The following is a 114,570-nucleotide window of genomic DNA, read 5'->3' as shown; positions in this document are numbered from 1 at the left end:
AGTCGCGCAACGACGCGGCAATTCAGCAGAAGCTCAACGCCATCGCCGACGGCCTCGCCGACCTCATGCAGCACACCGCGAAAGAGGACCCCGAATCCCACGACCTGGAGGACTGCCGCAAGCAGCTGCGCCGGGCCGTGGGCCTGGAAGACGACGAGAGCACCTGAGGAGGACCCGTGCCGGTCCGCCGAATCGATGCCGTTCGGCCGCCGCGAGGCCCGGACGGTCGGCTCAAGAGCGTGCTCGACGTCGCGTGAAGCACCGCCGTTCCAGGCGCCCGCCGCGGCGGGCGCCCCTTCCCGTCACTTGCGCTCGACGGCGCGCAGCAGCTGGGCTTTGTTTATCTTCGAGCGGCCCTTGACGTTCTTGCGGCGCGCCTCCTCGCACAACTGCTCCTTCGTGCGGCCTTTCGGCCCCGAATGCGAGCGCTGGCCGCCGCGCTTGGACGAGGACAAGTCCTCGATCGAGGTGCAGCTCGCGGTGGACGGTCGGCTCCGCACCGGCGCAGACTGCGAGCGCCGACCCGGCCTGCGCCCTCTACGTGCAGACCGGGTCGGCGCTCCGTCCCCCCGATGCGACGGCGAGACCGCCGCCGTGACTATGTGCCTGCGGCTGAGCCGCTGCGGAGGATCAGGACTGCGCCTGCTTCTTGACCTCCTTGGCCAGACGGGCCTTGTTCATGTCGGAGGCGCCGCTCATGTTCATGTTGCGGGCCTGCATCTCCAGCTCCTTGCGGCTCGCCTGGCCGGGCTGGTCTCCCAGGTGCGCGGCGCGGGCGGCGGCGAACGCCTCGCCCAACTCCATGCGGCGCATGTCGTCGAGGCCGGTCTTCATGCCCGGCAGGACGGTCGACTCCTCCTCCTGGACGTGGTGCGTCACGGCGTCGACGAGTTCCTGGAGGACCGCGTCGAACTCTGGCGACTGCGCGTCGGCCGCGTTCAGGCGCACGAGGATCTCCTCTGCCTGCTCGTGCTCCTCCTGGGAGTGCGCGACCTCGTCGGTCTCGCCCGCCTCGGACTTGGCGACCGGATACACCTCGGCCTCTTCGGCACGGCTGTGCGCGGTCAGCAGCGCCGAGAGCACCGGCGTGAGCAGCGGCCGGTTCTCCGGATACGCCTTGAGCTCCTCGAACAGCCGCTCCACCTCGCGGTGGTCGGCCATGATCAGGTCCACAACATCGCCGCTCATGTTCTCGTCCTCTCCCCCGGCGTCGATCGACCTCCTGGGTACCCCTGCCCGGGGCCCTCATGCATCAGAGCGCGCAGCAGGCGCCGCAGCGCGGCCAGGAGCGCGCCTTGCAGCTCGGCCCCTTCCGCACCGTCGGGCCGCGCGACCAGGCGTTCCAGGGCCTCGACGTCGGGGGGTTCGGGCTCGGGCGGCGCAACGCCGGAGAGGACGGCGTCGAGCCGCCCTCCCAGGAGGTCCGCGGCGCGGTCGAGTGCTTCCGCGTAGCGGTCGCGGAAGGCGGGACCCAGTGAGCGCGGGCGCGGGCGGTCGTCGGGGCCGAGCAGCCCGGAAATGGCACTGGTCGCGTCGATCGCGTTCCGCAGCATGGCGAAAGCAGCGTCAAGCCGGTCGACTTGCGCACGGTGTCGCCGGTGGCCCGAGCGCGGGTTCAACCGGAGGCTGTCGCGGGCCCGGCGGACCGCCGTCAGGGCACGGCCCGGCCGCTCCCCGAGCCCGTCCAGGTCCTGCGGGTCCTCGCCGTCGCGGAGGCGGGCGGCCATGCCGCGCAGGGCACCGGTGGCCGCCTCGCCATCGCGGCGCAGGTCCGATCCGGCCCCGCGCAGTCGCATGGGCGGCATCACGAGGACGTTCACGGCCAGGCCGACCAGCGCCCCGAGTCCGGTCTCCAGCAGCCGGTCGAGGATGAACGCGCCGCCGACCGCATCCAGCGCCACCATGATGAGCGCGGTGAACGGCACGTAGAGGCCCTGGTCGTCCAGGCGCGGCCACTGAGACGCCAGGACCGCGGTGACCACCGCGGCGCCGAGGGCGAGCGCCTTCCCCGGCAGGGCGGTCGCGGCGGCGGCGATGCCCACGCCGAGCAGGACGGCGGCGACCTGTCGGAGGGCGGTGAGCAGCGACCAGTGGACCGTGGGCCGGACCATGACGAGCGCGACCCACGCCGCGAGGTAGGGCTGCCCGATGCCGAAGGCGGTCGCGGCGACCAGCCACGCCGCGACGGCCGCGAGCGCGGCCTTGCACGCCTGGGCGGCGGTCTCGCGCGAGCGGCTCCCCTGCGTCCGCAGGCCGTGGAGGAATCGGCGGGCGCCGTCGACGTCGGCGGCCGCCTCGTGTCGGACCTGACCGGACCCCATGTCGCCCCGGGTCAGCCGGGCGGTGCGTACGGGTGCGCCTTGAGCAGGCGGGCGGTGTGGACGGCGTTGGCCGCGAGCGTCCGGTTGGTCCCCGCGACCGCCTCAGGGACGGCGTCGAGGTCGCGGTAGTCCTTGGGGCGCATGGCCTCGGCGTTCCAGTAGGTGCACCCCTGGGCGGGGACGGTGAAGCCGATGTCGTTGAGCGCCTGGAAGCAGTCGGCGACGATCTTGTGCGCGCCGTCCTCGTTGCCGACCACCGCGACGGACGCGACCTTCCCGTACATCGCGGGGCGGCCGTCGGCGTCGGTCTCGGACAGTTCGGCGTCGAGCCGCTCCAGAACCCGCTGAGCGATGCTGGAGGGGTGGCCGAGCCAGGTCGGGGTCGACAGGAGCAGTATGTCGGCGGCGGCCACGCGGTCGAGGATCTCGGGCCACTGGTCGCCTCCGCCCATGTCGCGCTGCACGCCCGGTCACACGTCGTAGTCGGCGACGCGGACCTGCCCGCCCGGCGCGCCGTGTGCATTGAGTTCGCCGAGGACCTGCTCGGCGATGAGTTCGCTGCTGGAAGGCACCGGGGACGGTTTGAGCGTGCACGTCAATGCCAGCGCGGTCAGTTCGTCGTCCATACCGGCCGTCTACCCGCCGGAGACGGTTCTACTCGGACAGCATGATCTGCGCGGCGCTCTCCTTGAGCGCGGCCTCGGCCCACCGCATCTGGCGGACGGTCCCGGGTCGGCAGGACTTGAGCAGCGAGGCGAGGCTGTGCTCGCCGCGGTGCAGTTCGCGCAGGCCGGTCTCCAAGTGGGTCATGGCCGTTCCTGGAGGCGCTCGTCGGCGAGCGCGGACGCGCCGCCCTTCTGGCGCCTCGGTTCCCCGTCCTAATCGAGGATCTGGAGCGGCGGATCGCCGACGTTTACGCGGACGCCCGCGGCGTGCTCAAGAGCGCCCTGTCCGACGCGCGGGAACTCGCAGCCATCTCCGCAAGCGACGAACGCTACCAAGTAGAGCGAGCCGGCCCGCCGACTGGTCATGCGAAGGGGGTCGCGACTGGTCCGAGGGTGGCCTCGTCGATCGTGTTCGCAGTCTGGGGCAGGAGCTGCTTCCCGGTCGGGGAGGCACTGGGGCGCTTCCACGCGGCGCTCGCGCACAGGCGCAGGTCCAGAAACACCATCTCGATGAGCGCGGTGGTCTTGAGGGGGCGCCAGTTGCGCGCTTCCAGTCCCGCCGCGCGGCACCGGTGGTGCAGGCGCCGGTCCAGGTCGGTCGTGCTCCAGGGCCTGCCGGTCGCGTCGGTGAAGATGAGCTGGCCCGGGTTGCTCCAGACCAGACCTGCGGCCTGGGCCGCGGCCTCCTGCTCGCGGCGGTGCCGGTCCAGGGCCGCCGCGGTGCGCGGCCCGATGGGGTGGCGCTCGCGTCGAAGGCACTGTCCAGGAGACGGTGGATGTCGCCGAAGTCGAGGATGAGGGCGTTGAGGTCTATAACCTGGTCGACGACACCCACGCCCGACAGTGAAGGCCCCGGCCGGGCCGTAACGCATCCCCGTTCACTGGCTTATGAGCGCGCGGCCCGCGCGGGCGCCTCTTCGCATCGATTCCCTCCACTGGCCACTGCGCCCACCGCTAACCGCACCCCATCGTCATGGAAATGCCCAGATCCGGGCAGCAGGGCAGCCGGACGGAACGGTCGGGCGCCGAGCGGTGTCCCATCGGGAGGTGCCAGCGTTTGGTGGTGGGGGTCAGTCCCGGATACCGGTCCAGAGCCGTTTGATCCGCCCCGAGGAGCTCAGTGCCGAAACGAAGGCGAGCATGTAGGCGAGTGCGAACACGCCGCTCGCGACGAGGCCCCCGTACCCGTCGCGCATCGCCGGCCAGCTGCTGGGTCCGGTCAAGTCGAGCCGCACGAGGTTCACGACGAGATCGAAGACGACACAGATCAGCGTCCAGCCTCCGGCCACGGTCGCGACCACGGTGTAGGGAAACGCCAGCAGGAACGGCTTCCGGAGGTCGTCGGTCCGGTAGGAGGCGATCAGGCCGATGAGGATCAGGGCGATGTGCGCCGTGGCGATCCAGTCGAGTTTCAGGTTCGCGGTGACCGTATCGGCCCGGAACAGGACGAAGGGATGAAGGTCGAGAGTTGCCAGGAGCGTGTCGCGGCGGTCGGCGTCGAGGAGCGCGGCCGCGTAGCTGCCGCCGACGGAACTGACCGCCACGAATCCGACCTGAAGGGCCACGCCCAGGCTACTTGAGACGGCCGCCACGGCGACCCGCGCCAAGGGCACGGTCATCGCCTGTGCCGCAGTCCGGATGAGGAATCCGTGGGCGGCCTTGGCGCTCTTGGCGATTCGGAGCCCGTTGGTGTACCAGGATTCGAGCGCGAACAGGGTGGCGAAGACGACCAGGAACGCCAGCGGGACACCGGCGCCGGCGAGGGCGTACAGGAGCGCGTTGACGAAATCGGGAATCAGCGGTGCTGGGGTTGTGGCGGAGTCGGGCATGGGGGTCCGTCCGGCGGAGGCACAGGCGCAAGCCGCGCCCACACCTCCATTATGGGCTCTGATGCCCGTCAACATGGGCCTCGCCCGCCCTCGCACTTCCCCGACCCCCGCCCGTGCGCGGTCGGGGAGCGGCCTCCTCGACGGTCGCCTGCCGGTGCGCACGGGGCGGCACGGGTTGCGCGGCAAAGGATTGAGACGGTTGCGGCATGGAGTTGTGGGACGCGGAGATGAGCCGTTTCGAGGAGCCTCTCGAGGACGTGTCGGCTCGGGACCGCTTCCGCATCGCCGTCGACGTCCTCAGCTGGGCCATGGCCACGACCGAGCGCCCCATCGAAGACCCGGTCTTCGCCGCCTACGTCGACCGCACGCTCGCGACCCTGCGGGCCGCGCTCCAGCAGGGCCGCACCCTCGCCGAAGCCACTCCGGACGTCCTCTCCGAGCTGACCGTGCAACTCAATCGGGCCGAGGCACCTGGCACCATGGGTATCGTCCTCGCCCTGGGCCTGTGCTTCGACGAACTCGACACGGTCCTCACCCCCAGCCGGTGCCTCGAAGTCCTCGGCCTGTGCTACGAGTTCGAACTCGTGCGCATCTGCCCTGACCCGATCGTCACCCGCGCCATCGAAGAGCAGAGCCCCCGCATGCGGAAGATCCTCGACTACCAGCAGGCACTCCTGATCGGCTACACCGGCGAGGTCTAAACGGCACCAAGAACGACAAGAGCGTCGGTATCGTCGTGGCGGCTACACCAATGAGCCAGGGGTGTCGGAGACCCTATTGAGAACGCTTGGCCCTCAGGTGGCTGCTCAAAACCAATCGACGTTGGTCACTACCGGGGCCACCAAGCCAAAACTGGTCGAGTACAACCCGTTCGACCGCGAACACCAACCCCCGTGGCCGGAATGACGACCAACACGACGGTCCCGCTCACCCCGGACCACGAGTGGTAACGACGCGTCCTCGTCCTCGGGATCCTCGTGGAGCGCCTGCCACCTCTGTCACACCCACGCAGGGGCACGATCGAGCAGCTCGACGGCATCGATGCGCCTCCTATCGGAGGCGCACCAGCATCTTGCCGGTATTCTCGCCGCGGAGCATGCCGAGGAATGCAGTCACGGTGTTCTCGAAACCGTGCACGATCGTCTCCTCGCTGACGATCTCCCCGTGCTGAATCAGGGGCACGAGCTGCGATTCCATCTCTTCGCGGGCGTCCAGGTGGTGTCGCACCATGAACCCTTGGAGACGGAGGCTCTTGCCCATTACCTCGTCGATGTTCCGCACCTGGCCCGGTTGGCCATTGTAGCCGGAGATCCCTCCACACCAGGCGATGCGGCCGAACTCGCGCAGGTTCGCGATCGCGCCTTCGAGGTGGTCGCCGCCGACGTTGTCCAGGTAGACGTCGATACCCTCGGGTGCGGCCTTCGCAAGCTGGTCACCGACCGGGCCATCGTGATAGTCGAAGGCGTCGTCGAAGCCGAGGTCGTCGACGAGGTGGCGAACCTTCGCGGGCGAACCGGCGCTGCCGATGACGCGCCCGGCACCGAGCAGCCGCGCGATCTGGCCGGCTGCGGTGCCGACGCCGCCTGCAGCCGCCGAGATGTACACGGTCTCACCGGGGCGCAGGTTCGCGATCCGGGTGAGGCCGACGTACGCGGTCAGTCCGGTGCCGTCGCCGAGGAGGGCGAGGTGCGCGCTGAGCGGCACGCCCTCGTGTTGGCACACCGGCTGGACGTCCTCGGGGCGGACCAGCGCGTGGGTGCGCCAAGCGTTGCGGTGCTTGACGATGTCGCCGACCGCCAGCCGGTCGTTGGCGGAAGCGACCACGCGGCCGAGCGATCGACCTTCCAAGGGCGTGTGCAGGTTCCAGCCCTCGTCCATGAGTTGGCGCATGTACGGGTCGACGGACAGGTACAGGTTCTCGACCAGGGCGGCGCCCGGTTCGAGCTCGGGCAACGGCGCATCGGCGAAGGCGAAGTCGTCGGCCGAGGGGAAGCCCTCGGGCCGATTGACGAGGTGGAGGTACGTCATGCGATCGGTCATGACCCATTCCTACCTGCGTTTCGAGCAGGTATCGAGCGGTCAGCGTGGATGGAACCGCCGTTTCCATGAACGGCGTTCATGGAAAGGGTGCCGGCGTCCCGCGGTTGCCGCGATGGCGCGAGTGGGGCTAGGTTCACTCAGTGAGCGACCTTTCCCCCAACGAACTGCGCGTGCTGGTCGCCGTGGCCCGGGAGCAGAGTTTCACCCGTGCGGGGGCGAGCCTGGGCATGACCCAGTCAGCCGTTTCACATGCGGTGCGAAGCAGCGAGCGGAAACTCGGGGCCGTGCTGTTCGAACGCGGACGGCAAGGCGCCCGCGTCACCGAGGCAGGAATACGAGCAAGCAGGCAGGCCCGGCACATACTCCGCCTCCTCGACTCGATGGGGGCCGAGACCCGTGGCGCCACCGAGCGGACCGTCACCGGGACTGTCAGGATCGCCGCGTTCCGCTCCGCGGCGGCCGGGTTGCTGCCTGAGGTCCTCGACCGGCTCACCGCCCGGCATCCCGGGCTCCATCCGCAGGTGAACATCGTCCGCGACGTCGGTCGCGGCAGCGCCGGCGAGGTACTCGACGCCAACGCGGACCTGGGGATCACGACCGTCCCGCCGACCTCGACTGTTCCGAACGGCCTGATCTTCAACCGGCTCTACGAGGAGCGGTACCTGCTCGCCGCACCCGCCGGAGCGGTCGACCCGCGTCGGCTGCCACTGCTCGACTGGTCCGAGAACTGCTCGAGTTACACCCGCCAGTGGTGGACAGAGCAAGACTGGCTTCCCGAGCGCCGCATCATGGTCGAGGACGACAGCGTCGTCCTGTCCATGGTGGCGGCGGGTATCGGCATGGCCGTGATGCCGCACCTGGCGCTCGCCACGCCGCCAGAAGGCGTGAGCGTCACCGATCTGGGTTCGACCGCACCGACCCGGCACCTGGGCTACGTCACCACCCCCGCTCTCGCCCAGACACTGCCTGTCCAAGCCCTCATCCGCGAGCTCCGCGCCGCCCACGCACGCTGACCCGGCCGAGAGGACGCACCGGGCGGCCGTTCGCGCACCAGGCGTTGCGGACCCACAAGTGCCGGGCCGGAGCACTGTCGAGATGATCAGCGCCAGCCAAGGGGACGATTCCAACACTTTCCAATCGAGGCTGTGCACAGGCGGACAAGGCGGGTTCGCTTGCAGGATCGGGCTTGTGTTCGCCCGATGCCTCGCCCGCACCCGCGGCTCGGCCGCGCGTGCGAAGCCGACACCGAAAGGCGCACCCATGCCAACCCCACAAGGACCTCGAGGACGACTCATCCGCCGCATGTTCACCGCGGCCGCCGCAGCGACACTCCTCCTGGTCGCCGCGCTCAGCCAACAGGCCGCCGCCGCCCCCATCGGATCTCCCGTACAGTCCCAGATCGATGCCGCCCTGGCCGCCTCCCCCGGCGGGACGCAGATCAACGAGAACCAGATCTCCTGGGAGGACGGCGCGGTCATCTTGACCATCCCGCTCCCCGGCGAGCGGTACGCGCTCGGGCCCGGCGAGGAAGTGGGGGCATCAGGCACCCATGACTGCGACTACACCTTCACCTGCCTGTACGAGCATGAGCAGTTCGAGGGCCGGCGCCTCGACTTCTCAAAGTGTGGGGTCATCTACGACCTGGGCAACTGGAACTTCAACGACATGGCGTCCTCGTACCACAACAACCAGTCCGGCGGCGCGCGCACGACCGTCTACAACTGGGAGGGCAGCTGGGTGCGAATCTGGATCACCAGCGCTGCACCCACATGGAGCTCCAACGTGGGCGAAGACAAGAACGACATCGCCGACGGCATCAAACCCTGCTGAAACAGACTCGACTCGCGCCCCTGAACAACATTGTCCAGGGGCGCGCCGTACTTTGCGGCGCCTACGAGCGCCCTCAGTCCCCGACGCTGCCGTCGATCATCTCGCGCAGGATGTCCGCGTGGCCCGCGTGCCGGGCGGTCTCCAGGATCACGTGCAGGTACACCCACCGCAACGTCAGCCCCCGCGGTGCGTAGTCGAGGCTGTGCTGGGCGGCGATCTCGCGGGAGCGGTCGCACTCCGCCTGGTAGGCGCCGATGACGTCGTCAAGCGTCTCGTTGGGCTCCAGCCGCAGGTCGGCCTCCGGGTCTGCGTCGGTCCACGGCGGCGTGGGCAGCTCCGCGGCGGGGATCTGCCCGATCTGCTCAGCGAACCCGCCCAGTTCCACCCACCGCAGGTGTTTGATCAGTCCGCCGAGATTGGTGCCGGTCGGCACCGGGCTGCGCCGGGCGTCCTCCTCCGACACCCCGCGGGCCTTGCGCACGACGGCGTCGCGCAGATAATCCAAGAACGTCTCGAACTGCTCGCGCTCGCTGGCGGCGACCACACTGCCGAGGATCTCACCGGGTCGAGTCATCGCCCGAACGTAGCACGCGGGCCGACCCTCGCACCGGGGCTATTTGGGCTCTTCACAGTCACAGTTGAGGGCCGACGCTCTGGAGGTCTCGTGGAACACCGCCAACGACGCAGCCCTGGCCGAGGGACCGGCTCACGCAAGCGGCGACGCCCGCCGAGCGGGAAGCCGTCGCGAAGGAGCTCGGGCTGACCCATGAGGACTGGCGGCGTCTGGTCACCGCCGACCACCTCGTCCTCGACACCCTCCCCGATCCGCAAGCACCAGGCGACCTGGCGGGTCGGTAACTGCGGCTCCGGCTTGCCTCGCCCCGCAATCGCTCGGTACCGGCCTCACCCTGGGAGGGCGAGGCCGGTACTCCTGCGGCCGCTCGCCTACTTCCGCACCACGAAGGTCGTCACGCTCTCGGGCGGGAGCGACGCGGTGAAGCCGTTGCCCCGGCCCGGGACGGCAGGTTGCTCCTCGATGGAGCGCGTCGCGTCGGTGAGCCACCGCCGCGCGCTGCGGACCGCGCAGCCCTTCACCGCGAACGACTGTTCCACCGCCGCGGTCGTCGTGTTCACGGCGATGACGACGAGGCCGCCGTCGTCGTCGGCGTACGCAGAGGTGAGGACCCCGGCCTGCGGCTCCTTCTGGGCTTCGACGCGGTGGTGACCGGGTCGCACGAACTTCGAGAAGTGCGCGAGCATGCAGCCCCGCTTGCTGATCGTGCCGTCTTCGAGGAGCGGCCCGTAGAAGCGGCGGATGTACCACCAGACGTACGCCTGGAACTCGGCGTCGACCATCGCGTGGTGCACGTGCTCGGCGACCTTGAGAGCCTCGGGCCAGAGGTTCGCCGAGCTGGAGCTGTTGGGGTGGTAGACCTCGGTCATCCACAGTTCCTTGTCCGCGCCGTTGTCCTCGAAGAGCGGGTAGGGGAAGTCGGCGACGGCGGTGCCGTAGAGGTGCGCGCCGAGGATGTCGAGGTTCGCGAGCGCCTCGGGGTCTTCGAGGATCGGGTCCGAGACGCGCTTGACGTACTGGAAGGACTCCGGTGCGATGATGCGGCAGTCGATCCGCCCGGCGAACTCGCGGAGGAAGCGGTTCATCTCCTCGGTGGTCCACCAGGTCCACTCGTGCGCGTAGTCCGGCTCGTTCTGAACGGAGATGCCGTACAGCTCGACGCCGTTGTCGCGCATGTGGTGCACGAAGGCGTTCAGGTAGTCGGCGTACGCGCCGTAGGCGTCGTGGCGCAGGCGGCGGGCCTCCCCTGGCGGGGTGTAGGCCGCGGCCATGAGGTAGTCGAGGTCCGGTCCCCCCTCGCCGGTCGTGACGACCTGCACCGGCCACTGGCCGGGCGTCATCTGGGCCTGGATCGACTTCCAGACCCAGGTGCCCTCATCGGTGCGGGGGAACAGCACTCCTTCGGCGACCAGGGCTCCTGCGACGTGGATGTCGACATGCACGTCTCCTGCGGGTGCCGAGTACCTGAACGCGAGGTTCTTGGTACCCGCCGATCCGATGACGACGTTCTCGAACTGGACGCTCGCGTCGGTAGCGCCGTCGAACCGCACATACCCTTCGCCTTGGTAGCCGGGGGTGTCGGTCGCCGTGTGCGCGTTGACGAGCGTGGCGTTCTCGGCCTCGTACTGGCTGCCGTGGGGCACCTCGTCGCGCACGAACGTCTCGGCGAGGTCGTCCGGCGGGTTCCACGGCGAGGCGAAGACGAGTGCTCCCTTGGCGGCGGCGGCCTGGGCGGTGGCGAGGTCGGCGGACCAGTCGGCGGTGTCCTCGGGCACGGGGATGCGCAGGATCGTGAAGCCGAGGTCGTCGGCGCCGTTGTCGAAGACGGTGTCGCATTGGGACGGCGTCAGTTCGCCGATCCAGCCCGCGTGCGTCATGCCGCCGAACCCGCGGATGAGCTGTCGGTGGCGTTTGGGCTCGACGAGGACCGATCGCGGCTGGGAGGCCGGGCCCGCTTGGGCGGGTACTCCGGCCAGCCCGAGCGTCAGCGGCACAGCCGCGGCGCCGCTCGCCAAGAGGGCTCGCCGGTTGATGGGGGATTCGGATGGCGACTTTGCCATGGGATTCTCGCTTTCGGTAGGGGTCCCTGCGCGGAGGTCGCGGACAGGGTCAGTCGGGAACCGTGAACCGGGCCCGGGAGTCGTCGAATACGGGGCGGGCCATGAGGGCGAACAGGCCGACGAAGGCCCATAGCAGGAGCAGGAAAAGGACCTCCGAAGCGGCCACGACGACGAAGGCCGCGACGACGGTCAGCGCGACCACCCCCAAGGTGAAGGACCACCGCGGGAGCAGCCCGGCGAGCGCGATGCGGGCGGCGTCGCGGGTGCGGAACCGGAATCCGGCCGTGAGGACGACCATGTGGCCGCTCCAGGCGACCAGGAGTCCGGCGAGCATCAGCGTGGCCGGTCGCATCGCCGCTCCGCCGTCGACCGCGTCGAGGTGGACGAGGTTGAAGGTGAGCAGCGGCAGCAGCGCCAGGACGAACAGCGGCAGATTCGAGGGGTCGCGGTCGAGCAGAAGGATCGCGACGACGGTGGGACTCGCCGCGAGCAAGAGCTGCGCTTCGAGCACGAGCATCCGGTAGACGAGGGCGGCGCCGCGCGCAAGGGGGCCGCGGCCGATCTCGTCTGCGGAAACCCCGTGGTCCGGACCGTGACGAACGCTCATGGTCATGCTCCTTCAGCTCGGGACGATGAGCCGGCAGCGCGAACGCGACCGGTCCACCGCGTCCGACTCACTCCGATTCGCTTCGCGCGCGTTCAAGCGCCGTGTTGATCGTCTCGAGCAGCTGGCTCGATCCGAGTCCTTCGACTTCGGTCACGTACGCGTCCCAGTCGTCCTCGATGGACCGCTGGCCCGTGATGAAACCTGCGGTCGCGGCTTGGACGGCATCGGTGAGCTGGGTCTGGAGCAGCGAGGTCTGCTCAAGTTCGATCTCGTCCAGCAGGGGCGCGGGCGCGGTCGGGATCTGCTCCTTGCCGTCGAGCTGCCGCTGGGTCCAGTCGGCGATCTCGTCGGTCATCATCGAGAAGACCAGGTCCTTCGAGGAGCCGTTCGCGAGGCAGAAGACCCCGTTGCTGTAGCCGTAGTCGGCGTTCAGGAGCTTCGGTGCGCCCACGTTGATCGAGCTCCACGCGATGTCCTCGTCGAGCACGCGGGTGCCGTCGGCGTCGCGGGTGAAGGTCTCGCCTTCGACGCCCCACTGGGCGAACTCCATGCCCTCGTCGGAGTAGTAGAGCCAGTCGACGAACTGGAGGAGCGCCTTGAAGTAAGGCTGTTCGGCCGCCTTGCTGCTGATGAGCAGGCCGGAGGTGAAGCGTCCGCTCGGGAGTTTCGAACCGGCGGGTCCGCCGGGGATCGAGATCAACCTGATGGGGACCTCGCCCGCGCCGGCGTCGGCGAACTTGGTCCGGTACTCCGCGAGCGCCTGGGTGTTCCCCGAGATCGTCGCCGAGCGGCCCGAGATGAACTTCTGGATGGCCTGGTCGTCGCTCTGCGTGACCTCGGGGTCGAGCAGCCCGGCGGCCACGAGCCCGGCGGCGTAGGTGACGACTTCCTTGTACTCCTCGGTGGCACCGGTGAACACGTACTCGCCGGCGTCCTCGTCGTAGAAGGTGTTGGCGTAGCCCCATCCGGCGATCGTGTCGTAGTTCGTGGCCATCACGCTCAGGAGCGAGCCGAGGGTGATCGAGTCGGTCCAGCGGTCGGACATCGCGTAGTCGATCTCGGGGTTCGCGTCCTTCACCTTCTGGAGCTGCTCCTGGAACTCCTCCCAGGTGGCGGGGTCTTCGGTGACGCCGGCCCGCTCCCAGAGGTCCTCGCGGATCACGACCGAGTACTGCACGTCGGGCGCTTCCCGGACGCCGGGGAGGTGGTAGATCCGGCCGTCGGCCTGGCGCTTGTTCTGGAGGTCGGCTTCGAGCCCCCAGTCGGCGATCTTCTGCTGGAAGTTCGGCATGTAGTGGAAGTAGTTCGAGACCGGCAGGATCGCTCCGCCGGAGATGAACTGCGTTTCGGTGCCTCCGTAGGTGACCGAGATGATGTCGGTCGCCTCGCCGCTGCCGATGAGGAGGGATTTCTTCTGGTCGAAGTCGGCCATCGGGATGTCGGTGCGCGAGAAGGTGACGTTGTGGTCCTCGTCGAGCCGGTGGAACACCGACCAGTCGTCCTGAACGGGGTAGTTCGTGTGATCGCGGTACATCAGCGAGAAGGTCACCGGCTCGGTCGCCTTGAAGGTGGTGCCGACGCCGAAGTCGTCCATGGCGCCGACGGAGTGGGCGTCGTCGATGGTGACGTCGCCGGCCGTGTCGTCGCTCGGGCCGTCGGAGCAGCCGGAGAGGGCGACATCGCACGCGGCGATGCCGGCGAGTGCGCCGAGGGCTCTGCGGGTGATGGGCATTGCTTGTCTCCTGTTCGGGAACGTCGTTGTTCGACGAGGATGGGAAATGAGAGGTGCGGGCGTTCAGCCCTTGACCGACCCGAGCATGACGCCCGAGACGAAGTAGCGCTGGATGAACGGGTAGAGGCAGATGATCGGCAGGACGGTGAGGAGCATCGTCACCGCCTGGATGTTGGAGGCGACCTGCGCGGCCTCGCCGCCGTCGGTGAGCTCGGGCGTCCCGGTCGCCGCGGCGATGAGGTTGCGCAGGTACACGGTCACTGGGAACAGCGACTTGTCGTCCATGAACAGGAACGCGCTGAACCACGAGTTCCAGAGCCCGACCGCGTAGAACAGCGTCATGGTGGCGAGCACTGCTTTGGAAAGCGGCAGGACGACGCGGAAGAAGACGCCGTAGGTCGTCAACCCGTCGATCGCCGCCGCCTCTTCGAGCTCGGTCGGGAAGTTCTCGAAGAACGACTTCATCACCAGCAGGTTGAAGACGCTCAACGCGCCGGGCACGACGATTGCCAGGATGCTGTTGCGCCACCCGAGGTAGGAGGCGATGAGGATGTAGTTGGGGATGAGGCCGCCGCCGAAGAACATCGTGAACACGGCGATGCCGACGAAGAACGTGCGGCCCTTCAGGTGCGGTTTGCTCAGCGCGTAGGCGTAGGTCGTGGTGATCGCCATGGCGATGACGGTGCCCACGGCGGTGTACAGGAAGGTGTTCGCGTAGTTGGTCCAGAACATCTCGTCGGCGAAGACGACCTGGAAGGTCGCGAAGTTGAACCCGCGCGGGATGAGGTTCACCTCGCCTGCTGCGATGTACCCCTCTGAGGAGAACGCCTTCGCGACGAGGTTCACGAACGGGTACAGCGTCACAGCGCACACCAGGAGCAGCGCGACCACGTTGACGATCCGAAAGACGCGGTAGCCGAGCGACTCGCGGATGACGCCGGTCTCGCGGCGGACATGGGCGAGGTCTCGCTTCGGGGACAGATTGTCGGTCACCATAGCGAGGTTCCAACCATTCGACGGGACAAGGTGTTCGCGGACAGCACGAGCACGAGGCCGATGACGGCCTCGAAGAGCCCGATCGCCGTGCCGTAGGAGAACTGGGCGGACTGGATGCCGACGCGGTAGAGGTACGTCGCGATGACGTCGCCCGTCGAGTAGATGAGCGGGTTCTGCAGCAGCAGCACCTTCTCGAAGCCCACGGCCATGAACGAGCCGATGTTCAGGATCAGGAGCACCATCATCATCGGGCGGATGCCGGGCAGCGTGATGTGCCAGGTCTGCTTCCAGCGGCTGGCGCCGTCGACGCGCGCCGCCTCGTAGAGCTGGTCGTCGATCGTGGTGAGCGCGGCTAGGTAGAGGATGGTCCCCCACCCGACGGTCTGCCAGACCTCCGAGGACACGTAGATCGCGCGGAACCACTCGGGGCGCTGCATGAACGGCACCGGGTCGGCGCCGAATACCCCGGCGATCTGGTTGACCGTGCCGTTGAGCGCGGTCAGTTGCAGTACGAGACCGGCGACGATCACGATCGACATGAAGTGCGGCAGGTACGAGATGGTCTGCACGATCCGCTTGAAGCGGCGCGAGCGCAGCTCGTTGAGCATGAGCGCCAAGATGATCGGGAGCGGGAAGGTGACCAGGAGCGTGAGGGCGCCGAGGATCACCGTGTTCCAGAAGACGTTCCAGAACTGCTGGTTCGTGATGAACGCTTCGAAGTAGTAGAAGCCCACCCATTCGTCGCCGAAGATCGACCCGCCGGGGCGGAACCGCCTGAACGCGATGATGTTCCCGAGCATCGGAATGTACTTGAACACCAGCAGGAACACGAGCGGCACGATCAGGAACGTGTACAGCCGCCAGTCGCGGGCGATCGCACGGCGCCACGACAAGGTCGCGCGATGCACCGGTCGCTGCCCCAGGGGGCGCTGGCGCACGCGTGCGGCCGCGCGCGTCCGAGTGTCGTCTTCTGGGGGGAACTGTGTGTCGGTTGGTTGCGTCATTGAGAACTCCACACCGTTGTGGTCATTTGCCCCCGCCCCGTTACGGGGCGAGGACGGTGGCGTCGCCCTGCGCGCGCAGGCTGAGCTCGGCGGCCTTGAGCGCGTGTTCCTGGGTCATCGCGGTCTCGGTGCGGTCGATGCAGTCGCGGATGAGCTGCCCGAAGTAGGGGAACCCGGTCATGCCGTTGGCATTGAACCGGTACTGGCCCTCCTGGTTCACCAAGAAGACCTGGCCGCCGCCGTTGTCGGTGCCGATGTCGGTGTACTTGCGCAGCTCGATGTACCCGTCGGTGCCCAGCAGGAGGGTGCGCCCGTCGCCGAAGACGCCGAGGCCGTCGGGGGTGAACCAGTCGACGCGCACGTACCCGGTCGCGCCGTTGTCGAGCACCACATGGGCGTCGCCGAAGTCCTGGAGGCCGGGCGTCTCCGGGTGGGTGTAGTTCGCCACGGTCGCCGTCGACACGCGCCCGTCGGCCGCGCCGGTGTAGTAGAGCATCTGCTCGAAGTTGTGGCTGCCGATGTCGCAGAGGATGCCGCCGTACTGCGCGGGGTCGTAGAACCAGTCCGGCCGCCCGCCGCCGATGCGGTGCGGGCCGAAGCACACGACCTGCACGACCCGGCCGATCGCTCCGCGCTCGATGAGCTGCCCGGCGAGGATCGCGGCCTCGTTGTGGATGCGCTCGCCGTAGTAGACCGCGTACTTGCGGCCGGTGCGCGCGGTCGCCTCGCGGACGGCCTTGAGCTGCTCCAACGTGGTCATCGGCGCCTTGTCGGCGAACGCGTCCTTGCCGGCCTCGATGGCGCGCAGGCCGATCGGGGCCCGCTCGGAGGGGATCGCCGCCGTCGCGACGAGGCGCACGTCGGGGTCGTCGAGCACCTCCTGCTCTGACGACGCGACACGCGCGGTCGGGTAGCGCTCCGCGAACGCGGCGGCCTTCTCCGGGTCGCTGTCGTAGACCATCGTCACGGTCGCGCCCGCGCCGATGAGGCCCTCGGTCATGCCGAAGATGTGGCCGTGGTCGAGGCCGACGGCCGCGAACGCGAACTCGCCGGGCCCGACGACGGGCTGCGGGAGGGGGTCGAAGGTGTACGGGTGGGTCATTGGAACTGCTCCTTAATCGTTGACGTCGTAGGTGCGCAGGCGGCCGCACATGCCGAAGGCACGTTCGCCTTCGGAGGGGATCGCCTGGTGGACTTGGGCTTCGCCGAGGTGGGCGAGGTCGCCTCGGGCGACAGCCCTGGTCAAGGCCAGTGATCGCTCGGCCTGCGCGAGCGGTTTTTCACGCACGAGCGGTCCCCAGTACTCGGCGCGGGCGAGGACGAGCGCGCCGGCCGCGGCGTGGAAGTCCTCAAGCGGTCCTGGGTCGCCTTCGATGACCGCGTCGCGCAGCGCCTCGAATCCGGTCACTGCGAGATCCCGGCGCCTCGCTACGCGCGCACTTCGGTTGTACGAGTCGCCGATCGAGGCCGCTTCGTCGTAGGCGGCGGGATCGGCGAGGGTCTCGGAGGGGAACGTCATGACCGCGTCGCCGGCCTCGGGCAGGCCGGCATTGCTCATCAGCACGACGACTTTGAGACCACCGCGGTTCACGGCGCGGTGGATCGTGCCGGGCGTGAACCACACGACCGATCCCGCACGGAGTTCGGTCTCGTGGAAGCCCGCGCTGTCGATCGCCTGGAGCGCTCCTCGGCCCTCGACGACGATGTACGCCTCCGTCGAGACCAGGTGCATGTGGGGGCTGCCGCCGCACACGCCGTCAGGCGCCGCGTCCTCGTACACGTCCAAGTGCGACAGCGACGTCCCGCCGGGGAAGGTGAAGGTCATGACGCCGCCTCGGCGAGCGAGCGCTGCTTCTCGTGGTAGCGCGGGGCGCGCTCCACGAGCCGGCCGGACCGGTAGTAGGGGTCGTCGGCCTGGAGCGGCAGGGCCACGAACGCCCGCTCGATGCCCGCCTTGTAGATCGCGGTGACGACCTCGATCGCCGCCCGGCCGTCCCGCCCGTCCGCGATCGGCCTGCGCCCCTCGCGGATCGCGGCAAGGAGGTCGCCGATCTGGCCCGCGTGCCCGGTGTGGCGCAGCGGCTCGCGGCCCGCGGCCACCGCCTCGATCGCCGCGACCAGCTCGGGATCGCCGCCCCGGTCGGGGAAGCCGACCGCGTTGGTCCGCTCCGCGATCACCTTCCACGGCTGGGACACCCGGGCCTTCTCGCCCTGCACGACGATCTCCTGCTCCTCGCCGTGGTGCACGACCGAGCTCGTCAGCTGCGCGAGCCCCTGCTCGAACCGGAGCACCGCCACCGAGAGGTCCTCGACCTCGCTGTTGCCGTGCTGCGCGTTCGCGAGCATCGCGGTGATCTCGGTGGGGCGTCCCAGCATCCACAGCAGCAGGTCGATGTGGTGGATGGCGTGGTTGAGCGTGCAGCCGCCGCCCTCCTTCTCCCACGTGCCGCGCCACCACAGGTCGTAGTACGGCAGGCCGCGCCACCAGGCCGAGTCCACCCGCACGTGCGAGACGGAGCCGAGGAGCCCCGAGTCGAGGACGTCCTTGAGTGTGGCGAGGTCGTCGCGGAAGCGGTTCTGCGCCACCACCGAGAGCAGCTTCCCCGAGCGCTCCTGCGCGGCGAGCATCGCGTCGCACTCCTCAAGCGACGGCGCCATCGGCTTCTCCACCAGGACGTTCACGCCCGCGTCGAGCGCGGCCACTGTCAGCGCCGCGTGCGTGGACGGCGGCGTCGCGATGCTCACGAGGTCGAGGCGCGCCTCGGCGATCATCTCCAGCGGGTCGTCGTACCCCGTCGCGTCCGCCAGGCCGAACTCCGCGGCCTTCTCGGCCGCCTTGCCCGGCACCGCGTCGGCGAGCGCGACGATCGCGCACTCCTCCGGGAATTCGCGGTACCCGCCGACGTGCGCCCCCGCGATCCCGCCGGTGCCGATGATTCCAACCCTGAGCATGCTTCCCCACGACTTTCTACTACGTATTACTAGAACGTAGTAGGTAGTATGAGCACACGACACTCGCCAGGTCAAGATCTTCGAGCGGGCTTCTCACGATGGAGGATGCAAGGTATGGGGAAACGACCGACCAGCCACGACGTCGCACGGCTCGCGGGGGTCTCGCAGTCAACCGTCTCACTGGTGTTCACCGGGCGCAGCGGCATCTCGGCCGCGACCCGGGAGCGGGTCCTCCAGGCCGCCGCCGAGATCAACTACCGCCCCAACCTCGCCGCCCGCTCGATGCGCACGCGCCGGACGGGCCGGTTGGCGGTCGTCATCCCCCTCGCCGGGTTGAATTTCGTGCCCATCCTCGAAGGAGCGTTCACCACCGCCCGCGAAGCCGGTTATGCGGTCGAGGTCTTCAGCCTCCCGCAGGAGAACGAGAAGCATGCGCATGAGATCAACGCGCTCCTCGATTCGGACGAGTACGAGGGCGTGCTCTCCTTCTCCTCGGCACCGGTGCCACGGGATTCGGCCGACGGATCGGCCACCCCGTTTCTCGCGCTCTCCGAGTTCGACGCGGAGATGCACGCGACGGGCGCGTTCAGCGACGCGCAGCCGGTGGTGGAGATGATGGAACACCTCGTCGAGCTCGGGCACCGGCGGTTCCTGCACATCGCGGGCCCGTCCGACTACCCCTCAGCCGTCGCGCGCCGCGACGCCTACCTCGCGACCGTCGACCGGCTGGGGCTGGAGTCCCTCGGCGTGGTGGGCGGCCTGTGGAGCGGCATTACCGCCAAAGAGTGCGTGCTCGCGCTGCCAGACGGTGCTCCCCCGCTGGCGATCATCGCCGCGAACGACGTCATTGCGGCGGGCGCGGTGCGCGGATCAGTCCAGCGCGGATGGTCGGTTCCCGGAGACGTGAGCGTGACAGGCTGGGACGATGCCGTTCTGAGCGCTCACTTCATTCCCTCCCTCACGACCGTGTTCCAGGACCGTCACCGACTCGGCGCCTACTCGATGCGCCGACTCGTCGCCGCCGTGCGAGGCGAAGAGGCGCCCGAGCGCGAGACCAACTTGCAGCAAGTCATATGGCGCGAATCGGTCGCCCCGCCCTTGGTGCGCTGAGTCGCCTCCTCGGTCTGTCCCGAGGTGGTGGGTCGCCGCGCGGGATCATGCATCGAAGCTCTTGGGCTCGATGCGGCGTTATTGGCCGGGCGTTCGGGCCTGTTCTGGTGTGGAGTTGTGTGTGGTGATGGCGCGGAGGATGAGGGTGCGCCAGCGGTGTCTGGCCTCGGGGGTCTGGTCGGCGGGGAGGGCCGAGAACATGAGATAGAAGTCGGCGACGGTGATGTCGGGTTCGAGGTCGCCGTCGGCTTTGGCGGTCTCGATGAGCGCGGCGAGGGCGGTGCCGGCGCGGTCCTCGGCCTCGGGGTCGTGGCGGTCGGCGCCGAGCGCGGCGGCGGCGGCTTTCGCGGCCTGGTTGTTGACCGTGGCGTCGAGGGCGCGGTCGAGGAACGCGGTGATCTCCTCGACCGCGCGTGCGCCCTCCTCGACCCGGGCGCACGCGGCCTCGGCGTCGGCGGCGATCTGGGCGACGTACTCGACGAGGATCCCGGCGACCAGTTCGGCCTTGCCCGGGAAGTGGCGGTACAGCGTGCCGACGGCGACGTTCGCGGCCGCGGCGATCTCGTCCATGCCGACGTCGGGCCCGTGGAGGGCGATCTGCTCGCGCGCGGCGGCGAGGATCCTCTTGCGGTTGCGGACCGCGTCGGCCCGGTTGGAGGGAGTATGAGCCATGGCATACCTGCGTTCGGCGATTCGACTTGCAGAAAAGTGAACGCCGGTTCATTATAAATGAGAACCGTCGTTCATCTTACGTGAGGATAGCATCATGAACACCAAGACCGCCCTGGTCACCGGGGCCTCCTCAGGCATCGGCGAGGCCACAGCCCTGAAACTCGCTGAGCTGGGATACACCGTCTACGGGGCCGCCCGCCGCACCGACCGCCTCCAGGATCTCGCCGACCGCGGCGTGCGCCCCCTCGCCATGGACGTCACCGACGACGCGTCCCTCCAAGCGGGCGTCAAGCCCCTGGTCGAGGAGACCGGACGGATCGACGTCCTGGTCAACAATGCCGGGTACGGCTCCTACGGCGCAATCGAGGACGTGCCCGAAGAGGAGGCCCGCCGCCAGTTCGACGTCAACGTCTTCGGGGCCATGCGCCTGGCCCAACTCGCCCTGCCGCACATGCGATCTCAGCGCAGCGGCACGATCGTGAACATCACCTCCATGGGCGGGAAGATCCACACCCCGCTCGGCGGCTGGTACCACGGCACCAAGTTCGCGCTCGAAGCCCTCAGCGACTGCCTGCGCCTGGAGGTGCGGCCCTTCGGCATCGACGTCGTCGTCATCGAACCGGGCGGCATCAAGACCGAATGGGGCGCCATCGCCGCCGGCCGGCTCCGCCAGACCTCCGGCACCGGCCCCTACGCCGCCCAGGCCGCCGCCGTGGCCGACTCGCTCTCCTCAGAGGCCAACGCCCGCCGCAACTCGCCGCCGAGCATCATCGCCGACGCCATCGCCAAAGCCGTCACCGCCCGCAAACCCAAGACCCGCTACGCCACCGGCTTCGGCGCCAAACCCCTCATCGCCGTCCGCAAGATCCTCACCGACCGCGCCTTCGACGCCCTCATCAAACGCGCCACCGGCATCCACAACTAACCACCAACCAGGCTCAAAAGGAGTGCGCCAGCGAAGCCCTGCTTGATGCTTCTTGTTGCAACACAATGAGTCACGAACAGCAAGGCTTCGCTTGTCTAGTCCCTCTGAACCCGGCGCGGAAGCGGAACCCGGGGCGCTACGGGTCTTCCGGGCCGCCTTCTACCGGTGCCTGAGCGCGCTCGGACGCGCTGTTCGAGCTGGCCGACGCTGTGCTGCGCTGCTCTGGGCCGGTGGTCTCGCTGCCAGGCCCGTCGCTGTCCGAGGTGTTCGCTCGCGGGCACGACGCGCTCTACGACGCTCTGGCCGCGGGCTGGATCGACACCGACCGCATCCGTGCGCCCGGACGCGAACTGCTCCCCTTGGCGCTTGTACTGCCAGGTCACCGGTCACGGCCGCGGCCAGGACCAGATGGCGCCCGGGTGGGCCCACTCCTTCGCCGCCGCCCTCGAACCCGGCGCGTCCTCGTGGACCCAGATCCTGGATGCGACCCGGATCGGCCAGGACCGGCCAGGACCGGCCAGGACCGGCCAGGACCGGCCAGGATCGGCCAGGATCGGCCAGGATGACGATCCTGCTGAGACCACGACGGCCCAACTGCGCGCCATGGTCGAGCGCCTGATCACGGCCGGGCAGCACCCGCCCGGCGACACCCCGGTCGCGGTCATGACCGACTCGAACCACGACCTGCCGCGCTCACCAGCTCGCGTCGGTGGGCGTCAGCTCGATCCGGCCGGGGTTGCGCCGCTGGGATGCGCCCTCCCGTCGGCTGGCCCCGACTATCTGGCGCGAGCGAGCGTGCACCAGGACGGCGCGGTCACCCTCACTGCAGCACTAGGCGGTCACCGAATACCTTCCGATTCCGTCACCCTCCCCGACGGCACGTTCGGGTCGTGGCGCTTCGAAACGCTGATTGCGGACCTGCTCGGTCTGCTTCAAGCAGTCGGCACTCGGACCGGATCGCTTGAGCACGAGGTCCGGGCGGGACAGGCGAGGTTGGTCCCGGTCGGGACCAGGTGACGACTCGCGCCGGATCGGTTCGGGCATGCGCAGTCGTCACCGGACCGGTCACCAAGGTCGCACCGATCGGCATACTCGTCTGCATCGAAGACCGCCCCCCGACGGCCTCCAGGGTCTGGTTCCGGACATCGCCTGCGACGTCGTACGGCGACGTATCGTCCTAGAGCTCCAGCCCACATGGCCGCAATAACCCAGCTCCTGTACGCCCGGGCTCGAGGGATCTGGCGCGGGCACCATCCTCCCCAGCACGTTCGCAGCGGAGTTCCGGATCTGCAGGTCTCGGCGAACCAGGACATGGTGCGCAGTTACAAGGCAAGAACATCAGGTAATCGACTACTGCACACCAGCAGACGTGGGAGGCCGATTACCAGCCCCTGAACAGCAAGTTTGGGCAGCCGATTACCGACTGCCCAAACTTGAATCATATTCATATATCTAACTACGTTGTCGGGCCGACAGGACTTGAACCTGCGACCCCTTGACCCCCAGCCCATTCGAACGCTTGTACCAGCAGCAATACGTCGAACGATCGTCCAACCCGGCACCGCCTGAACAGGCAGTATGTCAACCAGTCCCGGCGTGTTCATGGTCAGAATCATGGTCATTGGATCCATTATGGATTCATTGACCATGACCGCGGAGCGGCTGTGATGCTGCGTACCTTGGGTTGAGCCGACGCCGTCGAGACACCTCAATTCCGCGACGTTGTCTCCTACCCGCCGCACTGGCGCGTCGCAGCTGGTCCGCGGGCAGGCATCTCGTCGCAAAGAAGCCGAGGCGAAAACAGCCTCCATCTAGCAGTCCTAGCCAGCCTCGAGATCAAGGCAGTGGACAAGAACGCCAGTGCCGGATCGATCCGCATGGTGACGGAATGCCCTGCCCCAAGAGCCGGAGCCAGTGCCCGCGAACGCACTTGATTCGCCACTCAAGAGTCCTCTGGTTACCATCCGGTAACTCGCCGTGCACCATCTCGTTACCCGCAGGAGCGGGAGTCTGCTGGATGCACGCTTCTGACAGATCCCGGCAAATCTACATGCGCTGCATGCGTTCTTCGATGTCATGGTCAGTAAGGAACTCCGTCCGCACTTCGAGTTGGTGTGCCCCGTCCGATGGCAACCGCGCTCGAGAACCTCGGCGACGGCACCGGCGAAGACGATGATGTTCAGGGAAGGGCCCTGTCCCGAAAGGACCGAGGGCGAAGTCCATCGCTCGATCGTCTGGTGTGCACGGCCGACGCGTGACACGAGGGACGGCGGGGTTGCCCTGCCAGTCCTCGTGTCCTGGATCCTGGTCGGACCTGGTTCCGGCGCGCCTAGACTAGGCTCAGCGTTGACGGGCCTGGTCCATGCGGCGCACGACCGCTTCCATACGGCGGCGGAGTTGCCGGACTGCCAGCGCGAGTGTGGGCGTCGACGTGGCAACGAGCGGGATGCCGGCGCCGGGCCCGGCGGTTCTCGCAGTTTCAATGGCCGCCGCGGCAAGGAGAACCGTCAGCGGCGTCCATGTGCGCCAGTCCGAGCGCAGCGCCCAGCACAGGAGCTTGACGAGGTGCGCGAGCGCTTGTGCTCCTCTGATCTTGGCGGCGGCGATCACCAGGCCGGCGGAGTAGCGCACGTTCCCGGGGTCGGTGAACTGGTCGGCTTGCCATTCGGCAGCGCGTTCGCGGCCGGCAATGACGATGGCCAGCGCGGCGATCTGGTGTGCTGCGGTCCGTCGCAGGAAGGCGGGGTCCGTCCAGTTGGCGAGGATCTTGTCGAGGTCGATCTCGTCGTCCGGGCTTCGGTACAGGTACCACACGATGTCACCGCGAAAGCCAAATCGGTCGCCGATCTTGGTGGGCGTGACGTAGAAGGAGATTGCAAAGTGCCTGTCAGGATCGAAATGCTGGCGTTTAAGGAGCCGGCGTCCGTCAAGGTCGCGCCAGATGATCACGATCCTCCAGAGGAAGATCCCTGGGAGCGCGGCAGCTTCGATCGTCATCGCGGCTGCCACGAGGTCGAACTCGGGGAGCACTACGCCTCCATGCGGGGACGGAGGGCAAATCGAGCCGTTTGCCGATGCGCCTTCGCCGCCTTGGCTTCGGCATACGCCAGTCGGCCAGTGCCGGTCACCGTGTATGTGCGTCGGGCGGGGCGGTCATCAGGTTTCGGGTGCTCCCAGGTGCCGGCGACCCATCCAGCGGTCTCGAGGCGTTCAAGAATCGGGTAGACGGTGCCGGGGCCGAGTCCTGTGATCTCGCAGAGGCGGTATCCCCATGGAGGGTCGCCGGGGTCGGCGTCGAGAAGCGCGTCGAGAACGAGGCGGGTGGTAGTGGTCAGTCGGATGCGGCTGGGTGCCACTGGCGCGGGCTCCTTACGGTCTGGGCGCGAAGGGCCTGAACGACCCCTATATCGAGAACGATATTGTGTCGGACAGCCGCCCGCTCCCCGGGTCCTAGATGTTGGCCTTGTGCGCCCGGTTTGGACGGAGCGATCTCAACCGCGTCATCGAAGCGGCGCTCCGATCAGTCAGCGCTGCCGAACCCGATGAGGACAATTGATGCGACGTGGTCGGCGATCGCCTTCACCGAACGCAACTGGGGATGAGCGTCCGGTCGGTGTCCGCCATCTTGACGCGCGCTGGCCCGTTGTCCCTCCCCCATCAGGCCGTTACCGCCTCGCTTGAGCTAGCCAGCTCGGCAACGTCGGGCCGACGGTGTGCTTGATCGGCCGCAGTTGAAGGACCGCGCCGCGGAGGACAACGTCGCAGGCTTCGTGGCCGCGCCGTTCCGTCCGCCCTAGTTCCGGCGACACCGAGATGGGGTCGGTCAGCATGGCGGCGAGGTCAGCCGCGTACGAGTATCATCCGGTCCATTCCAGACGCCAATACCGACCCGATCACGCGGTGAAGGTTGCCCGTATCAGCGAGGCGACCCTGCAGTGGGTCGTCGTTGCGGCCCCGGCGAACGACAATGCGTGGCGTTGCTGCTCATGCTGATCCACGGCTCCACCCTAGCCAACTTGAAGGCCATCGATTGGTCCCTAACCACGGGCCAGCCACTTCCCCACTCAGGCGGTCTGTTGTGGCACTTGCCCAGTTCCTTCCGGTTCAGCTTCTGCTCCACCGAGTACTTCATATGGCTCGGCAATGCGTCGTGTCCGGACTTCGGCTTCCGGCCTGTGTCTTTTCAGTTCTTCCCTGATCCCCTTGAGCTCTGCCGTGGCGTCTTAGGACTTCCCCGACGGTGGAGGGGGCGATCGCGACTTGTTCGACGGCGAGGTGGTTCTTGATGCGCCTGGGGCCCCATCCGGTGCGGCGGCGCATGTCGCAGATGCGCTGATTAAGTTCGCGGGGGGTGCGGCGGGGTTGTTCGGCGGAACGGTCGCGGGCGGGTCTGCCCGACAGCAGGTCGGCCGGAGGCGTCAGGCCGCTGGTGAGCAGGGCAGCGGCACGACGATCGACGTCGGGCCTCCAGGCAGCATAGATATCGGAAGTGGACGAAGGACGCTTGTGGCCGAGGCGGTGCGCGACGGCGACGATGTCGACCCCACAATGAGCTCGGTCGCGGCGTAGTGGCGCAGCGCATGCGTGTGGGTGTCGATGCCGATCGACTGGCCCATGGACTTCAGACGCTTGCTGAGGTACCCGAGCGAACCGTGCAGTGCATGGTCGGGCTGGTAGGAGTACAGGTACTCCTCCCCCGTGGGCGTCTGCCCCAAAGTGCCAAGGCGGTCGGCGATGCGGTCGCGCGAGGAGGCCTCCAGCGGCTCCATCGTCGCGGAATCGAGAGCGAGCCACCAGGAGGTGCCTCTGACCTTGGTGGGGTCGATGAAGATCCGGCTCCGCTCGAAGCCCACGTGCTTCATCTGGCACCGGGCGATCTCGGCTCGCCGAGCGCCGGTAACCAGCAGCAGCCAGACGGTGCCCCAGTCGGCACCCTTCGCGAACGCGGCAGTGACCAGCGCGGCCACCTGGACAGGCGTCGGGGCCTTGGGCTCCATACGCGGCACCTTAGGCGCCTGGATGCGCTTGGCCGGATCGGCTGCCAGCCAACCCCACCGGTACAGCATCGCGCAAGTGGCGCCAACGACACCATGGACCTTCCGCACCATCGACGACGAGGCGCGCACGCACTCATGGGGCCCAAGGCTCAAGCGCAATGCCAAGTCCCTTGTTCACGGTCTCCTCATTGCCGTGGTTGTCGCAGCCCTATGGGTTCTGATCATGTCTTGGGCCACTTGGCAGTTCGGAGACCTTAGCTGGGTACGCTCGCTCCGGGGACAGTCATCGGTTCGGCAGGAACTGCCTTCGGGCTTGCGCTGGCCGCGCTCCTCTTGGGGCCCAAAGCGTTGGAAGGCGCCGTGACGGCTGTCGTACCCCACAGGTACGTTGGCGCTGTCCAGGTTTAGAGGCCTGGCATGCCCTCTCAATCAACCCAAGGAATTTCACCCTCGTGAGCCCGAACGAGTACCCGCAGTTCCCCGCACGCAGATTTGCCCCTATATTCGAGGTGCCTCAATGGGTGGCGCTCAACGCGTCTGCGACGGCCACGCGCCTCCACGCTCTCCGCCATGCATCTCTTTGGTTCGAGGCCTCTCTGACATCCCGTCGCATCGCCGAAATTCTCGGCTGCAGCATCGACGAAGTTCAACGTGCGCATGATGAGTTGGTCGCTCTCGGAGCGTTCGCCGTTACAACGACTCCTTCAGGTGCTTCCCTCACGATCAACTCATCGCCACCATCGGATTTCGTTGGCCCTTGGGCTCTCGATCATGTGGTCGATGAGTTCGCAGACGAGATGTGTCATCTGCACTCGGGCGACGAGGTCTGCGAGCGCTGTTTTCAGGAGGATACGACCTCGGCGATCGTCCCCGAGAGTTTTCGATCAGGGCGTCAAACCAAGCGCCAGTATGCTCGCCGGAGCTCCGAATCCCAAACACAAGTGCTCTACCGGATGTTCAACGCTCGAGGTGAACTCCTCTATGTCGGTATCACCGGCAATCTCACCTCGAGACTAGCGGCCCATGAGCGCGAGAAGCCATGGTGGAGCGAGGTTTCTCAGATTCTCACTGAGCACCACGACTCCCGTGGGCAAGTCGAAGCCGCCGAACGCGCAGCGGTCATACGCGAACATCCAAAGTACAACCGGGCGCTGCCACAGGGAACCGGCGGAAGATTCGAGCGCGGAGCCAAGCGATTCAAGTACAAATACACTGGCGATGAAGACATCGTAGCCGACGGGCGATTCATTTACGACACCAACAGCAAGGGAAGATCACGCCTTCGCATTGAAGGAACCCAGACGGTCACGATCAACGGAAAGACAATCACGGTCGAGAATCGCCATCACAGGATCCTCGAGAACTACAGCATCTACTGTTGCGGTGGCGATCTCTTGATCACGAAGATCCGCACAGATCAATGAAGTCACGTCAACGAGAGACGTGTGCGATCGCAGTAGGTGAAGTGGCTTGTGCCGCAATGGCAGCACTCGCCTTCCAGCTACGTCATCAGAGTCCCGGCACGAACCTGTACCACCCATGGCCGGCCGGATCGACCTCGAACGTTCCGTTCAACACTGGGCCGGTGTAGGCAATTGGACTCAACACCCTTGCCGCACCGAAGGTCGGCGGTTCCTCCAAGACACTGCGATCGAAATCGATACGACCGCTGAACCTGGAGGCGTCGAGGTTGATGGAACTTGCGGCCTGGCTTGCCGCGAAGTTCAGGTCGCCGACCACCTGCAGGTGCGTGAGCTGTACCGGACCACCGAAGAACGCCTTCGAATAGTCGGCATCGCGATCGAACCTAGCGCCATCAAATCGAACGACGAACTCGAATCTCGCTCCTCGAAATATCGCGCGGTCTTCGAATGCAACACTATCGAAGCGCACATAGTCCGAAGCGGAAATCGAAGAGAAAATCGCGATCTCATTGAAGTCGGCACTGTCGAATCGTGTTATGCCGTGGAATTGGGCTGAGGCGAATGCTGCGGCCTCCAGGAAGCTGGCCGAATCGAATCGGAGCTCCCCTTTGAAGGTTCCGTTGACGAACTCAGCAGCTGCACCGAACCTGGCGCCATCGAACCTTGCACCCGTGAACTCGGCATCGTTGAAGTTGGCATGACCTTCGAACCTGGCGCCATCGAAACGGACGTCGCCGTCAAACCTCGCTCCACCGAATTGCGACGTAGTCTGGAAGCGAATGCCTGTAAAGTTCGCCGTCGATTTGAACCATGCGCGATCGAAGAACGCCGGCTCTTCGAATGTTGCACCGGCGAATGAGGTGCTGCCAATGAATCTTGTACCCACGAAGCTCACCTTGCCGAGAACAGCGGTCTCGAGTCGAAGGTCCGCCAAGTGCGCGCCGTCGAGGCAGAGATCGACTCGCCCCCAGTAGCTCTGGGCACGCGGCGAGAGGTGGTGCTCAAGGATCCTCTGCCCGAATGCGGCGGCGGACACACTATCGGATCGGCCACCCCGATCATGTTGATCGAAATGGATCAGGCCGCTCGCCTCACGGGGAGGCCGCTGGCTCGAGAGCCGCAGGAAGTCACAGATGACATTCACAGCAGTCTGCCTGAATCCGAGATCTTGGTCCGCCAGGCTTTCGATGGACTCAAGGTATGCGATCGCTTCCGTCTCCGATTCAGCAGACATCAGTGATGAGGGAAGCGTGCTTTGATCTTCGAAGCGCTTGGACGCCAATGAGAAAGGTTCGGGATCGAGTCTCGGCGGAGGAGTCGGGATCGGCGGGACGGCTTCACGGGTGGGCACCGGAGTCTCGCTTGCCGCCGTCGCGAGGAGTCGTCCGAACGGGTTTCCTGTGGTGCGCCAACGCGTAGTCGGGGGCGAATAGGCGACCGTGTCGAGCGATCCAGACATCGAGAGCAGCAGCCGCTTGCCAGCAGAGTGGATGCGATATGCGCCCTGGTTGCCAGTGCGCACACTGATCCATACGACGGCTGCGACCAGCAAAGGGAAGAGGAGGGCGATTGCGGCAATAACGGTTCCGACGATCATGCTCCTCCCTCCCCCGGTTCGATCTGCTTGCCGTCCTGAGGATTTGATTCGATGACGCCGAAGAGCATCACGCCGGCCATCATCGCCAGACGGGTCTGGAGCGCCGGGGCGGTCACTCCTGCAGCCAGGTACACCACCAGGGGAACGCTCACGTCAGAGAGGGCGAAGCCGACCGCCCCAACGAACACCGTCGAGGCCGCAACTTTCGTAAATACACCCGCAAGGTAAGGGAGGCGTTCCTTCTTGTTCGTCGGCCAGCTCTTCTTAGCGGTAAGGACGGTTGCGAGCAGGAAGAGCTCGGAGGTTGCCGCACCGACGAGACCCAGGACTCCAGCTGTCAACCAGTCCATCAATCAGTTTCGCCTCACCATTCGTGCCAACTGTCCAGGAAGGTGCCGTAGTGGCACAGCTCGTGATTCGTCCGACCTACGACTGATCCGCGTGAACACAGGCCGCCTCGCACGCGGGCCGCCGCGCTCGCCGCCATGTCGACACCGTACAGCGTCGGCGAATCCCGGGCCAGTCCAAGACGCGCACCGACAGTGAAATCGCTGCTGCAGTGGCAAAATTGGCACGATCTCACTCGACAGAGTGATACTCGGCGGGCGGCGAATCGGCAGATGTAGTAGATGGTGCCGAAGCACGGCCAGGAGAGCGGGTTCGCAACCCTGGCCGGCAGTCGTTCAAACCAGTGCCACTTGCAGCCTGGATATCAAGCCGTGACAACCTGGGCGAGGAACACGCTGCGCTCGGCCTGCTGCTCGTAATCGGCGACGTCGCGGATGCTTTTCCGGCACCAGAGGCCCGCCAATAGGATGAGGCGGGGGCTGGCAGTGAGTTCGTTGCTGAAGGCGCATCTCCACGCGATCTGGGTCGCGATATCGCCGCGCGAACCCGGTGGCCAGCAGGCTTCCTCCCCTCGTGCCAGGCGTTGGCATGTTCTCCTTCGAGAAAGACAGGCAGGGGCCGAAGACCACAGCTCGGAGACGTCATGAGCTCTAAGAGCTTGTCTCAGTTGATGTACAAGGCATCTGATATTGATCAAGGGTGGATGAGTACGCCAGACACCTTGTGCCCGAGGGGCTCTGGGAGATTGTTGAGCCGTTGATCCCGGCCGCGCCGAAGCGCGCGCAGGGCGGCGGGATCGCCCGGGCCGATGACCGGGCCGTATTCTGCGCGATCGTGTTCGTCCTGACCACCGGGTGCGCATGGCGGCACCTTCCGCCGGTCTTCGGCGTCTCGCACCAGACCGCGCATCGGCGCTTCGCCGAATGGTCCGACGCGGCCTTGTGGGCGAAGCTCCACCGCGCGGTGCTCGACCGGCTCGGCGCCGCTGGCCAAATTGACTGGTCGCGGGCGATCGTCGATGGGGCGAGCCTGCGGGCCAAAAAGGGGGATCGCTGACCGGGCCGAACCCGGTCGATCGCGGCAAGCCGGGCTCGAAGATCCACGTCCTGTCCGACCGGAACGGGCTTCCGCTTGCACTCGGGGTCTCAGGTGCGAACATGCACGACTCGCAAGCGTTCGAGCCGCTCATCCAGGGGATCCCGAGGATCCGCTCCCCGAGGGGCCCCCGCCGCCGGAAACCTGCGAAGATCCACGCCGACAAGGCCTACGACATCCCCGACTGCCACCGCGCCCTACGCGAGCGGCGAATTCGGGACCGGATTGCTCGCCGCGGCATCGAGTCCTCGGCCCGGCTCGGCCGCCACCGCTGGGTCATCGAGCGCACCATCGCCTGGCTCGGCGGCTACTGCCGCCTGACCTTGCGATACGAACGCTACGGCCACCTCTTCGCCGTATTCCTCGCCCTCGCAGCAGCCCTCACCTGCTACAAGAAGATCCGCTGCTAGCTGCCTTCCTCGGAAAGGGCCAGCCGCACGCGACGCTGAATCAGGTCCATCTCAACGAGGCGAACTGAGACCCGCTGGCCTTCGCGGAACCCCTCTCTTGCATCGGTATCGGGTTCTGGCAGGTCGGCAGCAGGAATCAGCCCTTCCACGCAGTCGCTGATGCGGACGAACACACCGAAGGGGGTCGGCCTGGTGACCGTTCCAAGAATGTTCTGCCCGAGAGCATTGACTTGTTCGGACCAGTCGTCGAGGTGTCGCGTCCATGCATCGAGCCGCACCTTGACCTGGAAGTTGTGCTCTGCATGCCAGATGACCACACCCGTAACGCGAACGCCGAGATCGGGTAGCTCCAAACAGCCGCAGTTCGGCATTGCGGTGATCTCGGCGAGACCGATCGCATCAGGGTGATCCTCGAAGCGAAGGAATACCCCGAACGGTTGGCGCCCAATGACCTCAGCGGCAACTGGCGTCCCGACCGGCAACGCCCGAAGCGTCTCAGACCACACTTGAGCAGCCTCCGCACGATCTCGACTGCCGCCCAAGTCAGGCCAGACATATTCACTCACCGGCAGAGGATCTCACCCGAGGGCCTCAGCACCTCCGCCAGCCTTACGAACATCACCAACCAAGACAAGCTCTAAGTCGTACTTATTTGAACCTGGACGCCCAGCTCACGGCCCTTCTCAAACGCCTATCAGGCCCGTGGCCCGCCCGCGGCCCCGAAACCGGCCCGCGACCCCCAACTCCCCCGACAATTGGTAGTCGGGCTCTGACCTGCACGGTAATCGGTGGAGGCCCGGCCGCTGCTGCAGTAGTCGATTACCCGATGTTCTTACCTTGTAGGTGCCATCGCGCTGCCTCGCGGTGCTTCGTGCCGATTGACGGGCGTCGTTATCATCAAGGAGCCGCCAGGGCAGCGATCACGGCTGCTCTGTCTCGATCCGGAAGGTTGACGACCGTGCTTGAACCCCTTCAAGACCTCTTAATCAACCTCGCGGCCGCCGTCATCTTCTTCGCGTGCGGCCTGTTCGCCCAACGGTTCCTCACGATGTTCCGGCGCCGGGTCCTCCGGTCCTTCTGGGCCCCGTTCACCAAGGGCGCAGTCCGGATCGCCATCGGGAGCTTCATCGAAGACGAGTACTATCGGCGCGAACGCGCCGGCTTCGCCGGCCTCGGTGACATCGAAGCCTTCGTCCGCCTCAAGCGCCAGCTCCACGATGCAGGCATCCGCGAATACGACCTGCTCCCCAGTCACCAGGTGTCACCAGAGCAACTGCGCGACCACCTCGTGCTCATCGGCGGGCCGCACTCGAACTCCGTGTCAGACAAGATCATGCGGCAGCTGCCCTGCACGTTCACCTTCGGATCCAGTGACGGCCCGATCGGGAAAGACACGAGGATCTACGACAGCCGTCAGCGATCCGCCACCGACTGCCTCACCGACGAAGCGGGACGACTCGTCTCCGACCAGGGCCTGATCATCCGTTGCCCGAACCCGTACGCACCAGGGAAACAAATCCTCATCCTGGCCGGGTCCTGGGGCTTCGGCACGACCGCGGCCACACAGCTCATCGAAAGCCGCGACTTCCTCGGCCACCCCGTCATCGCCTCCTCCGACCCGTTCGAAGCGACCTTCAGCTGCCGCATCGATGCAGGCATGATCAGCGACGTCCAGATCGAGAAGATCCGACGACTCAACCTCTCCCCAACAACAACCACGATCGCGCCGTAGAGGAGTGCGAGCCAACCCCATTCAGTCGAAGTTTCTTCAGGACCGCAGCCTAGCGCGCACGTCGGTCATTCCATCGCGCACCGTCGGATGAGGCTTCCCAGGCGTTCCTGGGTGTCACCGTGTTCTGATCTCCAATGGGAGATTGATGGTGTTGCTCCCTGAGATCGTCAGCGTCCACACACCCGGCTGCTCGATGGTGGCCGACAGAGATAGAAGCGCGTTCACCCGCGGGACCAGGGTGTCCACGGGCAGCTCGAACGAGGGGCTGGCAAGCTCGCGCCTTCCACCCTCCGGGTCTTCGAGTCCGATGCTCACGTGTCCGGCCCGGTCGTCGTCGAGCTGGACCACGAGCATCAGCGGAGCCCTGAACTCGAACGGGATGGTCTCGGCGGTGAACGTCGTCCAGCCTGCACCGAGGCTATAGAACAGGCCCTCGCGCAGTTCGGCCGCATTGCAGAGGATCGCAGCGACGACCTCCGCGGGAGTCCCGAGCGTTCCAGGAGCGCCGCCTTTGCCACCGGCGGCGCAAATCGTCTCGGCTACGGTCCCGTCTGCTCGAATGAGCTCCACCACCGTGTCGCTGCCATCCTCGCCCCGGCCCGGCCCGCCACGGCCTGCATCGCCAATCTCGCATCGCAGGGAGGCTACGTCCTCCTCATCGAATCTGATGAGGCGCTCGAACATCTCCCCACCGCCGCCGCCCTCCCCGCCTCGGGCGTTCGGGCCGACCGCTCCGACCCCACCACCACCCGCGCCTGGCGCTGCACCCGGGCGGCCATCGAGGTGCAGATCCCCGCCGGGACCCCCGGACCCGCCCACCGCGCCCCGGCCGATCGCACCGCCGCCACCACCACCCGCTCCCGGTGCATTGCCGCCGCGTCCACCGAGGTCGAGCAGCGAGGCGCGAATCGCAACCGCACCAAAGGCCAGCGCTTCCGCAAGGTCGCGATCCTCCAGACTCGAGAGCGCACCAGCGTCAAGGCCCTGTTCGACAGCGTGCTTCCACATAGTCAGGACCTCGGCAGGGTACTGCTCAGGGCAGCGCTTGTCGACGAGCTCATGGTGCGCCTTGCACAGCAGGATCAAGTTCGGGAACGAGCGACGATCCTCATCGCTCATACCCGGGTCGTACCGATTCCCCTGCTTCGCGTCCCTGATATGGGCGATCTGGCACTCCACGAACGGATCGAGATGCCCGTCGAGAAACCGCACCATCGCCTGATCACACCCAGGGAAGTAGCAGGTGCCGCGTGAGAGAGCAGCCAAAGCCATCCTGGTGCCGTGACGGTAATCCCGCGGTCCACCCATACGTCACCACCCCCTTCTCCCTTGAAGGCCTCCCTGACACCACGCGAGAAGACACCCTCATCGCCGCGCAGCGAGCGGCTGAACGAGCCGCGCGCGAGATCCATTGAACTACGGCAGCACTCCGTGCCAAACCACCGTCTCTCCCCCAGCCTCGGGCGGCCGATCCCAGACCACCACAAGCTCTCCATCACCGCCGTCCCCGGACAGATCCTCAAGCCGAATCGAGTCAAAGGGGCCGATATCAACTTTCGGTGGATTCGGGAAGACATCGCCACTGATTCGGATGCGGTGTGCAGCCTCTCCTGAAGTGTTGATCAGAAGCACCGCGCCGGGCTTATGCGGTTCAAGCTTCCAGGGAGGCGTCGGGCGGCTCGCCTCGATCTCAGCCAGAGTCGCCATCCTCGCGCTCGCCTCAGCAGAAATGACCGCAGCATCAGCCGACCGACGCGCAACCCGCACACTCCATACAGAAACACCAACAGCGACAACCGAAATGCCGAACGTCACCCAATCGAGAAGCACACCCCACATCAGACTCACGGTAGCAGTGGCGTTCACCAACCCCTACCACGGTTGCGGCCTCATGTTGCCGTCAAGCGTCATCGTCGTCGATCGTAAATTGGACATTTGGAGGCGCGGTGAAGCTGCCTCGTCGTCTGAAGAGTCGGGGTAGCCGGAGCGTGGTCGCTTTCAACGCGATCGGAGCTAGCCACACAACGGCCCCTGCTGTGAACGCGAGTCCAAGAATGGCCCATGGTCCCCAAGGACCAAGGCCTGCCGCCCACTCAATCGGCGCATAAAGGACACCAGCAAAGCCTCCGAACGCCTCGCCCTGCGCGCCGTCCAGCAAGTCGCTGAGAACCGGCACTGCGACAAGCGCAGCGATGATTGCACCGAGGAGGGCTATGCCGAGGCTGCGGCGTGCATCAGTGGCGGCCCTCTTGGCTGCGTATGCTTGCGCTCCAAGACTCAAGCTTGTCTCAATCACGGCTCGCATGTCGTCACCGCCGAGATGTCGGATCAGACTGCGTGAGATGTCCCTGGCCGACCCGTACCGAATACTTCCCTGACGCAGCTCTGCGAACAGCTGAATGATGTCCCGATAGAGCACTGTCAGTGCGCGGTCGCCGGTACTCAATCGGGGCGCTCGTCGTTCGATTTCTGCTAGGCGCCAGTAGAGAAGCATGCCGTACTCGATGACAAGGACGGTGTACAGCTCTCTCATGGGGCTAGGCGGCTTGCCTCGCCAAGTAATATGCAGGGCTGAGGCAAGGTTCAGGTGGAGCGAGGAGCTACGTGTACTTGAGTAGTCTCGTCCTTCGTCAACATTGTCAGAGAGCTCATCCTCGCCGAACCATCGCGCAGCGATGGTTCGCAGTTCACTCCGGTGGGCCCTCTTCCACTCCTGATGAGAGTTACAGCATCGTCCGGCAGCGGTCATGACCGTCGCATAGATGTTGAAGCTCTGCGGCAGGCGATAGCCGATGGTCGCTCCGATGGCTTCAAGGTGACGACCCAGCACGTCCTCAATCGTGCATGGTTGGTCGAAAGACATCTCCCTGAGCCGGGCACCTGCGTCCAGATCCTCCAGCCAGGTGCCAAGTGGCGGTCGGCGTCGTGTGGTTCGAAGGCCGGCGAGAAGAGGTTCGGGGAAGGTTGACATGGTGATGCACGGGGTCTTCGCGATCGACATTGTCGAAAGTTCACGGGCAGTGAGTGCCGCTTTGATTGGCAAAGCAATCGTCAGCTGAACGACACCGGATTCGTGAAGCAGTAGTCGCGGCTCGAAGGCAACGTCAAACGGCCGGTGGCCCTTGAACGGGGGCTCCACCTGATGGTAGGAGGATCGAAGGCACAGCCTGACGTATCGGTCTTCGTCCTGATCCATTCCGCCAAAGAGATCGGCTGAGATCTCACGCTCGACGAGGGAGACCTTCTGCGCGTCGATGCTGACGGCTCTGGCGGTGTCGAGCACCTCGCTGTCCACACGGTCGCCCTCAGGACCGGACGGTCCTTCCTCACTACGTTCAGGCTCGCTTGTCCAGGCAGTCTTGAGGGATCGGGCCGCGACCACCGGATGCTTGACCATGAATCGAGCCCATTGTGAAGTAGTTCTTGCGCGGGCAATATCGTCGTAGAGCCGTTGCAGCCGTTCTGCACGTCGATCGAGCCGCGCAAGCGCCGGGGTCAGTCTAATTCCGGTTTCGGAGGGCCAAGCTGCTGCTATCGCTACGTCGGACTGCAACAGTTGTCGTGACGCACGCTCGAGATTCAGCGAACGACCGATGCTGGTTGTGAAGGTGAAGTGAACCGTGGCACCAGGCAGGACCGCATCATGCCCCGATGACCTACCGAACAACCAATCAAGCATGCACCACACTAGCTCTTGCGCTCCGCCACCCCACTGCTGCAGACCTGAAGTTCACACAGATCGCCGCCGCCCAGGCATCCTGGAGCTGCGATCTCGCTTCAGTTCTCAAGCGCCCGTTCATTACTGCTCGCTCCAACTGCCCATGGACGAATTCACACCGCAAACACTTGAATCCCGCGGTTACAGCGGAAGTCCCGCGGCTGGGGCATTATGGCCCTGGGTCAGCTCAGCAGCCGCAATCAACGACCCAAAGCCCATAACGAGATAACCCCGCAGCAACGGCTCACACCGTCACTGACCAAATTCGCGGAAACCTTGATAATTCGGGAACACGGTCTTGGCAATTTGGTTGTAGGTGAGGCGGAGGTAAGAGCGAAGTCTCTTCTTGACTCTCGAAGGTACAAAGATGAGTTGTAGTAAGCGGTGCTAAGGTCCACTTCATATCGATGATAGTGAATATCTTTCAGATTCATTACGTCGCAATAGTTCTCGTTTCTTCCTCATCCATGATGTACGGTCCACGATCTCGCGTTCGGCCCTGTCTTCATCGAAAGCCTCGGTGAGCGGTTTGACCGTGTCGCCGTACTCCTGCTTGACGGTGACTCGGCGGTCGTCCGCACAGTCGATACTGAGCATCGCGAAGCAGATCTGGTTGAGGAATCGAACCGACCGCACCTGCCCTGACAGTGCCACCTCATCGAAACCACCACTGCTGCCGGGTCCGGGCTCTGAGCGGCGCTAATCGGCAGGGTGGCCGAGGCGACGATCCTCGGCAAGCGAGAACGCCGTCGCGCTCGGCGATGATCGCGTTGCGGAGGTGGTCGCCTGAGTGGTGTTCGAGGCGGCGTTTCAGGTCTTCGGGTACGCCGCAGACGATCACCTCGACGCCGTTGTCGTGCCAGCGCTCGATGAGTCGGTCGAGAGACTTGAGGAAGGTCGTCGAGGGGATTCCCGCCGAGCCTTTGAGGGAGATGACGAGTGCGGCGTCGTGGGTGTTCGCGGTGTGCGGCCATTCCTCTTCGAGCCGGTTCACTTCTGCGAAGAACCCGGAGCCGACGTACTGGAGGACGGTGGTCCTTCCGCTGGGCAGGTCTGCGGGGGCGTCGGCCGCGCGGAAGTCGCCGTCGTCGAGCGGGACGAGCTCGACGATGCGGCCGTTCTTCGCGGCTTGGACCGCGAAGAGGATAAAGGACAGTCTGACGCCGACGAAGATGGCGCGCTGCAGGGGCATCTGGGTGGTGCATGCGAAGGTGACGATCATGGCGGCCGAGGACAGCCACGAGGTGCGCAGCACGAGGCGGATGTCCCGCAGGCGTCCTGCGACGAGTTCGCCGCCGATGACGACGAGGAGGCCGCCGATGACGGCCATGGGGATTGCGCCCGCGACGGGTCCGAGTGCGAGTACGAGGACGACCAGCCAGGCCCCGGCGAATATCCCGGCCCAGCGGGTCTGCGCACCGCCCGAGGTGGCGACGCCGGGAGCCGCCGGTCGGGAGCGCGCCGAAGAGTCCGCCTGCGACGTTCGCGAGTCCCTGGGCGGTGAAGTCGGCGGACGCGTCGGTGCGGGAGCCGTCCGGGTTCGGGACGGCCGCGCCGATCCCGGCAGCCTGTGCGAGGGCGATGACGGCGATGGCGAGCCCGCCGAAGGCGAGTCCGGGCAGCGCGGCGGCGTCGGGGAGCGTGAACGGCGGCAGCTCGCGGTTCACGGCGGCGATGTCGGAGACGAGCTCTACGTCCGTGCCGATGAGCGTCGCGGCGACCGAGACGAGCAGGAGCGAGACGAGGGTGGCGGTCTTGCGCAGGCGCTTGAAGCGGGAGAGCACGAGCCAGGCAGCGACGGTCGCGCCGGAGACGGCGACGGTGGGGCCGTCCCAGTCCGGCAGGTGCCAGAAGGCTTCGCCGATCTTCCCGATGGTGTTGTGCGAGTGAGGCGCGTAGCCGGTGGCGTCCTCGACGACGCCGGCGACGATCTGCACGGCGATGCCGGCGGTGAAGCCGGTCATGACCGCCGTGGAGACGAACGACATGACCGAGCCGAGCTTGAGCGCGCCGAGCAGGAGTACCCACAGGCCGGTCATGACGCTGAGCGCGGCGACCGCGCCCGCGTCGCCGGGGTCGAGGCCGACGTCGGCGAGGATGCCTCCGGCGGAGAGCGCGATCGCGCTGGTGAGGGTGGTGACCATGAGAACGGTGCGGGAGAACAGCGAGCCGACGATGGTGGGGACGGCGCCGGACCACAGGCCCATCGGGGCGGCGAACCCGCCGACGGTCGCGTACGCCATGCCTTCGGGGATCGAGAACAGTCCGGTGACGAACTCGGCGACGATGTCCCGAGGCGTCGGCTTCGGTCGTGCGCTCACTCGGGCCTCCGGACGGCGAGGAGAAGGTGGGGCCCGCGGCTGCGCCGCGGGCCCCTTCGGTCAGGGTGTGACGATGTCGAACATGACCGCGAAGTCCTCGAGTGTTTCCAGGAACCGGTCGAAGGTCTCGCGGTCGCCGGAGAATTCGATCGAGCCGTCGTCGATCGACTTCCCGAAGTCGCTCTGCCCCAGCGAGATCGCGTCGAGCGTCGCCTTCGAAAGCCGCAGCGTCGCCGTCAGGTCGGCGTGCGAGGCCCCGGACCGGTGGGTCAGGGTCGCGTTGCGCACCCGCACCGCGTGCTCCTCGCCGAGGTCGGTGAAGACCCAATTCAAACGCAGCTCCGGCAGGTCGGCCGCATGGTCGGAGTTGATGCGGATGCCGAGGTAGTCGAAGAACAGCCCCGGGCTCATGGCGCGGATGGTGTCGGGGCTGGCGGTGGTGAGCTCCAGTCCCTTGTACACGCCGTTACGCAGTTCGTGCGCCCCCATCAGGTAGAGCGAGCGCCAGGTGCCGTTCTCGCACTGGTAGCCCAGCTGTTCGAGCGCGTCGGCCTGGAGCTCGCGGGCGTCGGCGTTGTCCGGCTCGGCGAACACGAGGTGGTTCACCAGTTCGGCGGTCCATCGGTAGTCGCCGTCCGCCAACGCCTTGCGGCCGACTTCGAGGACCTTCTCGGCGCCGCCGATCGCGGCGACGTACCGCTTCGCGGCCTCGACGGGCTCGTGCGGGTTCAGGTGCGCCGGGATGCCGTCGTAGAAGCCCAGGTAGCGCTGGTAGACCGCGCGGACGCCGTGGCTGATCGACCCGTAGTAGCCGCGCAGGTACCAGCGTCGTTCGAGTTCGGGCGGCAGTTCGGTGAGCGTCTCGGCGATCTCCATCGGCGTCAGGCCGTGGTTGACGAGGCGGAGCGTCTGGTCGTGCAGGTACTGGTACATGTTCCGCTGGTCGGCCAGGAACGCCTCGACGCGCTCGCGGCCCCAGGTCGGCCAGTGGTGGGAGGCGAAGACGACGTCGGTCCGGTCGGCGAAGAGGTCGATGGTCTCGTCCATGTACCGCGACCACTGCCGCGTGTCGCGGACCTCGGCGCCGCGCAGCGTCAGGATGTTGTGCAAGGTGTGGCAGGCGTTCTCGGCCGCGCACAGGGCCCGCTCGCCCGGGAAGTAGAAGTTCATCTCCGACGGGGCCTACATCATATTGATTATCGTGAATATGACTCATGTTTGGTAGTCAGGTCCTGACCTGCACGGTAATCGGCGGAGGCCCGGCCGCTGCTGCAGTAGTCGATTACCCGATGTTCTTACCTTGTAGGTGCCATCGCGCCGCCTCGCGGCGCAGCGCGTCCGCCCCGTATCCGCCACATGCTCAACATCGAGGTGTACGACGTCGCCGAGGACGGAACCGTCCTACTCCACACCGACTGACCGGGCAGTCTCCTCAGGCCAGCCGCAGCGGAGGGCCCGTAGCGCTGGTACTGCCACGCGGCCAGGCGGCATCTTCGATGCGCGGCGGCCGGGGTCTCGGCCGAGCGGATCGCGGCCGGGACACTCACCAAACCCCGTCTGGCCCAAGCGATCATCGAGCGTGCCGAGGAGTCGGGACTGCCGTTTCGGTGGGTGACGGCCGATGCGGCCTACGGGTCGGCGAAGTACCTCCGGTTCTAGCTTGAGCAACGCGACCAGTTCTATGTCCTGGCGATCCGCGGCAAGGACGACGTGGTCATCGGCTTCTCCCAGCCGCGCGCTGAAGCGGTCATCGCGGCCCTGCCGGCTTCAGCGTGGCAACGGATCAGCGTCGGCGTCGGTTCGCACGGGCTTCGCCGCTATGACTGGGCGCGGGTGCCGGTCCGCTGGGCCTGGCGGCCCGGCCGGGGCCACTGGCTTCTCGCCCGCCGGTCCACCTCGGACCCGGCCAAGATCGCGTACTACATCGCCTACGGCCCCCGCCGGTCCAGCCTCGCGTCCCTGGCCTGGATCGCCGGGACCAGGTGGAAGGTCGAGGAGTGTTTCCAGCAGGCCAAAGACGTCTGCGGGCTCGACCAGTACCAAGCGCGGATCTGGCGGGCCTGGCACGCCCACACCGTCTTCGCGATGATCGCCCACGCCCTGCTTGCAGTCGCCCGATCCGCCGGGCGCGAAAAAGGGGCGGTCCCGTCAGACCGGAGCAGCCCATCCCACTGACCGTCCCCGAAGTCCGGCGACTGGTCTACATGCTTCTTCTTGCGCCCCAATGGGATAACGAGCGGAGCCTCGCGTGGTCACGCTGGAGAAGGCGAAAACAACACCAGGCCAGGCAAAGCCACTACAGCAGACGGATGCGACGGCATTGATGAGCGCGGCAGCGCCATAGATCCTTCTCGGACCCTGCATACTCCGACTGGAACACCGGCGACGCCAACGCAGCGGTCTGGCCTGAGAACCTGCGGCTGCGGAAGCGATCGTCGATCGCCTCGACCATCTGACGCAGCTCTCGAGCCGAACGGCGGGGAAGCCGGTGGAGGGCGATCTCCAACAACTTCCGGGTCGATGGGCCCATGCAGCCGCACTCGCATTCGAGGTCCGGGGCCAACAAGTAGCGGGCCGGGCCGGCCGCTCGGCTCCGCCACAGATTGAGCGCCGTCGCTACGGAACCAGCCCGGAACCGCGGATCCCGGTGTTCAAGACGTCGGATGGCAGCAGCAAGGGAACCCGAAACGCCAGACAATCGCGGCGGTGAGTACAAGTCCCACCTACCGGGGCGAGGGCGTTGAAGCGCGCGAACACGCGCCGGCGACCTACGAGGCATCGCCCTTTCTGCACACGGTAAACATGCCAAACATTATGCCCCAGGCACAACGGCCGAATCCAAGTGCCGCAGCAGTACTAAGCATGAAGACAGTCCGTAGCTCGAGGACTTCCCTGCTCAAGTTTACTCAACTGATAATCTATTTTATCAAAACGCAACACTCACAGGATCATCCGATTTGCCCTGAAATTTTGCCACCATCTCGATCTCAACGTTACCTCCCGATTCAATCGCCACAGCATTATCCCTTGTTCGAGGAAGTCATTGCCACTTTGAAGCACCACGAAGAGTTATGCTGATCGACAGTGTCCCCCAACCCTCGATCGCCAAGGGCGGTGCAGTGCCGAATCTCGAACGCAAGTGCGCCATTGTGACTGCTGAGGAAGTCAAGCCCAAATGTCAAGCCATGCAGGACGCAAAGTACCCGGAACTGGATGACCTCGATTTCGCACCACAGCAAGCGGATGATCTTGCTGGGCTACTTGGCGGAACCAGCCTCGGGTACGACGTCATCCGCATCCGCAAGGCGGATGTCAGGAAACTTGGACGCCTCAGGGATATCAAGACATCCAGGGCGCCGCTTCGAATCTTTCATTTCATTGCGCACGGCCATAACCGTCAAAACGGTCTCAATCTCATTCCAAGTGGAGGTCGATTCGCGGATGAAACAAACTTGCGATACCTGTGCGAAAGCCTGAATGCTGATCTTGCGGAGAAAGATTCACATGCCCTTCTTATACTTGATCTCTGCAATGCAGGAGCAGGCTTGAAGCGACTGGAAAAGGGGGATATTGAGTACCTTTGGATAGCAGGTGCCTCTGCGAACGAGCCAGCTTTCTACGGATGGTTTACTAGATCAGTTCTAGCAGTTCTCAAACAGATCGAGAATGGAGAACTCGCTCATTATAGCGGATATTATCCGATGAAACTGTTCAGGACTGCTGTTGAGCGCACCTACAATTTGATCAAGGCTCAAGAAGCAGTCGAGGCAGGCGTTGAAGAGGGACTCTTGCCTAAGAGTTGGTTCAGCGGAAGATTCGACAGTGGTGACGACATTGAGGCTCCGTTCTTTCGAGTCCCTCGCCGGATTGATGCGTCCATCAAAGAGCTCCAATCCCTGCAACAGGTCGAAGGTGGACTTAAGGATTTTGCAGAGACCAAATACTTCTACGATAGACTAGGAAGAAACTTCACCGGACGAGCAGATATTCTACGTGATATCGGAACGTGGCGAACCAACAGTGAAACCAACTGCGGGCTGTGGTTGATTACAGGGGCGGCCGGAGCTGGCAAATCCAGCATCGTCGCCGCAAATGTCCTCACTTCGCATCCCGTGTTTCTGTCTGACCCCGAACACTGGGCGTACATCGAGTCATTGGATTTTCCCCCGAATTTCACTAACGGAGGAGTTGGTGCCGTCGCCGCAGTGCACGCCCGCCAACTGCAAACTGCCGAAATTATCGAATCCATCGCAAAACAATACGCAGAACAGGACCAATCGGATCATCGGTTGATGAACGAACCGACTGTAGCGGGACTTCGTAACTGGATGTATGAACAACAGGAAAGTCCCATGCTAATCATCGATGCCCTTGACGAAGCCACATCACCCGAGACGACCGCCGAGGTACTGCTTCGCCCACTGCTTTCGGTAAGGAAGCACCAGAAGCCGATCTGCAGAATGCTGGTAGCTACACGTAACGACACCGGTGGCCTTAAAGCCATCGTTGAAAGCCTGCTCTCGGACGCGTCCAACCCTGTATCCCATCAGCTGGATGAAGACACGGCGATGCTGCGCGGCGATCTGCATGATTTCATTTCTAAAGTCCTGAATAGAGCATCTCAATGGGACGGCGGCAGCACAAATGCAGTTTCTCAATTGATCGCCAAAAGACTCGTGGAAAATCCGACAAACATAGGATGCGGAGCATTTTTGGTGGCAGCCCTCTACGTTGAGCACCTTGTCAATATGCGTAGAGTGCCCAAGCGTCTTGAGGATCTGGACCGAAAAATACCTGTGACACTACCGAGCGTGCTTGAGCTCCATCTCAGTAATGTCGAAGATACAACCAAGCGCCGCAATCTAAGAGCGGTACTTGCTTCCTTGGCACATACCAGAGGAAGCGGTATGTCTGCCGCTCTCATACGAACTCTCGCTATCAATGTCTTCCATGCTACGGATGACATTGATGTGGTCGACATTCTCGGATCAAATAACGGCGTCAAAGTCTATGTGCGTACGGCTGTCGATTCGTCAGGCGGCGTCGTATATCAGCTGTTCCACAAGGCGTTGGCGGATCACCTTAAAAATCACCCGTTTGAGTTTCAAGATTAGTAGGTTATGATGATTGCAGATGAATGCAGTCGGTTGGTTGCCGAGGAGCTCATTGCCTACGGTAAGCAAGGTGGGTGGGACCACGCCGAGGACTATTTGAAAGAGCACGTTGCCGAACATGCCGCCGCCGCCGGAGTACTCAGCGAGCTTCTTCCGCAACGGAATTTCCTTGCTAATGCGGATGCAAGTACGCTAATTCCACTGATATCAGTCGCAATGCCGCCAGAGTCCCAGGCGTTGGCTATCGCATATCTCGAGAGCGCAGAATTTCTCCGCGCTAAGTCCCACAATATTCTGCGCAAACAGCGGTTGGTGATTGATCAGGGACGTGTAGGGGTTTTCAATCCGACCGTCGATGGCGATCTATGGATGCCCATCTGGTGCGGCGGCGGTGCGGTCGACGAAGCGTTGACGAAGGCCGTTCGTACCCTGCACGGTAGGATCACCTGCTTGGCACTTTCGCGGGTGGGTTCACGTAGGGTCGCGGTCGTGGGAGGAAGTAATATCCGCGCTGGAATTGGGGTCTGGGATATCGTGACAGGCCAGGAACTTTCTCGCCTGGATCCGCCGACGATTGGTCTAGTTCGGTCGATTGCTCTAACTAGCATGAATGATCAGCCAGTCGCATTCATTGCCGACACCCGGAACAAGATTCATCGCTGGAATCTTAGTTCGAGCGAGAATTCCGAATTCAAGGAATCGAATGGCGCAGGAGTTCAAGGAATTACATTTGGATCCATACGAAATCGAAAAGTCGTTCTCACCGCAGAGGAGGACGGCGCCGTGCGCGCCTGGGATGCGAAATCAGCCCGACTTCGGAGAGTATTTACCACGCGCCGGTCCACGGGAGGGGCCACGTGCGTATCCTACGGTTCAATGTACGACGTGGAGATTGTGGTCGCCGGCTTCGAGGACGGAACGGTATGGGCATGGGATACAGACGCACCGAATGAACCCTGGGCAGTACATTCGCACGCAGCGAGAGTGAACTCGCTGGCATTCAGGTCCACCGTAAAAACTGCTATCATCGCGAGCGGGGGAGACGACGAGAATGTTGTCGTTTCATATCCGTTTCTGCCAGGAAGTCGCGAATACCAAGATCATGAAGTTATCGTATTTCGTGGCAATTTCGGTGCAGTTCGATCAGTTGCCGCGAACGTGACCAGCACACCGTTCACGGTATTCAGCGGTGGAGATGACGGAGTCATACGTACGTGGCGACTGTCAGACCGTAAACTTCTTAGCGCTTCAAGTGGCCATCACGGCGCCGTTACCGCAATAGCAATTGACCCCCAGGGTGTTGGCGTCTCAGGCGGCGGCGATGGGTCCATCCGATCCTGGAGACCTTCCTCAAGTTCAACGGAATCTAAACTCGAGATGCCGATCGCAAAGGTCATTTCAATGATCGGAACTGTCATATCTGGTGAGTCCGTTGTAGTGTCCGGGCACGAGGACGGCTCGATAGTTTCTTGGCACGGAGGCACCGGGAGGCATCGAGACTTGCTCGAGCGCCGCGCGGAAAAGGTTATTTCCGACCTCGATCTTGGAGTTCATGGTGGCAGGTTCACCGCACTTCTTGGATACAAAGAAGGCCGAGCCTACTGGTGGGATCTTCAAACTGGCAGTATCCGGGGCGAGATTGAATGCAATTGTAATGAGCTCTTGTGCGTGAGATTTCAGCAAGTAGGATACCGACCGAAAGCTGCGATTGCCGATCGAGAAGGAACGATTTACATTCGAGACCTTGCAGGATCGTTCATCGAAGACAAAAAACTTGTACACCATGGAGGAATTCATGCAATTGACTTCAAGGTAATAGATGACATTCCAATGCTCGCCAGCTGCGGGGCGGATTCAACTGTGGTTCTTTGGAACCTTAAGAATGGCACGTCTCGTACACTGCCCCTAAGCACATCACCGGTTCGAGCAGTCAAACTCGAATCAATTGCAGGAAGGCTAGTCGTTGTGGTGGGTCACATAGATGGCACTGTGGCGATTTGGCACGCAGAATCAAAGTCAATCCGTACGCTTTCTACCTCGAGCTCTCCGGTACGCGCCGTGTCGGCGTATGAGCACGGCGGACGTATCATCATCGTTAGTAGCAGTGACGACAGTTCACTGCGAATATGGCATCACGAGTCTAATAAGCCATATTCCACCCTGCCACTTCCGAAACCCGCGAACAGTTTTCTTCTTGATACTAGGGGCCACCTTTTTATCGGGGCAGAAAACGAAGTCCTGGCGCTCTCGCCGCCATCAGAGTTTGGAGACTGAATTGAGGATAGTTATAGTACATGGAATCAAGAACTATAGGAGAGGAGTCTATGAACAAATCGCCACATCACTGGCCAAGCAGTTCCATCGCAGACTCCAGTCTTCCCCGCGATTCCCTTGGAATGAGGATGATGTTTCCATCGAAGTTGCATATTATGCCCATATTCTGCGACGTAAAGGATCACAAGGTGGAGTTGATCTAGAGCCCGACGCCGAGAGTTTCCTGAGAGTGTTTCTTCAGCCATGGATTCCCGACCTGAAGGGAGCCCAAGGCGAGTTCACCCGTTGGTTGCATATTCCTGTAGCGCGAATTGCGTCTCAAACTGGATTTCGGCAAGATATCGTTGAGGATTTCGTAAAGTGTTTCGCAAGAGAAGTCACATATTTCCTTCGTACCGAAGGTCGATTCAAACCAAAGTCTGCTGTAATCGAGCACGTCTCTAGCTGCATTGAGGGAGCCGATGTAGTCATTGCTCATTCACTCGGTTCTATTGTTGCATACGAAACTCTTTGGAAGAACGGCATCACAGTTCCCCTCTTCGTTACGATGGGTTCCCCGCTTGCTTTCCCTGGAATCATTTTTCCTAGAATTTCACCTGCCCCTGTCAACGGAAAAGGAAGTCGTCCCCCAGGAGTTCGATACTGGGCGAATATTGCTGACGTTGGCGACATCATCGCGACGCCTCCTGGCGGCATCTCACGACAGTTTCGCGGAGTGCACTACGATCGCCAGGACTCGATTGCTCGTTTTGACTTCCACAAGATGACGAACTATCTGCGCTGTCGCGAACTCGGCACACTCCTGCAAAAGTGGGCAGAAGGCTCTCCTCCTTTTGCCCGCTTATCGCTCATGGTTTAGCCCGAGTCATGTGGCAGGGCTTGATCAAGTTCCCGAAGGGTTCGGGTTGTGGGTGATGCCCAGGATCGGGAGGGCTCGTTCGGGTTTGTTCCGGATCGCTCTGGTGGTCTTGGCGATGTTGGTCGCGCCGAGGATTTTGAGAGCGCCGATGGCGAGGTTGCGGAAGGCGGCCATGGCGCGGGGCCGGTGTGGACGATTCAGGCGCTCGCCAAAGGTGACGTCCCTGATCCGGGAGGTTCGAGCGCGACCTCCGCGTCTGTGACGTGAGTCAGACGCCAGCCGAGGAAATCCGCCCACCAGGCGGCAGTGGCCGCGGATCGGCGCGATCGGTATTCGTGCACTGCCAAGCGACCGATTTTCCAGGACTATACAGCGGCAAAAACCTCTGCGTCACCTTAAACTCCGGCGCTCAGGAAAAGTCGATATCATCCAAGTAGGATGTTATGAGGAGGCGCAGCTGCTGTATACAAGGATCGAAGTACTCGCACTCGTATCCCCGATACCACACGTACTCGTCGGTTCCGTAGTCCCGTTCGTATGCGGCCCGCTGCTTCTTCCGATCGATCAGCGGAAACTCACGCCTGCGTTTGTGCTTGCTGAACGCGAAATTTCGCAATCCATCGATGTCGTCGGTTTGGACAAGTAGGTGCATATGAGCCTTGAACTCATCGACCGCGGCCTCGTCGTATACCTCTTCGTCATCCAAGGTGTCACTGAGATCCCACCAGGAGAACTGCCGGTAGCGGTCCACGAACCTGGCACGAGCCTTCTCTCGCTTCTTCAAGGGCTTCCGCTGGTCGGCGCGTGCCCGCAGCGAAGCCTCAGCCTTTTCCAATCGCTCACGCAGTTTTTGGCTCTCCTTGCCCGCTTCCACCAGAGCAGCCTGCAAGGTTTTGACCTGCTCGTCGCTCCTGCCTGCCTCGTCGAGCAAGTCGTCGAGTTTCGGCCAGTACTCAGCGATCGTCTCCAGCGACATCATGAACGCAGTCTGTGTCATCGCGTCGACCCGTTCGCGGATCACCATGCCGATGACGGCTTTCGTTCGCACGTCCATGACTCCGGCACCGCTGAATCCACCGGTGATCGGTTTGCCAACCAGGGTTTCGCCGCGGAGCTGAATCCATTCGCCGCCAGGACCGGTACGGCCCTGGGTGACCGCCGATGCCCACACCCCCTCCGGCAGGTCGTCGGGAAATCCGTGCGCTTTGACGTCTCGATCCTGTTTCGCCGCGACTACTCGCAACGGGGCCGGACGTGCTTGAACAGGTAGGGCTCCATCGATCCTCAGGACGCAGATGTCGCCGCTCTCGTCGGCGCCGATGGGCTTCCATCCCTTCGGATGGACAGCGGCGGCGACAGGAGCGCCCCTAGGGATGCCGGGGAACCTGATGGATACCGGCGCATCGGGCGCCTTGGCCGGCGAGGTCGGATCGATAACGTGCGCGCAGGTGAGCGCATAGTCCTTGCTGAGCAGGATGCCACACCCGCGGTTGATGCGCAGCATCCACGGCTCCACTTCAGGACTCCTTCGAGGGATCAGGCTGCGAGGTCTGTCGGTTCGAAGGCTGCGGTTTCCAGAGCACCCGGACTTTGAAATGGCCCTCGGTGGTGACCTTCGTGATCACGACATCGGCACCGGCGTTGAGCTTGAGTCCGAATTCGACCTCGACCTCTTCGGCGCCGTCGTCCTGGAAGGCGCTCAAGGCCGCGCGAGCCGCCTTCCCCGCCGGTTCCAGAACTTTCGCCAACGAACCGGCGGTGGAGGTAACCACCTTTGCTCCTCCAGCCGCCGGGCGTGCGCCGGGGAGCGGATCGGCCGCTTCAATGAGAATCACGGCGGAATCGTCCAAGGGGATACTGATCGCTTCGCTCACGCTGCGGGCCTTCCGTTGGGGGCGTTCGATCTCCAGGAAATCATACGAGGCCGAATCACGGTTGGCCCGGCATGATTCACGGCACGTCGCACTGCCGGAGACGAACAACCGATCCGGGAGTCGCACCGCATCCACACAGGTCTCATAGCACTCGGTTGCCCACCCCCTCCAGGCAGGGCTCACTCCTGTTTCCTGATGACGTGAAGGGCTTCGATGAGAGGGTCTGGGGCGCATAGCAGCACAGGCACGGGGCTCGTGAACCGGCAGTCCGGTCGCCGCCGAAATCCTCTCTGAGTACGCCGAAGCGCTGTACCTCGAGGTGAAAGCACAAAGCGCGGGCTCGAATCAATACGAGCCCTATGCGCTCTTGGCCCCGGAAGGCCGGATCACCGCAAAGACGAACCCGAAGCAGCCGGCGGTGCCCCTGTTCACAGGGGTCGAACCGGTGCGAGTGTTTGACTGGTTCGTCTGGGAGGACTGCGGCGGCCTGGACCCCCACATCCACTCTGAGGTGCCGCCGTTCGTGCGACAGGATCACGCCGCGGCACGATCGGCGACATCGACCAGAGCGCACTAACCGCGTCGCGCTGTCAGTGTCAGCACGCCGGGATCGCAGACCCGTTGGAAGCGGTCTAGCGTGAAACGCGAGCGCTACCGTGTACCACTCGGTCCGGAGCCACCTGCGGGTCCGCCACCCAGCCGCGAACGAAACCGGGCCCGGAAGGAACGCATGACTTCGGCATGCACTGTTCCGGACTCGAGTCGCGGACGACACCCCTGTACAGGATTGCAGGCCTGCTCGCGCCTGCTCGATGCTGTCGCCTGGTGCGTGGAACACCGAGGGCGTGAACGGCCTACTGTCGCCTATCCGACAGAGCCGGTGGGGCATTGTTGCTGCGTACCAGCGAAATTGGGTACCGATTTGTCTCCTTGTCATCGATAGAATATGGTTTCGAGCCGATCGCCTCGGCGATATCGGCGACACTCCCGTACTGCCCTAGGGAGCTTTGATGCACCCCGCCATCGAAGACGAGACCGAACTCGACGCAGCCCCGGATCCGTGGTGGCTGGAGCTCGGGACCGAGCCGTCCGCGCCCGTCCACGGCTGCGCTCAGCCCGACTGCGACTGGGACGAAGTCGAAGCGTCCGATGTGTACTGCCGGACGCACGAGGTGTTCCTCGGCTGGGGACCGCAGCGCCCGCAGCCGCTGCACTACATGGCCATCGGCGGCCTGCGCGTGGCGATCGCGGCCGGATTCTTCTTCACCGCGCTGCTCGACTCGATGCTGCCGGTCTGGGGCGTCGCCCTGCTGTGCGGGCTCGCGATCGCCGCGCTCCCGTTGCGGCTGTTTCGGATCAACCTCCGCGCCGCGGCCCTGTACTGGACGGTCACCGCGGTGGCGGGCCTGGAGCTGTGGTTCGGGGTGTTCTTCGCGCGCGATGCGATGCTGGTCTGGAGCGCGTTCACGGGACTGGCCGCGTGGTGGGGACTGACGGTGCTCCTGGCGAACTCGGGCGGCGGGGGTGGCGCGGGTGCGGTCGGGGAGGACCGCGGGGCGCAGCTGGTAGCGGTGACCCTGACCGCGATCCCTCCGGGTCTGGCCGCGGCATTCGTGAGGCCCGAATGGCGCGACGCGTTCCTGGTCGTCGCCGTCGGTGGGTTGACCGGCGGGCTCCTGGTCGCGGCGATCATCGGCGTCCTGCGCGGCGGCCGCCATCTCGAACGGGCCCGGCCCCCGCAGATCCCGCACCTCAAGCGGCCACTGGGCATGCGGTGGCGCCTCCAGTTCCACCGCTCGCGTCCCGGGCGACCGGCCGGGCCGATCGACAGGATCGCCCGCGGCGTCCTCGCGTTCTTCCAAGTCGTCCTGGCCGGTTCGGCGGTCGGCGGCTCCCACACCGTCAGCGCCCTGCGGCTGCTGGGCTACGGCCTCGCCGTCGCGGCGGTCGCGCTGCTGAACTGGCTGGTGTGGATCAGCGTCGAGGCCTCCCGGCGCGTCCTGGGCTCCATCGTGGCCGCCGCCGTGGTCATGTGGGCGGGGATGCGCATCCTGTGGGCAACCATCAGGCGCGCGACGCGAGTCCTGCTGCTGCCCGTCGTGTTCGCGTCTTCCGCAGCGATGACAATCACCTGGTGGGCCGAGGCCGTCCGGCGGTACTTCGCCGACGGCGACCTGGTGAACCTGGCCTGGATCGGCGGCGGTGTGGCCGCCGCCGCGATCACCCTGACGTTCGCCTGGATCACCCTGTCCGGCCAGCCGCTGGCGATCTCGCTGCGCTCGGCCCAGCACTCCGCGACGATCGCCTCAACCAAGGGCCTGCTGATCCTCGCCCTGTTCGCGGTCGCGCTCGGCGCCCCGGGCACGCTGTTCAACACCGGCCCCATCCGGTGGGGCTGGCTCACCGCAGGCGTCCTCGTCCTGCTCACCATCGCGACCCTCATCCACTTCGCAGCCCGGCTCAAGCCCCGGCCGCGACGCCGAATACGGCGCCGCGGCCGAACGACACCACCGCGCCCCGCCGCCACGTCTGAGCGACCGGACGCGAACCACGTGGAGGAGGAGGACATCGAGGCCGTGTCCGCATCGATGGATGCTACGTCGGCGCGGGGCGGAAGTCCGCCCCGGCCCGGCACAGGATCGAGACGGTGACCTCGGGGCGGTACTCGCCGAGTCGGTTGACGATCCAGGCGCAGACGGGACCGGAGCGGCCGGGCCTCCACCTCTCACCCGGCCCCGAAGACCACCGCCGTCTCCTCGCTTGCCTCCAGCGCCTGACCAACACGCGCAGCCTCGCCGTGAGTCCACTCCGGATCAGGTCGGGGTACTGGCGGCGAGGGCCAGGATGATCATGAGCGCGCCGGTCGCGATGAGCGCGATGTCGCCGCGCAGGACGTGCCGGTGCAGCCCGGGTTCGGGATCGGCGCTGCCGAGGCCGAGATGCGGGGAGAGCGGGCCGCGCCGGTCGATGAAGGAAGCCGCCGCAGGCCCGACGAGCTCGAAGGTCACGGGCTCACCGCGGTCGAGCGAGCGCACGGCGCGCTTCGCCATCTGCCGCAGCATGAATCCGGCGGCCAGTATGACGGACGCAGCGAACCAGTACGCCTCGCCCGCGCTGGAGGTGGCGAGCAGGACGAGGTAGGCGGCGAGTGCCGTGCACGCACCGGCCGTGCCTCCCCAGAAGCACAGCAGCCAGATCAACCGCCGCCGCGACCTCCGCTTGCGCACAGACATGGCACGATTCCTCTCTTCCGACCCCTGCACTATCTCGCCAAGGGCTGCGGTGCGCAAGCGGCCGTTGGAAACCGCTAGAACCGATCCCTCGAGCGGCGCGCCCGCGCCATAGGGCGAGCGCAAGGGTTCAGGCAGAGGTCGCCGCGAATTGCCGCCGCGGTTCGCGACCGCTTCCTCAGCACGGGGGATGTCATTGCCCGTCGGTCGGTATTCGGTGAACACGATTCGGTCGTCCAGGACGTGGCGGATACCCTTTCGAGGTCGGCCGTGTCCAAGTCGGCGAAGGCGGCTTCGCGTCCGTCCGAATCCACGAACAGGGGAAGGTAAGGCCCTGCAGTTGGTCTTTCGCCGCCTGCGCAACCGCCATCGCTCACCGGCACGCTGAGACGCTCAGAAGCCGCCACAGCCTGACCGGTTTCGCCCGTCTCTGCGGTGAGATCACCTGAGCTGTCAACCACGACGTTATCCATAACGGCTGCACAGAGTGGATATGCGACCAAGATCAGCAAGCCTGGAGACCTTACCTCCAGAAACGAGGAGACCACCAGCCGTCATGAGCCGACCAACATCCGCTGCCACACCAGGCAACACGCGCCCAAGTCGATTGACCAACCGAGATGAGCGAACGATACCGACCACAAGAACGTCGTCACGGCAAGGCCTAGCCCTCGCAACGTGAGGAGAACTCGGAGGTCGAGCCCTCAAGTGTCGAACCGCAGTCGCGTCAGCGTTGCCGCAGCGGGACTTCCGTAGAATGGTGAATCGGTTCGGACGAGAGGCGGTTTCGGTCGTGAGTGTTCAGCTGATGATTGACCTTGGGTCAACCAAGTTCGATCCGAATGAGGCAACCTGGCTTGATCAGGTCGCGGCGCTGCGCGAGAGCATGCTCGAAGCGGTTGGCGGACCCACCCTGCTCGGCTCGGCAGCGACAGGGCAGCGGGGGACACTGGAGACGGTTGCCATCGCGTTGGGCTCGTCAGGAGCGCTAACCGCAGCAGTCGCATGTTTCCGGGCATGGCTCAGTCGAGACAAAACCCGATCCTTGACCGTCTCCTGGACCGACGTCACAGGCGAGATCCGGCAGATCACTGTTGCAGGAGAGAACCTGGACGAAGGATCGTTCAAAACGCTCATGGAGTCCGTACCGCAGCTGTTCGGAGAGCGCTGATGCCCGGTCCGCGTCGCTACCGGGGGCTGCTGATCGGCAATGCCGACTTCCCCCGTGACCCGAACGGACTTCCCAGACTCCATGGCCCATTAATCGACATTGACCTTGTCTACCACGCGTTGACTGACGAGCATGTTGACCTGTTCGCCCTCGAAGACGTAGAGCTGCTGGTCGATGAGCCGATCCAGAAAATGCGTGAGCGCCTTGATGCGTTCTTCGCCGCAGCCGACCGTGATGACGTCCTGCTGATCTACTACAGCGGTCACGGCATGTTGGACGTCCACAACAAGCTCTACCTGGGAGCCAATGACACCCTCAAGAGCAGACTGCGGTCAACCGCGGTCAGCGCTGCCGAGTTGAACGCCATGATCGACGACTGTGCAGCGACAGGCATTGTCATCGTGCTCGACTGCTGCTACAGCGGAGCGTTCCGCAGCGGAGACCTGGCCGCGTCGGTTTCCGGCCGAGGCCGGTACGCAGTCACCAGCGCCAGAGCAACACAGCTCGCGTTGGACCAGACCGCCCCCGGTCAGGCCAGCCCCTTCAGCGCGATGTTCGTACGGGCGCTTCGGGAGGCAGAGACCCAGGACTATCTCACCGTCGCCGCTCTCTACCGGCAGGTGTTCGAATGGCTCGCAGCGGCCGGCGGGCAGACGCCGCAGTTGCGGTTCACCGGTGAAGGAGACATCGTCGTTGCCCGGCGAGGCGGCGGCACTGTCAGTCGTACGGCTGGCGCGAACCGCGCCGCACCCCTGGCCACATTGGTTTCGGATGGAATGCGGCGTGCGCGAACAGAGCAGCTGCTCGATGGAATGCTGCAATGCTCCAACCTGTTGGGGCGCAGTCCGTTGCCGTACGGGTTCCGAGGGAGCCTCCAACTGCTCACCCAAGTCATGTCCGGTGTCGCGGAGAGTGCTCCTGATCGAGTTCCCGCATTCGCGCGTTCGATCTTCAGCTGGCCGTTCATCGCAAGCGGGAATGTGGAAGCCCTGACGCGGATGGCCGAAGTGGTGGCACCGGCAGACCCGAAGTTCGCCGGTCGGCTGGTCACCGACGTTGAGCGCATCATGGCGCAGCCGCACGGTGAGGCTGACGGGATGATCCTCGCCGATGCCGCAGCAGCCATCGCCAGTATCGACATGCACCGGGCACGAAAACTCGCGGTGCAGGCGGAAAGGTTCACTCGCGATCGCCCCTCGCACTCGGGCGAACACCGGGGGCTGACACTGGCGAAGGTCGCCAAGGCCCTGGCAGGTATCCAGCCGGACCGTGCACGGAAGCTGGCCGCCGAAGCTGAGCGGCACATGACATATGGGGAGCGGGGTTCCCGCAGCTGGACCGCAAGGAACCGACTCGAGATGGCACGAGACCTGCGCCGACTCGATATCGAGCAGGCACAGCGTCTCGTCGTCGAGGCCAGCGGCAACCTGCTCGGCTTCAACATCTACGACGAGCGCAACCTCCCTCACGCGGTCTGGCTCGCAGGGACGGTTGACCCATGGTGCGCAGCACGCATAGCCGATGCCTGTCCGGACGGTGGATGGAAAGCCCAGGCACTGGCTGAAGCGGCTCTTGCCGTAGCCGGTGTCGACAAGGAACGGGCACGCCTCATCATTGCCGAAGCGGTTGACCAGGCGCAGTCGGTGACTGCTGAAGAAGAATATGAATCAGCTTCGTTCCACATTGCCCGAGCAACAGCGGCGATCGACCCCGACCGCGCCGAAGCGGTCGCGAGTTCACTCGGCGAGCAGTACAGGTCAGCCGTGATGCTGTTTGCAGCGGCCCAGCGATTGACGGAACTCCACTCCTGACCTCCCAGGTTCGCACCATCCCCCGATGTGGGTCGCAGGCTGCTTCACGAGCGCGGCGAGGTCCACGGGAGCCACAGCGGCCCACGCCCCGCGTTCACCGTCGTTCACCAGGGCCCCATTCAAGTGCTCCGCGCGGTTCACCAAGGCCGCTTTCGACGCAGCGCGCCAGGACTGGGGTAATGCCAGACGTTCAGTGATCCTGTTCGAGCCGAGCAATCTATTGCGGGCGGAGGGCTTGGAGACGTTGGAGTCCAGCGGGCACCAAGGGCATGATCGTCCCCACTTCGTCGGAGGCTTCGGGGATTCCAGCGCCGCCGTCTCTCGGCGAATCCTCTGCGTCGGTACCGCCCGCAAGTGGCCCGCACACGGCCAGGAGCCGCCCGGCCACAGCATCAAAGAACTCGTCGAATCCGGCGTGTGCGCTGGTGCGGATCCCTTCGAACCACAGGACCTCACCGGCGCGGGCACCCCGGGCCGGACGGCGACCGCGGTGCCGCCTTCGCGCGCCCACGCGACCGGGTACACCTCCTCCGGCGCAAGGTGTTCGGCGGCGAGATCCCCGTGGAGCAGGAGGCACCGGTGCCCGTCGTCGATCCGGGTCCGGTTGGTGTGCTCGTGCGCACCGATGGCCTGCGGTGCCGCTCTGGGTCGTGGCGTCCCGGCGCGGGGGTGCCCGTCGATCGACAGGCTGGCGAGCACGACGAGACCGCGCATGACCGGGTAGAGGCGCATCGGCCAGTTCGCTGACGAGAAGGGATCGCCGGTCAAGCCTGACCATAGCGGCTGTCGGCAGAGGGGGCCTGAATGCGGCCGGTTCCGGTGTGTCGTTTCGGGACATGAGGCGGTGCCGATCTTCGACAGTCGCAACGCCCGATACCGGCGATCGCGCGCAGTCCCGTGGCCGACCGGGGGCCGCGGGCGCCGCCAAGGGCCAGGCCGGCTGACGTGATGCGGTCTGCCGCTCGTTCCTGCAGGCGGCCCGTGGGGCGATCGAGGATACGCAGCACCACTACGCGGCAGCACCGGCGGAACTGCCACGCGTAGAACCGGTCGATCGTGCACCCGCCGAACACCGCTCGGCGGAGGACCGCATCACCGGTTGCTTCACCCGCGTCCTCGCGGTGTGCTGGAGCGAGGCGATCAGTCCTGCGTCCGCATTCGCCCCCGAGACGCTGCTGACGCAGGCGGGAGCGATCGGCGCCTCCCCCAACCCGGTGGGGAAAGCCGTCGGCCTCCTCGCTGAAGGCGCCGCGCACCTCGCCCAGTTGCCGTGGCCGGTGCCCAAACTCATTGATATGGGCGCCGAAGCCGCCGTGCGCCTGCTCGTTCAGGACGACTTCAGCAATCCGGTAGACCGAGTGTTCGCCGCAGCGAACTGCGGCCTGTTGTATGCCGAGGCCGCTCTCGACGCCGAGGCGGGGCGGCTGGGCGAGAGTGCTGCGTTCAAGACCTTGAGCGAGCGGTACGGCCTGATGCCGGTCGACCAGTACCTGCAGGAGACCGCCGACCGGTTCGCGCCGCTGGTGAACACCGGACCGGGCCAGCCCATAGGGTACGAGGTCTCCCGTCCGCGATCACCAAGTGCGGCGGTCGCGCCCGGAATCGGGGAACCCGTGGAAGGTGCCGATCGCATGCCCGCGGACGGCGCCTTCGACATCGCATTCGCACATCTGCTGGCCATCCCCGAAGGAGCAATGACGCTCGCCGAAGCCCTACGCGCCGAGCAGGGCAGGACACCTCGCCCATCGCCGCACCGCACTGTCACGAGCCAGGACCTGCCGAAGTCCCGGCCAGGAGCTTGATCAAGCGACTCGCGCCGGTCACCGCCGCGCTTAGCCGACCGGGAGCTCGATCAGGTACCGGTTCGCCGCGGCGTCGAACTCGGCCTTGACCGGCGGCAGGCGGCGGCAGAACTCCCGGCAGATCCACTCGTACCCGGCCGCGGCCAGCCCCTCGACCTGGAAATCGGTCTCGACGATCAGCACCTCGAGGACCCGGATGGACGCGGGCGGGTCGGCGAGGCCGGCAAGTTCGAGGCTCTTCTGCATGCCGCGGGCCAGCTCACGCACACCAGCGGCGCCGAGGCGGTCCTGCACCACCTGCGCCAGGTGCAGCTCGGTCGCCTCAGCCAGCGGCATACCGGACGCGGCCTCGGCCAGTGGCCCGTATTCGGCGGTGATCCCGATGACGATGCCCCAGGCGGCCTTGAGGACCCGGTACTGGTGCATGCGCGGCTCGCCCGGCCGGACGCCTTGCGGCGCTTCAGGGATCAGTTCGTCGAGCCGCTCGACCGCACCCGGCATGGCCAACTCGCCGGCCGCCACGACGAGCCGCTCGCAGTAGTGCTGCGAGATGGCCAGGTCGTCCTCGAACAGCCACGAGCACATCGTGTCGAACGCGAGCTCGACCTCCCCAGCCCGAACCAGGCCCCGGACGTCTTCGACCACATGCCCACGGGTGATCGGCGAGTCCTCCAGAAGCGCAAGCACTGTGCTTGCAAGGTAGCCGAACGTCGACATGGATGCTCCTGGTTTCGATCTCGGAGCCAGTGTGCCACGCGCGGACGGCACCGCTGGCGCTCGGGCGTCGCCATCGCCCCGAGGCAACCCTTCACGGCGCGTCCTCGCTTCCAAGGCCAAAAGTCCTCAATGCCCACATCCCCGACCGCTTCAGAAGGAGCTTGACCATAAATGCTGCCCGTCCTTCGGATTCCGAAGCACGTCGGGTAAAGCGAAATCGCGTCTACAGCAGGCATGTACAGCTCCTTCTCTCCATCAGTTAACATGCGGAAATCGCAATGTCACATATTCAATGAGGAGCACGCATGGCGAGGAAGACCCAGGTCGTCCTGATCGATGACATCGACGGCGGGAAAGCCGACGAGACCGTCAAGTTCGCCCTCGACGGCCAGGCGTACGAGATCGACCTCTCCGATGCGCACGCCAAGGAACTACGGGACGCGCTCGGGAAGTTCCAGGAGGCCGGCACCCGGCTGGGCCGCTACAGCCCGGGCACCGCACGCGGGCCCGTCCGGCAGGCACCAGCACCGCGCCGTCCGTCCGCCGATCGCGACCAGAACAAGGCGATCCGAGACTGGGCCGAAAGCGCCGGCAAGACGGTCGCGCCCCGCGGGCGAATCCCCCAGGCGATCATCGACGAATACAACACCGCCCACAACTGACCTCGACACTCCGGCCCCGGCATACTGCTGGGCCGCCCTTGATCAAACCAGGCCGCATAGTGGCCCCGAAAGTCTCTGCGGTTCAAGCCGTCACCACATGGCGACCTTCCGCTTTTCAGGCGGACGCCGATTCCCCGTCTTCGTCCCTAATGAGCAGCATTTTCAATCCGTTGACGTAAGTCTAGGACAGATTGGGGCCACTATAGGGCCGCTGTACGCCTGAAGCACCGCAATTAGCCAGGAAGTGCATCCGGCTAGCACCGGCTGTGCCTGGCGCAGCCCGCCCTGTTGTGGGTCCCCACGGCCCGCTTAGCAGACGGGCCGCAAGCCCCCCCCTCAAGCACCATCCTGACCTGCACTTGAACGCCACCGCAGCCGCTGAAATAGCAACTTAAGCGAAACTTGGGCGGGAAGTACCGGCCTGCCACCGGGAAGCATCCGGCCGCGTTCAACCATGTCCCGCGACGTACGGGATGCCCAGTCGCTGAGATGCGGCTTCTGGATGGGCCTACCTCGGCACCGGTTACTGGCGATCCGATCATCGGCGGCATTTCCCGGCCTTGCCCAGCATGATCCTCTACCGTTTGGCCCATGGCAGACGGCGACCTGCGGCCAGACATCGCACGAGCGCAAGCGCTCATGTCCTCCAAGTTCGGTATCAAGCGCGAACTCCGAGACCTTCCCGGGCATTTGTGGGACGGCGAGACGGTCGAACGGATCGCCGCAGTCCAGTACGCGGGAGCGACAGGCGTCCTCGTCGCCACCGACCGCAGGTTGCTGCTCGTGGCGCACAAGATACAGGCCGGCGTCAGCGAAGACTTTCCATACGACAAGATCAGCTCCGTCCAGTGGACCAGCAAGGTCGCGAGCGGTGTCATCTCAGTGTTCGCTTCAGGAACGAAAGCTGAAGTGAAGGCCATGTTCAAAAACGATGGCAAGGCGATCGCCGACTATGCCCGGGGCCGCATCTCCGAGCGCTCAGCCCTGCCGCGACCCAACGCGGCGGCATCAGCGCACGAACCACCGGTCGACCCCGCATCCGTTGAAAACACGAGCGGTGCCACCATGCTCGACCAACTTGCACGACTCGGCGAACTTCATACTTCCGGAGTGCTCACCGACGAAGAATTCGCGGCGAAGAAGGCCGAACTGCTGAAGCGGCTGTGACCTGTCAAAGGAGGTTCAGGGCCGCAGCCCGGAGCAGCCAAAGGGACCGGTCGAGCCGACCTGACGGATCCACGCGGCTGCGCAGTTCCCCGCCGGGAGCGGTCCCGAGCAAACCGCACTAGCGTAGATCGGAAAGCTGCTCGACTCAGGAGGAACCCCGTTGCGACTGTCACTCCCCGCGTACGTCGCCGCCCTGTTCTTCCTTGCAACAGCGGCCTGCTCCGACCAGGCGAACAGTCCCGATGGGCCCAGCGCGGCCCAAGAGCCGACTCCCACCAAATCCGGTACGACCACCTCGATTGAGGTCGACCTTTCTGGCCTCCGCCAAGGTGAAATTCCCGCCGCATACCCTGAATCTGACCTGAGCGACCTGGCGCCCGATCCCGGAAATTTCGCCTCCTTCCACGACCAGCTCGAGTGGGAGGCGATGGAAGAAACGGCCGAGTTCGCCGGAATCGCCGATCCGGATGCAAGCAGCCGCTGCCCATCGTTCGACAGCAGCGGCTCCGAGGAGTTCACCTGCATGGTCGAGTTCTTCGACGAAGAATACGAGTATGCAGTCTCCATCGAATACGACGCCGACTACGAGGACCAGGTCTATACCACCGATCTCGCATCCGGGCCGATCATGCGGGACATCGTCGAGACCCGCCTCCGCTACGAACTCGAGACCGAGTATCTGATGTGTGATATGTCCGAGATCTATCGCCTGGAGCTCACCCCAGACTGGGAAGACACCCGAAAGACCGGCATCAATTGCAGTGCTTACAACCCCGCTACCGATCGAATCGTCAGGTTCGAGCTCGAGATCGGATCCGGAGGAGAGCCGATCATCCTGCCCAGCGTCCTCGGATTCGAGTGAACCAGCCGCGCCCAGGATTGCGCGAAGTGGATCTGCTCGCCTTGGTCGATGGCGCCTTCGGGCAAGCTTCAGGATGGAAGGACCTCACCGGAGCTCGAAGACTTGGAGATGTCAGCCAGCGGCTCATTTTCTCCGATAGACGCATATTGTCACGCGAAGCGCCATGATGGCGTCCTGCTTGGGAGCGGGCCGCGTACACGCGTTGGCTAGAGGTTGTCCCATTATTGGTGCCGATGGGTCGTTGTGGTTGCCCGGTAACGACGTGCCGCCGACAACCACACTGCAGAGGGCCTCCTTCAGGGGTGGATGCGGACGATCCAGCACGGTGACGCAGGCCGATGGTACGCCCGATATCATTGCTGTACATGAACATAGAGGACGAATACCGCCGGTACGGTGCGTACTGGACGCTCATGTGGGGTGTGCGTCTGTTGCTGTTCTCCCCGTTGGTGTTCGCGATGCTGGTCGTCCTCAATGTGTTCGTCTCGATGCCCGGCGACGTGTTCGCCGGAGCGCTCTTCGTCTATACCGTCGGTGCGTTGGCCTGCTTCGTGCCTGGTTTGAGCGGTTTGTTCGCGTTTCTTGACGTCAGCGTGCCCGATAAGCAGAAACGCGACGATCTCGCTGCAGTACGGGGCGATATCTGGCTCTCGATGGTTCGTCAAGCCGTGTTCCTGCGAAGGAAATGAGCCTTGTATCGCTTGCGCTGCAAGGGTTTAGGATGCCATGGTGGGTGTGGTGACAGCGGCTGAGGAGTGCTGGATTGAGCCGTTCTCAGGGCTGCGGCCCAAGGTGTTCTCCCGCCTGGTGCGCCAGCTCGAGCGCGAGGGTGCCGATACTGTCCGCCGGGGCCGGCCGTGGAGCCTGCCACTGGCCGACCGGGCCCTACTGGTCGCCGCGTACTGGCGGACCAACCTCACCTTGCGCCAGCTCGCGCCACTGTTCGGCGTATCGAAGTCCGCAGCCGACCGCATTATTGACGATCTGGGACCGAAGCTGGCGTTGTGCCCGCGCAAGCGCTTCACCCCGGGCACGGTGCTCATCGTTGACGGCACCCTGGTTCCCACCCGCGACCGTTCGATCGCAGCGCCGAGCAAGAACTACCGCTACTCCACCAACCACCAGGTGGTTATCGATGCCGACACCCAGCTCGTGGTTGTCGTTGGTACACCGTTGCTGGGCAACCGCAACGACTGCAGGGCCTTCAGCGAATCCGGCGTCGAGCAGGCGGTCCGCAACGCGACGGTGATCGGCGACGGCAGCTATATAGCGACTTCCGCGATCATCCCGCACCGACGCCGGCCCGGCGAGGACTTGGTGGCATGGAAAGCCGAGCACAACGCCTCGCATCGGCAGGTCCGCGCCCGTATCGAGCACGCATTCGCCCGAATGAAGACCTGGAAGATCCTGCGTGACTGTCGCCTTCGCGGCGACGGCGTTGCCACTGCGATGCTCGGCATCGCACGCCTCCACCACCTCGCACGCACCGCCTGACCCGAAACCGAGGTGCAACGAGGATCGCCGCGATCAACGACCCTCAACACCAATAACGGGATAACCTTTAGGGCGATGACTCTCAATTACTGCTCTTGCTCTGCCGCGAGGATCCTGGCACGAGCTGCTGCGTAGATTTTTCGGTTCGCCCAGCCGAGATCGCTCGGGCTGGGTTGTTCATTGAACGACTCATACCAGGAGGGAGAAGCCTCTGGAATAATTGCGCTGAACCACCCTTGCTTGAATTCTTCAAGGCTCTCATGGATTTCGTCCGAACCTATCCATCGCGCCGCCGTAACACATCTTCCGGCCACGTCCTCGATTGAAAACCTGCCGACCTCGATTTCTGGAGCAACGAGGTCCGAGAGATGATGCATTTTCTTATGATCCTCAAGGAACGTGAGAAGAGGTGAGACTTCCTCTCCGGCCGGGGCGTTGTTCCGCTCGCGAAGATGGTCAAGGACGCGTCTCGCTGCCGTTTCCGCGAAGTCCGTGATCAAGGCTTCGAGCCAGTGCGGTCGAGGAAAACCTCGATTCTTCACCACGGCGGTAACAATCCTGAAGTGATCCTGCCAGGTTGGAGAACACCGGAGCGCCTTGATCACTGGTTCTGACGAGTACTCATGCGGCACAGCGGAAAACAGGTCAGAAGCGTAACTTGTGACACCGGCGCGAGCATTTCGGAATGCCCCCCGAGCCAGCGTCACGCGGTCCAGTGACGAGATGACAGTTTCCAGGAGAGCCGTGACCTTGTCACCCTGGTTCTCTCCTACGACGACAGTGTTGGTCAGCTCCTTGCTCTTGGCCACAACAAGCATGACTTGCTCAGGGTTCGCCTGAGTAAGAAGCGAATTCAGGAGTGACCCTTCGCCGAGAGTCGCAGCGGTGAGCGCTTCGTACACATACCGATCGGACACATCGTAAGCTGGAATGGTCATCGCGAAGTATCGGTCGAAATAGTTCTCGTTACAAATTCTCCCGTCTAGCCCTTCCCAATGCTGACTCCAAAGTTCTCGAAGGTTCGGAAACAGCATTTCGAGTAGTGCCTGAGCATCACCTCTGGAAGGCGTTGACACCTTGTCCAGCAAGGGTTCAATGTTGAAACGCTCGTGCTTGATGTCGGAGCCTGAGATCTTCGGCTCTCCTGCATAACCGCGAATCAAACCCTGTTTGTGGACCGGAAGCAAGGTATAGAGGGTCGGGAATGCAGTTCGCAGCAAGGTCAGAATAATGACGTCTTCGTCATCAATTTCACCCTTCGGCACCAGCGGAAGGTGGTGATGAAGCTGAGCGAGAAAGCGATCCACTGCTCGCGGTGTCGACAACTGCGAAAGGCACACATCGATCAGACCTCCGAGTCGATCACCGACAACCTCATCGCGCTCCGCGTCCGCAAATGCCAACTCAATGCCTTCATTGAGGCGATTAAGGAGTTGGGGCCTCAGCAGCGGTGGGACAACGAGAGGGTACTGGATAATTTTCTCCATGAAGCGCGACGATGCATCAGTGTTCTCATCTGCTAGGTTGGCGCTTGATAGCGTCCGGAACAGGGTTTCGTCATCGTAGGCGAGCAGGTATTGAACTCCAGGAAAGCGACCGAGAAGCCTGACTACCTTGAGCAGGGTCAGCAGCTCTTCGGTTTGGAGTCGATCGATGTCGTCGGCGATGACCAGGACGGGGCGATGGGCCTCCTTCAGCGCCGAGACCGCGTTCGAAAAGGTTGTGCTCCAGGGCGGCTGCTTCGTGACTGCGTCAAGGATTGTGGTGATCGTGGTGCCGGTCAGGTCGCCGACGACGGGGATGAGCTTCGCTGCCGGAACCGAGATTTTCGCCAGCGCTCCAAGCGCATCACGAACCTTGCTCTTGGGGTCTTCGGGTAGTGCTGAATTCAGGGACGCATAGAAGTCACCGAGCAGGCCGGCCACATCGCCTGTAGCCCAAGGCGTGAAGCGGGCGATGCACCAATCACCTTCAGCTTCCTCAAGCGCCTCCTCGATCAAGTTGAGCATGGAGCTCTTCCCACTACCCCAAGGGCCGGTCAATCCGAAGACGATGCTGTCCTCCCACGAGTGGCTCTTGGCGATCAACTTGGCCGTATGCGCCGCGTACGACGCTCGTCCAAAGTCATCCTTGTCTCGGGACGTGATCGGCGAGTCGCTCCAGGCTGTTGACATGACCAGATTCTCGCACCCTAGTTCTCTGTGGCTTCTCTCGCATCTTTCAGAACCAGTCCTGTGGATCTTCAAGACCACTTCGGTCCGTTCCGAGCGGGTGAGTTCTGATGAGTTTGGGTTTTGGCCCATATAATGTGAGGGTTTCGGTCCTGGTAGCCCGCGAGCAAGATCAGGTATCGCCTCGGTCCTGGCGGGGCAGGCAGGTCTGCAGGTGCGACGGTATCCGAAGGTAGATCCGGAACCTGATCACTCTCTCGGCAATTCCTGGTCCTCGGTCCAACGGTTCCGACCGTATGCCGCGGCCTGGCAGGCCCAGGCCACAATGAAGCATGGGCGCCATCACCTCACCCTCCAGGCAGCGAGAAATCGAGTTCCGCGTGTTTGGGCCCACACCCATCCTCCTAGAAGGTCAGGCGGTCGAGGTCCGCTCCGGCGGGCCACGCGAACTGCTCACCATGATGCTCCTCAATCGGTATCACGTCGTGCCCGATTGGCTGTTCCTGAGGGCCATGCCGCCAGAAGACCTCCGGCACGACCGTGAACCCCTCGTCCGGTACGAGACCGAACTTCGCACCGCACTGGCCGGAACCGGTGTCGAAGTCGTCCGGTACCGCTCATTTCCCGGAAGCAGTGCGCGATTTGACGCGACACTCCGTGACCTCTTGGCTGTTGGATCGGTTGAAGATCTACGCGGCCCCGGTTTCCAACTCGTCGGACCGGTGATGGTGGACCTCAACCTATGCGGCGACCTTATCGTCCGCGCATTCGAAGCGCGGCATGCCGAGACCGCCGACCAGCTCCTCGCCTCGGCGGCGGCCGTGGTCGAAGGAACCCCCTTGACCGGGCTTGCTGGCGAGTTCTTCGACAGGCAGCGCGAGCGTTTGCGCGATGCCCGCAAGCTGGTGCAGGACCTGGCAAGGTCGCGCCGGGAGCAATCAACCCGTGAGATGGATGAAGTCTGGAACGGGCTGGCCTCCACACTCAGGTCAAATCCTTTCGTGCTCCGGTGGGACGAGCAAAGTCGTCGTGCTCGACAGAACTACCGACTGCGCCGCTATCACGAACACCGGGCAGACGCACTTGACTGGTTTGCCGCATCGGCTGGTTCCCCGGCTGCGGTGCTCCCTGTCGCCATCTTCCTCGGGGACGGAACTGCGGCCCTCGCCACGCAAGCGGCCCTTGAACAACTCCTGGATGAAACGGGCGTGGACGTTTTCCATCGGGAGCCGCCAGTCCAAGGGTCATGGTTTCGGAAGCTTTGGGCGCGCGGACGCGCTGAGACCGCGCACCTCACTGCCGAGCAGATCGCGGCCGAGCTTGAACGGAAGATCCGCATCGAAGTATTCGACAAAGCGCAGGCGCAGATCGACCACCAGCAGGCGACCGGAGCCGCGGCACTCATCGCGTCACTGCAAGGCGAGGAGCGCGCGTGTATCCAAGTCGGATCCTTGCTGGTGATCAAGGCCAACGGGGCGATCGTGGCGAAGAACTTGACCCAATACCAGCTCGCCTGGCTGGAGCGGAATCAGACACTGCTGCGCGATCCCGAAGGGCTGGTGAAGGGCTTGGAAACGCTGTCATCGCAATCGGCCGTGATGGCCGAGCTCCCTCCAGCGTCTACTGAGTCCTGACCGGCTCGCTCCGGCGGCGCCCCGGTCTACATGCTGACCGACAATGAGAAGACCGTGACGGTCGAGCACGTCGCCGGGGTCGCGGTCCGCAACCCCGAGATCGTCGAAGTCGCCCGCCACTACGGGATGACGATCAAGACCTGCCTGCCCGCCGACCCCGAGACCAAGGGCGGCTCCGAGCACACCGTCAAGATCGCCAAGGCCGGGACGACAGGATTTGAACCTGCGACCCCTCGCTCCCAAAGATTGATGGATTGAGAATGTCTCGCTGTGGCCATTGCCTGGGCGCACCGGGTGCTCAGATTCCAGGCGACTCGGACTTCCGTTCATCGACCTCAAACGGATCGGGAGCCCCTGTTATGTCGCGATTCCGAGCATCGGGCTCCTCGCGAAGCTTGCGACGTGCCACCCGAAGCAGAAGCGCCGCTAGCGCGTCGGTGTCGATCTCCGGTCGCCGCTCGCCCGTGACATGAATCCTCGGTTTGTCCTTCGGAATTGCAGCTCTCCCAAGTTGCACCACGCAACGAGCCCGGTGCCGTGGCCTCGGATCGCTGTCCTCACACTGAACACTGGCACACGAATCGAGCGCAGATCGCGAACTCAGGGAACTCCGTCTTCAGGGATGCATCAGACAGGTCGGGGCTTCAAGGACTGCCATAGTTCATTTGCTCATCACCTCGGCCGCTCCCCTGAGACCGCGACGACGGACCAAGTACGAAGCGTCTTGGTTCCACCGCTTCACATCACCCCAAGGCGGTAGAAGAACTTCAGGCGGTCCAGATTCGTTGCGCGATCCGCGTGGTCTCTGCTGATGCCGTTGACCCCAAACAGGCAAGTAATCTTGTGTGACTGATGCCACACGCCCTGGAGCTTCCGTACTTGGCGGTGCCGAGGCATCCTGGAGCATCCAGACAAGCGAATTACAAGCGGAGAGATACCACGACGAAGCCCCAGACCGGGGACTTCGTCCCTGGCCTGGGGCTTAACGGTCGGGCTGACAGGACTTGAACCTGCGACCCCTTGACCCCCAGTCAAGTGCGCTACCAAGCTGCGCCACAGCCCGTTTTGCCGCGTTGTTGGCGGCGGTGACAACTTTAGCGTATGGGTTGGGGGGCGGGTGAGGCGAGGTCCCCTGTGTGAGGCGGGCTATTTGCGCTTGTCTTTTTTGCGGGATTCGCGTGGTTTGACCACGAGTTCGATGGGCGTGCCCGGGAAGCCGAAGTCTTCTCGGAGCTTGCGCTGGATGAACTTGAGGTACTGCTTCTCGAACGGGGCGTTCGTGAAGAGGATGAAGCGCGGCGGCTCCGCGGCGGCCTGGGTCGCGTAGATGACCTTCGGGGCCTTGCCCGAGCGGGTCGGGTGCGGGGTGGCCGCCTGGAGGGTGCTGATCCACTGGTTCAGCTCGCCGGTGGTGATGCGCTGGCCCCAGCCTTCGAGGGCCACGCGGAGGGATCGGGCGATCTTCTCGACGGCGCGGCCCGTGAGGGCCGAGACGTTCACCCTCGGGGCCCAGCTGACCTGGCCCAGTTCCCGGTCGATCTCTTTTTCGAGGTAGTAGCGGCGGTCCTCGTCCACCAGGTCCCATTTGTTGAAAGCCAGCACCAGGGCGCGGCCGCTCTCTACTACCTGGGTGAGGACTCTTTGGTCTTGTTCGCTGATGGGCTCGCTGGCGTCGAGGAGCACGAGCGCCACTTCGGCGGCCTCCACGGCGGCCTCGGTGCGCAGCGCCGCGTAGTACTCGGTGCCTGAGGCGAACTTCACGCGCTTGCGCAGGCCCGCGGTGTCGACCAGGATCCAGTCCTCGCCGTCGATCTCCACGACGGAGTCGACGGGGTCGACCGTGGTGCCGGCGACGTTGTCGACGACGGCGCGGTCCTCGCCCGCGATGCGGTTGAGGAGGCTGGACTTGCCGACGTTGGGGCGGCCGACCAGGGCGATGCGGCGGGGGCCGCGCTCCTTGAGCTTGCCGGTGGGCTCCTCGGGGAACGCCCAGATGATCTTGTCGAGCAGGTCCCCGGAGTTGCGGCCGTGGAGCGCCGAGATCGGGAACGGCTCGCCGAGGCCGAGGCTCCAGAGGTCGTGGACCTCCGCCTCCTGGCGCTCGGAGTCGGCCTTGTTGGCGACGAGGATGACCGGCTTGTGCGTCGAGCGCAGGATGCGGACCGCCGCCTCGTCGGCGTCGGTCGGGCCCACGCGGGAGTCGACCACGAAGACGATGACGTCGGCGGTGCGCATCGCCAGCTCCGCCTGGAACGCGATGGCCTTGGCCATGCCGTCCGCGTCGGGCTCCCAGCCGCCCGTGTCGACCAGGCTGAACTGCTTGCCCGACCACTCGGCGTCGTACGCGATGCGGTCGCGCGTCACGCCCGGCTCGTCCTGGACGACCGCGGCGCGGCGGCCCAGGATGCGGTTGACCAGGGTCGACTTGCCCACGTTGGGGCGTCCGACCACGGCGACCGTGGGGACCGGGCCGCGGCCCCCGGGCTCGTCGAGGCCGTCCTCGCCGAGGTCGCCCTCCTCGAACTCGAAGTCGTCGTCGGCCCAGGTCGGTTCGTCACTCATCGATGTCCCTGTTGTTCAGCAAGGCCAGAATCTTGGCCACTACCTCCACGATCGGCAGCGTCGTGGAGTCGATCACCACGGCCCCGGCGGGGGCCTCCAGGGGCTTGGTGGTCTTCGAGTCGGCGGTGTCGCGCCGCTCGATGTCCTTCGCGGTGGCGCCCGCGTCGGCGCCGTTCTCGGCGGCGCGGCGCTTCGCGCGCTCGACGGGGTCCGCGGTGAGGTAGACCTTGACGTCGGCGTCTGGGGCGACCACCTCGACGATGTCGCGGCCCTCGACCACGATGCCGCGCTTGGCGTTCGCGATGATGCGGCGCTGCTCGTCGATGAGGAACTTCCGGACCGTCTTGTTGCCCGCGACCGCCGAGACCGCCTTGGTGACCTCGTCGGAGCGGATCGCCGCGTCGGCGTCCTCCCCGTCCACGCGCGTGAACGGGTCGTCGGGCGCGGTGCCGAACTCCAGCTTGGCGTTCTTCACCGTCTTGGTGACCTGCGCGGTCTGGGAGGGGTCGACACCGGCCTTGAGGACGGCGAGGGTCGCCGCCCGGTACATCGAGCCGGTGTCGAGGTACGCCGCTTCGATCGCGGTCGCGAGGGTCTTGGACACCGTCGACTTCCCGGCTCCGGACGGGCCGTCGATAGCGACGACCGGTCCGCTCTTCTGCTCAGGCACTGTCGGCTCCGTTCTTCAAGTGCAAACCCCGCAAACCTACATCATGCCGGGTCAGGCGAGCTGGGGTGGCGAACGGCGCCGGTCCACAGTCGGCCTAGCGATCCACGACACGCGCCCCCAGCGGCCACAGCGCGAGCGGGATCATCTTCCAGTTCGCCACCGCCAGCGGGATGCCGATGACCGTGATCGCCTGGAGGAAACCGGTCACCAGGTGGGTGAGCGCCAGCTCCCACCCGAACAGGATGAGCCACAGGATGTTCGCCACCAGCGTGAGGCACCCGGCCTGCGGGTCGTAGACCACGGTGCGCCCGAACGGCCACAGCACGTACCCGGCCAGCCGCATGTTCGCGATGCCGAACGGGATCGTCACGATGAAGATGCAGAACACCAGGCCCGCAACGAAGTAGCCGATCGCGAGCCACAGCCCGGCGAGCACGAACCAGATGATGTTCAGAATCGTCTTCATGACGAGACCTTAACCGGGCCTTGCCCATCACGTCGCTACAGCAGGCTGTACAAGCTAGAGCCCGACCTCGCGGAACAGCTCCCCCACCTCGTTGGGGGTGAGCCGCCGCAGCGTCCCCGGCTTGAGGTTCCGCAGCTGGACCGGGCCGATCTCGGTGCGGACCAGGCGCGAGACGTGATGCCCGACCTCGTCCATGAGGCGCCTCACAATGTGCTTGCGGCCCTCGTGGATGGTGATCTCGATCAACGACTGCCCGGCGTGCTCGTCGATGATCTTCAGCTTGTCGGCCTTCGCGGGCCCGTCCTCCAGGTCGACGCCTTTGAGCAGCCGGTTCCAGGTGGGCTTGTCCATGATCCCGTTGACCTGCGCGCGGTAGACCTTCGGGAGGCCGTGCGACGGGTGCATGATCCGGTTCGCGAGCTCGCCGTCGTTGGTGAGCAGCAGCAGGCCCTCGGAGTCGGTGTCGAGCCGCCCCACGTGGAAGACGCGGTGGTCGAGGCCCTTGGTGTACCCGCCCAGCGACGGGCGGCCCTCCTCGTCCTCCATCGTCGAGACGATGCCGCGCGGCTTGTTGATCGCGTAGTAGACCTTGTCGACGTCGGTCACGACGCGCTTGCCGGAGACGTGGATGACGTCCTTGGCGGTGTCCACGCGCTGGCCGAGTCGGGCGGGCTCGCCGTTGACCTTCACCTTGCCGCGGGAGATCAGCTCCTCGGCGGCGCGGCGGGAGGCGATCCCGGCTTGCGACAGGACCTTTTGCAGGCGTACGCCTTCTGCGTCAGCGTTGTTCATCTTCCTCGATATCCGTCACGTCGTCGGGCAGGAACGGGGCCAGCTCGGGGAGCTGGTCGACCGAGTCCAGCCCGATCTTCTCCAAGAACAGGGTGGTGGTGCGGTAGAGCGTCGCCGTCGAGTCCGGGTCGGTCCCGCACTCCTCGACCAGGCCGCGCGACACCAGTGTGCGCATGACGCCGTCGCAGTTGACCCCCCGGATGGCCGAGATGCGGCCGCGGGTGACCGGCTGCCGGTAGGCGACGACGGCAAGCGTCTCCAGCGCCGCCTTGGTGAGGCGGGCGGAGGCGCCGTCGGTCACGAAACGCTCCACGTAGCGGGCGTAGTCGGCCCGGGTGTAGAAGCGCCAGCCGCCGGCTTGGCGACGCAGATCGAATCCGCGTCCGTCACCAGTGTATTCGGCGCTGAGCCGACCCAGCGTCTCGCGCACCTGTGAGCGCGGTCGCTCCAGGACCGAGGAGAGGAACTCCTCGGAGAGCGGCTCCTCGGCGATCATGAGGATCGCCTCCAGGACCGCGCCCAGGTCGACGTCGTCGGGGACGGGGCTGGGGGCCGCGGCCTCGGGCTCGTCGTCCGCCTCGGGTTCGGGGGCGGCCTCGGTCGCCAGCGCGGCGGCGTACTCGTCCACGTCGCCGACGGGCTCGTCGGCGGGCGTGTCGGCGCGCAGCGGCTCGGCCTCGGTGCGGGCGCCGGGCATCTTCCACGTCGCGAGGTCCCGGTCGAGGGACCCCTCCAGGTGCTCGGTCATTCGTTCGGCTCCTCCCCCGTCTCCGCGGGCGCGCCCGCGTACTCGTCGACCTCGATCTCGGTGCTCCCGGTGCCGCCGAGCCAGCGGACGGTCAGCTCGCCGAGGGCCTGCATCTGCTCGAACCCGACCAGGGCCTCGCGGTAGAGCTCCAGGAGCGCGAGGAACCGGGCGACGACTTCGAGGTGGGTCTCGCAGTCGGAGGTGAGGGCCCGGAAGGTCGCGGTCTGGACGCGCTGGAGGCGGCGGGAGAGGATCACGGCGTGCTCGCGCACGGAGACGCGCTGGACGTGGATGTGGCCGGTGCCGACGGTGGGGGGCGGCTTGGGCTTCATGGCCTTCCCGGCGAGGGCGGCGAGGGCGTCGGGGGTGAGGTCGAGGACGAGCTCGGGCAGGAGGCCCTTGAAGCGGTCTTCGAGGCCGACGTTGCGGGCGACGCGGGTGGAGGCGGAGTCGGCGAGCGAGGCTAGCGCGCCCGCGGCCTCCTTGTAGGCCTTGTACTGGAGGAGGCGGGCGAAGAGGAGGTCGCGGGCTTCGAGGAGGGCGAGGTCCTCTTCGTCGTCGACGACGGTGCCGGGCAGGAGGCGCGCGGTCTTGAGGTCGAGGAGGGTGGCGGCGACGAGGAGGAACTCGGAGGTCTCTTCGAGGTTCCAGGCCTCGTCGAGTCCGGTGACGTAGGCGATGAACTCGGAGGCGACCTCGTGGAGGGCGATCTCGGTGACGTCGAGCTTGTGCTTGCCGATGAGCTGGAGCAGCAGGTCGAAGGGGCCCTCGAAGTTGACGAGGCGGACGCGGAAGCCGGTCTCGGCCTCGTCCGGTTCGCCCTCCCGCTGGGTCGGGAGCTGGGGCAGCTGCTGGTCGCTCACGCACGCAAGCTTAGACGGGCCCCGCAGACGCTACGGGGTGAACTCTGGGTTTCTTGTCCGGGAACGCGATCGGGTGACTATTTGTCGGTCGCGGCGATGAGTTCGCGCGCGAGCTGGCGGTAGGCGCGGGCGCCGGAGGAGGCCGGGGCCCACGTGGTGATGGGCTCGCCCGCGACGGTGGTCTCGGGGAAGCGCACGGTGCGGGTGATGACCGTGGAGAACACCTTGTCGCCGAAGGCTTCCACGACGCGCTGGAGCACCTGGCGGGAGTGCGTGGTGCGCGAGTCGTACATGGTGGCGAGGATGCCGTCGAGTTCGAGGTCGTAGTTGAGGCGCTCGCGGACCTTGTCGACGGTGTCGAGGAGGAGGGCCACGCCGCGCAGGGAGAAGAACTCGCATTCCAGGGGGACGAGGACCGAGTGGGCGGCGGTGAGCGCGTTGATCGTCAAGAGCCCCAGGGACGGCTGGCAGTCGATGAGGACGTAGTCGAAGTCGGGGATGACGGGGCGCAGGACGCGGGCGAGGGTCTGCTCGCGGGCGACCTCGTTGACGAGCTGGATCTCGGCGGCGGAGAGGTCGATGTTCGCGGGCAGGAGGCGCAGACCGGCGACGTTGGTCTTGACCATGACGTCGTCGATGTCGACGTCCTCCTGCATGAGGAGGTTGTAGACCGTCAGGTCGAGAGTGTGGGGGTTGGTGCCGAAGCCGACCGAGAGCGCGCCCTGCGGGTCGAAGTCGACCAGGAGGACCTTGCGGCCGTACTCGGCAAGGGCCGCACCGAGGTTGATGGTCGTGGTGGTCTTGCCCACCCCGCCCTTCTGGTTGGCCATGGCGATGACGCGGGCCGGTCCGTGGCGTTCGAGCGGCTGCGGCTGGGGGATGTCCCGCTTGCCGGTGTACGTCTCGGGGTCGGGCGAGGACAGGTCCCCGTCGCCGTCAGTGGGAGGCACCTGCGCGGCCCCGCGCAGGGCGGCCCACTTGTCGTTGCTGTCCACACTGCTCATTTCCGCCTCCGGGTGCGAGTCGGCACCGGGTGCCGGGCGTCTCACCATTGCCTGTCATAGCGACTGTACGTCAGTGTATCGAGGCTGTCGACGGCTTGCGAGACTCCGAGGCACCCGGTGTGGGATCGCTTGCTGCGGCCTGGGACGCGAGGGTCCGCTGTGTCCTCAGTTCTCGGCGAGGACCTGCGCGATCGGCATGAGCGGCAGGTGGTGCGTGATCGCGACGGGCTCGTTGACGACCTGTCCGGCGTAGGTGTTGAGGCCGCCGGCGAGGGCCGCGTCGGTGCGCAGGGCCTCGGCCCAGCCGTGGTTGGCGAGCTTCATGACGTACGGGAGCGTCGCGTTCGTGAGCGCGTACGTGGAGGTGTTCGGGACGGCGCCGGGCATGTTGGCGACGCAGTAGAACAGCTTGCCGCCGTGGTTGAACGTCGGGTCGTCGTGGGTGGTGGCCTTCGAGTGGGCGAAGCAGCCGCCCTGGTCGATGGCGATGTCGACGAGGACCGCGCCCTCCTTCATGTCGGCGAGCACCTCGTCGTCGACCACGGTGGGGGCCTTGGCGCCCGGGACGAGGACGGCGCCGATGACGAGGTCGGCCTCGCGGCAGGCGCGCTTGACCTCGAAGCGGTTGGAGACGATGGTGCGCAGGCGGCCCTGGTAGAGGTCGTCGGCGGCGTGGAGCTTGTCGAGGTTGAGGTCGAGGAGCTCGACGTCGGCGCGCATCCCGACCGCGACAGCGGCGGCGTTCATGCCGGAGACGCCCGCGCCGATGATGACCACGCGCGCGGGCGGGGTCCCCGGGACGCCGCCCATGAGGGTGCCGCGGCCGCCCTCGGGGCGCTGGAGGTGGTAGGCGCCGGCCTGGACGGCGAGGCGGCCCGCGACCTCGCTCATGGGCGCGAGGAGGGGCAGGCGGCCGTCGCGGGTCTGCACGGTCTCGTAGGCGATGCCGGTGACGTGGCGCTCCAGGAGCGCGTCGGTGCACTCGGCGGACGCGGCGAGGTGCAGGTACGTGAAGAGGGTCTGGCCGGGGGCCATCCGGTGGAACTCGTCCTGGATCGGCTCCTTGACCTTGAGGACGAGATCGCCTGAGCTCCAAGTGGAGTCGGCGTCGGGGCAGACGACGGCCCCGGCTGCGCGGTAGTCGTCGTCGGTGATGGCCGAGCCGAGCCCGGCACCGGTCTCGACGCTGACGTGGTGTCCGGCGGCGACGAGCTCGTGGACCCCGGCGGGGGTCAGGGCGACGCGGTACTCGTTGTTCTTGATCTCGCGGGGGACGGCGACTTTCACTCTGCGGGTTCCTTCCGAAGCGTTGTGCCAGTTCGGGGCCGGTCGGCGTCCCGCACGGGCAGTCTAAGACGCGCAGCGCCCTGAGCCCGGCATTCCTTCTGGGTCAGCGGTTCGGACGGCGTCGTCGCCGTGATCGTAAGTCAGGCCCGCCGCGCGATCGCACGACGGGCCCTGTGAACGTGCGCCTCGGCCCCGGCCTAGCGTCGTTCGAGGTGGAGGCGGGCGAGGTTGAGCGCGAGCGCGCACACGCCGTTGCGGATCTCGCCGTTCGCGACCGCGTCGAGGGCCTTGTCGAGGTCCCACCAGACCAGCTCGATCGCGGCCTCCTCGTCGGTGCGCTCGTGCCGCTCGGCCTCGGGCACCGGGGTGAGGCCGGTGGCGAGGAAGTAGTGGATGAGCTCGTTCGAGATGCCCGGGGTGGTGTAGAACTCGCCGAGCTTGACGAGGTCGGCGGCGGCGAGGTCGACCTCCTCGGCCAGCTCACGGCGGGCCGTCACGGCCGGGTCCTCCCCCGCGACGTCGCGCAGGCCCGCGGGGAACTCCCACAGGCGCTCCTTCGTCGGGACCCGGTACTGGCGGATGAGGCCGACCTTGCCGGTCTCGTCGAGCGGGACGGTGACGACGGCGCCGCAGTGGTCGAGGAACTCGCGGCGGGCGCTGCCGCCGCCGGGCATCGCGACGGTCTCGGCGGTCAGGTCGTAGCACCAGCCGCGGTGGACGATTTCGCTGTCGAGGACTCGGTATTCATGCACGGGAGCCACCCTAGCCCGGCGCCGTCACGACTCGCCGCTCTCAAGGGTCAGGCGCGCGAGGATCTGCTCGACCACCTCGCGCTTGGGCAGCGGGGCGCCCGCCAGCGCGGAGAGGAACAGGCCGTCGCCGACGAGGCGGACGATCTCGGCGGTCACCGGGTCGGCGACCTGCTCGTGGATGAGGTCGCGCCAGCCGTTGAAGATGAACAGGACGTCGGTGCGGGCCTCCTCCGACAGCTCCCCCGTGCCGCGCAGGGCGGTGAGCAGGGCCCACAGGCCCGCCGCGGACTCCTCGGACTCGACCCAGGAGACCTCCAGGAAGCTCGCGACCACCCCCGTCTCGCGGGCGCGCGCGATGTTCGCCTCCTCTTGGAGGCGGTGGCGGCGCGCGAGGCCGTCGTAGAGGTCGGACTTGGACTTGAAGTGGTAGAGCAGCCCGCCCTTGGAGACGCCGGCCTCGGCGGCGACCTTCTCCAGGGTCACGCCCGAGGCGCCCTCCTCCACGAGGATGCGCTGGAGCGCGTTGAGAATCCGGTCACGCGTGCTCGGTTCGTCCTTGGCCATGAGACCTCCCGCTTGCTACTATACCGTCTGGACGGTACAGCGATCTCGCCTGAACCGTCGATTCGATCACAAGCTTCGCCGAAGCGCCCCAGGTGTCCACCTGCGGGCCGCCCAGTTCTGGCAGTCCAGCCAAGGCGGCCCTCGGCCCGCGAGCTGATTCAGAGGAGGACACCATGACGACGACCCTGCCGCAGCACGCGGGACCGCGCCCGCGCTTCACCGCGAAGCAGATGTGGGCGCTGGCCGTGCTGGTGCTCCCCGTGCTGCTCATCTCCATCGACATGACCGTGCTCGGCTTCGCCGTGCCGTTCCTGTCCGAGGACCTCGAACCGTCCTCCTCGCAGCTCCTGTGGATCGTGGACGTCTACGGGTTCACGCTCGCCGGGCTCCTGGTCACCATGGGCACGATCGGCGACCGCGTCGGCCGCCGCAAGCTCCTGGTCATCGGCTCGGCCGCGTTCGCCGCCGCGAGCGTCATCGCCGCGTACGCGACCTCCGCGGAGATGCTCATCGCCGCCCGCGCGTTCCTGGGCCTGGCGGGCGCAACGCTCATGCCGACCACGCTCGCGCTCATGCGGAACCTCTTCGAGGACGGCCGCCAGCGCAAGTTCGCCATCGCGATCTGGGCCTCCGGGTTCTCCGCGGGCGCGGCCGCCGGGCCGATCATCGGCGGCTGGCTCCTGGAGCACTTCTGGTGGGGCTCGGTGTTCCTCATGGCCGCGCCCGTGTCGATCGCGGTGATGATCGCCGCGCCGCTGCTGCTGCCGGAGTCGAAGGACCCGAAGCCGGGCCCGCTCGACCTGCTCAGCGTCACGATGTCGTTCCTGGCGATGTTCCCGTTCGTCTACGGGGTCAAGACCATCGCCGAGAAGGGCGTCTCGTGGACGGCCCTCGCCGCGATCGGGTTCGGGATCGTCATGGCGGTCCTGTTCGTGCGGCGCCAGCGCCGCCTGGAGCACCCGCTGCTGGACCTGAACCTGTTCGGCATCAGGCGCTTCAGCGCCTCGCTGGCGACGAACTTCACGATCGTCTTCGCGATGATCTCCTCGCTGTTCCTGCTGACGCAGTACCTCCAGCTCGTGCTCGGGTTCTCCCCGATGCAGGCGGGGCTGCTGCTGCTGCCGGAGATGGCGATGTCCGTCGCCGCGGGCCTGCTCGCGGTGCGGCTGTCCGAGCGGATCGGCATGGCCCGCACCATCGTCGGCGGCCTCGCGCTCGTCATCACCGGGTTCGCCGCGATGGCGTTCGTGGGCGTCGAGGAGGGCGCGCTCGTGGTCGTGGGGGCCTCGGTCCTCATCGGCGCGGGCGCAGGCCTCGCGCAGACGGTCACCAACGACGCGGTCCTCGCGGCGGCCCCGGCCGACCGCGCGGGCTCGGCATCGGCGATCTCGGAGACCGCGTACGAGCTCGGCGGCGCGATGGGCGTCGCCCTGCTGGGGTCCCTCGCGACCGGGATATACCGGAGTGAGCTCGGGGACGCGCCCGCGGGCGCGTCCGAGACGCTGGGCGAGGCCGTGCACGTCGCGGCGACGCTCCCGGCCGAGGCCGGGGACGCGCTGCTCACGGCCGCACGCACCGCGTTCACGCACGGGCTCCAGACCGTGGCGCTCATCGCCGCGGGCCTGATCCTGGTCTCCACGATCGCGGTCGGCCGCGCACTGCGGACGAAGAAGGCGTTAGGGACGCGGAAAGGGCGGGGCTCCGAGGAGCCCCGCCCTTTCGCCTGCGCTGCTTACGCCTCGATGTCGAGGCGCTCGGCCGCCTGGCGCTTCAGGGCCGCGGCGACCAGGCCCGCGAACAGCGGGTGCGGGCGGGTCGGGCGGGACTTCAGCTCCGGGTGGGCCTGGGTCGCGACGTAGTACGGGTGCTGCTCGCGGTCGAGCTCGATGAACTCGACGAGGCGCCCGTCGGGCGAGAGGCCCGAGATCACGAACCCGGACTTCGCGAGCTGGTCGCGGTAGGCGTTGTTGACCTCGTAGCGGTGGCGGTGGCGCTCGTTGACCTCGGTGGTCCCGTAGACCTCGGCGACGATCGAGCCCTCGGCGAGGTTCGCCGGGTAGGTGCCCAGGCGCATCGTGCCGCCCATGTCGCCGCGGCCCGCGACGATCTCGGTCTGGTCGGCCATGGTCGAGATGACCAGGTGCTCGGCCCCGCGGTCGAACTCCTCGGAGTCGGCGCCCACGAGCCCGGCGATCTCGCGCAGGCCCTCGATCGCCATGCACTGCAAGCCCAGGCACAGGCCCAGCGTCGGCACCCCGCGGGTGCGCGACCAGGTGAGCGCCTCGATCTTGCCGGGCACGCCGCGGTCGCCGAACCCGCCGGGGATGACCACGGCGTCGACGCCCGCGAGGGCCTTCGCGGTGTCCTCGGGGCTCCCGCACTCGTCGGAGACGACCCAGCGGACGTTCACCTTCGCGCGGTGCGCGAACCCGGCCGCGTGCAGGGCCTCCACCACGGACTTGTACGCGTCGGGCAGCTCCACGTACTTGCCGACGATCGCGACCTCGACTGTGGCCTGCGGGTTGTGGACGCGGTCGAGCAGGTCGTCCCACGCGGTCCAGTCGACGTCCTTGAACGGCAGGTCCAGCTTGCGGACCACGTACGCGTCCAGGCCCTCGGTGTGGAGGGTCTTGGGGATCTCGTAGATCGACTTCGAGTCGGGCGCCGAGACGACCGCCGCCTCGTCCACGTCGCAGAACCCGGCGATCTTGCCCTTGAGGCCGTCCGGGAGCGGGCGGTCGGAGCGGCACACGATCGCGTCGGGCTGGATGCCGATGCTGCGCAGCTGCGCGACGGAGTGCTGCGTGGGCTTGGTCTTCATCTCCGAGGACGCGGCCAGGTACGGCACGAGCGAGACGTGGAGGAAGAAGCAGTTGTCGCGCCCGATGTCGTGGCGGTACTGGCGGATCGCCTCCAGGAACGGCAGCGACTCGATGTCGCCGACCGTGCCGCCGACCTCGGTGATGACGACGTCGGGGACGCGCCCGGTCTCCGGGTCGGGGTCGGCCATCGCCGCGAGGCGGGACTTGATCTCGTTGGTGATGTGCGGGATCACCTGGACCGTGGCGCCGAGGTAGTCGCCGCGGCGCTCCTTCGCGATGACGTCGGAGTACACCTGGCCGGTGGTGACGTTCGCGTCCCGCGACAGGTTCCGGTCGAGGAACCGCTCGTAGTTGCCGATGTCGAGGTCGGTCTCGCCGCCGTCGTCGGTGACGAAGACCTCGCCGTGCTCGTACGGGTTCATCGTGCCCGGGTCGACGTTGAGGTAGGGGTCGATCTTCTGCATCACCACGTACAGGCCGCGGGCCGTCAGCAGGTTCCCGAGACTGGCGGCGGTCATGCCCTTGCCGAGGGCGGAGGTGACCCCACCGGTGACGAAGAGGTGCTTCGTAGTGCGGATCTGACCATTCGCAGCGCTGGCCAAGGCGGACTCCCGTGGTGTTCGTGGCGAACGAGCCGCTCTTCAAAGCGGCCGGTGGATCGCTTCATCCACGGGATTCCACACTAACACTTTCGCCGCTGTTTTCCTCATCGACCCACGAGGGTGCGTCGACGATCATGTCCGAGTACTCCCCGTCCTTCACGTGCGCGCGGGCGAGGACGCGGTGGCTCATGATGACCGCCAAGGGGACCATGACGGCGAGGGCCGAGCCGAGGCTCATGATGCCCTTGCCGAGGAGGAGCCCGGCGATGCCCGACCCGAAGACGGCAGCCGAGAACGCGGCGCGCAGCGGCGGGTACAGGCCCCAGGCGCGGCGCAGGCCGCCGCCGGGGCGCAGGAGCACCAGCCAGCAGTAGGCGCCCGCCATGACGGCGAGGAGGCTCATCGGGGACGTGAAGACCGACACGACGTTCGAGCCGACCCCGGAGGCGATGACGCCGTTGGTGTCGCCGAGGACGTCGCCGAGGAACGCGCCCAGCTCGCCGCGTTCGGCGGCGGGCCGCTGGAAGTCGATCCAGGAGAGCCCGAACAGGACCGCGACGCCCGCCAGGCCCGACCACGCGAAGCGCTGGAAGGTGACCCAGCCGCCGGTGGCGAGCGCGGCCGCGAGGCAGGTGCCGACGATGATCGCGACCGCGGCGGGCACGGAGTCGCCGAGGAACCCGGCGGAGACGACGAGGACGCCGAGGCTGCCGATGGCGGCCATGACGGGGGCCTGGTAGCGGCGCGGGAGGCGCCAGGCCGCGGCGGCGGCCAGGAGCCACAGGGAGGCGATGAACATGCCGGTGGCGACCGGGCCGAGCTCGTTCGAGGCGGAGTCGGCGACGGTGTAGTCGCCCAGGAGCGTCCCGAGCGGGTCCTCGGTGTGGATGACCATCGCCATGACGGTGACGACGATCCCGAACGCGGACACGGTGACCATGAGGCTCGCGGGGCCGCGGCGGCCGGGGATGAGGATCGCGGCGAACGCGCACACGACGGCGATGCCGAGGGCGGTGAGCGGGCCGACGACGCCGGGCCGGTCGGCCGACCACCACTCGAAGAAGTCGGCGAGGATCGCGGCCGCGGTGAACAGGGCGCACACGAGCGCCGAGACGATGTTCAGGCGCATGAGCCACAGCGGCGGGGGCTTGACGCCGGGCTGCCCGGCGCGGCGCAGCAGATGCAGCAGGGGCCACGCGACGAACGTCAGGGCCAGGAACAGGACGACCTGGAGCCACTGGGTCGCGGGCGCGGCGGTCGCGGCGGCGATGAGCCGCACGTCGGTGTCGTCGAAGACCGCCTGCCGGTCGGCGTAGGAGAGCGTGTCCTCGGCGGCGCCCGCGGCGGTCCCGGAGACCGAGTCCGGGAGCGGCACGTCCAGGAGCGTGAGGATCGTCGCGGTCAGGTCGGTCAGGCGCAGGTAGCCGGGGCGCTCGGCGGGCAGGTCGAGGAGCGTGTGCCCGTCGGTCGCGCCGAAGTTCGCGACGGTGGCGAGGAGCCGGTTGGGCTCCTCGGTCTGGCTGATGCCGGTGACGATGAGCGCGGTGTCGCCCGAGCGGGCGGCGTCGAGGGCCGCGACGGTGTCGTCGAGCTGGTCGAGCGCGGCGGCCCGCAGCTCCTCGTCGGAGGAGAGGACGCCGCCGTCCACGACGGTGAGCGGGCACTCGTTCAGGAGCGCGGCCAGGTCGCGGCCGGTGGGGAGCGTCGAGTCGTACTCGCCGACGCGGCCGACCGAGTTCGCGGTGGCGTAGGCCCCGCCGGGGCCGACGCCGGTCGCGCAGGAGGTCCCGGCGGCGAGCATCCCGACCTCGGCGCCCTGGTCGAGGTCGCGGTTGAGGGCCACGAGGTCGGTCATGTCGCCGACCGTGGTGACGCCGTTGTCGTCGTCGATCTTCTCGTCGGAGACGGGCCCGCAGTCCGCGGAGTCGCCGTAGTTCCCGGCGACGGCGGGGGCGCCCGCGGAGAGGGTGAGCCAGCCGTCGAGCGTGCACGTGAAGTTGCGGCCCGAGTCGGTGTTCAGCTCGGCCAGCGAACCGTTCTCGGCGAGCGCGGCGAGATTCGGGGTGGTGTCGGCGTCGATGTCGGTCCAGGACAGGCCGCCGACGCCGAGGACGATCACGGAGTCGACGGTGTCGGGGATGGCGTCCTCGCGCTCGTCGGGGAGGAGCTGGAGGACCGCGAGCGCCGCGAGGAGCACGACGGCGACCCAGACGCCGAGGGGCCCGCGGTTCTCGGACACGGAGCGGGACAGGGACTTGCGGGCTTTGCGGGCCCGCCGCCCGGCGTCCAGGTTGCGCACCACTGGTTATCTTCCGGTCAGTTCGAGGTAGAGCGCGTCGAGGGCGTCGAGCATCTGCGTCTCGTCGGGCCAGGTCGCGGCGCGCGCGAGGCTGGCGGCGCGGTAGCGGTCGAGCTTCTCGGCGTCGGCGAGGAGGCTGCGGACGGTCCGGTCGAGGGCGTCCACGTCGCCGACCTCGAAGTAGAGCCCGGCGTCGCCCACGAGTTCGGGGATGCCGCCGGTGCGGGTGGTGACGAGCGGGACGCCGGCCTGGAGGGTCTCCTGCGCGAAGAGCTGCCGGGCCTCCCACTGGCTGGTGACCAGGGAGAGGTCGGCGTCGGTGAGGAGGTCCCCGACGTCGGTGCGGTGGCCGAGGAGGCGCACGTCGGCGCCGGAGGCGTCGATGAGGGCCTGGAGGCGGTCGCGCTCGGGGCCGTCCCCGGCGATGGCGACGACGGGCGCCGGGTCCAGGTCCTTCCAGCGGGTCGCGGCGGCGATGAGCGTGTCGTAGTCCTTCTGCGGGTGCAGTCGGCCCACGGACAGGAGCAGGGGGCGGTCGCCGATGCCGAGCTCGGCGCGGACCGTGCCGGGCGCGCCGTGGGCGGTCTTGGGCGGGGCCGCGACGGGCGCGAGGCGGGCGTCCTTGGCGCCCAGGGACACCAGGTGCTCGTGGAGGTCCGAGGAGGCGGCGAGGGCGACATCGACGCCGCGGGCGAGGCGCTGCTCGATCGCGTCGGAGACGCGCCGCTTGACGCCGGAGGTGATGAGCTGGTTGTGCCAGGTCGTGACGAGCGCGGCCCCCGCGGGGCGGGCGGCGAGCGCGGTGATCCCGGCGGTGAGGCCGTGCGCGTGGACGACGTCGACGCCGCGCGCGGTGATCCCGCGCAGCGCGTTCCGGGCGGCCCACCAGGCGAGGGGCAGCTCCGGGGAGGGCTTCGCGGTGATGGGCGCGGGCGCGAAGCGGGCGCCTCGCGCGCGGAAGCCGAAGCGCTCCTCGGTCTCGGGCGGGCCCACAACCAGGACGGCGTCGCCGCGCTCCACGAAGCCCTGTGCGACCGAGGCGACGTGGGTCCCGATGCCGCCGGTCGAGGGGCCGAGCACCAAGGCGATACGGCGGTGGCTCACTGATCTGCTCCGTCTTCGTCGGGTTGGTGTGCTTCGTCTTCCGTTGACGACCGTATTCTGCCAGCGCGGCGCAGGACCGGGCGCACGACACCTGATCCCCCGATGAGGGCCCCGATGCCGAGGTAGACGACGGCCGTGGCGGCGCCGACGACCACGCCCTGGAAGAGCGCGGTGTAGATCGTGTCGGCGTGGCCCCACAGGACGATGAGCTCGCGGGCCGCGAGGACCGCGGCCACGGCGGCGACGACGGTGGCGAGCGCGGCGCGGGGGATGCCCGCGAGGCTCGCCATGCCGGTGTGGCGGGCGATGGCGGCGGTGAGGGCGAGGCCGATGACGGTCATGCCGATGGACCACGCGATGGCGAGCGCGAGCGTGCGGTCTTCGAGGGGCATCACCTGGGAGAGCACGACGGCCGCAACCGCGCCCGCGGCCCAGCCAATGGAGGTTGCCCCGGCGGCGTACTTGTTGCGCCCGACCGCGTAGAGACCGCGGGAGTAGATCGCGAACATGGAGTAGCCGAAGAGGCCGAAGGCGAGGCCGGTGAGGGTGTATTCGAGGTGGAGCTGGGCGTTGGCTCCGTCGACGCCGTCGTCTCCGGCGGCGACCGAGGCGAGCACGGTGGCGATGGGCTCGGCCAGGCCCGCGAGGGCGGCGACACCGAGCCCAGAGAGCAGGAGGACCGCGCGGCCGGTCTGGGAGAGGCGGCGCTGGTAGCGGTCGATCTCGCCGAGCGAGAACGCTTCGGCGAGCACTGGGTAGGCGGCGGTCGCGAGGGGGACGGCGAGCACGGCCCAGGGCAGGAGGAAGAACGTCTGGGAGACGGTGAAGATCACGACGGGCCCGTCCCCGGCGTTGTTGGCGAGGCGCATGAGGAGGACCTGGCACAGCTGCTGGGCGCCGACGGTGATGGCCCCGGCGATGGCGAGGGACTTGAGTCCGGCGGCGACGTGGGTCTCCAGCCGCCAGGTGGGGCGGAATCTCAGGTTGAGGCCGCGCAGGGGGAAGATCAGGCACCCGGCGAGGACGGCGACGCCGGCGGTGGTGCCGAGGCCGAGGAGCAGGATCTCCCCTTGGCCGATGCTCTCGGCGTACAGGCTGCGGCCCGAGGAGAGGCCGTAGATGACGTAGACCCCGCCCATGACGACGCTGGAGAGCAGCGGTGCGAGTGCGGGCCAGGCGAAGCGCCGGTGGGACTGGAGGACGCCGGTGAGGACCACCGCGACGCCGTATAGCGGGATCTGCGGGGCGAAGAGGATCAGCAGCTCGGTACCGACGTCGATGGTCGCCGGGGTGACTCTGGAGCCGCCGATGGCCTCGATGAGGGGCCGCGAGAAGACGGCGACCGCGAGGCCGACCGGCACGAGGAGGGTCAGGGACCAGGTGATGAGGGCCGAGGCGATGCGGCTGACCTGCTCGGGCTTGTGCCGAGCGAGCGGTGCGGCGAGCAGGGGGATGACGAGGGCCGAGAGCGCGCCCCCGGCCACCAGTTCGAAGATGATATTCGGGATGTTGTTGGCGTTTTGATATGCGGTGCCGAGGGTGAAGTACCCGACCGCCCAGGTGAACACCATCGTCCGGCCGAACCCGGCCAGGCGGGAGGCGACGGTGATCGCACCGATGACCGAGGCGGCACGACCGACTTCGCGTCGGGTCTCGGTCAAGACTTCGTCCGACCCAGCTCGTCCAGCTCGCGCAGTACGGGCGTCTCGGCGATGACCTTGGTGAAGGAGACCTTCTCCGAGGCGGCGATGAGGGCGGCGACCCCGGCGAGGGCGACGTGGCGGCCGACCATGCCGGTGCGGGCGACGAAGGCGAGGCCCAGGAGCGCGCCGAGGGCGTTCGCGCCGCCGTCGCCGAGCATGGTCTTGCCTTCGAGGTCCTCGGACATCGCGGCGCCCGCGGCGGCCGAGACGGCGAGCGCGGTGTTGGCGCCGCCCGCGGCGGTCGCGCGGCGGGACTTGGGGCCCGGGGGGCGCGAGAGCGGGGCGGCGGCGATGGTGACGACCTTGAGGGCGCGGCCGGGGCGCAGGTCGAACAGGTTGATGACGTTGGCGGCGCCGGCGATCACGCCGCCGCCGACGCCGACGTTCCACAGGCGCCGCAGGCGGGAGCGGCGGCCGTCGGTCAGCTCGCCGTTCTGGAGGTCGATGAGCGCCGCGGAGGCGAGCCCGGCCCCGGAGATGCCGAGGATCTTGACGAGCCCGGCGGACACGCGGCCCTTGAGCAGGGCGCCGACGTGGCCTTTGAAGCCCTTCGCCTTCTCCCCCTTGGAGTCGGCGATGTCGTCGTAGAGGCCGACGGCCCCGGCGACGGCGCCGGAGGTGGCGGCGGCCGCGGCGTAGGCCGGGGAGTTCGCGCCCAGGACCGCGCCCGCGGTGGCGCCGATCGTGATGCCGGGGCCTTCGGCCAGGCTCACGGTGTCGCCTTTGTGGTTGATCCGTTCCAGGTCGGCGGCCCATTTCGAACGGCGGATCGCGCCGATCGCGGCTATGGTGCCGCCTGCCGCGACCCCTCCGAGGAACGCCCTACCGACGGTGCGCGTCAACTGGCTCATGGGCGCGATACTAGGCCGCGTCGGGAAGCAGGGCCGAAGCGCCCTCCCCGATGCCGAGGTGGTCCACGGTGCCGGAGTTGATGAATTCGGCCAGCGCGGCGACGGCGGCGATCTGACCCTGGGTGAACGCGGCGTTGTCGACGGTGGCGACGGTCTCGGCGCTGTCGGCGCGCAGCGCGTTGAGCGGGTTGCCGTCTCCGGTGGAGGTCATGGCGCCGTAGACGGTCGGGCCGTCGGCGGCGAACTCGTTGGTGAACGTGACCATGCCGGTGTTGCGGGCGTCGGCGTCGGAGTCGGTGGCCCCGGCCCCGGCGAGGACGAGGACGCCGTCGGCGAGGCCGGTCGGGGCGGTCTCGACGGTGAGCATCGACATCTCGCTGAGGGCAGTGGTGACGGTGGTGATGTCGCCGGGGGCGATCTCGACGGCGGTCCCGGCGGCCTTGCCGGTGGTGACGGCGGCGAGGACGTAGCTCATGGCCTGCACGCCGTCGTAGGTGACGGGGGTCTGGACCGTGGCGGGGGTGGCGGTGTCGACGAGGTCGACGAGCTGGTCGGCGTTCGTGGGGTCGAAGAAGTCGTCGAGCACGGAGATGCGGCCCGAGACGGTGGCCCCGGCGTAGCCGAGCATCTCGACGGCGCCGTCGACGGCGCCGGTGTCGGCGCCGGGCAGGGCGACGACGAGGATGTTCTTCCCGGTGAGCTTCGCCGAGAGGTAGGCGGGGGCGATCTCGGCGGCGAACTCCTGCTCCTCGCCGAGCTGGTCCTCCAACTGGGCGACCTGGGCGCGCAGCTGCTCGTTGGAGTCGCGCAGACCTTGGCTGGTGGTCTCCAGGGCCTCCATGGCGGGGCCGTTGAGGGCGGCGGTGCCGAGGATGAGGCCCACGGTGAGGGCGAGGAACACCGCGGTGAGGCTCACCAGGTGGTACCGGAAGTTGATCACGAGAACAGCCTTTGGATCTGGAAGAGCAGCCCGTCCCACCAGTCGGCGATGACGTCCACGAAGGAGCGGCCGACGGTGGAGATGGCGACGGCAGTGGCCATGGCGGCGAGGCCGGAGACGATGAGCAGCAGGAGCGCGGAGATCGACATGTCCTGGCGGTACAGGCGCGAGACGCCCTTGGCGTCGACGAGCTTGCCGCCCACGCGCAGGCGCGTGAGGAACGTCGAGGCCATGCCGCCGCGGCCCTTGTCGAGGAACTCGACCATGGTGACGTGGGTGCCGACGGCGCAGATGAGCTCGGCGCCCTTCTCGTCGGCCATGAGCATCGCGATGTCCTCGGAGGTGGCGGCCGCCGGGAACGGGATCGCGGGGACGCCGAGCTTGTCCATGCGCTCCATGCCGGGCGCGCGGCCGTCGGCGTAGGCGTGGACGACGATCTCGGCGCCGCAGCGCAGGGCGTCGTCGGAGACGGAGTCCATGTCGCCGACGATCATGTCGGGCGTGTAGCCGGCCTCCAGGAGCGCGTCCGCGCCGCCGTCGACGCCGACGAGCACGGGCTTGAACTCGCGGATGTACGGCCGGAGGACGTCGATGTCCTCCTTGTAGTTGTATCCGCGGATGACGATGAGCGCGTGGCGGCCGTTGAAGGAGGTCTTCACCTCGGGGACGCCGACGCCGTCGAGGAGGAGGTCCCGCTCGCGCTTGAGGTACTCCATGGTGTTGGCGGCGAACGCCTCCAACTGGATCGACAGGCCCTCCTTCGCGGCGTCCATGTCGGCGGCCACGGAGTCGACGGTCTGCACGGTGCCCTCGGCGACCAGTTCGGTGCCGAGGTAGACCTTGCCGTCCTCGACGGCGACGGTCTTGCCCTCGCGGACCTTGTCGAAGATCTCGTCGCCGACGCCGTCGATGAGGACGATCCCGGCCTTGACGAGGACCTCGGGTCCGAGGTTCGGGTAGCGGCCGGAGATCGACTTGGCGGCGTTGACGACCACGGCCACGTCGGTGCCGACGAGGGTGTCGGCGGCGACCCGGTCGAGGTCGACGTGGTCGATGACCGCGATGTCGCCGGGTTCGAGGCGACCGCAGAGCCGCTTCGTGCGGCGGTCGAGGCGGGCGGTGCCGACGAGCCGTCCCTCGGAGGGCTCGCCCTCCTGGTTCCGCCCGGGCAAACGCAAGCTAGGTACACGCATCGTGCATCATCATGCCATCTGGCGGCCACGCCCGATGCTGCGGCGCGCCGCTCAACGGTGGACGGGCGCGGCGCTAGGACTTCATCTTGGCGGCTTCGGCCAGCAGCTCCTCCGCGTGCGCGACGCCCAGGTGGGAGTCGGGCATCCCGGCGAGCATGCGAGCAAGCTCACGCGCCCGCGCGGCGTCGTCCACGACGCGCACGCCGGAGACGGTGACCGCGCCGGAGGTGTCCTTGGAGACGACCAGGTGGCGGTCGGCGAACGCGGCGACCTGCGGCAGGTGGGTGACGACGAGGACCTGGTGGCGGCGGGCGAGCTTGGCGAGGCAGCGGCCGATCTCGATGGCGGCCCCGCCGCCGACGCCCGCGTCCACTTCGTCGAACACGAGGACCGGCGGTCCGCCGATCTCGGCGAACACGACTTCGATGGCGAGCATCACACGGGACAGCTCGCCGCCGGACGCGCCCTTGTGGAGGGCGGCGGGCTGGGAGCCGGGGTGGGGGCGCAGGAGCAGCTCGACCTCGTCGGCGCCGTCCTCGGACGCGCCCGAGACGGCGGTCTCGACGGCCAGGTCGACGCTGCCGCGTCCGGCCGGGCGGGCCTCGACGGCGGCCACGACCTCGGCGTGCGGCATCGCCAGGCCCTTGAGCTCGGTGGAGACCGAGCCGGAGAACCGCTCGGCGGCGGCGCGGCGGGAGGCGCGCAGCTGGGTGGCGAGGTCGGCGGCGCGGGCGGTGAGCTCGGCGTGCTGGGACTCCAGCTCGGCGACGCGCTCGTCGGAGACGTCGAGCTCCCCGAGGCGCTTGCTCGCGTTGTCGGCCCACGCGAGCACGCCGGGGAGGTCCTCGGCGTACTTGCGGTACAGGGTCTTCAGGGCGGCCTGGCGCTGGTAGATCTCCTCCAGGCGGCGCGGGTCCGCGGAGAGGTCGTCGAGGTAGGACGAGAGGTCCACGGCCGCTTCGGCAAGGAGCGCACCGGCTTCGGCGAGGCGTTCGGCGAACTCGGCGAGCTTGGGGTCGGAGTGCGCGTCGTGCTCCAGGGCGCGGGCGGCGGCGCCGACGGTGTCGGTGGCGCCCCCTTCGCCGGTGGCCGGGTCGCCGGTGATCGCGCCGTGCGCGGTGGCGGCGGCCAGGCGCAGGGCCTCGGCGTTCTCCAGGCGCAGGGCCTCCTCGGCGAGCTCGGACTCCTCGCCCTCCTGCGGGTCGACGGCGGTGATCTCGTCGAGGCCCAGGCGGAGCATGTCGGCCTCGCGGGCCATCTCGCGGGCGCTGGTGCGCAGGCGGGACAGCTCGGAGGCGCACGCGCCGAGCTCGTGGAAGGCGGCGCGGTAGGCGTCGAGGAGCTTGCCGTGGTCGGCGCCGGCGAACCGGTCGAGCGCGGCGCGCTGCTCGGCGGGCTGGAGCAGGCGCATCTGGTCGGACTGGCCGTGGACCGAGATCGCGAGCTCCCCGAGTTCGGCGAGGACGCCGACGGGCGCGGAGCGGCCGCCGACCCAGGCTTTGGAGCGGCCCTCGGAGGACACGGAGCGGGCCAGGAGCAGCTCACCGTCCTCCAGGTCGGCTCCGGCCTCGATGGCGCGCTCGCGCAGTTCGAGCGCGGCCTCGGCCACGGCGAAGCGGCCCTCCACAAGGGCGCGGTCCGCTCCGAGGGGGGCACGGGAGGCACGACCGCCGAACAGCAGACCCAGACCGGCGACGACCATGGTCTTGCCGGCACCGGTCTCGCCGGTGATGCAGGTCAGACCAGGGTCGAGCGGCAGGGTGGCGTCAGCGATCACGCCCAGGTTCTGGATGCGAAGCTCCTCCAACACAGTTCAAGACTGTACCCGCACGCACCGACATCGGGCGGTGGAGAGGCGCTTGTTGCGAGCTAGATTCGCCCGTGCCGCCAACCGTCAACGGGCAGAGAGAGTTTCGAGACGAGGCGGGAGGCGAACGGCTGTCCGGACATGCGCACCAGGCGGACCGGGCGCCGCGAGCGGCGAATGGTCACCGTCGAACCGGCCGTCAGGCGGGTGAGCTCCTTGCCGTCGGCGATGAGCGCGCCCTCGGTGCCGACGGACTCGACGCCGATGCGGATCTCCGAGGAGGAGTGGACGACCATCGGCTTGGCGAACAGCGCGTGCGCGTTCATGGGGACGACCACCAGGGCGTCCACATCGGGCCAGACCACCGGGCCGCCCGCGGACATCGCGTGCGCGGTCGAGCCGGTCGGGGTCGCGACGGCGACGCCGTCGCAGCCGTAGCGGGAGATGCGGGTGCCGTCGATCTCGATGAACAGTTCGAGCATCCGCGCGGGCTCGGCCTTCTCCACGGCGATGTCGTTGAACGCCCAGGAGCGGTGCAGCTCGCCGTCGGTGCCGGTCGCCTCGACCGACAGGGCGGTGCGCTCCTCGACGCCGTAGTCGCCGTCCAGGAGGCGCGAGACGACGGTCTCCAGCTCGCCGGTCTCGGCTTCGGCGAGGAAGCCGACCTTCCCGAAGTTGACGCCCAGGAGCGGCACGTCGGCCTCGGCGGCGAGCTTGGCCGAGCGCAGGACCGTGCCGTCGCCGCCGAGGGCGAGCACGAGGTCCGCGGTGGCGGAGGTCTCCTCGTCGACGACCAGGAGGGCGTCGGGGTGGAGGAGGGAGCGGATCTCGCCGGTGAGGATGCGGACCGCGACGTCGGCGGAGCGGAGGGCGGCGGCCAGCTTCTCGGCGAGTTCGGCGACGTCCTCGCGAAGCGGGTGCGTCACGACCAAGACGCGGCCGGGCTTCTGCTGCGACCCCACTCGCGCTCCTTCTCAGACGGTTCCAGGGCCTCGAACTGTACACCGGGGGCCGTGGCGCCCGGTACGGGTGAGCATACCGAAGACAACGCTTTCCGATCACAGTTCGGCGCGAACCGCTTCGCTTGGGACGCAGGCCGGTCTACGGGGTCTGCGGGCCCGCCGCCACCACGGCGTCGACCGTGTCGCGGGCGACGGGCTCGCCGCCGGTCTGCATGCGGCAGAAGAACTCCACGTTGCCCTTCGGGCCGGGGAGGGGGCTGGCGGCGACCGCGGTGGTGGTCCAGCCCAGGCCCCGGGCGGTCTCGATGACGTTCCACACGGCGTCTGCGCGCTGCCTAGGGTCGGCGACGACGCCGCCCGCGCCGACCTGGCCCTTGCCGACCTCGAACTGCGGCTTGACCATCGGCAGGAGGAGCCCCGTGGGCTTCGTGCAGGCGGCGAGCGCGGGCAGGACGAGGCCGAGCGAGATGAACGAGAGGTCGCCGACGGTGAGGTCCACGGGGCCGCCGAGCTGCTCGGGCGTGAGGTGGCGGACGTTGGTGCGGTCGTGGACGGTGACGCGCTCGTCGGTCTGGAGCTTCCAGGCGAGCTGGCCGTAGCCGACGTCCACGGCGAGGACCTCGGCCGCGCCGCGGCGCAGCAGGACGTCGGTGAAGCCGCCGGTGGAGGCGCCCGCGTCGAGGACGCGGAGCCCGGCCGGGTCCACGCCGAACGCATCGAGGGCGCCGATGAGCTTGTGGGCGCCGCGCGAGACGTAGTCGTCGGCGTCGCCGACGAGGCGGATCGAGTCGTCGCCGGTGACGGACGTGGCGGCCTTCGTGGCCGGTATGCCGCGCAGGTGGATGCGGCCGTCCGCGATGAGCTCGCGGGCGTGCTCGCGGGAGCGGGCGATCTTGCGGCGCACGAGTTCGGCGTCGAGTCGGTAGCGCGTCGGCATGGCGCGGTCGGTGTCTCTCTAGAAGGCGGGCTGAGGCGCGCGGATCAGGCGTCGTCCACGTTGCTGAGGATCTCCGAGAGGCGCTGCTGGACGCCCTCGAAGACCGCGACGTGCTCGGTCACGGGCAGGTCCGGGAGCGCTTCGAGGCGGCCGAGGGCCTCCTCGACCTCCATCTCGATGTCCTCGGCGTCGCTGCGGAGGCGGGCCGCGACGGACCCCGGGTTCGGTGCGTCGGTCATGCGTCCCCTTCGTCGTCGCCGTGCGTCTGCGCGGGGGCGGCGGCCCGCGCCTCGGCCTCGGCGAGGCGGACGCGCAGTTCGCGGATCTGCCCCTCGGAGTGCTCCAGGCGCAGGTTGAGGTCGTCGAGGTCGGCCTGGGTGGCGACGCCCATGCGGGTGAGGCCCGCGTCGAACTCCGCGCGCATGAGGCGGCGCAGGTCGTGGGCGGTGCGGCCGCCGTGGCCGCGGAACTGCTCGGCGCGCGTGCGCACCCCTTCGGTGCCCGAGCGCAGGTCCTCGCGGACCCTGCCGGCGAACTCGCGGGCGCGGCGGGCGGGCTCGCCGGCCATGCCGAAGACGGTGTCGAAGTAGGCGCGGGCGGTGTCGGCCATGTGGTCCCACTTCCTTTCGGGGTCCCCCGGTTTTCCCGGGACGGGGTCCTGTCCCCTCAACGGTACTGCCAAGCTACCGGTGACCGGTCGCGACCGACGCGTCGTACTGGTCGGTAACATACATGCGGGGCGCACAGCCGCGCCCGCGCCGATCGAACAGGAGGGCCACATGGCCACCATCGACGAATGCCGGACCGCTCTGGAGCAGTTCGCGGAGAACCTCGCGTCCAACCCGAAGACGGTCAAGAAGCTCACCGGGTTCCAGCGGAGCCTCGCGGCGGACATCAAGGACCTGTCCGTCTCGTTCAACGGCCGCTTCGACGGGGGCAAGCTCGTCGACATCGTCGACGGCGACAACCCCGACGCCGAGATCCGCATGATCGTCGGCTCCGACGACCTGCTCAAGCTCGTCGCGGGCGAGCTCGACTTCATGAAGGCGTTCACCGGGGGCCAGGTGAAGATCAAGGCCCCCATGATGGACCTGATGAAGCTGCGCCAGGTCCTCTAGGGCCGCTTGGCCTCGCACATGCGGCGTAGGGTGCGCGGGCGCGGGCCGTGAGGCCCGCCCCGCCCCCTGCGGCCCCCGGACGGTCAAATGCCTCCCGGTCGGACGCAACAGCATTCAGGCCACGTTGTAATCTCTGCGCAGCCGACCACGCAGACGAGCGGGTCGAGCTTCACCGCATTCTCGGGAGGACCGCATGGCCACTGTTGACGAAGTCCGCAACGTGTTGGAGAAGCTGGCGGGCAAGGTCGCCAGGAAATCCGACGAGCTCAACCTTGAAGACGACTTCGAACGCACGCTGGCCGTCGAAGTCTCCGACCTGGGCCAGGCGTTCAGCGCCAAGCTCTCGGGCGGCAAGCTGACCGACCTGCTCGACGGCGACGCCGCCGACGCCGAGGTCCGCATCATCATCGGCTCCGACGACCTGATCGCCCTGTCGAAGAAGGAGCTCAAGCCCGCCAAGGCGTTCCTGACCGGCAAGATCAAGGTCAAGGCGTCCGTGAAGGACCTCGCGAAGCTGCGCAAGGCCCTCAAGGTCGACTAAGACCCGGAGGCCCCCGCTGCCGCCTCTGAAGACGACGAAGCCCGGACCGCGGCAGTCCGGGCTTTTCGCTTGCCTTGGAACGGGTCCGGTCAGGACGCCAGGAGCTTCTCCGCGGCCGGGCCGACCGGGACGGGCGGACGCGACGGGTCGTACCCGTTCATGTCCGCTGCGGCCCAGCTCAACTCGCACAGCGCGCGCCAGCCGTCCAGCTCGTCCCCCTGCCCGCTGAGGCGGATGTCGGGGCCGTCGAGCTCGGCGGTCCAGCCGCCGCACCCGATGCGGTCCACGGCCTCGTTCCAGTCCGGCTCCGGGTGCGCCTCGGTCAGCGCCGCGAGGCTCCAGCCGAGGTACGTCGGCCGCTCCTCGGGCGGCAGGCCCAGCGCCAGGCGCGGCGAGGCCACGCCCGTGAAGACCAGGAGCGAGTCGATGCCCGCGCGGTTGGCGCCCGCGATGTCGGAGTCGGGCCGGTCGCCGACCATGATCGCCCGGCCGCCCGGCTTGCGCGCCATGGCGATCCGGTAGATCGGCTGCTCGGGCTTGCCCGCCGTGAAGTCGGGGCCGTGCCCGAGCGCGGTCGCCACCGCGCCCACGAGCGCGCCCATGCCGGGCAGCGGACCGTCCGGTGTGGGCAGAGTCGCGTCGAGGTTCGCCACGGCCCAGTAGGCGCCGCCGCGGACCGCGATCGTGGTGTCCGCGAGCGAACGCCACGAGGTCTGCGGCGTGTACCCGAAGGCCACCGCCGCGGCGGCCTTCGGGTCGTCGACCGGGACGAGCCCGGCGCCGGTCACCGCGTCGCGCAGCGCATGCGAGCCGGTCACGAGGACTTTGCCGCCCTTGCCGATCCGGTCGAGGATGCCCGAGGCCACCACCTGAGCGGAGGTGAGCACCTGGGCGGCCTCGGCGGGGATGTCCATGCCGCGCAGGGACTCCGCCACCGTCTCGGGGCTGCGCGACGCGTTGTTCGTGACGAACACCGGGTCGCAGTCGAGGCCCGGAAGGGCCGCGAGGGTCGCGGCCGCTTCCGGGATCGGCTCGTGCAGCAGGTACACGACCCCGTCGAGGTCGAGCAGCGCCAGGTCATAGGCGCCGGCCAGTGCCTCAGGGGCGCCTTTCAGTCGGGTCATCGGACTCCTCAGCGTCGGGGTTCGCCTTCTCGGCCGCCGGACCGGACGGCTCCTGCGCTGCGCGCGGGGCCTCGGTCTCGTCGTCCTCGTCGTCGTCCTCGTCGTCGTCCTCGTCGGCTTCGTCGAGGTCGCCGTCTTCCTCGCCGCGGTCGTCCTCGTCGTCGTGCTCGACGTCGCCGCGGTCGTCCTCGTCGTCGTCTTCGTAGTCATCGTCGTCGAGGTCGTCGTCATCGTCCTCGTCGCCGAAGTCCTCTTCGTCGTCTTCGAGGTCGTCGTCTTCGAACTCGTCGTCGTCCTCATCGTCGTCATCGTCTTCGAGCTCCTCGAAGTCGATGCCCTCCAGCTGGAGGAGGCGCTCGGCGGCGCCGGTCTCGCCCTCCTCGTCGGCGGCGACGGCCTTGGACAGCCACTCGCGGGCCTCGTCCTCGCGGCCGTCGGCCAGGAGGCCCTCGGCGTACGCGTAGCGCAGGCGGGCGAGCCACGGCTCGGCCTTCGGCGAGTTGAGCGCCCCGACCTTGAGCATCGCGGTCGCGGCCTCGCCCATGCCCATGTCGCGGCGGGCGCCGGAGGCGACGATCAGCAGCTCGACCCGGACCTCCGGGTCGACGCTCTCGTCGCTGCCGAACTCGCGGTACAGGTCGATCGCGCGCTCGGGGTGCCCGAGGGCGCGCTCGCAGTCCGCGATGAGCGCGACGTGGTCGTGGGTGCCGCCCAGGCGCTGCGCGGCGCGCAGCTCGTTGACGGCGAGCTGCCACTCCTCGGCGCCGTACGCGGCCACACCGGTCACCTCGCGCACGATCGCCACGCGCGACGCCTTGCGGCGGGCGTAGCGGGCCTGCTCCAAGGCGCCTTCCACGTCGTCCTCGGCGAGGAGCGCGGCGGCGGCGAGGAGCCGGTTGCCCACGGCCTCGGCGAGCTGCTTGTTCAGGCTGCGGAGGCCCTCGCGGGTCTCCTTGTCGAGCTGGTCGAAGCCGTACTCGACGCCCTCGGGCAGGTTCGGGGCCTCGTCGGACTCGCCCATGCGGATCGGGCCCTCGTGACCGGCCTCGCGCTCCTCCAGGGGACGCAGGGCGTCGCGGCCCCGGCGCTCCTTGCCGTCGCGGCCGAAGCGGTCGTCCCGGTCCCGGTCGTCGTAGCGGCGCGGGCCGCGGTCGTCGCGGTTGCCGTAGCCGCCGCGGCTGCCGCCCCGGTCGTCGCGGCCGCCCCGGTCGTCGCGGAAGCCGCGGTTGCCGCCGCGGTCGCCGTCGAAACGGCGGGGTCCGCGGTCGTCGCGGTTGAAGCTGCGGCCGCCGCGGTCGTCGCGGTTGTAGCCGCCGCCGCGGTTGTCGCCGTCGCGGCGCGGGCCGCGGTCGTCGCGGTCGAAGCGACGCGGACGGTCGTCCCGGTCGAACGTGCGGGGGCCGCGGTCGTCGCGGTTGCCCTCGTACCGGCGCGGTCCGCGGTCGTCGCGGTTGAAGCCGCGGCCGCCGCGGTCGTCATCGCGGCGCGGGCCCCGGTCGTCCCGGTTGCCCTCGAAGCGACGGGGACCGCGGTCGTCGCGGTTGAACCCGCCGCGGTTGCCCCCGCGGTCGTCGCGGTTGAAGCCACCGCGGCTGCCGCCCCGGTCGTCACGGTTGAAGCCGCGGCCACCGCGGTCGTCGCGGTTGTAGCCGCCGCCGCGGTTGTCGCCGTCGCGGCGCGGGCCGCGGTCGTCACGGTTGAAGCCGCCGCGCTGGCCGCCGCGGTCGTCGCGGTTCTCGAACCGGCGGGGCCGGTCGTCGTCGTAGCGGCGCGGGCCCCGGTCGTCGCGGTTGAACCCGCCCCGGTTCCCGCCGCGGTCGTCGCGGTTGAAGCCACCGCGGCTGCCGCCCCGGTCGTCGCGGTTGAAGCCGCGTCCGCCGCGGTCGTCGCCGTCGCGGCGGGGACGGTCGTCGCGGTTGAACCCGCGGTTGCCTCCCCGGTCGTCGCGGTTGCCGTAGCCGCCGCGGCTGCCCCCGCGGTCGTCGCGGTTGAAGCCGCGTCCACCGCGGTCGTCGCGGTTGTAGCCGCCGCCGCGGTTGTCGCCGTCGCGGCGCGGGCCGCGGTCGTCACGGTTGTAGCCGCCGCGGTCGTCGCCGTCGCGGCGCGGGCGGTCGTCCCGGTCCTCGTAGCGCCGCGGGCGGTCGTCGCGGCCTTCACTGCGGCCGTAGCCGCCCCGGTTCCCGCCGCGGTCGTCGCGGCGGTCGGAACCGCCCCGGCCCGAACGGTCGCCGTAGCCGCCGCCCTCGCGACGGCCGTAGCCGCCTCGTCGGTCTTCTCCACCCTTGCGGGCGCGGCCGTCTTCAGCCACTTGTGTCTCCCCCTCTGTTCACCGCGACAAAACCAATCAAGTGTAGGACTCAGCCGACGAGTTCGACCCCGGCGACGGTCTTCTTACCCCGCCGGATCACTCCGTACCTGCCGTGAAGCAGGTCAGAGCGGTCGATAACGGCCTCGGCATCGGTTACCCGGACGTTGTTCAGGTACGCCCCGCCCTCCTTGGCCGCGCGGCGCGCCTCGCCCAGGCTCGCCACGACGCCGGCCTCCTTCATCGCCTCGGCGACGGTGGCGTCGGGCTTCTGGAGCTCGGCGAGGCCGGCCTCCACGAGCGCGGCGCGCAGCGTCGCCTCCGGCAGCTCGGCCAGCTCGCCGCGGCCGAACAGGGCCTGCGAGGCGGCGACGACGTTCTGGGTCTCCTCGGCGCCGTGCAGGAGCGTGGTCAGCTCCTCGGCGAGGGCCTTCTGCGCGAGGCGCGCGGCGGGCCTCTCGGCGGTCGCGGCCTCCAGCTCGGCGATCTCCTCGTGGGACTTGAACGAGAAGTACTTGAGGTAGCCCACGACGTCGGCGTCCCCGGAGTTGAGCCAGAACTGGTAGAACGCGTACGGGCTGGTCATCTCGGCGTCGAGCCAGACCGCGCCGCCCTCGCTCTTGCCGAACTTCGTGCCGTCGGCCTTGGTGACGAGGGGGGTCACGAAGGCGTGCACGTGCTCGCCGGAGCGGCGGCGGATGTAGTCGACGCCCGCGGTGATGTTGCCCCACTGGTCGGAGCCTCCGAACTGGAGGGTGCAGTCGTGGCGGCGGTTGAGCTCGAAGTAGTCGTGGGACTGGAGGAGCTGGTAGGAGAACTCGGTGAACGAGATCCCGGCCTCCAGGCGGGACTTGACCACGTCGCGGGCGAGCATCTTCGAGATCGGGAAGTGCTTGCCGACGTCGCGCAGGAAGTCCACGACGCCCATCTCGCTGGTCCAGTCGAGGTTGTTCACCGGGACCGCGCCGTTCTCGCCGTCGTAGGTGACGAACGGCGAGAGCTGGGCCCGCAGCTTCTCGACCCACCCGGCGACGACCTCCGGCGGGTTCAGGGTGCGCTCGCCGACCTCGCGGGGGTCGCCGATCTGGCCGGTCGCGCCGCCGACGAGGATGAGCGGGCGCAGCCCGGCCCGCTGGAGGCGGCGGGCGGTGAGCACCTGCATGAGGTGGCCGACGTGCAGGCTCGCGGCGGTCGGGTCGAACCCGATGTAGAACGTCACCCGGCCCGCGTCGATGTGCTCGCGGAGAGCATCGGTGCCGGTGGAGTCCTGGATGAGGCCGCGCCATGCGAAATCGTCGAGAATATGCACGCGTTCATTGTGCCCTAGCGGCCGAAACGCTTTTCCCGGTGCGTGCGGGCGCGTGGTGCGGCCTACGCCGGGCTGCGCGTCCCGGTCTCGCCGAGCGCGATCCCCGCCTCGACGGCCATCCGCAGCTCGGCGGACGCGGCGGTCTTCGCGGCCTGCTTCGTCGGGCCCCGGCCCTCGGCGGCGACCCGCTCGCCGGTGGCGCGCAGCAGGCCCTCGCCGCGGCACGTGAACACCCGTTCGTGGGACGGCCCGTCGACCTCGAAGTCCCACGCGAGGCCGTCGAGGACCCCGCGGGCGGCGTAGATCTGCACGGCCTCGGCGGGGTTGACGGCGGCGTCCACGAGGAGCTTGCGCGGCACTTCGGCGCGCGGCTTCGCGGCGACGTCGGCGGAGAGGTCGGGCAGGCCCGCGAGCTGAGCGGCCAGCGCGAGCGCTGCCTGGTTGCGGGCATCCTTCTTGTTGCGCTGCAAGCGTTTGGGCGACTCGGTGCGGGTGTCGTCGAAGACGAGGGCGACTTGGGCGCTGAAGAGGGGGCCTTCGTAGGCGGGTTCGGCCTCGACGGTCCAGCGGACGTCGGTCTCGTTGCTGACGGGGCCGCCGAGGCGGTCCTGGAGGTAGACGTTGAGCACGGACTGGGCCTGCTGGGGCTCGCGGGAGAGGCGGCGGTTCATGCGCTCGCGCAGGGGCAGGAAGTCGGGGCCGCCGTAGAGGTAGACGGAGGCGAACTCGCGGAGCTGGAGTTCGCGGGCGTCGAGACGGCGGGAGGTCTCGTCGGCGAGTCCGGCGGGGGCCTCGCCGCGTTCGACGGCGAACTGGAGGACGCGGGCGAACTGCTTGTAGGGCAGGGACGCGAAGTCGGCGGCCTCCATCTGGCGGGCGGTCTCGGCCTGGGCGCGCTGCTTGAAGAACTCGGCTTTGGCGCGGCGTTCGGCGTCGAGGTGCTCGTTGACGTGGTCGGCGGTGGCGGCGAGCTCCTCGGGGCTGTAGGGGCCGGGGCGGCCGAGGGCGGCGGCGAGGAGGATGCGCTGGGTGACGAGGTCGGGGTAGCGGCGGATGGGGCTGGTGGCGTGGGTGTAGACGGGGAGCTGGAGGCCGTGGTGGCCGTGGACGGTGGGGCCGTAGGTGGCGGCGCGGGAGACCATCTTCATGCGGGAGCGGAGCATCTCGAAGGCGGCGCCGTCGCCTGAGGCGGCGATGTCGTCGAGTTCGCCGCGGAGTTCGGCGGGGTCGCCGGCGACGGCGGCGAGGCGGTGGTTGCGGAAGAGGATGGGGAGGTCTTCGCGGACGGCCCAGGCGGCGATCTGCGCGTTGGCGGCGATCATGAACTCCTGCACGATGATGTAGCCGGAGTTGCGCTCGGCGCTGTCGAGGCGGACGATCTGGCCCTCTTCGTTGGTGGCGAAGCCGGCGAGGAGGTCGTAGAAGGCGAGGGCTCCGGCGTTGCGGCGCGCGGCGAGCATGGTCTGGGCGAAGCGGAGCGCGAGCGCGAGGGTGGCGTGGAGGGGGTGGGCGGGGTCGCCGGAGGCGGTGGCGGCCTCGGCGTGGGTCATGGTCCAGGAGCGGGTGAGGCGGCCGGGGCCGAGTTCGGCGTCGAGGACGCGTCCGGCGGGGTCGATGCGCAGGTGGACGGCGAAGGTGTCGCAGGGCCTGTCGGGGGTGAGGGAGGCGGCTTCGACGACGGGGGCGGGGAGCATGTGCCTGGTGTGGTCGGCGCGGTAGCGGGTGTGGACGCGGCGGCGGGCCTCGGTGTCGGCGGGGCCGCCGGTGGGCACGTGGTCGGCGGCGCGGGCGATGTGGATCCAGGCGTCGAAGCCGGTGTCGGTGCCGTCCCCGAGGGGTTCGATCCAGACCGCGTCGTCGCGGTCGGCGGTGGTGGGGGCGTCGATCATGATCCCGCACTCCGCCGGGTTGTGCTCGGCCAACTGCGCTCCTTCGTGTCCAGCCGCAATCGTAGCGGCAGCGACACGCTGTGCGCGCATACGAGTGGGGCCGGGGGTTCACATGGTGAACTCCCGGCCCCTCGCATGCGTCTACTGCGGTCGGAGGTCCCAGGTTTCGAGGCGTCCGCACATGCCCCACTTGCCTTCGGCGTCGCCCGCGGAGGCGACGTGGGCGTCGCAGAGGTGGGCGGCTTCGGCGCCCGCGAGGGCGTCGAGGTGGGCGCCGGTGGCGTCGGCCTGGGCTTTGGGTCCGTCGGCCCAGAGCCTGCGCCAGGCGCCGGTGCGGTCGGCGACGATGCGGGCGGCCTGCTCCCACACGGGCTTCATCGCGTCGGGGCCCTCCTTCTCGACGCGTTCGCGCAGGGCGAGGTAGCCCTCGACGGCGAGGTCGCGGCGGGTGCGGGTGGCCTCGCCGCGCTGCTCGTGGGTGAGGCCGGGGGCGCCGGGCGCGGTGGCGGCGGCGTTGTAGGCCTCGGGGTCGTTCAGGATCTCGTCGGGGAAGGTGAAGACGGCGTCCCCGGCTTCGGGGATGCCGGCGTTCTGCATGACGACGACGAGTTCGAGGTCTCCGGCGTTGACGAGGCGGTGGACGGTGCCGGGGGTGAACCACAGGACGGTGCCGCGGGCGAGGTCGCGGCGCTCGTAGCCGTCGCCGGAGAGGGTCTCGACCGCGCCGGCGCCGCCGGTGACGACGTAGCCCTCGGTGGAGGCGGTGTGGAAGTGCGGGGAGCCTCCGGCCTGGCCGTCAATGGTGGGCCAGTCGTAGACGGTGACGATGGAGACGGCGGTGCCGCCGGGGAAGCCGGTCATGCGCCGACCAGTTTCGCGAGTTCGGCGGCGGCGATTCCGGCGGTCTTGGCGGCGCCGTCGACTCCGGTGTCGCCGTTGACGATCGCGACGGCGTGGCGGAGGGTCACGGTGTCGCCGGGGGCCATCGGCAGCTCGGTGTCGAAGAACGGCGCGGGGCAGACCGCGGCGAACGGGGTCGAGCGGACGAACCACTTGACGGGCGCGCCGGGGTTGTCCGGGTGGTCGGTGAAGACGAGGGTGGAGGCGGCGTCGACGGAGTCGTGGGCGCCGCGGAAGGCCATCCAGTCGCCGCGCACGCCCATGAGCTCGTCGCCGCCTTCGCCGTCGGCGGTGTAGACGCGCCCTTCGGTGAAGGAGCGGGGCCCGCGCCAGAAGAACCCGCCGTACCCGGCGTTCTCGCGGCCCTCGGTGGTGGGGCTGCCCATGACCACGGTGTCGCCGGTGTCGTTGGTGAACGCGGTGGAGAAGGAGAGGACCCAGGTGTCGTCGGCGAGGACGGCGACGGCGAAGGATCGGGTCTCGGAGAAGAAGTGGCGGCCGTCCTCGGTGATCCAGTCGAGGCGCTCGACGGCCTTGACGCCGTCCGCGTCGGCGGTGAGCTCGGTGAACTCACGGTGGACCATGGCGCCGTCGTTCTTCTCGTCGACGTAGCCGAGGTCGCGGCGGAAGGTGCGCCCGCCCCAGAAGTTCTCGGGGCCCGCGTTCGGCAGCGAGAGGGCGATGCCCTTGTGCCACACGTGGTCGTGGGGCCGGTAGAGGCTCACCTGGTGCCCGGCGAGGTCGCGCAGGGGCTCGAAGTAGGGCCGGGGGGACTCGAACTGGTCGTTGTCGGGTCGGTAGACGTAGCGCAGGATCTCAAGGTCGCCCTTGGTGATCGAGAGGGCGGTGCCGTCGTCGTCGAGTTGCAGCGTCATCGGTGTCTCTCCACTGTGGTTCGTCAGTTCGTCGTCACTTGAGGTCGGCCCAGGGGGTGCCCGAACCGTCCATCCGCTGGTAGAAGGGGGAGGTCGGGTCGATGTCGCCGGCTCGGACGCGCTTGCCGGTGAACGCGGAGGCGTAGATCGCGGCGAGCAGTTCGAGCGTGCGGCGGGCCTCGGCGACGGGGACCGGCGGGGCGGCCCTGCCGTCGAGGGCGTCGGCGATGCGCTTGAACTGGGCGCCGTGGCCGGAGGACTGGCCGCGCGGCTCCCCGGCCCAGGCCTGGTTGACCTCGTCGGCGGCCGAGTCGATCGGGTGGACCGACCAGTTGTCGTCGCCGTACCCGTAGAGGTGGTCGAGCTCGACGGTGGCGGTGTCGAAGTCGAGGCGGATCTGGGAGACCTCGCGGGGGGACAGCAGCGAGTTGGTGATGACCACGGACGCGCCGGATTCGAGGGTGACGATCGCGTGCGAGACGTCCTCGGTGTTGGTCCTGCGGCGGTGCCGGTGCGCGGTGGCGACCACCTCGGACCAGGGCCCGACGATCGACAGCAGCGTGTCGATCTGGTGGATGCCGTGGCCCATGGTGGGGCCGCCGCCCTCGGTCTCCCAGCGCCCGCGCCATTCGACGGCGAAGTACTCCTCGGGCCGGAACCAGAGGGTGTCGCACTTGGCGACGGCGAGGCGCCCGAGGACGCCGGAGGCCATCATGTTGCGGACGCGCTCGGCCGCCGAGCCGAAGCGGTGCTGGGAGATCACGGCGAAGTCGGCGCTGGAGGCGGCCGCGGCCGCGGCGATCCGGTCGAACTCCTCCAGGCTCAGGGCCGGGGGCTTCTCGCAGACGACGCCGACGCCCGCTTCGAGGGCGGCGATGGCGCCGGGGCCGTGGGCCACGGGCGGGGTGCACAGGTCGACGAGGTCGAGCTCCTCGTTCGCGAGCAGCTCCTCGATGGAGGCGTAGCCGCGGTCGAGGCCGAACTTGTCCTTGAACGCGTCGAGGCGGGCGGTGTCGGGGTCGACCGCGGCCACCAGCTCGATGCGGTCGGGGACGTGCTTCCGCAGCTCTTCGGCGTGCAGGTTGGCGATCCCGCCGGTGCCGACGACGGCGAGGCGGTAGGTGGAGGACACAGGGGACTCCTTTGGCACGGAGATTCGGTAAACGTTTTCCAGCGCTGACGACAATACTAGCCGACAGCCGTTTCGACAGTGACCTGGGTCTCCAAAGCCCTGGTCCCCGGCTCGATGCGCCGCTCGCCGGTCACCCGGACGGCGAGGGCCGCGGCGGTGTCGGCGGCCGAGCGCCCCAGGCGCAGTTCGAGGTCCCCGGCCTCCACGGTCCACTGGCCGTCGAGGCCGATGAGCGCGGCGAGGTCGGCGGGGACGGCGAAGCGCGCCCGCGCGGCCTCCCCGGGGGCCAGCTCCAGGCGGGCGAAGCCCACGAGGCGCTGCACGGGGCGCACGGTGGACGCGACGGGGTCGTGGAGGTAGAGCTGCACGACCTCGGTGCCGCGGCGCTCCCCGGTGTTGGCGACGCGCACGGCCACCTCGATGACGCCGTCGGGCGCGACCTCGGCGCCGGAGAGCAGCTCCGGCTCGTCCCAAGCGAACTCGGTGTAGGTCAGGCCGTGGCCGAAGGAGTACCGCGCGGTCGGATCCACCGAGGACACCTCGGAGCGGCGGGCGAGCTGCGGGCCCAGGTAGGTCGCGGGCGGCGAGTCGCGCCGGGCCGGGACGCCGACGGGCAGGCGGCCCTCGGGCTCCGATGCGCCCGTGAGGATGCCGGAGATCGCGGCGGCGCCCTCCTCGCCGGGGAGGAACGCCTGGAGGATCGCGGCGGCCCGCTCGGGGGCGGTGCCGAGCGCGTACGGGCGGCCCGAGACGACCACGACGACCGTGGGCGTGCCGGAGTCGAGGACCGCTTCGAGCAGCTCGCCCTGGCGGCCGGGCAGGGCGTGGTCGGGGGCGTCGCAGCCCTCGCCGGAGGTGCCGCGCCCGAACAGGCTGGAGCGGTCGCCGACGGCCACGATCGCCAGGTCCGCGGCGGCGGCGGCGTTCGCGGCGGCGGCGATCTCGGCGTCCGTGGACTCCCGGACCCAGCCCCCGGCGACGTGCTCGATCACGGCGCCGCGCAGGTCGGCCGCGAGCCGGTCGGCGAGCGTCGCGATCGCCACGCCGGTGTCGACGTCCGGGTACGGCTCGCCGCCCTCGATGTCGTACCGCATGTGGTGGTTGGGGAAGGAGTAGCAGCCCAGGAACGCGGCCCGGTCGTCGGCGACGGGGCCGACGAGCGCCACGCGCGCGGGGGCCGCGGCCAGCGGCAGCGTCCCGTCGTTGGACAGGAGCACCACGGACTTGCGGGCGACCTCGGCGGCCAGCGCGCGGGCCTGGGGCGGGTCGAAGTCGACGGCCCCGGAGGGCGCGGGCAGCTCGTCGAGCAGGCCGAGTTCGATCTTCTGCGCGAGGACGCGCTCGACGGCGCGGTCGAGGGTCTTCTCCTCGACGAGCCCTTCGGCGACGGCGTTGCGCAGGGGCTCGCCGAAGCAGTCGACGCCGGGGAGTTCGACGTCGACGCCCGCGCCGAGGGCCGCGGCGGCGGCGGCGGAGCGGTCGCCGGCGATGCCGTGCAGGGAGTTGAGGAAGTTGACGCCGAAGTAGTCGGCGACGATCGTGCCCTCGAAGCCCCACTCCTCGCGGAGGATGCCGGTGAGGAGGCGGACGTTCGCGTGCGAGGGGACGCCGTCGTTGGCGGCGTAGGAGGGCATGACGGACTTGGCGCGGCCGAGCCGCACGGCCATCTCGAAGGGCGTCAGGTAGGTCTCGGTGAACTGCCTGGGGCCCAGGTAGACCGGGCCGAAGTTGCGGGCGGCGTGGGAGGCGGAGTACCCGGCGAAGTGCTTGACGGTGGCGACGAGCCCGGCGTCCTGGAGGCCGGTGACGTACGCGGTGCCGAGGACGCCGGTGAGGTACGGGTCCTCGCCGATGGTCTCCTCGGTGCGGCCCCAGCGGGAGTCGGCGACGACGTCGAGGACGGGGGCGAGTCCCTGGTGGATGCCGGCCGAGCGCATGGTGTCGCCGATCTGCCGGGCGACGGCGTGGACGAGCGCGGGGTCGAAGGTCGCGCCCCAGGCGAGGGCGGTGGGGAAGATCGTGGCGCCGTAGGCCATGAACCCGGCGAGGCATTCGTCGTGCGCGACGGCGGCGATGCCGAAGCGGCTGGTCTCGCGGACGCGGCGCTGGATCCCGGCGAGGCGGTCGACGCCCTCGGCGGGGTCGAGGCGGGCGGACCCGAAGGGCCGGGTGATCTGGCCGAGCCCGTTGGCGAGGGGGTCGTCGGCGGCGACGGCGCCGCCGGTCTGCTCGCTCTGGTGGGGGGCCATGTCCCCCGCGTCGGCCTCGACGCCGTGCCACAGGCTCGACAGCTGCGCGCACTTCTCTTCGAGGGTCATCCGCTTGACCAGCCCGGCGGCTCGTTCGGCCGTCTCCGCGGGGGTGTCGGTGTCCATGCTGCTCCACTCAAACGGCCCAGCGCGCGCCGTGGCGGCTGGTTCCGGACCGATAGTTTCTGAAACTTTTCTGATCGTTTTCGATACAGGTTCGCACACCATAACATTGATGAAGCCTCAGTTCTAGCGTCAATCTGACGCTTGGATGCGTTTGCCCAGGCCCTTGTTTCAGGTCTTTTCGCCGAAACTTTCGGGCGCGCTCCGGGAGCCGCGTAGCCGCGCTATAGGATGTGCAGCGAACCATTGCGCACTGGACCTGGAGGAGACCCCTTGAGCGAAGCCGAACACGGGCGGATCACCATCCGCGCCATCGCCGACGAGGCCGGCGTCAGCGTGCCGACGGTGTCACGTGTCATCAACGGCCGCTCCGACGTCGCCCCCGAGACCCGCCGACGCGTCGAGGAGCTGCTGAACGAGCGCGGGTACCAGCGCCGCCGCTCGACCCGCACGCCCAGCCGCGCGCGCCTGGTCGACCTGGTCTTCAACGAGCTGGACAGCCCCTGGGCCGTGGAGATCATCCGCGGCGTCGAGGACGCCGCGCACGCCTCGGGGGTCGGCACGGTCGTCTCCGCGGTGCACCGCCGCCGCGCCTCCACCGAGCAGTGGATGGACAACCTCCGCACCCGCGCCTCCGACGGCGTCATCCTGGTGGTCTCGCAGCTCGCGTCCCCGATCCTGGAGCAGCTGCGCCACCTCGGCGTCCCCATGGTGGTCCTGGACCCCTCGGGCGGGCCCACCATGGACGCCCCCGCGATCGGCGCCACCAACTGGGCGGGCGGCCTGGCCGCCACCGAGCACCTGATCTCCCTGGGCCACCGCCGGATCGGGTTCATCCACGGCCCCAAGCAGGTCCTGTGCTCGCGCGCCCGCTTCGACGGCTACCGCGCCGCCCTGGAGGCCGCGGGCATCGAGTTCGACCCGTCCCTGGTCTTCGACGGGGACTTCTCCCACCAGTCCGGCTTCGACGCCGCGAACGGGCTCCTGCGCCTGGACCCCCGCCCGACGGCGATCTTCGCCTCCTCCGACCAGATGGCCTTCGGCGCGTACGAGGCGATCCGCCAGGCGGGCCTGCGCATCCCCGAGCACGTCAGCGTCGTCGGCTTCGACGACCTCCCCGAGTCCCGCTGGACCTCCCCGCCCCTGACCACGATCCGCCAGCCCCTCGCCGAGATGGGCGCCCTCGCGGCCCGCACCGTCCTGGAGATGGCCGCGGGCAACGAGATCGACTCCCCCAGGCTCGAACTCGCCACCGAGCTCGTCGTCCGCGAGTCGACCGCCGCGCTCTAGGCGTTCGGGGCGACCTCGGTGCCCGCGCCGCGCCTGCGGGGCTTCACGGCCTCGCGGACCGCTTCTGGGGCGGTCTCCAGGCCGAGCGGGACGAGGCCCGCGTCGGCGATGAGGGCGAGGTCGTCCTTGGCGGCCTGGCCCTCGCTGGTGAGGTAGTCCCCCAGGAAGATCGAGTTGACGATCTGGAGCGCGGTGGCCTGGTGCGCGCGCAGGTGGACCTCGCGCCCGGCCGCGAGGCGGACCTCCGCGGCGGGGTTCGCCAGGCGGACCATCGCGAGGATGCGCAGGCACCGGCGCGGGTCCAGGTCCCAGGTCGCCTCCATGGGCGTGCCGTCGAAGGGCAGCAGGAAGTTCACCGGGATCGAGTCCACGTCCAGCTCCCGCAGGCCGAGGGCGACCGAGACGAGGTCGGCGTCCGACTCCCCCATCCCTGCGATGAGGCCCGAGCACGGCGACAGGCCCGCGCCGTGGGCGGCGTTGACGGTGTCGACGCGGTCGGCGAACGTGTGCGTCGAGCAGATCTCCGCGTACGTGTCCTCGGAGGTGTTCAGGTTGTGGTTGTACGCGTCGGCGCCGAGGTCGGCGAGGCGCTCGGCCTGGCCGTCCTTGAGCAGGCCCAGGCACGCGCACACCTCGACCCCCGGGGCCGCGTTCTTGACCGCGGCGATGGTCTTGCCGACCCGCTCCACGTCCATGTCGGTCGGGCCGCGCCCGCTCGCCACCAGGCACACCCGCGAGGCCCCGCCCGCGACCCCCGCGGCGGCCGCGTCTGCCGCCTGCTCGGGGCTGAGCCACGTGTACTTGAGGACGTCGGCCTTGGAGCCCAGCCGCTGCGAGCAGTAGTTGCAGTCCTCGGGGCACAGGCCGCTCTTGAGGTTGACGAGGTAGTTCAGCTTGACCGTGTTCCCGAAGTGGCGGAAGCGGAGCCGGGCCGCGGCGGCGACCACGTCCATCAGCTCGGCGTCGCCGCTCGCGAGGACGGCCTCCAGGTCCGCCGCGTCGGGGGCGCGGTCGAGTTCGGCGGCGGTGGCGAGGCGGTCGAGGGCGTCGTGGAGTCCGGTCATGGGCACGATCCTCCCACAGCCGCGGGGAGGCGATTTTCCGATGGTGCGGGTGGTATCAGGCGGTATGCCCTCGCGACATCACGCTCGGGCCGGAGCGTCGCGATCCGCCTACACTTGCTACAGTGGGTGGTCGGTGCTGCGAAGGACGCGGCGGGCTGGTGGAGATCCCCCTTGCTCGCGTCTCGACTTGTGAACCGCCCGAACCATCCGGAGAGAACCAATCTTGCCGATCGCACCTGGACAACCGGCGTTGATCGCCGTGGCAGTCGCGACCCTCTGGGCCCAGCCCTCCGCCGCCGGGCCCGAGGACCGGCTCGCGCTGGGCGTGCCGTCCGCCATCCGCGAATGGGTCGCCAGGCTCACCAACGACATCCGCGCCAACGGCCTCAAAGGACGCGTGCGGACCCAGTGCCTCCTGGGCACCCGCGTCGACGTCGAGCAGATAGCCGACGGCTGGGCGAAGGTCACCTGCCCCTCGCAGGAGACCTCGGGCTGGGTCCCCCTCGACCAGCTCGCGCACCCGGCCGACGGGGGCGGCGGCGGCACCGAGTACCTCGTGAGCGCCACCGCGACCGCCGTGCGCGACGAGCCCGGGGGCGACGTGTCGATGCCCGGCGTGACCCTCGGGACGCGCCTGCGCGTCGTCGGCGAGGCCTACCGCGGCTGGGTCCCCGTGGCCCTCCCCGGGCCGCGCCAGCCCGGCTGGGTCCCCCAGCGCGACCTCACGCCCGAGCCCGCCGCGGACCTGTCCGCGCCCTCGACCGCCATGGTCGCCGCGGGCCTGGACGCCGTCAAGCTCGCGCAGCAGCTCCTGGAGATCCCCTACCTGCACGGCGGCATCAGCGCCTACGGCATCGACGCCCCCGGCCTGGTGTGGATCGTCTACCGCCAGCTCGGAATCGACGTGCCCCGCTTCGGCGAGGCCCTCATCGAGGCGGGCGAGGCCGTCGCGTTCGAGGACCTGCACCCCGGCGACCTGGTCTTCCTCGACCACGGCGGGGACCCGAAGACCCCGGCGATCATGGCCGAGCGCAGCCAGTCGGACCTGCCCGAGGTGATCTTCTCCTCGCCGGTCTACGGCAAGGTCGTCGCCGAGCCCCTCAAGGACGCCGAGCTCGCGCGCATCGCCGCGTGCCGCAGGCTGCCCGTCAGGGCCTAGCAGAACGACGAGAACGGCCCGCCTCCTTCGGGAGGCGGGCCGTTCGTCCGTCTTGCGCGTCAGACCTTCTCGGCGCCCGCGGTGGCCGGGACGTGCTGCTCGCGCTCGGCCTCCTCGAACAGCTCCTTCCAGGTCCTGCCCTCGCGGCGCAGGAGGATGCCGTTCGTCGCGATGACCGCGATGAGGACGCCCGCGATGACGCCCAGCGACAGCGCGGTCGGGATCTCGGGGATCGCGTCGAGGTGCTCGCCGCCGTTGATGAACGGGAGCTGGTTCTCGTGCAGGCCGTGCAGGATGAGCTTGACGCCGATCCAGCCGAGGATCGCGGCCAGGCCCAGCGAGAGGTACCGCAGCGACTTGAGCAGCGCCGCCAGCAGGAAGTACAGCTGCCGCAGGCCCATGAGCGCGAAGATCGTCGCGGTGAAGACCAGGTACGGCTCCTGCGTCAGGCCGAAGATCGCCGGGATCGAGTCGAGCGCGAACAGGATGTCCGTGGAGCCGATCGCGAGCATCGCCAGCAGCAGCGGGGTCACGAACTTGACGCCGTCGATGCGGGTGGTCAGGCGGCCGCCGTCGTAGTCGGGGGCCACGCGCATGCGCGACTCCGCGAACCGCATGAAGCGGTTCTGCGCCACGCCCTCGTCGTGGTCGTCGTCGCCCTTGAGCTGGCCCCACGCCGTCCAGATGAGGATCGCGCCGAAGATGAGGAAGACCCAGCTGAACTTCTCGATGAGCACCGAGCCGACGGCGATGAACCCGCCGCGCAGGATGATCGAGAGCACGATGCCGACCAGCAGCACCCGCGACTGGAGCTTGTCGGGGACGCGGAACGCCTGGATGATCAGGAGGAAGACGAAGAGGTTGTCCACCGAGAGGGCCAGCTCGGTGAGATAGCCCGCGTAGAACTGCCCGCCGTAAGCCGCGCCCTGCGTGAAGAAGATGAGGGCGCCGAAGAGCAAAGCGGCGCTGACGTAGACGCCGGCCCAAGTGGCCGATTCCTTCGTGGAGAGTTTGTGGGGGTTGCGGACCGCCATCACGAGGTCGAACACGACCACCGACGCCAGTCCTGCCATGGTCAGCGCCCATGCCCAGGCCGGGAGTTCCAATGTGTTGCCTTCCTTGGTCTTTGGAGGGTCACATGGTCTCTCCCGATCCCTCTGGGACCAGCGTCACCGGGGACCGATCGCGGACCCGTGCATTGACGACGACGCTAACAGCGCTGGCGCTGCGGGATACTCCCCACATACCTGATTTTGAACAGACACGCTTATTCTGCCTGCCGAAACCCGACTTGTCATCAGTCGGATTTGTGACTTCTCTCTCGACAGTACGCCTGACCTGCGACGATCGCCGAACCTTGTGGGACGCTCCGCGCATGGTTCTGGAAGTCGCTGAAATCAAGATCACCCCGGGGCAGGAGGACGCCTTCAAGGAGGCGTACCGCGCCGCCCGCGAGTTCGTCAAGGTCTCCCCCGGCCTCCGCTCCATGCGGATGACGCAGGGCGTGGAGAACCCGGGCCGCTTCGTGCTCCTCATCGAGTGGGACTCCGTCGAGGCCCACGAGCAGGGCTTCCGCGAGACCGACCGGTTCCCGAAGTGGCGCGAGGCGATCGGCCCGTTCTTCGCCGAGCCGCCGTTCGTCGAGCATGCCGTCGACATCGACTAGCACCCTCTGCACAACACCGCCTCGGGCCCGCGCATTCCCCGCGGGCCCGCGTCGCGTCAGGCCCCGGCCGCGTCGATCTCCCGCAGCTCCCGCTTGAGGTCGGCGATCTCGTCGCGGTAGGCCGCCGCCAACTCGAAGCGCAGTTCCCTTGCGGCCGTGAGCATCTGCTCGTTCCGCTCGTCGATCTGCTGCACGATTTCGGAGCGGACCTTGCCCGCGCCCTTCGTGTCGGCCTTCTTCCCGCGGACCGGCCGCTCGTCCGCCACGAGCTTGGCGGTCTCGGCCGCGGAGTCGTACAGGTCCTCCATGATATCGCCGATGCGCTTGCGCAGCGGCTGCGGGTCGATCCCGTGCTCCAGGTTGTAGGCCACCTGCTTCTCGCGGCGCCGGTCGGTCTCGTCGAGCGCGGCCTTCATCGAGTCGGTGAGGTTGTCCGCGTACATCAGGACCGTGCCCGAGACGTTGCGGGCCGCGCGCCCGATCGTCTGGATCAGCGAGGTCGCAGAGCGCAGGAAGCCCTCCTTGTCGGCGTCGAGGATCGCCACGAGCGACACCTCCGGCAGGTCGAGGCCCTCCCGGAGGAGGTTGATGCCGACGAGCACGTCGTAGTCGCCGCGGCGCAGCTCCCCCAGCAGCTCGATGCGGCGCAGCGTCTCGACCTCCGAGTGCAGGTACCGGACGCGGATGCCGTTGTCGAGGAAGTAGTCGGTGAGGTCCTCGGCCATCTTCTTGGTGAGGGTGGTCACCAGGACCCGCTCGTCCTTCTTCGCGCGCTCGCGGATCTCGAACATGAGGTCGTCGATCTGGCCCTTCGTGGGCCGCACCTCCACGTGCGGGTCGACCAGGCCCGTGGGCCGGATGACCTGCTCCACGAACTCGCCCTTGGTCTGCTCCATCTCCCACTTGCCGGGCGTGGCCGACAGGTACACCGACTGGCCGACGCGCTCGCGGAACTCGTCGAATCGCAGCGGCCGGTTGTCCTGCGCGCTGGGGAGGCGGAAGCCGTGCTCGACCAGGTTGCGCTTGCGGGACGCGTCGCCCTCGCTCATCGCGCCGATCTGCGGGACGGTCTGGTGCGACTCGTCCACGATCGTGACGAAGTCCGAGGGGAAGTAGTCCAGGAGCGTGTGCGGCGGCGTGCCCGCGGCGCGGCCGTCGATGTGCCGCGAGTAGTTCTCGATGCCGTTGCAGGTGCCGGTCTGCTTCATGTTCTCCAGGTCGAACACGGTGCGCATCCGCAGCCGCTGGGCCTCCAGGAGCTTCCCCTGGGACTCCAGCTCCGCGAGGCGCTCTTCGAGCTCGACCTCGATGTCGCCGATGGCGCGCTTGAGCCGGGCGTCGCCGGTGGCGTAGTGCGAGCCGGGGAAGATGAGGACCCGGTCGACCTCGCGGACCGCCTCGCCGGTGATCGGGTGCAGGTAGTACAGCCGGTCGATCTCGTCGCCAAACATCTCGATGCGGATCGCCAGCTCCTCGTAGGCCGGGATGATCTCGATCGTGTCGCCGCGGACCCGGAAGGTGCCGCGGGTGAAGGCGATGTCGTTGCGGGCGTACTGGACGTCCACCAGGCGGCGCAGCAGCTTGTCGCGTTCCCACTCCTGGCCGACGGCGACCTCGGTGGCCTGTTCGAGGTACTCGGCGGGCGTGGCGAGGCCGTAGATGGCCGAGACCGTGGCGACCACGACGACGTCGCGGCGGGTGAGCAGCGAGTACGTAGCGCGGTGGCGCAGCCGCTCGACCTCCTCGTTGATCGAGGCGTCCTTCTCGATGTAGGTGTCGGTCTGGGCGACGTACGCCTCGGGCTGGTAGTAGTCGTAGTAGGAGACGTAGTACTCGACGGCGTTGTTCGGCAGGAGCTCGCGGAGCTCCTTCGCCAGCTGCGCGGCGAGGGTCTTGTTGTGGACCATCACCAGGGCCGGCCGCTGGAGCCGCTCGATCAGCCACGCGGACGTGGCGGACTTGCCGGTGCCGGTGGCGCCGAGCAGCACGGTGTCGCGCTCGCCGCTGCTGACCCTGTCGGTGAGCTGCGCGATCGCGGTCGGCTGGTCGCCGGAGGGCCGGTACTCGCTGACCACCTCGAAGCGCCCGTCGGCGCGCGGAATATCGAAAGCCACGGCCCAACGGTAACCCCGGGGTCCGACACTCCTCGCTCCCGCCGGTGACTTTTCGGGCACTGGATCGTTGGTCCCTGCGTGAGCTCCACTACCTCGATTCCGTTCAAGTCGGCCCTGCTGTGGGTCGTCGCCATCATCACGGCGGTCGCCATCGCCGGCTGGTTCGCCGTCTCGTGCAGTCCGGGCAACTCGCAGGCCGAGCGCCCGGTCAGCGAGGACGAGGCCGCGCTGCTGGCCTCGATGCGCCAGAAGAACCACGAAGCCGAGCCCGTCGCGCTGCGGATGAGCCTGCCGGTCGACGGCGAGACGCTCACCGTCGACGGGTACATGGACTGGCAGGTCCCGATGGTGTACGCGCGCGTCCCGGCCGCCGACGGCGCGTACACGCTGGTGCAGGCCGTGCCGGGGCTGATGGCCTCGCGGGCCGACGACGAGGCCGCGTTCACCGCGGCCGCGGTGCCGCAGGACGGCTGGACGACCCGGGCGATGCTCTCGGGCGCCGGCTCGCAGCTGGAGACGACCCTCGACATCCTGGTGTCCTCGCTGTTCACGCTGACGGCGGCGGACGCCGACGACCCGGCCGAGCTGTCCGAGGAGGCGACGTGGCGCGAAGAGGGGATCATCGACGGCGAGCCCGTGGACTCGTTCCGGGCGCCCATCATGGTCGAGACCGGTGAACCGGCGGCGGGCGAGACCGCCGCGGCGGCCCCGGAGGCGCTGTACTCGATCGACGGCGAGGGCGTGCTGCGCCGGTTCCAGGTGAACACGGGCGCCGAGAGCCTGTCGGCGGTGGACTTCCTGCGCGACGTCGAGTTCGACGCGGCCGGGCTCGACCCGATCGACCTGCTGGGCGGCCCGGCGATCGCGCCCGCGGCGGTGGACGAGGACCTGGCCGAGGCGGTCAGCGAGGTCCGGTACGAGAACTGGGAGCAGTCCTCCGAGGTCGAGCTGTCGGTGCCGGTGGCCGACGGGCAGGTCGCGACCGGGTTCGGGTCGGTCGACTGGCGCACGATGACGGCGTACCTGCATCTGGAGGACGCGAGCGGGCAGCGGCTCATGCTGGCGCGCCCGGGCGGGTTCGCGACGCTCGCGGTCGAGGACGGCGAACTGCCGGACACGCCGCCGACGGAGGGCTGGGAGGTCCACAAGCTGTCGGACGAGGACGTCGCCGACAGCTTCGGACCGGTCGAGTCGCTGGTGTACCGGCTGCTGGAGATGGCCGCAGAGGAGCCCGACGACGAGGCGGAGATGGCCGAGGAGGCCAGGCTGCTGCGCACCGACGGCACCGAGGACGAGCCGGTGTACGTGGTCGAGTTCCCGGTCAACGGGGACGCGGAAGCGGAGCCCGGCCGGTCGGCGTACCGGTACCACGTGGCCGACGACCGCCTGACCGAGGTGGAGATGATGACGTACTACGGCGTCGCAAGCGCGGCCGTGGCGTACGAGGACTACCCGATGGTCGCGGTCCCGTGGGGGGTCGAGGACCAGATCGGCTGAGCCGCAAGGCGGCAACGGGCCCGGCCGAGCGGCCGGGCCCGTTGCCGCGCCTCAGTCGTCGAGCCGCTTGAGGGTCGAGGAGAGCTGAACGCGCGCGTCGGCGGGCAGCTCGGGGTTCTCGATCCACTCGCACAGCAGGTCGTAGGCGGCGCGCACGCGGAGCATGACGAGCTTCGCGGCGGCGACGATCCGCCAGTACCAGGGGGTCGTGGTGGCGAGGACGATCCGCCACAGGGCCTCGACGGCGGCCTCGCGGTCCATGAGGGCCCACTCGTTCGCGGCGAGGATGCGGACGCCGAAGCCGACGGCCGCGTCGGTGGCGATGACCTGGAAGGCCGTCTCGGCGTCGCGCGGGGCGAGCGGCTTGAGCGCGGTGGCGGCCTTGAGGCGGCACTCGGCGTCCACCTCGGCGGCGGTCGCGATGGCGAGGACGGCGCGGCGGCGCACGGACCGGTCGGTGATCCACTGGGCCGCTTCGAGTCTCCTGAACGCGTTGTTCGAGCCGTCGCGGGCGAACAGGTCGAGCGCTTCGAGGGCGGCCTCGGGGTCGCAGCGGCAGTAGGCCGTGAGCATGGCGAAGCGGTGGTCCTCGTCGAGGTAGCGGTCCTGGACGGTGTTGCGGAGGGTCCACCGGGTGGTGTCGGTGGCGGCGCGGCCGTGGGCGAGGTCGTGGACCGCGCGGGCCCGGTCCTCGGCGGGGCGGTGCGGGTCGCGGACGGCGCTGCGCGCTTCGCGCTGCACGTCCTTCGGGTCCCGGATCTGGGTGTCGACGTGCCCGCAGTCTGGGCGGGCGTGGCGCCGCAGGAGCGCGTCGAGCGGCGGTATGCGCCGCCTCGTGCGGATTGCGAGAACTATGTGGACTGTCAGAGTCGCGATGAGCAAGGTCGTGCCGAAGACCGTGAGCGGGAAGGGTGTCAGCATTGTCCCGAAGTGACTTTCGTTGCTCGTACAAGCGGATGCCGGTGGCACCTGGGACGCTGAGCGACCGAATGCGCACCGATTGGTGATCGACGTCGTCGGACGGAATCGAATCCGAGTCGAACGCGACTCGTCATCGTATCAGCATCGGCGGCCGCGTGCGCATACGCGAGCGGGCCCGCGGTGGAACCGCGGGCCCGGATTTGTCGTGTTTGGACGATCAGCAGAGCGGCGCGTGCCAGCCGTGCTCCTCGGCCCAGCGGTTGGCGCGGGGCCAGCCCTCGCGGTCGAACCAGGGCTCCTTGGCCTCGGCGTAGCCGGTGGCCGAGTCGGCCTTGGCCGCGAGCACGCCCTTGGCCTGCGCGTAGTCGGCGCGGGCCTGCGGGTCGGCGCGGAGCCAGTCGCGGAACAGCAGCGCGAACCGCTGGCCGGGCGTGTCGATCGACCTGAAGTGGATGTGGGACACGTTCCCGGGGTCGGCGTAGCCGTAGAAGCGCTTCTCCCACATGGCGATGTCCGGGAACTCGGGCTTGGGCGAGTCGAACGCGACCGCGCCGTAGAACCCGGC

The 114,570-nt window shown here is 67.6% G+C and carries 98 protein-coding genes, 1 tRNA gene and 5 pseudogenes (2 of these 104 only partly in view); 32 read left to right on the top strand and 72 right to left on the bottom strand.

Annotation, left to right across the window (positions count from 1 at the left end; all coding sequences use genetic code 11):
* Positions 1-167: the final stretch of a low affinity iron permease family protein gene (locus tag ACFFXY_RS10335; protein WP_382349346.1), read on the top strand. It extends 259 nt beyond the left edge of the window; the window shows 167 of its 426 coding nt (coding positions 260-426); its start codon lies beyond the left edge, outside the window; its stop codon occupies positions 165-167.
* A 135-nt stretch (positions 168-302) separates the two neighbouring features.
* Here ACFFXY_RS10335 and ACFFXY_RS10330 read toward each other — a convergent pair whose 3' ends face one another.
* The 7 genes and pseudogenes from ACFFXY_RS10330 to ACFFXY_RS10300 all read right to left on the bottom strand — a co-directional run bounded on the left by ACFFXY_RS10330 (position 303) and on the right by ACFFXY_RS10300 (position 4,815).
* Complete coding sequence (locus ACFFXY_RS10330) at positions 303-500, bottom strand: hypothetical protein (protein WP_382349343.1); 198 nt, start codon at positions 498-500, stop codon at positions 303-305.
* A 130-nt stretch (positions 501-630) separates the two neighbouring features.
* On the bottom strand, positions 631-1,188 hold the full coding sequence (locus ACFFXY_RS10325) for a hemerythrin domain-containing protein (protein ID WP_382349340.1): 558 nt from the start codon (positions 1,186-1,188) through the stop codon (positions 631-633).
* The gene (locus tag ACFFXY_RS10320) at positions 1,185-2,321 is read right to left on the bottom strand and encodes an FUSC family protein (RefSeq protein ID WP_382349337.1); all 1,137 of its coding nucleotides are present in this window, start codon (positions 2,319-2,321) and stop codon (positions 1,185-1,187) included. Before ACFFXY_RS10320 ends, ACFFXY_RS10325 begins: the two co-directional genes overlap by 4 nt.
* Before the next feature lie 11 nt (positions 2,322-2,332).
* Positions 2,333-2,947 (bottom strand): annotated as a pseudogene (locus tag ACFFXY_RS10315) (flavodoxin family protein).
* 28 nt (positions 2,948-2,975) lie between these two features.
* Positions 2,976-3,131, bottom strand: a complete 156-nt coding sequence (locus ACFFXY_RS10310) for a hypothetical protein (RefSeq protein WP_382349334.1) — start codon at positions 3,129-3,131, stop codon at positions 2,976-2,978.
* Positions 3,132-3,348: 217 nt separating this feature from the next.
* Complete coding sequence (locus tag ACFFXY_RS10305) at positions 3,349-3,492, bottom strand: hypothetical protein (RefSeq protein WP_382349332.1); 144 nt, start codon at positions 3,490-3,492, stop codon at positions 3,349-3,351.
* Positions 3,493-4,056: 564 nt separating this feature from the next.
* Positions 4,057-4,815 (bottom strand): hypothetical protein, encoded by a 759-nt coding sequence (locus tag ACFFXY_RS10300; RefSeq protein ID WP_382349329.1) that lies wholly within the window; start codon positions 4,813-4,815, stop codon positions 4,057-4,059.
* Positions 4,816-5,072: 257 nt separating this feature from the next.
* Here ACFFXY_RS10300 and ACFFXY_RS10295 point away from each other — a divergent pair, with 257 nt between their 5' ends.
* Positions 5,073-5,516: a hypothetical protein gene (locus ACFFXY_RS10295; protein ID WP_382349327.1), complete on the top strand. Its 444-nt coding sequence runs from the start codon at positions 5,073-5,075 to the stop codon at positions 5,514-5,516.
* Positions 5,517-5,865: 349 nt separating this feature from the next.
* Here ACFFXY_RS10295 and ACFFXY_RS10290 read toward each other — a convergent pair whose 3' ends face one another.
* Positions 5,866-6,855, bottom strand: a complete 990-nt coding sequence (locus ACFFXY_RS10290) for an NADP-dependent oxidoreductase (protein WP_382349324.1) — start codon at positions 6,853-6,855, stop codon at positions 5,866-5,868.
* A gap of 140 nt (positions 6,856-6,995) precedes the next feature.
* On the opposite strand from ACFFXY_RS10290, the gene ACFFXY_RS10285 reads away from it, so the two are divergent.
* Positions 6,996-7,868 carry a LysR family transcriptional regulator gene (locus ACFFXY_RS10285; protein WP_382349322.1) on the top strand — a complete coding sequence of 291 codons (873 nt, stop codon included), beginning with the start codon at positions 6,996-6,998 and terminating at the stop codon, positions 7,866-7,868.
* Between the two features lie 247 nt (positions 7,869-8,115).
* Positions 8,116-8,685 carry a peptidase inhibitor family I36 protein gene (locus tag ACFFXY_RS10280; protein WP_382349319.1) on the top strand — a complete coding sequence of 190 codons (570 nt, stop codon included), beginning with the start codon at positions 8,116-8,118 and terminating at the stop codon, positions 8,683-8,685.
* A 73-nt stretch (positions 8,686-8,758) separates the two neighbouring features.
* Here the strand turns inward: ACFFXY_RS10280 and ACFFXY_RS10275 are convergent, their stop codons facing one another.
* From ACFFXY_RS10275 to ACFFXY_RS10235, 9 genes are all read right to left on the bottom strand, one after another.
* Complete coding sequence (locus ACFFXY_RS10275; RefSeq protein WP_382349316.1) at positions 8,759-9,259, bottom strand: DinB family protein; 501 nt, start codon at positions 9,257-9,259, stop codon at positions 8,759-8,761.
* Between the two features lie 371 nt (positions 9,260-9,630).
* Positions 9,631-11,319: a CBM35 domain-containing protein gene (locus ACFFXY_RS10270; protein WP_382349313.1), complete on the bottom strand. Its 1,689-nt coding sequence runs from the start codon at positions 11,317-11,319 to the stop codon at positions 9,631-9,633.
* A 49-nt stretch (positions 11,320-11,368) separates the two neighbouring features.
* Positions 11,369-11,926: a hypothetical protein gene (locus ACFFXY_RS10265; protein WP_382349310.1), complete on the bottom strand. Its 558-nt coding sequence runs from the start codon at positions 11,924-11,926 to the stop codon at positions 11,369-11,371.
* A 67-nt stretch (positions 11,927-11,993) separates the two neighbouring features.
* Complete coding sequence (locus ACFFXY_RS10260; protein ID WP_382349307.1) at positions 11,994-13,658, bottom strand: ABC transporter substrate-binding protein; 1,665 nt, start codon at positions 13,656-13,658, stop codon at positions 11,994-11,996.
* Positions 13,659-13,721: 63 nt separating this feature from the next.
* On the bottom strand, positions 13,722-14,654 hold the full coding sequence (locus ACFFXY_RS10255) for a carbohydrate ABC transporter permease (RefSeq protein WP_382349305.1): 933 nt from the start codon (positions 14,652-14,654) through the stop codon (positions 13,722-13,724).
* Positions 14,648-15,658, bottom strand: a complete 1,011-nt coding sequence (locus ACFFXY_RS10250; RefSeq protein ID WP_382349302.1) for an ABC transporter permease — start codon at positions 15,656-15,658, stop codon at positions 14,648-14,650. Before ACFFXY_RS10250 ends, ACFFXY_RS10255 begins: the two co-directional genes overlap by 7 nt.
* Positions 15,659-15,698: 40 nt before the next feature.
* Complete coding sequence (locus ACFFXY_RS10245; RefSeq protein ID WP_382349299.1) at positions 15,699-16,760, bottom strand: Gfo/Idh/MocA family protein; 1,062 nt, start codon at positions 16,758-16,760, stop codon at positions 15,699-15,701.
* Between the two features lie 12 nt (positions 16,761-16,772).
* Positions 16,773-17,483: a cupin domain-containing protein gene (locus ACFFXY_RS10240; RefSeq protein ID WP_382349296.1), complete on the bottom strand. Its 711-nt coding sequence runs from the start codon at positions 17,481-17,483 to the stop codon at positions 16,773-16,775.
* Positions 17,480-18,610: a Gfo/Idh/MocA family protein gene (locus ACFFXY_RS10235; RefSeq protein WP_382349293.1), complete on the bottom strand. Its 1,131-nt coding sequence runs from the start codon at positions 18,608-18,610 to the stop codon at positions 17,480-17,482. The genes ACFFXY_RS10240 and ACFFXY_RS10235 overlap by 4 nt, the downstream gene beginning before the upstream one ends.
* A 114-nt stretch (positions 18,611-18,724) precedes the next feature.
* Here ACFFXY_RS10235 and ACFFXY_RS10230 point away from each other — a divergent pair, with 114 nt between their 5' ends.
* The gene (locus ACFFXY_RS10230) at positions 18,725-19,720 is read left to right on the top strand and encodes a LacI family DNA-binding transcriptional regulator (RefSeq protein ID WP_382349290.1); all 996 of its coding nucleotides are present in this window, start codon (positions 18,725-18,727) and stop codon (positions 19,718-19,720) included.
* Positions 19,721-19,798: 78 nt separating this feature from the next.
* On the opposite strand, the gene ACFFXY_RS10225 is transcribed toward ACFFXY_RS10230, so the two are convergent.
* A complete protein-coding gene (locus ACFFXY_RS10225; protein WP_382349287.1) occupies positions 19,799-20,392 on the bottom strand; it encodes a TetR/AcrR family transcriptional regulator in 594 nt (197 codons plus the stop codon).
* A gap of 94 nt (positions 20,393-20,486) precedes the next feature.
* Here ACFFXY_RS10225 and ACFFXY_RS10220 point away from each other — a divergent pair, with 94 nt between their 5' ends.
* Entirely contained in the window at positions 20,487-21,317 is an 831-nt protein-coding gene (locus tag ACFFXY_RS10220) for an oxidoreductase (RefSeq protein ID WP_382349284.1), read from the top strand.
* Between the two features lie 366 nt (positions 21,318-21,683).
* Positions 21,684-22,334, top strand: a complete 651-nt coding sequence (locus ACFFXY_RS10215; protein ID WP_382349281.1) for a transposase — start codon at positions 21,684-21,686, stop codon at positions 22,332-22,334.
* Positions 22,335-23,657: 1,323 nt separating this feature from the next.
* Here the strand turns inward: ACFFXY_RS10215 and ACFFXY_RS10210 are convergent.
* The 3 genes from ACFFXY_RS10210 to ACFFXY_RS10200 all read right to left on the bottom strand — a co-directional run bounded on the left by ACFFXY_RS10210 (position 23,658) and on the right by ACFFXY_RS10200 (position 26,314).
* Positions 23,658-24,347: a hypothetical protein gene (locus ACFFXY_RS10210; RefSeq protein WP_382349278.1), complete on the bottom strand. Its 690-nt coding sequence runs from the start codon at positions 24,345-24,347 to the stop codon at positions 23,658-23,660.
* Positions 24,347-24,673: a PadR family transcriptional regulator gene (locus ACFFXY_RS10205; RefSeq protein ID WP_382349275.1), complete on the bottom strand. Its 327-nt coding sequence runs from the start codon at positions 24,671-24,673 to the stop codon at positions 24,347-24,349. The genes ACFFXY_RS10210 and ACFFXY_RS10205 overlap by 1 nt, the downstream gene beginning before the upstream one ends.
* A 1,062-nt stretch (positions 24,674-25,735) precedes the next feature.
* A complete protein-coding gene (locus tag ACFFXY_RS10200; protein ID WP_382349272.1) occupies positions 25,736-26,314 on the bottom strand; it encodes a site-specific integrase in 579 nt (192 codons plus the stop codon).
* Positions 26,315-26,766: 452 nt separating this feature from the next.
* Between ACFFXY_RS10200 and ACFFXY_RS10195 the strand changes: the two genes are divergently transcribed.
* Positions 26,767-27,738: a hypothetical protein gene (locus ACFFXY_RS10195; RefSeq protein WP_382349269.1), complete on the top strand. Its 972-nt coding sequence runs from the start codon at positions 26,767-26,769 to the stop codon at positions 27,736-27,738.
* Between the two features lie 85 nt (positions 27,739-27,823).
* On the opposite strand, the gene ACFFXY_RS10190 is transcribed toward ACFFXY_RS10195, so the two are convergent.
* Positions 27,824-29,335: a pentapeptide repeat-containing protein gene (locus ACFFXY_RS10190; RefSeq protein WP_382349266.1), complete on the bottom strand. Its 1,512-nt coding sequence runs from the start codon at positions 29,333-29,335 to the stop codon at positions 27,824-27,826.
* Complete coding sequence (locus tag ACFFXY_RS10185) at positions 29,332-29,685, bottom strand: hypothetical protein (RefSeq protein ID WP_382349263.1); 354 nt, start codon at positions 29,683-29,685, stop codon at positions 29,332-29,334. Before ACFFXY_RS10185 ends, ACFFXY_RS10190 begins: the two co-directional genes overlap by 4 nt.
* A 697-nt stretch (positions 29,686-30,382) precedes the next feature.
* Between ACFFXY_RS10185 and ACFFXY_RS10180 the strand changes: the two genes are divergently transcribed.
* Positions 30,383-31,188 (top strand): IS5 family transposase gene (locus tag ACFFXY_RS10180; RefSeq protein ID WP_382349260.1). Its coding sequence is split into 2 segments (ribosomal slippage): positions 30,383-30,722 and positions 30,722-31,188, totalling 807 coding nucleotides; the frame shifts between segments, so codons are not numbered across the junction.
* On the opposite strand, the gene ACFFXY_RS10175 is transcribed toward ACFFXY_RS10180, so the two are convergent.
* Entirely contained in the window at positions 31,185-31,754 is a 570-nt protein-coding gene (locus ACFFXY_RS10175; RefSeq protein ID WP_382349257.1) for a S1 RNA-binding domain-containing protein, read from the bottom strand. The genes ACFFXY_RS10180 and ACFFXY_RS10175 overlap by 4 nt on opposite strands.
* A 392-nt stretch (positions 31,755-32,146) precedes the next feature.
* Between ACFFXY_RS10175 and ACFFXY_RS10170 the strand changes: the two genes are divergently transcribed.
* Positions 32,147-32,920 carry a hypothetical protein gene (locus ACFFXY_RS10170; RefSeq protein ID WP_382349254.1) on the top strand — a complete coding sequence of 258 codons (774 nt, stop codon included), beginning with the start codon at positions 32,147-32,149 and terminating at the stop codon, positions 32,918-32,920.
* A 114-nt stretch (positions 32,921-33,034) separates the two neighbouring features.
* Here ACFFXY_RS10170 and ACFFXY_RS10165 read toward each other — a convergent pair whose 3' ends face one another.
* The 6 genes and pseudogenes from ACFFXY_RS10165 to ACFFXY_RS10140 form a co-directional block, all read right to left on the bottom strand.
* The gene (locus ACFFXY_RS10165) at positions 33,035-34,135 is read right to left on the bottom strand and encodes a hypothetical protein (RefSeq protein ID WP_382349252.1); all 1,101 of its coding nucleotides are present in this window, start codon (positions 34,133-34,135) and stop codon (positions 33,035-33,037) included.
* Positions 34,136-34,336: 201 nt separating this feature from the next.
* Positions 34,337-34,786 (bottom strand): hypothetical protein, encoded by a 450-nt coding sequence (locus ACFFXY_RS10160; RefSeq protein WP_382349249.1) that lies wholly within the window; start codon positions 34,784-34,786, stop codon positions 34,337-34,339.
* A gap of 34 nt (positions 34,787-34,820) precedes the next feature.
* The gene (locus ACFFXY_RS10155) at positions 34,821-36,599 is read right to left on the bottom strand and encodes a hypothetical protein (RefSeq protein WP_382349246.1); all 1,779 of its coding nucleotides are present in this window, start codon (positions 36,597-36,599) and stop codon (positions 34,821-34,823) included.
* Positions 36,600-37,293: 694 nt separating this feature from the next.
* Entirely contained in the window at positions 37,294-38,205 is a 912-nt protein-coding gene (locus ACFFXY_RS10150) for a SulP family inorganic anion transporter (protein WP_382350607.1), read from the bottom strand.
* Positions 38,087-38,959 (bottom strand): annotated as a pseudogene (locus ACFFXY_RS10145) (SulP family inorganic anion transporter); the annotation flags it as partial. The gene ACFFXY_RS10150 and the pseudogene ACFFXY_RS10145, both read right to left, overlap by 119 nt.
* 60 nt (positions 38,960-39,019) lie before the next feature.
* Positions 39,020-40,129, bottom strand: coding sequence for an alkyl/aryl-sulfatase (locus ACFFXY_RS10140; RefSeq protein ID WP_382349243.1), 1,110 nt, complete (start codon positions 40,127-40,129; stop codon positions 39,020-39,022).
* A gap of 324 nt (positions 40,130-40,453) precedes the next feature.
* Between ACFFXY_RS10140 and ACFFXY_RS10135 the strand changes: the two are divergent.
* The 4 genes and pseudogenes from ACFFXY_RS10135 to ACFFXY_RS10120 all read left to right on the top strand — a co-directional run.
* Positions 40,454-41,134, top strand: a pseudogene (locus ACFFXY_RS10135) (IS701 family transposase); the annotation flags it as partial.
* A gap of 896 nt (positions 41,135-42,030) precedes the next feature.
* Positions 42,031-44,073: a P-loop domain-containing protein gene (locus ACFFXY_RS10130; RefSeq protein ID WP_382349240.1), complete on the top strand. Its 2,043-nt coding sequence runs from the start codon at positions 42,031-42,033 to the stop codon at positions 44,071-44,073.
* An 876-nt stretch (positions 44,074-44,949) separates the two neighbouring features.
* Positions 44,950-46,347: a WD40 repeat domain-containing protein gene (locus ACFFXY_RS10125; RefSeq protein WP_382349238.1), complete on the top strand. Its 1,398-nt coding sequence runs from the start codon at positions 44,950-44,952 to the stop codon at positions 46,345-46,347.
* Positions 46,337-47,206: a hypothetical protein gene (locus tag ACFFXY_RS10120; RefSeq protein ID WP_382349235.1), complete on the top strand. Its 870-nt coding sequence runs from the start codon at positions 46,337-46,339 to the stop codon at positions 47,204-47,206. Before ACFFXY_RS10125 ends, ACFFXY_RS10120 begins: the two co-directional genes overlap by 11 nt.
* Positions 47,207-47,230: 24 nt before the next feature.
* Here the strand turns inward: ACFFXY_RS10120 and ACFFXY_RS10115 are convergent, their stop codons facing one another.
* The 3 genes from ACFFXY_RS10115 to ACFFXY_RS10105 form a co-directional block, all read right to left on the bottom strand.
* Positions 47,231-47,380, bottom strand: coding sequence for a hypothetical protein (locus tag ACFFXY_RS10115; protein ID WP_382349232.1), 150 nt, complete (start codon positions 47,378-47,380; stop codon positions 47,231-47,233).
* 235 nt (positions 47,381-47,615) lie between these two features.
* On the bottom strand, positions 47,616-48,710 hold the full coding sequence (locus ACFFXY_RS10110; protein ID WP_382349230.1) for a S1 family peptidase: 1,095 nt from the start codon (positions 48,708-48,710) through the stop codon (positions 47,616-47,618).
* A gap of 13 nt (positions 48,711-48,723) precedes the next feature.
* The gene (locus ACFFXY_RS10105) at positions 48,724-49,080 is read right to left on the bottom strand and encodes a CU044_2847 family protein (protein WP_382349227.1); all 357 of its coding nucleotides are present in this window, start codon (positions 49,078-49,080) and stop codon (positions 48,724-48,726) included.
* A 1,010-nt stretch (positions 49,081-50,090) separates the two neighbouring features.
* On the opposite strand from ACFFXY_RS10105, the gene ACFFXY_RS10100 reads away from it, so the two are divergent.
* Positions 50,091-51,731 (top strand): hypothetical protein, encoded by a 1,641-nt coding sequence (locus ACFFXY_RS10100; protein ID WP_382349224.1) that lies wholly within the window; start codon positions 50,091-50,093, stop codon positions 51,729-51,731.
* A gap of 162 nt (positions 51,732-51,893) precedes the next feature.
* On the opposite strand, the gene ACFFXY_RS10095 is transcribed toward ACFFXY_RS10100, so the two are convergent.
* Positions 51,894-52,313 (bottom strand): hypothetical protein, encoded by a 420-nt coding sequence (locus ACFFXY_RS10095; protein ID WP_382349222.1) that lies wholly within the window; start codon positions 52,311-52,313, stop codon positions 51,894-51,896.
* 790 nt (positions 52,314-53,103) lie between these two features.
* Here ACFFXY_RS10095 and ACFFXY_RS10090 point away from each other — a divergent pair.
* From ACFFXY_RS10090 to ACFFXY_RS10080, 3 genes are all read left to right on the top strand, one after another.
* A complete protein-coding gene (locus tag ACFFXY_RS10090) occupies positions 53,104-53,481 on the top strand; it encodes an effector-associated constant component EACC1 (protein ID WP_382349220.1) in 378 nt (125 codons plus the stop codon).
* A complete protein-coding gene (locus ACFFXY_RS10085; protein WP_382349217.1) occupies positions 53,481-55,292 on the top strand; it encodes a caspase family protein in 1,812 nt (603 codons plus the stop codon). Before ACFFXY_RS10090 ends, ACFFXY_RS10085 begins: the two co-directional genes overlap by 1 nt.
* Positions 55,293-56,413: 1,121 nt before the next feature.
* Positions 56,414-57,094, top strand: a complete 681-nt coding sequence (locus ACFFXY_RS10080; protein ID WP_382349214.1) for a hypothetical protein — start codon at positions 56,414-56,416, stop codon at positions 57,092-57,094.
* Between the two features lie 30 nt (positions 57,095-57,124).
* On the opposite strand, the gene ACFFXY_RS10075 is transcribed toward ACFFXY_RS10080, so the two are convergent.
* Positions 57,125-57,811, bottom strand: coding sequence for a MafI family immunity protein (locus ACFFXY_RS10075; RefSeq protein WP_382349213.1), 687 nt, complete (start codon positions 57,809-57,811; stop codon positions 57,125-57,127).
* A gap of 305 nt (positions 57,812-58,116) precedes the next feature.
* Here ACFFXY_RS10075 and ACFFXY_RS10070 point away from each other — a divergent pair, with 305 nt between their 5' ends.
* From ACFFXY_RS10070 to ACFFXY_RS10050, 5 genes are all read left to right on the top strand, one after another.
* A complete protein-coding gene (locus ACFFXY_RS10070; protein WP_382349211.1) occupies positions 58,117-58,473 on the top strand; it encodes a histone-like nucleoid-structuring protein Lsr2 in 357 nt (118 codons plus the stop codon).
* A 591-nt stretch (positions 58,474-59,064) separates the two neighbouring features.
* Entirely contained in the window at positions 59,065-59,640 is a 576-nt protein-coding gene (locus tag ACFFXY_RS10065) for an SHOCT domain-containing protein (RefSeq protein ID WP_382349208.1), read from the top strand.
* Between the two features lie 160 nt (positions 59,641-59,800).
* The gene (locus ACFFXY_RS10060) at positions 59,801-60,502 is read left to right on the top strand and encodes a hypothetical protein (RefSeq protein WP_382349205.1); all 702 of its coding nucleotides are present in this window, start codon (positions 59,801-59,803) and stop codon (positions 60,500-60,502) included.
* A 365-nt stretch (positions 60,503-60,867) separates the two neighbouring features.
* Positions 60,868-61,191: a hypothetical protein gene (locus tag ACFFXY_RS10055; RefSeq protein WP_382349202.1), complete on the top strand. Its 324-nt coding sequence runs from the start codon at positions 60,868-60,870 to the stop codon at positions 61,189-61,191.
* Positions 61,192-61,228: 37 nt separating this feature from the next.
* The gene (locus tag ACFFXY_RS10050) at positions 61,229-61,996 is read left to right on the top strand and encodes a transposase (protein WP_382349199.1); all 768 of its coding nucleotides are present in this window, start codon (positions 61,229-61,231) and stop codon (positions 61,994-61,996) included.
* 86 nt (positions 61,997-62,082) lie between these two features.
* Here ACFFXY_RS10050 and ACFFXY_RS10045 read toward each other — a convergent pair whose 3' ends face one another.
* Complete coding sequence (locus ACFFXY_RS10045) at positions 62,083-64,170, bottom strand: KAP family NTPase (RefSeq protein ID WP_382349197.1); 2,088 nt, start codon at positions 64,168-64,170, stop codon at positions 62,083-62,085.
* A 329-nt stretch (positions 64,171-64,499) separates the two neighbouring features.
* Between ACFFXY_RS10045 and ACFFXY_RS10040 the strand changes: the two genes are divergently transcribed.
* Together ACFFXY_RS10040 and ACFFXY_RS10035 are read left to right on the top strand one after the other, a co-directional pair.
* Positions 64,500-65,801, top strand: coding sequence for an AfsR/SARP family transcriptional regulator (locus ACFFXY_RS10040; protein ID WP_382349194.1), 1,302 nt, complete (start codon positions 64,500-64,502; stop codon positions 65,799-65,801).
* Positions 65,802-65,807: 6 nt separating this feature from the next.
* Positions 65,808-66,005, top strand: a pseudogene (locus tag ACFFXY_RS10035) (IS21 family transposase); the annotation flags it as partial.
* A gap of 785 nt (positions 66,006-66,790) precedes the next feature.
* Here the strand turns inward: ACFFXY_RS10035 and ACFFXY_RS10030 are convergent.
* The 11 genes from ACFFXY_RS10030 to ACFFXY_RS09980 all read right to left on the bottom strand — a co-directional run bounded on the left by ACFFXY_RS10030 (position 66,791) and on the right by ACFFXY_RS09980 (position 75,509).
* Positions 66,791-66,864, bottom strand: a tRNA-Pro gene (locus tag ACFFXY_RS10030).
* An 83-nt stretch (positions 66,865-66,947) separates the two neighbouring features.
* Positions 66,948-68,363, bottom strand: a complete 1,416-nt coding sequence (gene der, locus ACFFXY_RS10025; protein WP_382349191.1) for a ribosome biogenesis GTPase Der — start codon at positions 68,361-68,363, stop codon at positions 66,948-66,950.
* Positions 68,356-69,033, bottom strand: coding sequence for a (d)CMP kinase (gene cmk / locus ACFFXY_RS10020; RefSeq protein ID WP_382349189.1), 678 nt, complete (start codon positions 69,031-69,033; stop codon positions 68,356-68,358). The genes der and cmk overlap by 8 nt, the downstream gene beginning before the upstream one ends.
* A 94-nt stretch (positions 69,034-69,127) precedes the next feature.
* Complete coding sequence (locus ACFFXY_RS10015; protein ID WP_382349186.1) at positions 69,128-69,499, bottom strand: YccF domain-containing protein; 372 nt, start codon at positions 69,497-69,499, stop codon at positions 69,128-69,130.
* A gap of 54 nt (positions 69,500-69,553) precedes the next feature.
* The gene (locus ACFFXY_RS10010; protein WP_382349184.1) at positions 69,554-70,291 is read right to left on the bottom strand and encodes a pseudouridine synthase; all 738 of its coding nucleotides are present in this window, start codon (positions 70,289-70,291) and stop codon (positions 69,554-69,556) included.
* Positions 70,278-71,039: an SMC-Scp complex subunit ScpB gene (gene scpB / locus ACFFXY_RS10005; RefSeq protein ID WP_382349181.1), complete on the bottom strand. Its 762-nt coding sequence runs from the start codon at positions 71,037-71,039 to the stop codon at positions 70,278-70,280. The genes ACFFXY_RS10010 and scpB overlap by 14 nt, the downstream gene beginning before the upstream one ends.
* Positions 71,036-71,902, bottom strand: a complete 867-nt coding sequence (locus ACFFXY_RS10000; RefSeq protein WP_382349178.1) for a segregation and condensation protein A — start codon at positions 71,900-71,902, stop codon at positions 71,036-71,038. Before ACFFXY_RS10000 ends, scpB begins: the two co-directional genes overlap by 4 nt.
* Before the next feature lie 77 nt (positions 71,903-71,979).
* A complete protein-coding gene (locus tag ACFFXY_RS09995) occupies positions 71,980-72,906 on the bottom strand; it encodes a ParA family protein (protein ID WP_360051249.1) in 927 nt (308 codons plus the stop codon).
* Positions 72,907-73,071: 165 nt separating this feature from the next.
* Positions 73,072-74,193, bottom strand: coding sequence for an alanine dehydrogenase (gene ald, locus ACFFXY_RS09990; protein ID WP_382349175.1), 1,122 nt, complete (start codon positions 74,191-74,193; stop codon positions 73,072-73,074).
* Positions 74,194-74,390: 197 nt separating this feature from the next.
* A complete protein-coding gene (locus ACFFXY_RS09985; protein ID WP_382349172.1) occupies positions 74,391-74,945 on the bottom strand; it encodes an NUDIX domain-containing protein in 555 nt (184 codons plus the stop codon).
* A 24-nt stretch (positions 74,946-74,969) separates the two neighbouring features.
* A complete protein-coding gene (locus ACFFXY_RS09980) occupies positions 74,970-75,509 on the bottom strand; it encodes a TetR/AcrR family transcriptional regulator (RefSeq protein ID WP_382349170.1) in 540 nt (179 codons plus the stop codon).
* Positions 75,510-75,682: 173 nt separating this feature from the next.
* Between ACFFXY_RS09980 and ACFFXY_RS09975 the strand changes: the two are divergent.
* Positions 75,683-76,921 (top strand): annotated as a pseudogene (locus ACFFXY_RS09975) (MFS transporter); the annotation flags it as partial.
* A 320-nt stretch (positions 76,922-77,241) separates the two neighbouring features.
* Here the strand turns inward: ACFFXY_RS09975 and pyrG are convergent.
* From pyrG to ACFFXY_RS09915, 12 genes are all read right to left on the bottom strand, one after another.
* Positions 77,242-78,909, bottom strand: coding sequence for a CTP synthase (gene pyrG / locus ACFFXY_RS09970; protein WP_382350604.1), 1,668 nt, complete (start codon positions 78,907-78,909; stop codon positions 77,242-77,244).
* A gap of 85 nt (positions 78,910-78,994) precedes the next feature.
* Positions 78,995-81,235: an alkaline phosphatase family protein gene (locus ACFFXY_RS09965; RefSeq protein ID WP_382349167.1), complete on the bottom strand. Its 2,241-nt coding sequence runs from the start codon at positions 81,233-81,235 to the stop codon at positions 78,995-78,997.
* A 3-nt stretch (positions 81,236-81,238) separates the two neighbouring features.
* On the bottom strand, positions 81,239-82,336 hold the full coding sequence (locus ACFFXY_RS09960; protein ID WP_382349165.1) for a glycosyltransferase family 4 protein: 1,098 nt from the start codon (positions 82,334-82,336) through the stop codon (positions 81,239-81,241).
* Entirely contained in the window at positions 82,333-83,997 is a 1,665-nt protein-coding gene (gene murJ, locus ACFFXY_RS09955; RefSeq protein ID WP_382349162.1) for a murein biosynthesis integral membrane protein MurJ, read from the bottom strand. The genes ACFFXY_RS09960 and murJ overlap by 4 nt, the downstream gene beginning before the upstream one ends.
* Positions 83,994-84,890 carry a hypothetical protein gene (locus ACFFXY_RS09950; protein ID WP_382349160.1) on the bottom strand — a complete coding sequence of 299 codons (897 nt, stop codon included), beginning with the start codon at positions 84,888-84,890 and terminating at the stop codon, positions 83,994-83,996. Before ACFFXY_RS09950 ends, murJ begins: the two co-directional genes overlap by 4 nt.
* Positions 84,891-84,900: 10 nt before the next feature.
* A complete protein-coding gene (locus ACFFXY_RS09945) occupies positions 84,901-85,830 on the bottom strand; it encodes a copper transporter (RefSeq protein WP_382349157.1) in 930 nt (309 codons plus the stop codon).
* On the bottom strand, positions 85,827-87,023 hold the full coding sequence (steA, locus tag ACFFXY_RS09940; RefSeq protein WP_382349155.1) for a putative cytokinetic ring protein SteA: 1,197 nt from the start codon (positions 87,021-87,023) through the stop codon (positions 85,827-85,829). The genes ACFFXY_RS09945 and steA overlap by 4 nt, the downstream gene beginning before the upstream one ends.
* A gap of 73 nt (positions 87,024-87,096) precedes the next feature.
* A complete protein-coding gene (gene recN, locus ACFFXY_RS09935; RefSeq protein ID WP_382349152.1) occupies positions 87,097-88,833 on the bottom strand; it encodes a DNA repair protein RecN in 1,737 nt (578 codons plus the stop codon).
* Positions 88,834-88,892: 59 nt separating this feature from the next.
* Complete coding sequence (locus ACFFXY_RS09930) at positions 88,893-89,792, bottom strand: NAD kinase (RefSeq protein ID WP_382349149.1); 900 nt, start codon at positions 89,790-89,792, stop codon at positions 88,893-88,895.
* 139 nt (positions 89,793-89,931) lie between these two features.
* Positions 89,932-90,729, bottom strand: coding sequence for a TlyA family RNA methyltransferase (locus ACFFXY_RS09925; RefSeq protein ID WP_382349146.1), 798 nt, complete (start codon positions 90,727-90,729; stop codon positions 89,932-89,934).
* A 44-nt stretch (positions 90,730-90,773) separates the two neighbouring features.
* Positions 90,774-90,968, bottom strand: coding sequence for a hypothetical protein (locus ACFFXY_RS09920; protein ID WP_382349143.1), 195 nt, complete (start codon positions 90,966-90,968; stop codon positions 90,774-90,776).
* A complete protein-coding gene (locus ACFFXY_RS09915; RefSeq protein ID WP_382349141.1) occupies positions 90,965-91,339 on the bottom strand; it encodes a hypothetical protein in 375 nt (124 codons plus the stop codon). The genes ACFFXY_RS09920 and ACFFXY_RS09915 overlap by 4 nt, the downstream gene beginning before the upstream one ends.
* A 169-nt stretch (positions 91,340-91,508) precedes the next feature.
* On the opposite strand from ACFFXY_RS09915, the gene ACFFXY_RS09910 reads away from it, so the two are divergent.
* On the top strand, positions 91,509-91,847 hold the full coding sequence (locus ACFFXY_RS09910) for an SCP2 sterol-binding domain-containing protein (protein ID WP_382349138.1): 339 nt from the start codon (positions 91,509-91,511) through the stop codon (positions 91,845-91,847).
* A 193-nt stretch (positions 91,848-92,040) separates the two neighbouring features.
* A complete protein-coding gene (locus tag ACFFXY_RS09905; protein WP_382349135.1) occupies positions 92,041-92,388 on the top strand; it encodes an SCP2 sterol-binding domain-containing protein in 348 nt (115 codons plus the stop codon).
* 89 nt (positions 92,389-92,477) lie between these two features.
* Here ACFFXY_RS09905 and ACFFXY_RS09900 read toward each other — a convergent pair whose 3' ends face one another.
* The 8 genes from ACFFXY_RS09900 to ACFFXY_RS09865 all read right to left on the bottom strand — a co-directional run bounded on the left by ACFFXY_RS09900 (position 92,478) and on the right by ACFFXY_RS09865 (position 104,297).
* Positions 92,478-93,512 carry an HAD-IIA family hydrolase gene (locus ACFFXY_RS09900; RefSeq protein ID WP_382349132.1) on the bottom strand — a complete coding sequence of 345 codons (1,035 nt, stop codon included), beginning with the start codon at positions 93,510-93,512 and terminating at the stop codon, positions 92,478-92,480.
* Entirely contained in the window at positions 93,487-95,820 is a 2,334-nt protein-coding gene (locus ACFFXY_RS09895) for a hypothetical protein (protein ID WP_382349129.1), read from the bottom strand. The genes ACFFXY_RS09900 and ACFFXY_RS09895 overlap by 26 nt, the downstream gene beginning before the upstream one ends.
* Before the next feature lie 49 nt (positions 95,821-95,869).
* Positions 95,870-97,126, bottom strand: a complete 1,257-nt coding sequence (tyrS, locus tag ACFFXY_RS09890; RefSeq protein ID WP_382349127.1) for a tyrosine--tRNA ligase — start codon at positions 97,124-97,126, stop codon at positions 95,870-95,872.
* Positions 97,127-97,188: 62 nt separating this feature from the next.
* Positions 97,189-99,048 (bottom strand): RNB domain-containing ribonuclease, encoded by a 1,860-nt coding sequence (locus tag ACFFXY_RS09885; RefSeq protein ID WP_382349124.1) that lies wholly within the window; start codon positions 99,046-99,048, stop codon positions 97,189-97,191.
* A 108-nt stretch (positions 99,049-99,156) separates the two neighbouring features.
* Entirely contained in the window at positions 99,157-99,876 is a 720-nt protein-coding gene (locus ACFFXY_RS09880) for a cupin domain-containing protein (RefSeq protein WP_382349122.1), read from the bottom strand.
* A complete protein-coding gene (locus tag ACFFXY_RS09875; protein ID WP_382349120.1) occupies positions 99,873-100,790 on the bottom strand; it encodes a DUF6807 domain-containing protein in 918 nt (305 codons plus the stop codon). The genes ACFFXY_RS09880 and ACFFXY_RS09875 overlap by 4 nt, the downstream gene beginning before the upstream one ends.
* A gap of 34 nt (positions 100,791-100,824) precedes the next feature.
* A complete protein-coding gene (locus tag ACFFXY_RS09870) occupies positions 100,825-101,922 on the bottom strand; it encodes a Gfo/Idh/MocA family protein (protein ID WP_382349117.1) in 1,098 nt (365 codons plus the stop codon).
* Between the two features lie 56 nt (positions 101,923-101,978).
* Positions 101,979-104,297, bottom strand: coding sequence for a beta-glucosidase family protein (locus tag ACFFXY_RS09865; protein ID WP_382349114.1), 2,319 nt, complete (start codon positions 104,295-104,297; stop codon positions 101,979-101,981).
* 270 nt (positions 104,298-104,567) lie between these two features.
* On the opposite strand from ACFFXY_RS09865, the gene ACFFXY_RS09860 reads away from it, so the two are divergent.
* Positions 104,568-105,584, top strand: coding sequence for a LacI family DNA-binding transcriptional regulator (locus ACFFXY_RS09860; protein ID WP_382349111.1), 1,017 nt, complete (start codon positions 104,568-104,570; stop codon positions 105,582-105,584).
* On the opposite strand, the gene bioB is transcribed toward ACFFXY_RS09860, so the two are convergent.
* Positions 105,581-106,648 carry a biotin synthase BioB gene (gene bioB, locus ACFFXY_RS09855; protein WP_382349108.1) on the bottom strand — a complete coding sequence of 356 codons (1,068 nt, stop codon included), beginning with the start codon at positions 106,646-106,648 and terminating at the stop codon, positions 105,581-105,583. The two genes, ACFFXY_RS09860 and bioB, sit on opposite strands and share 4 nt — an antisense overlap.
* Positions 106,649-106,907: 259 nt before the next feature.
* Here bioB and ACFFXY_RS09850 point away from each other — a divergent pair, with 259 nt between their 5' ends.
* A complete protein-coding gene (locus ACFFXY_RS09850) occupies positions 106,908-107,807 on the top strand; it encodes a C40 family peptidase (RefSeq protein ID WP_382349105.1) in 900 nt (299 codons plus the stop codon).
* A gap of 59 nt (positions 107,808-107,866) precedes the next feature.
* Here ACFFXY_RS09850 and ACFFXY_RS09845 read toward each other — a convergent pair whose 3' ends face one another.
* On the bottom strand, positions 107,867-108,880 hold the full coding sequence (locus ACFFXY_RS09845) for a TerC/Alx family metal homeostasis membrane protein (protein WP_382349102.1): 1,014 nt from the start codon (positions 108,878-108,880) through the stop codon (positions 107,867-107,869).
* A gap of 302 nt (positions 108,881-109,182) precedes the next feature.
* Here ACFFXY_RS09845 and ACFFXY_RS09840 point away from each other — a divergent pair, with 302 nt between their 5' ends.
* A complete protein-coding gene (locus tag ACFFXY_RS09840) occupies positions 109,183-109,473 on the top strand; it encodes an antibiotic biosynthesis monooxygenase family protein (RefSeq protein WP_382349099.1) in 291 nt (96 codons plus the stop codon).
* A gap of 56 nt (positions 109,474-109,529) precedes the next feature.
* On the opposite strand, the gene uvrB is transcribed toward ACFFXY_RS09840, so the two are convergent.
* Positions 109,530-111,587 (bottom strand): excinuclease ABC subunit UvrB, encoded by a 2,058-nt coding sequence (uvrB, locus tag ACFFXY_RS09835; protein ID WP_382349096.1) that lies wholly within the window; start codon positions 111,585-111,587, stop codon positions 109,530-109,532.
* A gap of 78 nt (positions 111,588-111,665) precedes the next feature.
* Here uvrB and ACFFXY_RS09830 point away from each other — a divergent pair, with 78 nt between their 5' ends.
* Complete coding sequence (locus ACFFXY_RS09830; protein ID WP_382349094.1) at positions 111,666-113,084, top strand: hypothetical protein; 1,419 nt, start codon at positions 111,666-111,668, stop codon at positions 113,082-113,084.
* Between the two features lie 51 nt (positions 113,085-113,135).
* Here ACFFXY_RS09830 and ACFFXY_RS09825 read toward each other — a convergent pair whose 3' ends face one another.
* Positions 113,136-114,005, bottom strand: coding sequence for a hypothetical protein (locus tag ACFFXY_RS09825; protein ID WP_382349091.1), 870 nt, complete (start codon positions 114,003-114,005; stop codon positions 113,136-113,138).
* A gap of 217 nt (positions 114,006-114,222) precedes the next feature.
* Positions 114,223-114,570 carry the 3' end of a dephospho-CoA kinase gene (coaE, locus tag ACFFXY_RS09820; protein ID WP_382349088.1) on the bottom strand. 843 nt of this gene lie beyond the right edge of the window, so 348 of the gene's 1,191 nt are visible here — the last part of the coding sequence; its start codon lies beyond the right edge, outside the window; its stop codon occupies positions 114,223-114,225.

Origin of the sequence: Glycomyces mayteni (assembly GCF_042428885.1) — a bacterium.
Taxonomy (GTDB): Bacteria; Actinomycetota; Actinomycetes; order Mycobacteriales; family Micromonosporaceae; genus Glycomyces; species Glycomyces mayteni.
This window is presented reverse-complemented; position numbering and strand designations above follow the sequence as displayed.

What these genes read in the sequence shown, in the direction of transcription:
- ACFFXY_RS10325 (WP_382349340.1), bottom strand. Translation starts at nt 1,188, where the DNA reads ATGAGCGGCGATGTTGTGGACCTGATCATGGCCGACCACCGCGAGGTG.
- ACFFXY_RS10320 (WP_382349337.1), bottom strand. Translation starts at nt 2,321, where the DNA reads ATGGGGTCCGGTCAGGTCCGACACGAGGCGGCCGCCGACGTCGACGGC.
- ACFFXY_RS10310 (WP_382349334.1), bottom strand. Translation starts at nt 3,131, where the DNA reads ATGACCCACTTGGAGACCGGCCTGCGCGAACTGCACCGCGGCGAGCAC.
- ACFFXY_RS10305 (WP_382349332.1), bottom strand. Translation starts at nt 3,492, where the DNA reads ATGGTGTTTCTGGACCTGCGCCTGTGCGCGAGCGCCGCGTGGAAGCGC.
- ACFFXY_RS10300 (WP_382349329.1), bottom strand. Translation starts at nt 4,815, where the DNA reads ATGCCCGACTCCGCCACAACCCCAGCACCGCTGATTCCCGATTTCGTC.
- ACFFXY_RS10290 (WP_382349324.1), bottom strand. Translation starts at nt 6,855, where the DNA reads ATGACCGATCGCATGACGTACCTCCACCTCGTCAATCGGCCCGAGGGC.
- ACFFXY_RS10280 (WP_382349319.1), top strand. Translation starts at nt 8,116, where the DNA reads ATGCCAACCCCACAAGGACCTCGAGGACGACTCATCCGCCGCATGTTC.
- ACFFXY_RS10275 (WP_382349316.1), bottom strand. Translation starts at nt 9,259, where the DNA reads ATGACTCGACCCGGTGAGATCCTCGGCAGTGTGGTCGCCGCCAGCGAG.
- ACFFXY_RS10270 (WP_382349313.1), bottom strand. Translation starts at nt 11,319, where the DNA reads ATGGCAAAGTCGCCATCCGAATCCCCCATCAACCGGCGAGCCCTCTTG.
- ACFFXY_RS10265 (WP_382349310.1), bottom strand. Translation starts at nt 11,926, where the DNA reads ATGAGCGTTCGTCACGGTCCGGACCACGGGGTTTCCGCAGACGAGATC.
- ACFFXY_RS10260 (WP_382349307.1), bottom strand. Translation starts at nt 13,658, where the DNA reads ATGCCCATCACCCGCAGAGCCCTCGGCGCACTCGCCGGCATCGCCGCG.
- ACFFXY_RS10255 (WP_382349305.1), bottom strand. Translation starts at nt 14,654, where the DNA reads ATGGTGACCGACAATCTGTCCCCGAAGCGAGACCTCGCCCATGTCCGC.
- ACFFXY_RS10250 (WP_382349302.1), bottom strand. Translation starts at nt 15,658, where the DNA reads ATGACGCAACCAACCGACACACAGTTCCCCCCAGAAGACGACACTCGG.
- ACFFXY_RS10245 (WP_382349299.1), bottom strand. Translation starts at nt 16,760, where the DNA reads ATGACCCACCCGTACACCTTCGACCCCCTCCCGCAGCCCGTCGTCGGG.
- ACFFXY_RS10240 (WP_382349296.1), bottom strand. Translation starts at nt 17,483, where the DNA reads ATGACCTTCACCTTCCCCGGCGGGACGTCGCTGTCGCACTTGGACGTG.
- ACFFXY_RS10235 (WP_382349293.1), bottom strand. Translation starts at nt 18,610, where the DNA reads ATGCTCAGGGTTGGAATCATCGGCACCGGCGGGATCGCGGGGGCGCAC.
- ACFFXY_RS10230 (WP_382349290.1), top strand. Translation starts at nt 18,725, where the DNA reads ATGGGGAAACGACCGACCAGCCACGACGTCGCACGGCTCGCGGGGGTC.
- ACFFXY_RS10225 (WP_382349287.1), bottom strand. Translation starts at nt 20,392, where the DNA reads ATGGCTCATACTCCCTCCAACCGGGCCGACGCGGTCCGCAACCGCAAG.
- ACFFXY_RS10220 (WP_382349284.1), top strand. Translation starts at nt 20,487, where the DNA reads ATGAACACCAAGACCGCCCTGGTCACCGGGGCCTCCTCAGGCATCGGC.
- ACFFXY_RS10200 (WP_382349272.1), bottom strand. Translation starts at nt 26,314, where the DNA reads ATGGAGCCCAAGGCCCCGACGCCTGTCCAGGTGGCCGCGCTGGTCACT.
- ACFFXY_RS10190 (WP_382349266.1), bottom strand. Translation starts at nt 29,335, where the DNA reads ATGATCGTCGGAACCGTTATTGCCGCAATCGCCCTCCTCTTCCCTTTG.
- ACFFXY_RS10185 (WP_382349263.1), bottom strand. Translation starts at nt 29,685, where the DNA reads ATGGACTGGTTGACAGCTGGAGTCCTGGGTCTCGTCGGTGCGGCAACC.
- ACFFXY_RS10165 (WP_382349252.1), bottom strand. Translation starts at nt 34,135, where the DNA reads ATGGTGCGGTTTCTCGACGGGCATCTCGATCCGTTCGTGGAGTGCCAG.
- ACFFXY_RS10155 (WP_382349246.1), bottom strand. Translation starts at nt 36,599, where the DNA reads ATGCTTGATTGGTTGTTCGGTAGGTCATCGGGGCATGATGCGGTCCTG.
- ACFFXY_RS10140 (WP_382349243.1), bottom strand. Translation starts at nt 40,129, where the DNA reads ATGAACTTCTACTTCCCGGGCGAGCGGGCCCTGTGCGCGGCCGAGAAC.
- ACFFXY_RS10130 (WP_382349240.1), top strand. Translation starts at nt 42,031, where the DNA reads ATGCTGATCGACAGTGTCCCCCAACCCTCGATCGCCAAGGGCGGTGCA.
- ACFFXY_RS10125 (WP_382349238.1), top strand. Translation starts at nt 44,950, where the DNA reads ATGTACGACGTGGAGATTGTGGTCGCCGGCTTCGAGGACGGAACGGTA.
- ACFFXY_RS10115 (WP_382349232.1), bottom strand. Translation starts at nt 47,380, where the DNA reads ATGGCCGCCTTCCGCAACCTCGCCATCGGCGCTCTCAAAATCCTCGGC.
- ACFFXY_RS10110 (WP_382349230.1), bottom strand. Translation starts at nt 48,710, where the DNA reads ATGCTGCGCATCAACCGCGGGTGTGGCATCCTGCTCAGCAAGGACTAT.
- ACFFXY_RS10100 (WP_382349224.1), top strand. Translation starts at nt 50,091, where the DNA reads ATGCACCCCGCCATCGAAGACGAGACCGAACTCGACGCAGCCCCGGAT.
- ACFFXY_RS10095 (WP_382349222.1), bottom strand. Translation starts at nt 52,313, where the DNA reads ATGTCTGTGCGCAAGCGGAGGTCGCGGCGGCGGTTGATCTGGCTGCTG.
- ACFFXY_RS10085 (WP_382349217.1), top strand. Translation starts at nt 53,481, where the DNA reads ATGCCCGGTCCGCGTCGCTACCGGGGGCTGCTGATCGGCAATGCCGAC.
- ACFFXY_RS10075 (WP_382349213.1), bottom strand. Translation starts at nt 57,811, where the DNA reads ATGTCGACGTTCGGCTACCTTGCAAGCACAGTGCTTGCGCTTCTGGAG.
- ACFFXY_RS10070 (WP_382349211.1), top strand. Translation starts at nt 58,117, where the DNA reads ATGGCGAGGAAGACCCAGGTCGTCCTGATCGATGACATCGACGGCGGG.
- ACFFXY_RS10065 (WP_382349208.1), top strand. Translation starts at nt 59,065, where the DNA reads ATGGCAGACGGCGACCTGCGGCCAGACATCGCACGAGCGCAAGCGCTC.
- ACFFXY_RS10055 (WP_382349202.1), top strand. Translation starts at nt 60,868, where the DNA reads ATGAACATAGAGGACGAATACCGCCGGTACGGTGCGTACTGGACGCTC.
- ACFFXY_RS10050 (WP_382349199.1), top strand. Translation starts at nt 61,229, where the DNA reads ATGGTGGGTGTGGTGACAGCGGCTGAGGAGTGCTGGATTGAGCCGTTC.
- ACFFXY_RS10045 (WP_382349197.1), bottom strand. Translation starts at nt 64,170, where the DNA reads ATGTCAACAGCCTGGAGCGACTCGCCGATCACGTCCCGAGACAAGGAT.
- ACFFXY_RS10040 (WP_382349194.1), top strand. Translation starts at nt 64,500, where the DNA reads ATGGGCGCCATCACCTCACCCTCCAGGCAGCGAGAAATCGAGTTCCGC.
- der (WP_382349191.1), bottom strand. Translation starts at nt 68,363, where the DNA reads ATGAGTGACGAACCGACCTGGGCCGACGACGACTTCGAGTTCGAGGAG.
- ACFFXY_RS10015 (WP_382349186.1), bottom strand. Translation starts at nt 69,499, where the DNA reads ATGAAGACGATTCTGAACATCATCTGGTTCGTGCTCGCCGGGCTGTGG.
- ACFFXY_RS10010 (WP_382349184.1), bottom strand. Translation starts at nt 70,291, where the DNA reads ATGAACAACGCTGACGCAGAAGGCGTACGCCTGCAAAAGGTCCTGTCG.
- scpB (WP_382349181.1), bottom strand. Translation starts at nt 71,039, where the DNA reads ATGACCGAGCACCTGGAGGGGTCCCTCGACCGGGACCTCGCGACGTGG.
- ACFFXY_RS09995 (WP_360051249.1), bottom strand. Translation starts at nt 72,906, where the DNA reads ATGAGCAGTGTGGACAGCAACGACAAGTGGGCCGCCCTGCGCGGGGCC.
- ACFFXY_RS09980 (WP_382349170.1), bottom strand. Translation starts at nt 75,509, where the DNA reads ATGGCCAAGGACGAACCGAGCACGCGTGACCGGATTCTCAACGCGCTC.
- ACFFXY_RS09950 (WP_382349160.1), bottom strand. Translation starts at nt 84,890, where the DNA reads ATGAGCCAGTTGACGCGCACCGTCGGTAGGGCGTTCCTCGGAGGGGTC.
- steA (WP_382349155.1), bottom strand. Translation starts at nt 87,023, where the DNA reads ATGCGTGTACCTAGCTTGCGTTTGCCCGGGCGGAACCAGGAGGGCGAG.
- ACFFXY_RS09925 (WP_382349146.1), bottom strand. Translation starts at nt 90,729, where the DNA reads ATGCCGACGCGCTACCGACTCGACGCCGAACTCGTGCGCCGCAAGATC.
- ACFFXY_RS09920 (WP_382349143.1), bottom strand. Translation starts at nt 90,968, where the DNA reads ATGACCGACGCACCGAACCCGGGGTCCGTCGCGGCCCGCCTCCGCAGC.
- ACFFXY_RS09915 (WP_382349141.1), bottom strand. Translation starts at nt 91,339, where the DNA reads ATGGCCGACACCGCCCGCGCCTACTTCGACACCGTCTTCGGCATGGCC.
- ACFFXY_RS09910 (WP_382349138.1), top strand. Translation starts at nt 91,509, where the DNA reads ATGGCCACCATCGACGAATGCCGGACCGCTCTGGAGCAGTTCGCGGAG.
- ACFFXY_RS09905 (WP_382349135.1), top strand. Translation starts at nt 92,041, where the DNA reads ATGGCCACTGTTGACGAAGTCCGCAACGTGTTGGAGAAGCTGGCGGGC.
- ACFFXY_RS09900 (WP_382349132.1), bottom strand. Translation starts at nt 93,512, where the DNA reads ATGACCCGACTGAAAGGCGCCCCTGAGGCACTGGCCGGCGCCTATGAC.
- ACFFXY_RS09880 (WP_382349122.1), bottom strand. Translation starts at nt 99,876, where the DNA reads ATGACCGGCTTCCCCGGCGGCACCGCCGTCTCCATCGTCACCGTCTAC.
- ACFFXY_RS09875 (WP_382349120.1), bottom strand. Translation starts at nt 100,790, where the DNA reads ATGACGCTGCAACTCGACGACGACGGCACCGCCCTCTCGATCACCAAG.
- ACFFXY_RS09865 (WP_382349114.1), bottom strand. Translation starts at nt 104,297, where the DNA reads ATGGACACCGACACCCCCGCGGAGACGGCCGAACGAGCCGCCGGGCTG.
- bioB (WP_382349108.1), bottom strand. Translation starts at nt 106,648, where the DNA reads ATGACCGGACTCCACGACGCCCTCGACCGCCTCGCCACCGCCGCCGAA.
- ACFFXY_RS09845 (WP_382349102.1), bottom strand. Translation starts at nt 108,880, where the DNA reads ATGGCAGGACTGGCGTCGGTGGTCGTGTTCGACCTCGTGATGGCGGTC.
- ACFFXY_RS09840 (WP_382349099.1), top strand. Translation starts at nt 109,183, where the DNA reads ATGGTTCTGGAAGTCGCTGAAATCAAGATCACCCCGGGGCAGGAGGAC.
- ACFFXY_RS09825 (WP_382349091.1), bottom strand. Translation starts at nt 114,005, where the DNA reads ATGCTGACACCCTTCCCGCTCACGGTCTTCGGCACGACCTTGCTCATC.